The sequence below is a fragment of the Oxalobacter paraformigenes genome (assembly GCF_000158475.2).
Lineage (GTDB): Bacteria > Pseudomonadota > Gammaproteobacteria > Burkholderiales > Burkholderiaceae_D > Oxalobacter > Oxalobacter paraformigenes.
This window is the reverse complement of record NZ_KI392030.1, coordinates 1-115,343: the sequence shown is the minus strand read 5'-3', so window position 1 is coordinate 115,343 and position 115,343 is coordinate 1. Positions and strand designations below refer to the sequence as shown.

111 protein-coding genes, 1 tRNA gene and 1 pseudogene (1 of these 113 running past the window's edge) are annotated in these 115,343 nt (G+C 48.4%); 41 read left to right on the top strand and 72 right to left on the bottom strand.

The features are described 5' to 3' along the window. The 3 genes from glmS to OFAG_RS00560 all read right to left on the bottom strand — a co-directional run. A protein-coding gene (glmS, locus tag OFAG_RS00570) for a glutamine--fructose-6-phosphate transaminase (isomerizing) (RefSeq protein ID WP_005878364.1) crosses the window boundary here: on the bottom strand, positions 1 to 1,729 show its 5' portion. It extends 89 nt beyond the left edge of the window; only the first 1,729 of its 1,818 coding nucleotides appear in the window; its start codon is at positions 1,727 to 1,729; its stop codon lies beyond the left edge, outside the window. Between the two features lie 261 nt (positions 1,730 to 1,990). Beyond that, a complete protein-coding gene (locus OFAG_RS00565; RefSeq protein WP_005878366.1) occupies positions 1,991 to 3,175 on the bottom strand; it encodes a porin in 1,185 nt (394 codons plus the stop codon). A 387-nt stretch (positions 3,176 to 3,562) separates the two neighbouring features. Continuing rightward, positions 3,563 to 4,693, bottom strand: a complete 1,131-nt coding sequence (locus OFAG_RS00560) for a porin (RefSeq protein ID WP_005878368.1) — start codon at positions 4,691 to 4,693, stop codon at positions 3,563 to 3,565. 362 nt (positions 4,694 to 5,055) lie between these two features. Here OFAG_RS00560 and OFAG_RS00555 point away from each other — a divergent pair, with 362 nt between their 5' ends. After that, positions 5,056 to 6,597 carry a tetratricopeptide repeat protein gene (locus OFAG_RS00555; protein WP_020994676.1) on the top strand — a complete coding sequence of 514 codons (1,542 nt, stop codon included), beginning with the start codon at positions 5,056 to 5,058 and terminating at the stop codon, positions 6,595 to 6,597. A gap of 22 nt (positions 6,598 to 6,619) precedes the next feature. On the opposite strand, the gene OFAG_RS00550 is transcribed toward OFAG_RS00555, so the two are convergent. The 3 genes from OFAG_RS00550 to glyA all read right to left on the bottom strand — a co-directional run bounded on the left by OFAG_RS00550 (position 6,620) and on the right by glyA (position 9,730). Beyond that, the gene (locus OFAG_RS00550; RefSeq protein ID WP_005878372.1) at positions 6,620 to 7,243 is read right to left on the bottom strand and encodes a riboflavin synthase; all 624 of its coding nucleotides are present in this window, start codon (positions 7,241 to 7,243) and stop codon (positions 6,620 to 6,622) included. Between the two features lie 12 nt (positions 7,244 to 7,255). Next, the gene (gene ribD / locus OFAG_RS00545) at positions 7,256 to 8,380 is read right to left on the bottom strand and encodes a bifunctional diaminohydroxyphosphoribosylaminopyrimidine deaminase/5-amino-6-(5-phosphoribosylamino)uracil reductase RibD (protein ID WP_005878374.1); all 1,125 of its coding nucleotides are present in this window, start codon (positions 8,378 to 8,380) and stop codon (positions 7,256 to 7,258) included. 102 nt (positions 8,381 to 8,482) lie between these two features. Further along, complete coding sequence (gene glyA, locus OFAG_RS00540; RefSeq protein WP_005878376.1) at positions 8,483 to 9,730, bottom strand: serine hydroxymethyltransferase; 1,248 nt, start codon at positions 9,728 to 9,730, stop codon at positions 8,483 to 8,485. A gap of 304 nt (positions 9,731 to 10,034) precedes the next feature. On the opposite strand from glyA, the gene OFAG_RS00535 reads away from it, so the two are divergent. The 3 genes from OFAG_RS00535 to OFAG_RS00515 all read left to right on the top strand — a co-directional run bounded on the left by OFAG_RS00535 (position 10,035) and on the right by OFAG_RS00515 (position 12,771). Further along, positions 10,035 to 10,217, top strand: a complete 183-nt coding sequence (locus OFAG_RS00535) for a 4-oxalocrotonate tautomerase (protein WP_005878378.1) — start codon at positions 10,035 to 10,037, stop codon at positions 10,215 to 10,217. A 1,577-nt stretch (positions 10,218 to 11,794) separates the two neighbouring features. Further along, complete coding sequence (locus tag OFAG_RS00520; protein ID WP_020994671.1) at positions 11,795 to 12,199, top strand: hypothetical protein; 405 nt, start codon at positions 11,795 to 11,797, stop codon at positions 12,197 to 12,199. A 38-nt stretch (positions 12,200 to 12,237) separates the two neighbouring features. Beyond that, positions 12,238 to 12,771 (top strand): YMGG-like glycine zipper-containing protein, encoded by a 534-nt coding sequence (locus OFAG_RS00515; protein WP_020994670.1) that lies wholly within the window; start codon positions 12,238 to 12,240, stop codon positions 12,769 to 12,771. Positions 12,772 to 12,815: 44 nt separating this feature from the next. Here the strand turns inward: OFAG_RS00515 and OFAG_RS00510 are convergent, their stop codons facing one another. Then, the gene (locus tag OFAG_RS00510) at positions 12,816 to 13,244 is read right to left on the bottom strand and encodes an OsmC family protein (RefSeq protein WP_005878382.1); all 429 of its coding nucleotides are present in this window, start codon (positions 13,242 to 13,244) and stop codon (positions 12,816 to 12,818) included. A 222-nt stretch (positions 13,245 to 13,466) separates the two neighbouring features. Between OFAG_RS00510 and OFAG_RS00505 the strand changes: the two genes are divergently transcribed. Then, positions 13,467 to 14,132, top strand: a complete 666-nt coding sequence (locus OFAG_RS00505; RefSeq protein WP_020994669.1) for a YecA/YgfB family protein — start codon at positions 13,467 to 13,469, stop codon at positions 14,130 to 14,132. Between the two features lie 51 nt (positions 14,133 to 14,183). Here OFAG_RS00505 and OFAG_RS00500 read toward each other — a convergent pair whose 3' ends face one another. The 5 genes from OFAG_RS00500 to OFAG_RS00480 form a co-directional block, all read right to left on the bottom strand. Continuing rightward, positions 14,184 to 15,179, bottom strand: a complete 996-nt coding sequence (locus OFAG_RS00500) for a phosphonate dehydrogenase (protein ID WP_005878386.1) — start codon at positions 15,177 to 15,179, stop codon at positions 14,184 to 14,186. 17 nt (positions 15,180 to 15,196) lie between these two features. After that, positions 15,197 to 16,000: a phosphonate ABC transporter, permease protein PhnE gene (gene phnE, locus OFAG_RS00495; protein WP_005878388.1), complete on the bottom strand. Its 804-nt coding sequence runs from the start codon at positions 15,998 to 16,000 to the stop codon at positions 15,197 to 15,199. Between the two features lie 15 nt (positions 16,001 to 16,015). Then, positions 16,016 to 16,873 (bottom strand): phosphate/phosphite/phosphonate ABC transporter substrate-binding protein, encoded by an 858-nt coding sequence (gene phnD, locus OFAG_RS00490; protein ID WP_005878390.1) that lies wholly within the window; start codon positions 16,871 to 16,873, stop codon positions 16,016 to 16,018. A gap of 9 nt (positions 16,874 to 16,882) precedes the next feature. After that, positions 16,883 to 17,674: a phosphonate ABC transporter ATP-binding protein gene (gene phnC, locus OFAG_RS00485; RefSeq protein ID WP_005878393.1), complete on the bottom strand. Its 792-nt coding sequence runs from the start codon at positions 17,672 to 17,674 to the stop codon at positions 16,883 to 16,885. 144 nt (positions 17,675 to 17,818) lie between these two features. After that, the gene (locus OFAG_RS00480) at positions 17,819 to 18,319 is read right to left on the bottom strand and encodes a hypothetical protein (RefSeq protein ID WP_020994668.1); all 501 of its coding nucleotides are present in this window, start codon (positions 18,317 to 18,319) and stop codon (positions 17,819 to 17,821) included. Between the two features lie 115 nt (positions 18,320 to 18,434). Between OFAG_RS00480 and OFAG_RS14245 the strand changes: the two genes are divergently transcribed. Continuing rightward, on the top strand, positions 18,435 to 19,022 hold the full coding sequence (locus tag OFAG_RS14245) for a DUF4186 domain-containing protein (protein ID WP_231371641.1): 588 nt from the start codon (positions 18,435 to 18,437) through the stop codon (positions 19,020 to 19,022). Positions 19,023 to 19,324: 302 nt separating this feature from the next. On the opposite strand, the gene OFAG_RS00470 is transcribed toward OFAG_RS14245, so the two are convergent. The 3 genes from OFAG_RS00470 to OFAG_RS00460 are packed head-to-tail and all read right to left on the bottom strand — an operon-like array spanning position 19,325 to position 25,042. Further along, the gene (locus tag OFAG_RS00470) at positions 19,325 to 22,318 is read right to left on the bottom strand and encodes a type I restriction endonuclease subunit R (protein ID WP_020994665.1); all 2,994 of its coding nucleotides are present in this window, start codon (positions 22,316 to 22,318) and stop codon (positions 19,325 to 19,327) included. Positions 22,319 to 22,322: 4 nt separating this feature from the next. Then, the gene (locus tag OFAG_RS14040) at positions 22,323 to 23,465 is read right to left on the bottom strand and encodes a restriction endonuclease subunit S (protein WP_005878402.1); all 1,143 of its coding nucleotides are present in this window, start codon (positions 23,463 to 23,465) and stop codon (positions 22,323 to 22,325) included. Further along, the gene (locus tag OFAG_RS00460) at positions 23,462 to 25,042 is read right to left on the bottom strand and encodes a type I restriction-modification system subunit M (protein WP_005878403.1); all 1,581 of its coding nucleotides are present in this window, start codon (positions 25,040 to 25,042) and stop codon (positions 23,462 to 23,464) included. Before OFAG_RS00460 ends, OFAG_RS14040 begins: the two co-directional genes overlap by 4 nt. 225 nt (positions 25,043 to 25,267) lie before the next feature. Here OFAG_RS00460 and OFAG_RS00455 point away from each other — a divergent pair, with 225 nt between their 5' ends. Further along, a complete protein-coding gene (locus OFAG_RS00455; RefSeq protein ID WP_005878405.1) occupies positions 25,268 to 25,909 on the top strand; it encodes a GIY-YIG nuclease family protein in 642 nt (213 codons plus the stop codon). 86 nt (positions 25,910 to 25,995) lie between these two features. Here OFAG_RS00455 and OFAG_RS13600 read toward each other — a convergent pair whose 3' ends face one another. Together OFAG_RS13600 and OFAG_RS00445 are read right to left on the bottom strand one after the other, a co-directional pair. Then, on the bottom strand, positions 25,996 to 26,388 hold the full coding sequence (locus OFAG_RS13600) for a hypothetical protein (protein WP_155979175.1): 393 nt from the start codon (positions 26,386 to 26,388) through the stop codon (positions 25,996 to 25,998). Positions 26,389 to 26,543: 155 nt separating this feature from the next. Further along, positions 26,544 to 26,619 (bottom strand) — tRNA-Thr (locus tag OFAG_RS00445). Between the two features lie 153 nt (positions 26,620 to 26,772). On the opposite strand from OFAG_RS00445, the gene OFAG_RS00440 reads away from it, so the two are divergent. From OFAG_RS00440 to OFAG_RS00425, 3 genes are all read left to right on the top strand, one after another. Continuing rightward, a complete protein-coding gene (locus tag OFAG_RS00440; protein ID WP_005878409.1) occupies positions 26,773 to 27,507 on the top strand; it encodes a DsbC family protein in 735 nt (244 codons plus the stop codon). 601 nt (positions 27,508 to 28,108) lie between these two features. Next, the gene (gene metH, locus OFAG_RS00430; RefSeq protein ID WP_005878412.1) at positions 28,109 to 31,870 is read left to right on the top strand and encodes a methionine synthase; all 3,762 of its coding nucleotides are present in this window, start codon (positions 28,109 to 28,111) and stop codon (positions 31,868 to 31,870) included. A 21-nt stretch (positions 31,871 to 31,891) separates the two neighbouring features. Continuing rightward, positions 31,892 to 33,730 carry a M61 family metallopeptidase gene (locus tag OFAG_RS00425; protein ID WP_020994664.1) on the top strand — a complete coding sequence of 613 codons (1,839 nt, stop codon included), beginning with the start codon at positions 31,892 to 31,894 and terminating at the stop codon, positions 33,728 to 33,730. Positions 33,731 to 33,786: 56 nt separating this feature from the next. Here the strand turns inward: OFAG_RS00425 and trpC are convergent, their stop codons facing one another. From trpC to rpmH, 12 genes are all read right to left on the bottom strand, one after another. Further along, positions 33,787 to 34,587, bottom strand: coding sequence for an indole-3-glycerol phosphate synthase TrpC (gene trpC / locus OFAG_RS00420; protein ID WP_005878416.1), 801 nt, complete (start codon positions 34,585 to 34,587; stop codon positions 33,787 to 33,789). Positions 34,588 to 34,603: 16 nt separating this feature from the next. After that, positions 34,604 to 35,638, bottom strand: a complete 1,035-nt coding sequence (gene trpD / locus OFAG_RS00415) for an anthranilate phosphoribosyltransferase (protein WP_005878418.1) — start codon at positions 35,636 to 35,638, stop codon at positions 34,604 to 34,606. 2 nt (positions 35,639 to 35,640) lie between these two features. After that, a complete protein-coding gene (locus OFAG_RS00410) occupies positions 35,641 to 36,204 on the bottom strand; it encodes an anthranilate synthase component II (RefSeq protein ID WP_020994663.1) in 564 nt (187 codons plus the stop codon). Between the two features lie 259 nt (positions 36,205 to 36,463). Next, complete coding sequence (yacG, locus tag OFAG_RS00405) at positions 36,464 to 36,652, bottom strand: DNA gyrase inhibitor YacG (protein WP_005878422.1); 189 nt, start codon at positions 36,650 to 36,652, stop codon at positions 36,464 to 36,466. A gap of 2 nt (positions 36,653 to 36,654) precedes the next feature. Next, entirely contained in the window at positions 36,655 to 37,404 is a 750-nt protein-coding gene (gene zapD / locus OFAG_RS00400; RefSeq protein WP_005878424.1) for a cell division protein ZapD, read from the bottom strand. A gap of 78 nt (positions 37,405 to 37,482) precedes the next feature. Further along, positions 37,483 to 38,103, bottom strand: a complete 621-nt coding sequence (coaE, locus tag OFAG_RS00395) for a dephospho-CoA kinase (RefSeq protein WP_005878426.1) — start codon at positions 38,101 to 38,103, stop codon at positions 37,483 to 37,485. Between the two features lie 935 nt (positions 38,104 to 39,038). Next, positions 39,039 to 39,614 (bottom strand): nucleoid occlusion factor SlmA, encoded by a 576-nt coding sequence (slmA, locus tag OFAG_RS00390; RefSeq protein ID WP_005878428.1) that lies wholly within the window; start codon positions 39,612 to 39,614, stop codon positions 39,039 to 39,041. 254 nt (positions 39,615 to 39,868) lie between these two features. Further along, positions 39,869 to 40,354 (bottom strand): HAD family hydrolase, encoded by a 486-nt coding sequence (locus OFAG_RS00385; RefSeq protein WP_005878430.1) that lies wholly within the window; start codon positions 40,352 to 40,354, stop codon positions 39,869 to 39,871. 69 nt (positions 40,355 to 40,423) lie between these two features. Beyond that, positions 40,424 to 42,097: a membrane protein insertase YidC gene (yidC, locus tag OFAG_RS00380; RefSeq protein WP_005878432.1), complete on the bottom strand. Its 1,674-nt coding sequence runs from the start codon at positions 42,095 to 42,097 to the stop codon at positions 40,424 to 40,426. 10 nt (positions 42,098 to 42,107) lie between these two features. Then, on the bottom strand, positions 42,108 to 42,386 hold the full coding sequence (yidD, locus tag OFAG_RS00375) for a membrane protein insertion efficiency factor YidD (RefSeq protein ID WP_005878434.1): 279 nt from the start codon (positions 42,384 to 42,386) through the stop codon (positions 42,108 to 42,110). Between the two features lie 5 nt (positions 42,387 to 42,391). Further along, positions 42,392 to 42,763 carry a ribonuclease P protein component gene (rnpA, locus tag OFAG_RS13110; protein WP_005878436.1) on the bottom strand — a complete coding sequence of 124 codons (372 nt, stop codon included), beginning with the start codon at positions 42,761 to 42,763 and terminating at the stop codon, positions 42,392 to 42,394. Positions 42,764 to 42,788: 25 nt separating this feature from the next. After that, positions 42,789 to 42,923, bottom strand: a complete 135-nt coding sequence (gene rpmH / locus OFAG_RS13105) for a 50S ribosomal protein L34 (RefSeq protein ID WP_005878438.1) — start codon at positions 42,921 to 42,923, stop codon at positions 42,789 to 42,791. 372 nt (positions 42,924 to 43,295) lie between these two features. Between rpmH and dnaA the strand changes: the two genes are divergently transcribed. The 6 genes from dnaA (at position 43,296) to OFAG_RS00345 (ending at position 50,655) form a co-directional block, all read left to right on the top strand. Beyond that, positions 43,296 to 44,678 (top strand): chromosomal replication initiator protein DnaA, encoded by a 1,383-nt coding sequence (gene dnaA / locus OFAG_RS00370; protein ID WP_005878440.1) that lies wholly within the window; start codon positions 43,296 to 43,298, stop codon positions 44,676 to 44,678. Positions 44,679 to 44,735: 57 nt separating this feature from the next. Beyond that, positions 44,736 to 45,842, top strand: coding sequence for a DNA polymerase III subunit beta (gene dnaN, locus OFAG_RS00365; protein WP_005878442.1), 1,107 nt, complete (start codon positions 44,736 to 44,738; stop codon positions 45,840 to 45,842). 106 nt (positions 45,843 to 45,948) lie between these two features. Further along, entirely contained in the window at positions 45,949 to 48,441 is a 2,493-nt protein-coding gene (gene gyrB, locus OFAG_RS00360) for a DNA topoisomerase (ATP-hydrolyzing) subunit B (RefSeq protein WP_005878444.1), read from the top strand. 165 nt (positions 48,442 to 48,606) lie between these two features. Then, the gene (locus OFAG_RS00355) at positions 48,607 to 49,725 is read left to right on the top strand and encodes an AI-2E family transporter (RefSeq protein ID WP_020994659.1); all 1,119 of its coding nucleotides are present in this window, start codon (positions 48,607 to 48,609) and stop codon (positions 49,723 to 49,725) included. Positions 49,726 to 49,827: 102 nt separating this feature from the next. Next, the gene (locus OFAG_RS00350) at positions 49,828 to 50,064 is read left to right on the top strand and encodes a DUF6139 family protein (protein WP_020994658.1); all 237 of its coding nucleotides are present in this window, start codon (positions 49,828 to 49,830) and stop codon (positions 50,062 to 50,064) included. Positions 50,065 to 50,208: 144 nt separating this feature from the next. Further along, positions 50,209 to 50,655 carry a host attachment protein gene (locus tag OFAG_RS00345; RefSeq protein ID WP_005878450.1) on the top strand — a complete coding sequence of 149 codons (447 nt, stop codon included), beginning with the start codon at positions 50,209 to 50,211 and terminating at the stop codon, positions 50,653 to 50,655. A 57-nt stretch (positions 50,656 to 50,712) separates the two neighbouring features. Here OFAG_RS00345 and OFAG_RS00340 read toward each other — a convergent pair whose 3' ends face one another. Next, positions 50,713 to 50,997, bottom strand: a complete 285-nt coding sequence (locus tag OFAG_RS00340; protein ID WP_005878452.1) for a hypothetical protein — start codon at positions 50,995 to 50,997, stop codon at positions 50,713 to 50,715. Between the two features lie 174 nt (positions 50,998 to 51,171). Next, positions 51,172 to 52,992, bottom strand: coding sequence for an aminopeptidase P family protein (locus OFAG_RS00335; RefSeq protein WP_005878454.1), 1,821 nt, complete (start codon positions 52,990 to 52,992; stop codon positions 51,172 to 51,174). 164 nt (positions 52,993 to 53,156) lie between these two features. On the opposite strand from OFAG_RS00335, the gene OFAG_RS00330 reads away from it, so the two are divergent. Further along, positions 53,157 to 53,723, top strand: a complete 567-nt coding sequence (locus OFAG_RS00330) for a hypoxanthine-guanine phosphoribosyltransferase (RefSeq protein ID WP_005878456.1) — start codon at positions 53,157 to 53,159, stop codon at positions 53,721 to 53,723. Positions 53,724 to 53,766: 43 nt separating this feature from the next. Here the strand turns inward: OFAG_RS00330 and OFAG_RS00325 are convergent, their stop codons facing one another. From OFAG_RS00325 to mnmG, 4 genes are read right to left on the bottom strand one after another with little or no spacing between them, the layout of a single operon-like run. Next, a complete protein-coding gene (locus OFAG_RS00325) occupies positions 53,767 to 54,654 on the bottom strand; it encodes a ParB/RepB/Spo0J family partition protein (RefSeq protein ID WP_005878458.1) in 888 nt (295 codons plus the stop codon). A gap of 31 nt (positions 54,655 to 54,685) precedes the next feature. Beyond that, a complete protein-coding gene (locus tag OFAG_RS00320; RefSeq protein ID WP_005878461.1) occupies positions 54,686 to 55,459 on the bottom strand; it encodes a ParA family protein in 774 nt (257 codons plus the stop codon). 31 nt (positions 55,460 to 55,490) lie between these two features. Next, positions 55,491 to 56,177 carry a 16S rRNA (guanine(527)-N(7))-methyltransferase RsmG gene (gene rsmG, locus OFAG_RS00315; RefSeq protein WP_020994657.1) on the bottom strand — a complete coding sequence of 229 codons (687 nt, stop codon included), beginning with the start codon at positions 56,175 to 56,177 and terminating at the stop codon, positions 55,491 to 55,493. Between the two features lie 3 nt (positions 56,178 to 56,180). Then, complete coding sequence (gene mnmG, locus OFAG_RS00310) at positions 56,181 to 58,103, bottom strand: tRNA uridine-5-carboxymethylaminomethyl(34) synthesis enzyme MnmG (protein WP_005878465.1); 1,923 nt, start codon at positions 58,101 to 58,103, stop codon at positions 56,181 to 56,183. 482 nt (positions 58,104 to 58,585) lie between these two features. On the opposite strand from mnmG, the pseudogene OFAG_RS00305 reads away from it, so the two are divergent. Further along, positions 58,586 to 59,860 (top strand): annotated as a pseudogene (locus OFAG_RS00305) (malic enzyme-like NAD(P)-binding protein); the annotation flags it as partial. Between the two features lie 56 nt (positions 59,861 to 59,916). Here OFAG_RS00305 and pyrC read toward each other — a convergent pair. After that, positions 59,917 to 60,963 carry a dihydroorotase gene (pyrC, locus tag OFAG_RS00300; protein ID WP_020994656.1) on the bottom strand — a complete coding sequence of 349 codons (1,047 nt, stop codon included), beginning with the start codon at positions 60,961 to 60,963 and terminating at the stop codon, positions 59,917 to 59,919. A 76-nt stretch (positions 60,964 to 61,039) separates the two neighbouring features. Between pyrC and OFAG_RS00295 the strand changes: the two genes are divergently transcribed. Continuing rightward, on the top strand, positions 61,040 to 61,579 hold the full coding sequence (locus OFAG_RS00295; RefSeq protein WP_005878471.1) for a cob(I)yrinic acid a,c-diamide adenosyltransferase: 540 nt from the start codon (positions 61,040 to 61,042) through the stop codon (positions 61,577 to 61,579). Positions 61,580 to 61,583: 4 nt separating this feature from the next. Here OFAG_RS00295 and folE2 read toward each other — a convergent pair whose 3' ends face one another. From folE2 to OFAG_RS00275, 4 genes are all read right to left on the bottom strand, one after another. Beyond that, positions 61,584 to 62,393 (bottom strand): GTP cyclohydrolase FolE2, encoded by an 810-nt coding sequence (gene folE2 / locus OFAG_RS00290; RefSeq protein WP_005878473.1) that lies wholly within the window; start codon positions 62,391 to 62,393, stop codon positions 61,584 to 61,586. A gap of 142 nt (positions 62,394 to 62,535) precedes the next feature. Further along, a complete protein-coding gene (gene dxs / locus OFAG_RS00285) occupies positions 62,536 to 64,383 on the bottom strand; it encodes a 1-deoxy-D-xylulose-5-phosphate synthase (protein WP_005878475.1) in 1,848 nt (615 codons plus the stop codon). After that, complete coding sequence (locus OFAG_RS00280; RefSeq protein ID WP_020994654.1) at positions 64,383 to 65,270, bottom strand: polyprenyl synthetase family protein; 888 nt, start codon at positions 65,268 to 65,270, stop codon at positions 64,383 to 64,385. The genes dxs and OFAG_RS00280 overlap by 1 nt, the downstream gene beginning before the upstream one ends. Then, entirely contained in the window at positions 65,263 to 65,517 is a 255-nt protein-coding gene (locus OFAG_RS00275) for an exodeoxyribonuclease VII small subunit (RefSeq protein ID WP_005878479.1), read from the bottom strand. Before OFAG_RS00275 ends, OFAG_RS00280 begins: the two co-directional genes overlap by 8 nt. 249 nt (positions 65,518 to 65,766) lie before the next feature. Between OFAG_RS00275 and OFAG_RS00270 the strand changes: the two genes are divergently transcribed. After that, complete coding sequence (locus OFAG_RS00270) at positions 65,767 to 66,708, top strand: DMT family transporter (RefSeq protein WP_020994653.1); 942 nt, start codon at positions 65,767 to 65,769, stop codon at positions 66,706 to 66,708. A 5-nt stretch (positions 66,709 to 66,713) separates the two neighbouring features. Here OFAG_RS00270 and polA read toward each other — a convergent pair whose 3' ends face one another. Then, a complete protein-coding gene (polA, locus tag OFAG_RS00265) occupies positions 66,714 to 69,455 on the bottom strand; it encodes a DNA polymerase I (RefSeq protein ID WP_005878483.1) in 2,742 nt (913 codons plus the stop codon). Between polA and OFAG_RS00260 the strand changes: the two genes are divergently transcribed. The 5 genes from OFAG_RS00260 (at position 69,456) to argB (ending at position 73,404) form a co-directional block, all read left to right on the top strand. Then, positions 69,456 to 70,193, top strand: a complete 738-nt coding sequence (locus tag OFAG_RS00260; RefSeq protein WP_005878485.1) for an LOG family protein — start codon at positions 69,456 to 69,458, stop codon at positions 70,191 to 70,193. A 54-nt stretch (positions 70,194 to 70,247) separates the two neighbouring features. After that, the gene (locus OFAG_RS00255; RefSeq protein ID WP_005878487.1) at positions 70,248 to 70,661 is read left to right on the top strand and encodes a hypothetical protein; all 414 of its coding nucleotides are present in this window, start codon (positions 70,248 to 70,250) and stop codon (positions 70,659 to 70,661) included. A 44-nt stretch (positions 70,662 to 70,705) separates the two neighbouring features. Further along, positions 70,706 to 71,665: a homoserine kinase gene (locus OFAG_RS00250; RefSeq protein ID WP_005878489.1), complete on the top strand. Its 960-nt coding sequence runs from the start codon at positions 70,706 to 70,708 to the stop codon at positions 71,663 to 71,665. Beyond that, on the top strand, positions 71,662 to 72,426 hold the full coding sequence (locus tag OFAG_RS00245) for a BPSS1780 family membrane protein (RefSeq protein WP_005878491.1): 765 nt from the start codon (positions 71,662 to 71,664) through the stop codon (positions 72,424 to 72,426). The genes OFAG_RS00250 and OFAG_RS00245 overlap by 4 nt, the downstream gene beginning before the upstream one ends. A 96-nt stretch (positions 72,427 to 72,522) precedes the next feature. Then, positions 72,523 to 73,404 carry an acetylglutamate kinase gene (gene argB / locus OFAG_RS00240; protein ID WP_005878493.1) on the top strand — a complete coding sequence of 294 codons (882 nt, stop codon included), beginning with the start codon at positions 72,523 to 72,525 and terminating at the stop codon, positions 73,402 to 73,404. A gap of 56 nt (positions 73,405 to 73,460) precedes the next feature. Here the strand turns inward: argB and OFAG_RS00235 are convergent, their stop codons facing one another. The 13 genes from OFAG_RS00235 to OFAG_RS00175 all read right to left on the bottom strand — a co-directional run bounded on the left by OFAG_RS00235 (position 73,461) and on the right by OFAG_RS00175 (position 83,261). Beyond that, complete coding sequence (locus OFAG_RS00235; RefSeq protein WP_005878495.1) at positions 73,461 to 73,883, bottom strand: F0F1 ATP synthase subunit epsilon; 423 nt, start codon at positions 73,881 to 73,883, stop codon at positions 73,461 to 73,463. A 94-nt stretch (positions 73,884 to 73,977) separates the two neighbouring features. After that, positions 73,978 to 75,354: a F0F1 ATP synthase subunit beta gene (gene atpD / locus OFAG_RS00230; RefSeq protein WP_005878497.1), complete on the bottom strand. Its 1,377-nt coding sequence runs from the start codon at positions 75,352 to 75,354 to the stop codon at positions 73,978 to 73,980. Between the two features lie 53 nt (positions 75,355 to 75,407). After that, positions 75,408 to 76,277, bottom strand: a complete 870-nt coding sequence (atpG, locus tag OFAG_RS00225) for a F0F1 ATP synthase subunit gamma (RefSeq protein ID WP_020994652.1) — start codon at positions 76,275 to 76,277, stop codon at positions 75,408 to 75,410. Positions 76,278 to 76,314: 37 nt separating this feature from the next. Further along, positions 76,315 to 77,865: a F0F1 ATP synthase subunit alpha gene (atpA, locus tag OFAG_RS00220; protein WP_005878501.1), complete on the bottom strand. Its 1,551-nt coding sequence runs from the start codon at positions 77,863 to 77,865 to the stop codon at positions 76,315 to 76,317. Positions 77,866 to 77,916: 51 nt separating this feature from the next. Then, positions 77,917 to 78,450 carry a F0F1 ATP synthase subunit delta gene (locus OFAG_RS00215; protein WP_040719258.1) on the bottom strand — a complete coding sequence of 178 codons (534 nt, stop codon included), beginning with the start codon at positions 78,448 to 78,450 and terminating at the stop codon, positions 77,917 to 77,919. Continuing rightward, entirely contained in the window at positions 78,450 to 78,920 is a 471-nt protein-coding gene (locus OFAG_RS00210) for a F0F1 ATP synthase subunit B (protein WP_005878505.1), read from the bottom strand. The genes OFAG_RS00215 and OFAG_RS00210 overlap by 1 nt, the downstream gene beginning before the upstream one ends. A 74-nt stretch (positions 78,921 to 78,994) precedes the next feature. Continuing rightward, complete coding sequence (gene atpE, locus OFAG_RS00205) at positions 78,995 to 79,237, bottom strand: F0F1 ATP synthase subunit C (protein ID WP_005878511.1); 243 nt, start codon at positions 79,235 to 79,237, stop codon at positions 78,995 to 78,997. Positions 79,238 to 79,301: 64 nt separating this feature from the next. Further along, on the bottom strand, positions 79,302 to 80,138 hold the full coding sequence (gene atpB, locus OFAG_RS00200; protein ID WP_020994651.1) for a F0F1 ATP synthase subunit A: 837 nt from the start codon (positions 80,136 to 80,138) through the stop codon (positions 79,302 to 79,304). A 2-nt stretch (positions 80,139 to 80,140) separates the two neighbouring features. Then, positions 80,141 to 80,485, bottom strand: a complete 345-nt coding sequence (locus OFAG_RS00195) for an ATP synthase subunit I (RefSeq protein WP_005878515.1) — start codon at positions 80,483 to 80,485, stop codon at positions 80,141 to 80,143. A gap of 250 nt (positions 80,486 to 80,735) precedes the next feature. Further along, the gene (locus tag OFAG_RS00190; protein WP_005878516.1) at positions 80,736 to 81,377 is read right to left on the bottom strand and encodes an MBL fold metallo-hydrolase; all 642 of its coding nucleotides are present in this window, start codon (positions 81,375 to 81,377) and stop codon (positions 80,736 to 80,738) included. Positions 81,378 to 81,534: 157 nt separating this feature from the next. Then, complete coding sequence (locus OFAG_RS12680; RefSeq protein WP_005878517.1) at positions 81,535 to 82,209, bottom strand: SPOR domain-containing protein; 675 nt, start codon at positions 82,207 to 82,209, stop codon at positions 81,535 to 81,537. Between the two features lie 3 nt (positions 82,210 to 82,212). Beyond that, positions 82,213 to 82,992, bottom strand: a complete 780-nt coding sequence (locus OFAG_RS00180; RefSeq protein ID WP_020994650.1) for a type III pantothenate kinase — start codon at positions 82,990 to 82,992, stop codon at positions 82,213 to 82,215. After that, positions 82,983 to 83,261 carry a hypothetical protein gene (locus OFAG_RS00175; protein ID WP_020994649.1) on the bottom strand — a complete coding sequence of 93 codons (279 nt, stop codon included), beginning with the start codon at positions 83,259 to 83,261 and terminating at the stop codon, positions 82,983 to 82,985. The genes OFAG_RS00180 and OFAG_RS00175 overlap by 10 nt, the downstream gene beginning before the upstream one ends. 690 nt (positions 83,262 to 83,951) lie before the next feature. Here OFAG_RS00175 and OFAG_RS00170 point away from each other — a divergent pair. From OFAG_RS00170 to lipA, 9 genes are all read left to right on the top strand, one after another. Next, positions 83,952 to 85,076 carry an MlaE family ABC transporter permease gene (locus OFAG_RS00170; protein WP_005878519.1) on the top strand — a complete coding sequence of 375 codons (1,125 nt, stop codon included), beginning with the start codon at positions 83,952 to 83,954 and terminating at the stop codon, positions 85,074 to 85,076. Next, positions 85,076 to 85,885: an ABC transporter ATP-binding protein gene (locus OFAG_RS00165; protein ID WP_005878520.1), complete on the top strand. Its 810-nt coding sequence runs from the start codon at positions 85,076 to 85,078 to the stop codon at positions 85,883 to 85,885. The genes OFAG_RS00170 and OFAG_RS00165 overlap by 1 nt, the downstream gene beginning before the upstream one ends. Beyond that, positions 85,875 to 86,753, top strand: a complete 879-nt coding sequence (locus tag OFAG_RS00160; RefSeq protein WP_020994648.1) for an MlaD family protein — start codon at positions 85,875 to 85,877, stop codon at positions 86,751 to 86,753. Before OFAG_RS00165 ends, OFAG_RS00160 begins: the two co-directional genes overlap by 11 nt. A 27-nt stretch (positions 86,754 to 86,780) precedes the next feature. Next, a complete protein-coding gene (locus OFAG_RS00155; RefSeq protein ID WP_005878522.1) occupies positions 86,781 to 87,383 on the top strand; it encodes an ABC-type transport auxiliary lipoprotein family protein in 603 nt (200 codons plus the stop codon). 195 nt (positions 87,384 to 87,578) lie between these two features. Next, on the top strand, positions 87,579 to 88,202 hold the full coding sequence (locus tag OFAG_RS00150; RefSeq protein ID WP_005878523.1) for an alpha/beta hydrolase: 624 nt from the start codon (positions 87,579 to 87,581) through the stop codon (positions 88,200 to 88,202). Positions 88,203 to 88,237: 35 nt separating this feature from the next. Beyond that, a complete protein-coding gene (locus tag OFAG_RS00145) occupies positions 88,238 to 89,389 on the top strand; it encodes a D-alanyl-D-alanine carboxypeptidase family protein (protein ID WP_005878524.1) in 1,152 nt (383 codons plus the stop codon). A 12-nt stretch (positions 89,390 to 89,401) separates the two neighbouring features. Next, complete coding sequence (locus OFAG_RS00140; RefSeq protein ID WP_005878525.1) at positions 89,402 to 89,677, top strand: HP0495 family protein; 276 nt, start codon at positions 89,402 to 89,404, stop codon at positions 89,675 to 89,677. Between the two features lie 48 nt (positions 89,678 to 89,725). Continuing rightward, positions 89,726 to 90,424 (top strand): lipoyl(octanoyl) transferase LipB, encoded by a 699-nt coding sequence (gene lipB, locus OFAG_RS00135; protein ID WP_005878526.1) that lies wholly within the window; start codon positions 89,726 to 89,728, stop codon positions 90,422 to 90,424. Beyond that, positions 90,387 to 91,382, top strand: coding sequence for a lipoyl synthase (lipA, locus tag OFAG_RS00130; protein ID WP_005878527.1), 996 nt, complete (start codon positions 90,387 to 90,389; stop codon positions 91,380 to 91,382). Before lipB ends, lipA begins: the two co-directional genes overlap by 38 nt. A gap of 31 nt (positions 91,383 to 91,413) precedes the next feature. On the opposite strand, the gene OFAG_RS00125 is transcribed toward lipA, so the two are convergent. From OFAG_RS00125 to malQ, 13 genes are all read right to left on the bottom strand, one after another. Continuing rightward, positions 91,414 to 92,934, bottom strand: coding sequence for a DNA methyltransferase family protein (locus OFAG_RS00125; RefSeq protein WP_231371640.1), 1,521 nt, complete (start codon positions 92,932 to 92,934; stop codon positions 91,414 to 91,416). Positions 92,935 to 93,245: 311 nt separating this feature from the next. Next, on the bottom strand, positions 93,246 to 93,956 hold the full coding sequence (locus OFAG_RS00120; protein WP_005878530.1) for a thiol:disulfide interchange protein DsbA/DsbL: 711 nt from the start codon (positions 93,954 to 93,956) through the stop codon (positions 93,246 to 93,248). Positions 93,957 to 93,958: 2 nt separating this feature from the next. After that, entirely contained in the window at positions 93,959 to 94,501 is a 543-nt protein-coding gene (locus tag OFAG_RS00115) for an SPOR domain-containing protein (protein ID WP_005878532.1), read from the bottom strand. A 7-nt stretch (positions 94,502 to 94,508) separates the two neighbouring features. Further along, positions 94,509 to 96,224 carry an arginine--tRNA ligase gene (gene argS, locus OFAG_RS00110; RefSeq protein WP_005878534.1) on the bottom strand — a complete coding sequence of 572 codons (1,716 nt, stop codon included), beginning with the start codon at positions 96,222 to 96,224 and terminating at the stop codon, positions 94,509 to 94,511. Positions 96,225 to 96,417: 193 nt separating this feature from the next. Continuing rightward, a complete protein-coding gene (locus OFAG_RS00105; protein ID WP_005878536.1) occupies positions 96,418 to 96,942 on the bottom strand; it encodes a Spy/CpxP family protein refolding chaperone in 525 nt (174 codons plus the stop codon). Between the two features lie 214 nt (positions 96,943 to 97,156). Next, complete coding sequence (locus OFAG_RS00100; RefSeq protein WP_005878538.1) at positions 97,157 to 97,930, bottom strand: fumarylacetoacetate hydrolase family protein; 774 nt, start codon at positions 97,928 to 97,930, stop codon at positions 97,157 to 97,159. Positions 97,931 to 98,213: 283 nt separating this feature from the next. Then, on the bottom strand, positions 98,214 to 99,467 hold the full coding sequence (icd, locus tag OFAG_RS00095; RefSeq protein WP_005878540.1) for an NADP-dependent isocitrate dehydrogenase: 1,254 nt from the start codon (positions 99,465 to 99,467) through the stop codon (positions 98,214 to 98,216). 60 nt (positions 99,468 to 99,527) lie between these two features. Beyond that, positions 99,528 to 100,469 (bottom strand): protein translocase subunit SecF, encoded by a 942-nt coding sequence (gene secF / locus OFAG_RS00090; protein WP_005878542.1) that lies wholly within the window; start codon positions 100,467 to 100,469, stop codon positions 99,528 to 99,530. 42 nt (positions 100,470 to 100,511) lie between these two features. Further along, positions 100,512 to 102,383: a protein translocase subunit SecD gene (gene secD, locus OFAG_RS00085; RefSeq protein WP_005878544.1), complete on the bottom strand. Its 1,872-nt coding sequence runs from the start codon at positions 102,381 to 102,383 to the stop codon at positions 100,512 to 100,514. A 62-nt stretch (positions 102,384 to 102,445) separates the two neighbouring features. Next, positions 102,446 to 102,772, bottom strand: a complete 327-nt coding sequence (gene yajC / locus OFAG_RS00080) for a preprotein translocase subunit YajC (RefSeq protein ID WP_005878547.1) — start codon at positions 102,770 to 102,772, stop codon at positions 102,446 to 102,448. A gap of 190 nt (positions 102,773 to 102,962) precedes the next feature. Further along, the gene (tgt, locus tag OFAG_RS00075; RefSeq protein ID WP_005878549.1) at positions 102,963 to 104,090 is read right to left on the bottom strand and encodes a tRNA guanosine(34) transglycosylase Tgt; all 1,128 of its coding nucleotides are present in this window, start codon (positions 104,088 to 104,090) and stop codon (positions 102,963 to 102,965) included. 18 nt (positions 104,091 to 104,108) lie between these two features. Beyond that, the gene (gene queA / locus OFAG_RS00070; protein WP_005878552.1) at positions 104,109 to 105,140 is read right to left on the bottom strand and encodes a tRNA preQ1(34) S-adenosylmethionine ribosyltransferase-isomerase QueA; all 1,032 of its coding nucleotides are present in this window, start codon (positions 105,138 to 105,140) and stop codon (positions 104,109 to 104,111) included. A 78-nt stretch (positions 105,141 to 105,218) separates the two neighbouring features. Further along, on the bottom strand, positions 105,219 to 106,769 hold the full coding sequence (malQ, locus tag OFAG_RS00065; protein ID WP_261798473.1) for a 4-alpha-glucanotransferase: 1,551 nt from the start codon (positions 106,767 to 106,769) through the stop codon (positions 105,219 to 105,221). Positions 106,770 to 106,888: 119 nt separating this feature from the next. Here malQ and recG point away from each other — a divergent pair, with 119 nt between their 5' ends. From recG to OFAG_RS00040, 5 genes are all read left to right on the top strand, one after another. Continuing rightward, complete coding sequence (gene recG, locus OFAG_RS00060) at positions 106,889 to 108,913, top strand: ATP-dependent DNA helicase RecG (protein ID WP_020994645.1); 2,025 nt, start codon at positions 106,889 to 106,891, stop codon at positions 108,911 to 108,913. Positions 108,914 to 108,966: 53 nt separating this feature from the next. Beyond that, a complete protein-coding gene (gene ubiA / locus OFAG_RS00055) occupies positions 108,967 to 109,824 on the top strand; it encodes a 4-hydroxybenzoate octaprenyltransferase (RefSeq protein WP_005878558.1) in 858 nt (285 codons plus the stop codon). Positions 109,825 to 109,936: 112 nt separating this feature from the next. Beyond that, on the top strand, positions 109,937 to 110,260 hold the full coding sequence (locus OFAG_RS00050; RefSeq protein ID WP_020994644.1) for an ElaB/YgaM/YqjD family protein: 324 nt from the start codon (positions 109,937 to 109,939) through the stop codon (positions 110,258 to 110,260). Between the two features lie 13 nt (positions 110,261 to 110,273). Next, complete coding sequence (locus tag OFAG_RS00045; RefSeq protein WP_005878561.1) at positions 110,274 to 110,639, top strand: phage holin family protein; 366 nt, start codon at positions 110,274 to 110,276, stop codon at positions 110,637 to 110,639. A 20-nt stretch (positions 110,640 to 110,659) separates the two neighbouring features. Then, positions 110,660 to 110,986: a hypothetical protein gene (locus tag OFAG_RS00040; RefSeq protein WP_005878563.1), complete on the top strand. Its 327-nt coding sequence runs from the start codon at positions 110,660 to 110,662 to the stop codon at positions 110,984 to 110,986. Between the two features lie 36 nt (positions 110,987 to 111,022). On the opposite strand, the gene OFAG_RS00035 is transcribed toward OFAG_RS00040, so the two are convergent. Further along, complete coding sequence (locus OFAG_RS00035; protein ID WP_005878565.1) at positions 111,023 to 111,742, bottom strand: YggS family pyridoxal phosphate-dependent enzyme; 720 nt, start codon at positions 111,740 to 111,742, stop codon at positions 111,023 to 111,025. A 37-nt stretch (positions 111,743 to 111,779) separates the two neighbouring features. Between OFAG_RS00035 and OFAG_RS14505 the strand changes: the two genes are divergently transcribed. After that, positions 111,780 to 112,175, top strand: coding sequence for a PP0621 family protein (locus OFAG_RS14505; protein WP_051346978.1), 396 nt, complete (start codon positions 111,780 to 111,782; stop codon positions 112,173 to 112,175). Between the two features lie 684 nt (positions 112,176 to 112,859). On the opposite strand, the gene OFAG_RS14500 is transcribed toward OFAG_RS14505, so the two are convergent. Then, entirely contained in the window at positions 112,860 to 113,102 is a 243-nt protein-coding gene (locus OFAG_RS14500; protein ID WP_196806209.1) for a GNAT family N-acetyltransferase, read from the bottom strand. A gap of 308 nt (positions 113,103 to 113,410) precedes the next feature. Here OFAG_RS14500 and ampD point away from each other — a divergent pair, with 308 nt between their 5' ends. Then, a complete protein-coding gene (gene ampD / locus OFAG_RS00020; RefSeq protein ID WP_005878567.1) occupies positions 113,411 to 114,004 on the top strand; it encodes a 1,6-anhydro-N-acetylmuramyl-L-alanine amidase AmpD in 594 nt (197 codons plus the stop codon). A gap of 7 nt (positions 114,005 to 114,011) precedes the next feature. Here ampD and OFAG_RS00015 read toward each other — a convergent pair whose 3' ends face one another. The 3 genes from OFAG_RS00015 to OFAG_RS00005 all read right to left on the bottom strand — a co-directional run bounded on the left by OFAG_RS00015 (position 114,012) and on the right by OFAG_RS00005 (position 115,313). Next, positions 114,012 to 114,314, bottom strand: coding sequence for a DUF167 domain-containing protein (locus OFAG_RS00015; RefSeq protein WP_005878573.1), 303 nt, complete (start codon positions 114,312 to 114,314; stop codon positions 114,012 to 114,014). Beyond that, a complete protein-coding gene (locus tag OFAG_RS00010) occupies positions 114,311 to 114,856 on the bottom strand; it encodes a YggT family protein (protein ID WP_005878575.1) in 546 nt (181 codons plus the stop codon). Before OFAG_RS00010 ends, OFAG_RS00015 begins: the two co-directional genes overlap by 4 nt. Before the next feature lie 247 nt (positions 114,857 to 115,103). Further along, positions 115,104 to 115,313, bottom strand: coding sequence for a hypothetical protein (locus OFAG_RS00005; RefSeq protein WP_040719244.1), 210 nt, complete (start codon positions 115,311 to 115,313; stop codon positions 115,104 to 115,106). Positions 115,314 to 115,343: the final 30 nt, after the last annotated feature.

Below are 115,343 nucleotides of genomic sequence, written 5' to 3'. Positions count from 1 at the left end.
GCGGTATGACATGCAGTATGGGCGAGAGCAAACCATAGTTTTCGGGCATCCGGATGACATGAATCCCCTCCTCCGAAACGATTTTCGTATCCGAATCGGCAAAAACGTAAAGCTGTCCGCCACGCGCACGGACTTCCTGCATGTTCGACTTCAGCTTTTCCAGCAGATCATCATTCGGCGCAATAGTCACCACCGGCATTTTCTCGGTCACAAGCGCCAGGGGGCCGTGCTTCAGTTCGCCCGCCGGATAGGCTTCGGCGTGGATGTAAGAAATTTCTTTCAATTTGAGCGCGCCTTCCAGAGCGATCGGATAATGAATGCCACGGCCGAGAAAAAGGGCATCGTTGTGACGGGAAAATTCTTCGGCCCAGGCGATGATCTGCGGTTCCAGCGCCAACACGGCAGAAACGGCCGCGGGCAAATGCCGGAGCATCCTGATATATTCCGCTTCCTGTTCCGGCGTCAGGCGTCCGCGGATTTGGGCTATCGTGAGCGACAGCAAAAACAGCGCCGTCAATTGCGTTGTGAATGCCTTGGTGGAAGCCACACCGATTTCCACACCGGCCCGGGTAATATAGGCAAGCGCACATTCACGCACCATCGCACTGGTCGCGACATTGCAAATCGTCAGGGAACCATCCATTCCCAGTTCCCGGGCATGCCGCAACGCCGCCAGCGTATCCGCTGTTTCCCCGCTCTGGCTGATCGTGACCACCAGCCGGTTTTCATGCGGGACACTGTCCCGGTAACGGTATTCGCTGGCAATTTCCACTTCAACGGGAATGCGGGCAACCGATTCCAGCCAGTATTTGGCTGTCAACCCGGCATAATAACTCGTCCCGCAAGCCAGAATCAGCACGGAATCCGCTTTCCGGAGAACCGGCAATGCATCGGCACCGAACAAATCAGGCGCGATCCCTTCCAGCCCCTGCAGAGTATCCGCAATCGCACGCGGCTGTTCGAAAATTTCTTTTTGCATGAAATGCCGGTACGGACCCAGTTCAGAGACGCCAGCATACACACTGACCATACGGACTTCGCGCAAAGCCGGTTTTCCTCCGGCATCGTAAATATGGCAATCGTTCAAATGAATATCGACGACATCACCCTCTTCCAGATAAACGATCCGGTTCGTCGTCCCGGCGAGCGCCAGCGCATCGGACGCCAGAAAATTCTCGTGTTCGCCAATCCCGACCACCAAAGGAGAGCCTTGCCGCGCCCCGACCATGCGTTGCGGTTCATTTCCGCAGATCACGGCAATGGCGAAAGCGCCCCGCAACCGGACAACGGCGGCCTGCACCGCCTTCAAAAGATCGCCCCGATAAAAACGGTCGATCAAATGGGCGATCACTTCCGTATCGGTCTGGCTGGAAAAAACGTATCCCTGCGCTTTCAGTTCCTCGCGCAATTCGGCATGGTTTTCGATAATGCCGTTATGCACCAGCGCGATGCGCTTGCCGGAAAAATGCGGATGGGCATTGTCCGTCGTCGGCGCCCCATGCGTCGCCCAGCGGGTGTGGGCGATGCCCAGAAAACCCGACAGATGGCGATTGCTGACCTGCTTTTCCAGCTCGGCCACCCGTGACGTACTGCGGGAGCGCTCAAGCTGCCCTTCTGCACACAGGGCGATCCCGCAGGAATCGTACCCCCGATACTCCAGCCTTTTCAAGCCTTCCAGCATAACTGGAACGACATTCCGCTTTGCTACTGCCCCGACAATACCGCACATATGAACCCCGATCAGACAAAAACAGCAAACTCCACCCGTGCCCTTTTACAAGAGCGAAATGGCAAACCAGGCTGTGAAAATAGCCTGTCAGACGTGTAGCCTATCACAAGAAAACCGTATCAGCTCGACATTGAATGTAAAAAATTGTTAACTCAAAAACCTCGGGAAACCACGTAAAAAAAGCGCCCCTGTAAACAGGAGCGCTTTCGATCCTTTTGCATCGGCACAAGACTGGCCAAAGCCAGCCTTGCGTTTCAGCCATTAGAAGCGGTGGGTAATACCAACCTGAACACCGGTGGTGCTGTCTTCTACGTCACCGAAGACACGAGCAACTGCTTCATCGTCATAGTCGGTGTAAGCAACGATACCGTACAGGGAAGTCCGTTTGGACAGGTCATAGGTGTAACCCAGAGCATACTTGTAGATGTCTTTGTCCTTGGCATCTGCAGCACCAACAGCTTCAACTTCCATGTACTGTGCCGAAGCGTTCAGACGGCCAGGGCCGAGTTTCCATTCCAGACCCAGCAACCATTGTTTTTCTTTGAGTTCGTTCGTACCGGCATACTTCGCCCGATCAGCGGCAGAGAAATCGCTATAGGCATCAACCCAGCTAGATACTTCACCGTTTCTCCAGCCTTTGTCCTTGGTCTGCTGATAAACCAGTTCGATCTTGGCAGGACCGAAGCGGTAAGCGGCGCCCAAGTTCCAGACGGAAGATTTCTTGGAATCGGCCAGACGGCTCCAGTTACCGACCAAAGCCAGAGGACCATTGTCGTAACCGAGCATGATGCCGTAACCGTCGTTGTCAGCTCCAGCTTCCTTGACGCCAACCATTCCAGTTGCATCAACAGGAAGGACAGCTGCGCCAATCAGGTTACCACCAGCGTCAACAACCGGAGCACCAACAAAACCAGCTTGAGAGCCACTGATGGACTTGTTATTGGTGTTGCCGCCCAGGGAGTAGCTTGCACCGAACTTGAAGCCATTCCAGTTCAGGCTGTCGTAACGGATGGTGTCGCTGATACGTGCCGAACGCTGGGTGCTGTCAATCATGCCGCCAACGCCGTATTGATAGAACGGATCGAATTTACGGATGGTTTCTGTGGTCAGTTCATTGACACGGCCCAGACGGACAGCGCCCCAGTTGTCACCCTTCAGACCGACGTTGGATGCACCGTCAAAACCTGGATTAGCGTCACCTTTTTCGGTACCGTTGTTCAGGTCAAAACGTCTTTCCAGTTCGAAGGTAGCTTTCTGGCCGGAACCCAGGTCTTCTACACCACGGAAGCCCAGACGGTTGTTGACGTTTTCGCCCATTTCAACGTCGTGGCCGGATTTCTTGATGAAACCGGTGTCAACGATACCGTAAATGGTAACGTTGGATTGTGCATGCGCTACACCAGCAGCAGCGCCGAGCACAGCCAATGCGATAAGAGTTTTTTTCATTTTGCCTTCCCTTTTAAATAGGTCTTTTAAAATCCGGAACAGCTGTTCTAAATTCAAACCAAGTTAATCAAGCTACTCGGATGAGTGAAAGATACCTTTTGATCGAGATCAATGTCATTGATTTGTCATTTATTTTGAAAAAATCGTCAAAAAGTGTCGCAAAAAAGCAAAAAATGTTGTATTTGCATCACAGAAAATCTCTCGTATCGCTGCCGGCATTTCCATGCAGAAAATGAGGAATGGCGTACAAGTCCCTGTGTTCAAACTCTTTTCGTGCCGGCATTTAAAAGCGGCAAGGCAAAAACAGCCATATCGCGCACAAGCGCAAAAAAAGAGGCCTCCGATGGAGGCCTCTTTTTCGCGGAACCGTTCAGCGTGAAACGAAAATCAGAACCGGTGCGTGATACCGATCTGGACGCCGGTCACGCTATCCCGGTCATAGCTGGCCGGATCGCCCTGATTGTTCAGGCCTTCATTCCGGTAGAATCCGGCAACCTGATCGTCTTCATAGTCGGAATAAGCCACGATGCCGTAAATGGATGTCCGCTTGGAAAGATCATAGGTATAACCCAGCGCATATTTTTTCACGTCCTTGTCACCATGATCGGTATCGGACCAGGCGACATCCTTGACCTTGCCGTAGTTGAACGAGGCGTTCAGGCGACCCGGACCCAGGAGCCATTCCAGACCGAGCAGCCAGTTGTGCTGCTTGGACTTGACCGAGAACTCGCCTTCCCGCCATCCCTTGTCGTGAGTCTGTTCATAAGCCAGCGATATTCTTGCCGGGCCGAAGGCATACGCACCGCCCGCGTTCCAGACATACGACTTCTTGGAATCCGCCAGTCGGCTCCAGTTGGCCAGCAAAGTCAGCGGGCCATTGTCGTAACCCAGCATGACGGCATAACCGTCATTATCGGCGCCATAATATTTTACGTTGGCCGGTGTCGCCTCGAGCCGCAGGTTCGGATCAGCCGTATCCGGGTTCGTAATACTGGCGGGCACACCCGTCAGATTTTTCATGTTTTCGCCCAGTGAATAACTGGCGCCGAACTTGAACCCCGTCCAGCTCGGGCTGTCATAACGGATCGTATTGTCGATACGGGCCGAACGCTGGCTGCTCAGCAGCATGGAACCCACGCCGTACTGATAGAAGGGATCGAGGGTACGCAACGTTTCCGTGCTCAGTTCGTTAATACGGCCCAAACGGACGGCGCCCCAGTTATCGCCTCTCAGTCCGACATTGGCTGCGCCATCCCAGTCCTTGTCAGGCCGCGCCAGCGTCCCGTCATTCAGATTGAAGCGTCTTTCCAGTTCGAAGGTGGCTTTCTGGCCGGAACCCAGATCTTCCGTGCCACGGAAACCGATACGGTTGTCGATGTTCGACCCCATGCGGACATCGGAACCGTTTTCCTTGATGTAGCCGGTATCGACTACCCCGTAAATAACGACATTGGATTGGGCATTTGCCACGCCGGCTGCAGCGCCCATAATGGCTAATGCGATGAGAGTTTTTTTCATTTCGCTTTCCCTTTAAAGAGACAGGTTAAAAATCCGTCGAAGTCTTTCACTCGGACATCCGGATAAGCACAAAATAAATAACTCCCGACAGGTGACTTTTTACAAAAATCGTGTTCCGTGCACTTTCATCCGGTTTTTGTCAGGAAAACGCTTAATCTGTTGTATTTAAGTTACAAAAAAGTTTCCTTATATCAAAAAATCATTACAAGACGCTTTCAATACGCACAATATTGTCGGATTCTGTATTCATTCCCTGTCATAACAGAGCAAGCAGCCGCCCGGGTAACCGGACAGTGGAATCTGCCGCTGCGGTTTTACGGAAACCGGGATTTACTTTTTCGTTTGCCCGAAACCACTTTAAAATGGCCAGTCGTGAGGAATTACAGTTATTGCGCAAAGCGCGGACAGGGGATACAGCATCCCAGTTCGCGCTGGGAGAGCTGTATCTGTTCGGCAGCAAAAGCTTGCCGCAAAGTTTGACCACCGCCTTGCACTGGCTGGGCCGCGCAGCCCGGCAGGGAGACGCGGCGGCAAAGCGGTTGATCGGAAATCATATACCGTATGAAGTGGCCAATTTGCATCCCGACAGGCAATTGCTTGAAAGATGGTATCGGGACGCGCTGGATGAAGGTTGTTATCGTGCCGGCCTTGTTCTGGCAAAACTGCTCCTCTCTTCCGGAACGGCAACCGACTCCAAAAAACGGTCTGAAGCCATAGCCATACTGGAAAAGATAGTCGATCACGACATTCCGGAAGCGCAATGGCTGCTGGCTGAACTGGTCAAAAACTCGAACCGGTATTCTCCCCTGAAAGGAAGCGCTCTCAAATGGACGGCATGCGCCGCCAATGCCGGCATTGTGGATGCCCAAATTGCACTGATCGAACACGCCTGGAAAAATGCCGATTACGAGACTTTTCTCCAACACGCGTTGCCCATTGCCCGCTCCCTTCTCCAATCCGGCGCACAACCGGAAGCAGCCGATACCGATGGGCATTCCGCCCGTCTTTTGTTGCGTTGCGGTCAATTGCTCTTTAAAGAACAAGGCGATTCTGCTGCCGAAGAAATCCAGAGCATGTGGGAAATGGCTGCGCGTTACAAAAATGCGGAAGCGGCATTTCTGCTGGGTTTATGGCATGCCAGAATGGATGAAAACGGAAAAAGGACTCTTTTCGGGGCAGGTCCGACCAGTTTTAAAAAAGCCATTCACTGGCTGACTCAGGCTGGTGGACAGGGACTGCCGAAAGCATGGTATGCGTTGTCGCTGATTTACCAGAAAGCGGAATTCTCCCAGCGGAACCTTTCCGCCGCCCAACGGTATCTGGAAACGGCTGCCAATCTGGGACATCCGAGAGCGCAATACGAGCGCGGCCTTCATGCCTGGCGAAACCGGCGGGACAATGAATCCAACGATGTTCAGGCTGTATACTGGCTGCAGAAAGCGACAGGAAATGGCCAAACCGAAGCGGCCACACTACTGGACAGAATCGCTGTCAAAGCCCAACCGGCCTTGTGGGCAGTAAAAGCCCTGCAACACCTGACGCGGGAAACCGTCAGCAGTCATCCTTTTCTGGCCGCACGCCTCGAACTGGCGGCGGTTTTCGGTTTATCGCGACCTGAAGCGCTTTTGCTGGATATCCATTCAGCGGACAAGGGACACTGCCTGCTGGTAGATATCCGTGAATTTTACCGGCGCAGCAAAAGAAGGCTGATTCTCATCCAGACAGGAAAGGAACGGCAGACTGTTTCCCGAATCGGCCGTCTTTTTGAAAAAGTGGATTGCGGCCTCAAGGGGCCGGAAGGAAACTACAGACAGCGTCAATATCGCCTGAAAACACTACTTCCGCCGGTCACGCAGGAACCGCCGGAAGACGACACCGCGCCGCAGGCGCTTTCTTTCCAGTAAAAACCGTTTTCCTCTTTTAAGGTCAGGCGTTCTGTCTTCCATCTGACAACATGCGTTCGACATAACGGGCAATCAGATCGATTTCCAGATTCACTTTCGACCCGACGGACAGATTTTTCAGCGCCGTAACATCGACTGTATGGGGAATCAGATTGACCGAAAAAAGGCATCCGGTCCCGACATCATTCACCTTGTTGACAGTCAGGGATACGCCATCGACTGCAACGGAACCCTTGTAAGCGAGGAATTTGCCCAGTTCTGCCGGCGCTTCCACCACAAGTTTCCGGGATTCGGCAACCGGAGTGAATTCACGCACTGTACCGATACCATCCACATGGCCCGAGACAAGGTGCCCCCCCAGGGCATCACCGAAAGCCAGCGCCTTTTCAAGGTTGACTTCTCCCGTTCTGTCCAGACCGGCGGTTTTGTTCAGGCTTTCCCGCGATACATCGACTTTGAAACTCCTGTCCGTTTTTTCAACTACCGTCATGCACGCCCCGTTTATGGCAATCGAATCTCCGATTCCGACTTTATCCATCGCAAGGGAACCGGCATCAATTTCCAGACGGACGCCCGCATTTTCATCCGCGCCCTGAGGCGTAACAGACATGATTTTTCCTACCGCTTCGACAATTCCTGTAAACATCTTTTCCCCACTTCAGTCCGTTAATCTGGCCACTATTCTTATATCGTCACCGATTGGTACGATTTCATGGAAGTCGAGAGCGATTTTATCTGCAAGCCGGTCAATGTGGTTTAAGCTGAGCATGTTCTTGCCGCTTCCCAGAAAACAGGGCGCCAGATAAATCAGCATTTCGTCCACAAGACTTTCCTGCATCAGGGCGCCGTTCAAGGTGGCTCCCGCCTCGACATGAATTTCATTGATCTCCTGTTTTGCCAGCGTTTCCATCATTTCCGCCAGATCGACGCGTCCTGTATTGTTGATCGTGGAAAAGACCCGAACGCCTTTTTCCTGCATGGCTCCGATTTTGTAAGGTGAGGCATTGGCAGAAAAAATCCATGTTTTTCCCTCTTCCAGAACCCGCGCGTCCAGAGGCGTTTTGAGCTGGCTGTCCACGACAATACGCACCGGCTGCCTGACGGCATCGGGCAAACGGACATTCAGCCGCGGATTGTCCTGGATCACCGTTCCGATACCCGTCATGATCGCATCCGCCCGCATCCGCCAGCGATGTCCGTCTTCACGCGCTTTTTCCGATGTGATCCACTGGCTTTCGCCATTGGAAAGGGCTGTTTTGCCATCCAGACTGGCCGCCACCTTCATCCTCACCCATGGACGCCCCCGCTCGACACGCGACAGAAAACCGCGATTCATCTCTCTGGCTTCATCGGCGAGAATGCCGCAGATGACATGGATTCCGGCCGCTTTCAGTTTTTCCAGTCCTTTTCCGGCAACCAGAGGGTTGGGATCTTCCATCGCGGCAATGACCCGGGAAACGCCGGCCCTGACAAGCGCATCGGCACAGGGCGGCGTCCGCCCGAAATGGGCACAGGGTTCCAGCGTAACATACACCGTCGCTCCCCGGCAGTCCTCACCACGGGAAACCGCCTCGTTCAAGGCTTCTATTTCAGCGTGGTTTTTTCCTGCCGGCCGGGTATAGCCTTCGCCAAGGATATGGCCATTTCTGACGATCACGCACCCGACTTTCGGATTGGGCGAGACAAGAACGGAACAGTTCCTTGCCAGTTCCAATGCGCGTTTCATGAAAAATTCATGCTCTGTCAAAGAAGCCCGATCCGGAGAACCCTTTAATTCATTCATGCCTGTTGTCGGCAAAGCCGCATCCATTCAAACCGAAAACCGCATTTTACCCGATTAAAAAAGCCACCTGTAAACAGGTGGCTTCAATGAATGAAAAACAGCCTAGCGCTGATAAACCGGGAAAGCGGCAGTCAGCTTCCGGACTTCCGCACGAACCCTGTCAAGGGTTGCCGGATCTTCCGGATTTTCCACCACATCGGCCAGCAAATTGCCAACCAGCGCGGATTCCGCGTCCTTGAAACCGCGCGTCGTCATGGCGGGACTGCCAAGACGGATACCGGAAGTGACGAACGGCGTCTGCGGATCATTGGGAATGGCATTCTTGTTGCAGGTGATATGGCCGCTGTTCAGGATCGTTTCTGCCTGACGGCCGGTAATATTCTTGCTTTGCAGATCGACCAGCATCACGTGGGATTCGGTACGGCCGGAAATGATCCGGAAACCGCGTTCGATAAGCGTTTTGGACAGGACACTGGCGTTTTTGACGACCTGCTCCTGATACGTTTTGAATTCAGGTTGAAGCGCTTCCCTGAAGGCGACCGCTTTCGCGGCAATCACATGCATCAGCGGACCGCCCTGCAAGCCGGGGAAAACGGCGGAATTGATCTTGCGTTCGAATTCCTGTTTCATCAAAATGAACCCGCCTCTCGGGCCGCGCAAGGATTTGTGCGTAGTGGACGTGACGAAATCGGCATGGGGAACCGGATTCGGATAAACCCCGGCGGCGATCAGGCCGGCATAATGCGCCATATCCACCATGAAGTAAGCGCCCACATCTTTGGCAACCTTTGCGAAACGTTCGAAATCAATGCGCAGGGAATAGGCTGAAGCGCCAGCGATGATCAGCTTTGGCTTGTGTTCGTGCGCAAGCCGCTCCATGGCGTCATAATCAATTTCCTCTTTTTCGTTCAGGCCGTACGAAACGACGTTAAACCACTTGCCCGACATGTTCAAGGCCATGCCGTGCGTCAGATGGCCTCCTTCCGCCAGAGACATGCCCATGATCGTATCGCCGGGTTGCAGCATGGCAAGGAAAATGGCCTGATTGGCCTGCGAACCCGAATTCGGCTGCACATTGGCGGCTTCCGCGCCGAACAGCTGTTTGACACGATCCAGCGCCAGCTGTTCCGCGATATCGACATATTCGCAACCGCCGTAGTAACGTCTGCCGGGATAACCTTCCGCATATTTGTTCGTCAGTTGAGAACCCTGCGCCTGCATGACCGCCGGCGAGCAATAGTTTTCGGAAGCGATCAGCTCAATGTGGTCTTCCTGACGGGTGTTCTCACGCAAAATAGCGTCCCACAACTCCGGATCGACCTGAGCGAGGGTATGGTCTTTAGCAAACATGTCCTACTCCAGTAATAGAAAGTGCACTTCTCTGCAATATCGGGAAAATGGTTCTGAAAATATCGGCGATCCATGCGACGCGCCTGTTCCGTAACGAAAAATACGGAAAGGCATTGTTAACAAACACGGTAAAAATAGCAAAGGATTTTACAAGAACCGTCGTGTTTCGGCAAGGCAAGCAAATATAACGGTTTCCTTAACTCCTTGATTTTCATATCCCTCCAAAAGTGGCTTACTTCAAAGCGCCATCGTATAATCTGGCGAAACCATTTCCGATTATTCATTTAACCCGCAAGGAAACATCATGCCAACAATCAATATCCAGATTTTCGAAGGCCGTACGGTCGAACAAAAACGCGAACTGGCCAAAGCCGTTACCGAAGCGACATGCAAGACCCTGAAATGCGACCCGGGCGCTGTCGATATCATCATACATGACGTCAAAAAAGAAAACTGGGCCACGGCAGGCAAACTGTGGAGCGACTGAACCGTACCGGAAAAGGTCAATTCTGTCCGCAGAGGGTTGATGACCGTCCCAAGAGCTGTAAACCGTCAGCGGTTTCCTTGCGAGACTTTCCCGCAAGATCAGGAAGTGGGTTTTCGGGAACCCACGAAACCGCGATTTTACTGCGCTACCTGCAGAAAAGCGGGAAAAGTCACGGCAATCCACATGAGCCGAATCCGCTCCAGCGCAAGCGGCTTCGGCAAGCTTTAAAAGGCGTGCAAGGCAATAAGGCGACTCCCGCCCCGCCTGCGGAACCCGGCATAACATCCTTTTACCCGTTTCAGCTTTCCGATCGCGAATAAACCGGCACAAACGTCCGGAAGTCGGGCGGCAGATGTCCGGAAGCCGGGCGGCAGATAAGGAAAAATACCGGTCCTTCAGGCCGCCAACCCCACGAATTGGCAAACGACGTTTTTCTACCGGCAGAATCAGCATCAGCCTGGGAAAAATTCCGGATGTTTCGCAAAAACCGGAGAACCTGAATTTCCGAAAAGCGCCCATTTTTGGCAAGCAGACTTTTTTTCATCCCGGTTTCCTGACGTTCCTCGCCCGTGACCAAACTGCCCGGCAATTGGCAAGTGTGAGACCGTGGCAAAAAAACCGGCAATCCCGGCGCACGGTTTATTCCGGAAACATCCCGTGTGACACTCATCGTACCGGATTCGGGAAGATGGCCCGTAAACTCCTGACGATAGTTTTGTATCCCTGCCGGCCAGCCATCCGAGCCTGTAACCGGCAACGCAATTAGTGACGATCTTTCCGCCCGTTGTGCAGCCCACTTCTGAAAACCGTTCCCACTTTCCCGGGAAACCGGTCTTGCGCAATCCGTACCATTTACCATTCCCGGCACGGCCAAAGAAAAAACTCTCGTATCGTTTCTTCCGATTCATGGATCAGGATAAAACACCACTTGCCAGCATCACCGGGGTGCGTATTGTATGCTTCGGTCAGCGACACAGACCGGCCGGCGCGACAAGGACAGCGAAGCACAGGCACTCTCAGGAAAAATACAGGAAGAAACCGGCAGGCAACACCATCCAACCGACACTGGGCCGTTAAATCCGTTATTCAAAAACGGAGATAAACCGCACCAATACCCCACAGCTACAGGCCTTTTGGCGGCCGGACAAATGAAAAAAGTGGACAGGCCGCTTTCATCACGCTCTTAGCCATTCTGATTGGCCCGGCGGACAAAAATGAAAGCGATCCGGATTGGTCGATCCCGCAGGCAAGTCCCTGGCACGGCAAAGAATAACCGGCACGCACGCAAACGACGGAATACCGCCTAAGGAGAACCGACGGCAAAAGGACGGCTGCCTTCAGGATAAACCGGCATGGGTTACCCGGCAGAACTTTTTCCACTAGCGGTACTTCAATGAACCGGGAAGAGAGATAAAAGAATCGGTCGATCATTAATGGAGCTCAAAGTTCTTTTCTCATTTTGTTACAAAGTCTTTCAAGTCACTTGCCCGACTGGCAAAAAGTGGATAATCAAATCGAATCGGTTCCCTTTTAGCGGATGACCGGGTCTTTCTTGTATATGGACTAGAGGCTTTATCATGAAACGTCCCATAATACTCTTGCTTTTCGCCTGTTTCTCCTCTCTCATCAGCGAAAGCGCTTTTGCGGACAGGCATCATCACCGGCATTCGCGCACATCTGTCGGGATCATGTTCGGCGCTCCTCTGGGAGGCTCACCTTTTTGGGGTTCGCCTTTTTGGGGGTCTTCTTTTTATTCGCCCTATTATCCTTTTTACCCGTACGCGCCTTATTACCCTTATCCTTCCCAAACCATCGTCATCCAGCCTTCTACTCCTGCCCGTTACATTGAAAAGAACGATGGCGATGATGCAAAACGTTACTGGTATTACTGTTCCGATCCGAAAGGATATTACCCCTACGTGCTGAAATGTAACGCAAGCTGGCAAAAGGTGATCCCTTTCCCTCAAGGAACCCAACAGTAGCCGTCCATATCGTTTCAGCAACCTGAATGGAGCAAAACATGTCTTTCAATTCCAAATATTTCCTGCTTTTGATGCCTCTTGCGCTGGTTGCCTGTTCGTCCATGCCGTCAGGGCCCAATGTGATGGTTCTGCCGGGAAAAGGAAAAACAATGGAACAATTCCAGGCAGACGAGTTTTTCTGCCGCCAATACGCTTCTTCGCAAACAGGCACCAATTCCAGTGAAGTGGCCACCAGCAGCGGCGTTAAAACCGCCGCTTTGGGAACCGCGCTGGGCGCCGCATCGGGCGCTCTGATAGACGGAGGCCACGGTGCGGCTGTCGGCGCCGGGATCGGCCTGCTATTTGGCGGATTGACGGGCGCAGGCTCCGGCAACACAAGCGGCTACGAAGCACAAGTCCGCTATGACAACGCCTATCAGCAATGCATGTATGCCAAAGGCAACCTCATTCCGGTTACGACCAGTTATTCCCAGGGGGAAAACACCGGAAACACATCTCAAACAAACCCTTACGGACCGCCGCCCAACGTAACGACACCGCCGCCTTCCCGTTATGTTGTCCCCGGCAAATGAGCGGCCAGACGGACGGCTGTCGCCAGACCGTCCGTTTCTTGCCGTCACTTTTCATTCAGTTGGGCTGTCACCGAGATTTCCGCATTGAGCAGTCTGGAAACGGGGCAGCCTTCTTTTGCCTGTTTTACGGCTGTCTGAAAGGCATCGGCATCGCCTCCCTGTATCCGGGCAAGGACATCAAGATGAATTTTGGTGATTGAAAACCCTTTATCGGTTTTTTCCATTGTCAACGTCGATGTCGTCCGGATTTCTTCCGGCTTCATGCCCACGGCGCCCAGCCGTCCAGACAAGTCCATGGTGAAACAGCCGGCATGTGCAGCCGCAATCAATTCTTCCGGGTTGGTTCCACTGCCATCCTTGAAACGTGCCGAAAACGAATAGGGCGTTTCGGACAAGGTTTTGCTTTCTGTAGAAAGCCAGCCTTTTCCGTCTTTCAATCCCCCCGACCAGACAGCCATTCCTGTACGATTCATATTTCCTCCCTGATTTCCAAGCAAGTCGATTCAAAATATCCTTCAAACAAACAGCGTTTCATTCAGGAATCATAAAAGCAACGGCCGAATCTCGCTTGATCTTCAGCAGAGAGCGTTTATTTAATTCAATAAAGTCGCGCCATTTGCACAAGGGTCGAAAAACTATTGTTATACTAGCTGTAAACGTCGTGCCTTCTTTTAACTTCACCTTTGCGTCCGCTTATGTCCAATCAAAATCCCGACAAAGAAAAAGAAAATGCTTCCATGCTCAGCGCACTTGACGATTTTCTGAATCACAAGGAAACGTCGCCCAAGCTGTCCAACCAGCAACTTGACGCGCTGGAATATTATCTCGATTCCCACGCTGCCCAGAACGCCATGCACATGGAAGTGCTGGACGGTTTTTTATGCGCCTTGATTACCAGCCCTGTTCCTGTCAGTCCGGAAGAATATCTCCCCCGCATTTTCGGCGGGAAAATGCCGGAATTCAAGAGCCAGCAAGAATCCGATATGGTCATGGGCGCGCTTGCCCAGCACTGGGAACATATCGATTCCGTTCTGAAACGCGGCGACGAATATTATCCCTTCCTCTATGCCGATCCCGACGGAAAATGCGGAGCCAATGAGTGGGCGTATGGCTTCATTTTGGGCATGGATATGCGCCGCGACAGCTGGAAGGAAATGGTCGAGGCCAGCAAACAGGAAGGCCCGCTGACCCCGATACTGACGCTTTATTCCGAATACATTCCCGAAGTGTCCGGTTGCCAGCCAATCCCTGCGGAGGAAAGAGAAGAACTGGTTACCAAAATGATTTCCAATCTCCCCTTGATTTACGCGCACTTTGAAGAAGAACGGGAAAAAAACCGGAATTCCTCACCTTTGCACTGACCGGCAAAAAGGACAGTGGATACTGTCCTTTTCAGTGGAAAAGAAGCGCATTCAACGGATATCGTTTACCTTTCCGTCCGGTATTTCGCCAGCCAGCGCCTGAAGAATACTCATCGCGCAATAGCGTTCGATTTCCGTTCTGATATCGTCCACGGCCGAGCCGAGATGAGGGGTGAAAAAAGTCTGCGCCGTGTTATTTAGCAATGCTGTCGGAATCGAACGTGGACGATCGGGACGAATCCAGTCTTCCATTTCAAAAACATCGGCGCCGTAGCCGGCAAGATGGCCTTTCTCCAGCGCGTCGACAACGGCGAGTTCGTCCACTACCGAACCCCGGCAGGCATTGACCAGATAGCTTCCCCGTTTCATTTCAGCCAGCGTCTTCCTGTCAAACAAGTGATATGTCTGATCCGTCAGCGGCAACAATGGAATGACGATATCGCTTGAATTCAGCAACTGGCTGAAAGTGGTTCTTGTCAGGCCCAGCCTTTCTTCCTCCTCAACTGGCAAAAAGGCCTGATCGGCATAAAGCAGGTTCATGCCAAAAGCCCTCAAACGTTCCGCCACCGCTTTACCAACGGCTCCCATACCGACAATACCGGCTGTACGCCGGTAAAGTCCCAGCCCGTAAAGCTCCGGTCGCCATCCCCTGAATTGCCCGCTACGAACGTGATTATCGCCTGCCAGCATATTCCGCGTCACCGCCAGAACCAGTCCCACCGTCAATTCCGCAGTCGGAATCGTCAGCAAATCGGGAGCGATCGTCAGCCATACCCCCTGCCGGGTACAGGCATTCACATCGAAATTATCGTACCCCTTCAAGGCAGCGCCGATGACTTTCAGTTTCGGGCAGGCTTTCAGGAACGCTTCATCAATACAATCCGGCATGAACGCCATCAATGCATCGGCCTCTTTCGCCCTTTTCAGCAACACTTCCCGTGGAAGCGTTTTCCTGTCCGGATTAACGACAACATCGGCTTTTTCCCGAAGAAGTTCAACGATCTCGGGATGAACCCAGTGAGTCAAAACAACTTTTGGCCTGTTCATATTTCATCCTGAATTTCTTATTGGGTTTTTTTACGAAGCCACGAACCGAGCGCATCGACAGCGGTCACCATCAGCAAAATGACGACAAGAATGGCCGATACTTCCTGATATTGCATGATCCGCAAGGAACCGATCAGTTCGAAACCGATTCCGCCGGCGCCGACCATGCCCATGACAGTCGAAGCCCGGAAATTGTATTCCCAGCGATAAATGGCTGTATCGGCCATTTGCGAAAATACTTGCGGGAAAATTCCGTGAAGAATGACCTGTAACGGGGAACATCCGGCCGCTCTGGCCGCTTCTACCGGAGCGGGATCGACATGTTCAATGGATTCCGCAAAAAACTTGGCGACCATCCCAACAGAATGGAAAGCCAGCGCGAGCACCCCCGGCAAAGCGCCGAATCCGACAGCCGCCACAAATACGATGCCCATGATGAGTTCGGGAATCGAACGCAGCCCATTTAGCACCCCCCGGAAAAAGTGAAAAACCAGAGGATGCGGACTGGTGTTTCGGGCTGCCAGCACAGCCAGTGGAACCGACAGGATGACCGCGATTGCCGTTCCGGCGACACTCATGGCCAAGGTATCAGAAACAGGCTTGATCCAGTTGTTCAACTGTGAAAAATCCGGCGGAAACATTTCTGACACCAGACTGGCCAGACTGGGAACGCCCTCGACAAGGCGTTCCATGTCAAACAGACCGGCATAGTAGCAACATCCGGCGATCACGATTGCCAGTATCGCAACTGTTGCCAGAGACGTGTTCCAGGCACGACGTCTCGCTCTCAGGAAAGGGGCAAATTCGATGGACGAAGACATATGTATTCTCACTGATCAGAATTTGGAAAAATCCAGCTTCAACAGACCGCCCAGGTTCCTGACCACATCGTAATCCTTGTCCGTAACCCTGCCGAAGCCTTCGGCCTTGAACGGCTTCAGAATGGCGGGATCGTCTATTTCCACAAACGCCGCCCTGATTTTCTGCTTCAGTTTAGGATCCAGATCAGAACGCATTGTCCAGGGATATTGCGGAAAAGGTTTCGACTCGGCGACAAGCTTGACTTTTTCAGGGTTGATCATGCCTCGCTGGACGAGCGTTTCGAAGATAGGCTTGCTCAATCCGCCCGCCTGCGCATGACCGTTCTGAACCGACATGGCGACTGCATCGTGTGCTCCGACAAAATGTTCCCGGTAATTTTTTCCCGCAAACAGATTTTTCTCCGCCAGCATTGATTTCGGAATCAGATGGCTTGAAGTGGATGCCTTGTCGCCGAAAGCGACGTCTTTTCCGGCTATATCGCCAATTTTGTCAATACCGGCAGCCGTATTGGCAATGAGGACAGCCTGATAGGTGGTTTTTCCTTTCTGTCTGATAGCGGCAAACGGCTCGATATCGCTTTTCTGTTTGGCCAGAACATACGAAAGCGGGCCGAAATAAGCCAGATCGAGACGGCCATGACGCATGGCTTCGATCATTGACGAATAATCGGTCGTCACAACCAGCTCGACCTTCTTGTCCAGTTTCTTTTCAAGATATTCCTGAAGAGGACGGTTTTTCTTGATGATCGTTGCCGCGTTTTCATCGGGCAGCAAGGCCACTTTCAACGTCGAAGGATCGGGATTCGCGGCATATGCGGTGACAGACAACAGCGAAAACAAAACCAGACAACACAAAGAAATACACTTTTTCACGATAACTCCTTAACTTGCCAATGGGACAGGTAAATTCAATAAGCGGCCGGACACTTCCGTTTTCGGTTCGGAACGCCTGTTCCGATAGAGCTCATCCACTTTCGCCTCGGTCAATTCTTCCGGGCGGCCATCGAAAACAATGCGCCCGCCTGCCAGACCGATAATCCGGTCGGCATATTTCCGGGCCAGATCGACCTGATGCAGGCTGACCACGGCGGAAATGCCGCCTTCCTGCGAGATCGAATGAATCAGGCTCAGCACTTCGTCTGCCGTTGCCGGATCAAGACTGGCAACCGGTTCATCGGCCAGAATCGTTTTGGGTTGCTGAACCAGCACACGCGCAATACCCACGCGCTGTTGTTGGCCACCGCTCAACCGGTCTACCCGGCACAAGGCCTTGTCAAGCAGTCCGACACGTTTCAGGCTCTGCAAACCCAGTTCCTGTTCGGTTTTCGATAACGGGAAAAGCGACCGGAGCACAGAGTGATAGCCGAGCCGGCCCATCAAAACGTTTTGAAGAGCGGTCTGCCTGACTATCAGCTGATGCTGTTGAAAGATCATTCCGGTCTCGCGACGAAGCCTTTGCAGCTTTTGCCTGTTCCAGTTTCCATTAAAGCCTGAAACCCGGACATGCCCGCTATCCAGATTGTTCATCAGATTGAGGCATCTCAAAAAAGTCGACTTTCCGGCACCGGACGAACCCAGCAGAACAGTAAATTGACCTTCATTGATTTTCAGAGACAAGGGATGCAATGCAATAGCATCCCCATATTTGACAGAAACATTTTCCAGTTGAATCATGGCTTGCGCTCCTTCCTTGAATCCGTTCGGATGAACGAACCGGTAAACGAAGCCATGTTAGGAATGCGATATGACGGTTCCGTGACAGACCATAAAAAAACGGCTGATGGCATACCATCAGCCGTCCGATTGAAAACGGGAAAATCAGAGCACTAGAAAGATCATGGCCCAGAATTCGGTAAATACTATTCCGGCAAGCCATGCTGCGAGTTGTTTCCAGTAATTGTCCCGCCAGTATGTCGGATTATCCGCCGACCTGTTTTCCTTATACCAGTAGAAAAGCCGCATGGCGCTTCCCCAGACAAGCAGAACCGTCAACGCCAGGTTGGAAGGCGCAAAAGCCTCGATCTTTTGCTGCGTTTCGATACTGAAAGGCAGGCTATGCAAATACCAGACGCATGAAAAGCCAATCAGCAAAAACACGACATTCAGAATAACCAGACGCCAGAAAGAAAGATACTTCTTGATCGGTTCTATCCGTGCAACCAGACGCTTGATCGGCCCCGGCCCTCTCGTTTTCGCTTCCTGATAACGGATTCCTTCTCTGCGGAATTCCCGGCATTTCGGACAATACCGGGCTCGCGGATTGCCTTTGAAAGACTCCCCACAATCCAGACAAACTCTTTCCTGCGCCTGTTTAGCCATACCACACTCGAAAAAACGGTTGAAACCGACAGGGTAATCCCTGCAAACGGATTGAAAAATGCAGGATGCGCTATCGGCCAAATTTGGAATTATACTTGGAAACCTGTATCTTCATTTGCAAATCAAAACTGAAAAACCGCTTACAAAACGTACCGTTGCCATAAAGTCCATGGCTCCTCCACGCAAAAACCGTAGGGAATGCAAACAACTGGATTTCTGGGAAAAGGAAGAACAGCCCGGTTCTTCGCGCGCTGCCCCTTGCGTCCCGTCCTCTTCCAGGCTGTCTGACCAGCAAGCCGCCGCCGGAATACAGGCTTGTCCGGTATCCTCTCTGGAAGAACGGGAGACGGTTCAGGAACGCCTCATGGCGCTTTCCACTTCCCGTTTCCGGAACAGTTTCCGCCTCGGTATCAAAGAACGCCAGTACATCCGTGACAAAGGGATGGAAACAATAACCCAACATGCGCGAGACTTCATCCGCACCCGTCTTTCAGCGGCTTTCATTCCAAACGACGGGAAGCAAACGCCTATGCGAGGCCACCCTGTATTCCTTGCACAGCATGCAACCGGGACCTGTTGCCGCAACTGCCTGCGGAAATGGCACCATATTGAATCCGGTGCAGCATTGACGCAACAGCAACAGGAGTATGTCGTAGCCGTAGTCATGACCTGGATACAAAAACAGTTGAATGCTGGCGGTTAATGTCTTTTTGCCGGGAAACCTGGAACGGCAAACACAAAAAAACCACGTAAATCATTGAAATTACGTGGGTTAATGTACTTCTTTAGACGGCCTGAATTAATTCTTTGGTGAGGGGAGAAGTCGATACATGAAACAACAGGTTATAAAATACAATATAAATTCTGCCCAAAAAATTGCCCCGGTAGAATTTTATTTCTCTTCTATCGAGATAGATTTAATGGACATTAACACGGTCTATCTTGCAACCATCCTTCAAAATTTACTTCTTCCTCGTTGGTTTACACCTACTCTACGGCAAATATTCATCCCTCAAACCCATCCACATATGTACTAATAAAATTCTTAATCTTTTGTGTAACTGTGTCCATTACCGTCTTCATCTTCAAAATACTCACCTTCACGGTAAACGCATCTTTGATATCTGTACTCTTTGGGAAACGCCCCGCAAAAACGTATCCCTGAATTATTTTTTCCAGTTTTTCCTGCGCCAGTTTTTCTTCCTCGCACAATTTTCGCAAGGCAGCTGCTGCTTCTTTATTCCTGAAGTCGGCAAACAAGGCTTCTATACTGTCGCCGCTGGATATTTTCGGAAGGTTTTCCTCAATGAATTTTTCGATCAATTCACGTTTGGAATGTAGAGAGGGACTCGTATTCAGCAGATTTTGAATTTCCTTGCGCTTTTTATCAATCTTGTCTTCTGGGGTTTTCTTCAATTCAAAGCACTTCCTCAGAATGTACGATACATTGATTTCATCGCTGTGCATCACATCCAGGAAAAAATCCACATCTTTCAATATGGACACTTTTTGTTTTCCTGTTTGCTTGGAAATGCTGTATTGAAGATTTCTGACTTTTCCCATGTACTCAGCCATTTGCTGCTCTGTCAGCAAAAGATCGTTTTCCTGAAAATCACAAAAGCTCTTCAAGATATTGTAAAGACGCAGCAGTTCGCGGAAGCGTTTGACGAATTCGAGTTGCTCATTTTCGTCTTCAAGTACGACATTAACATCCGGGACGATCTCTAACAACCTGGTCACGCCCTCATTAAATTTCTTGACATAGTGACCGTATGGCTCCAATAAAACGACTTCTTTGGCATCTTTACTGGCGAATAGAGCAATGGCATCGTCAGTCTGTTTTTTCAAATTTCTGAAACAAACAATCTGTCCATGAGATTTATGGATATTGATGATTCTATTGGTGCGTGAATATGCCTGTATCAATCCATGATATTTGAGATTTTTGTCGACATAGAGAGTGTTCAATCTTTTGCTGTCGAATCCGGTCAGAAACATGTTGACGACTAAAAGGATGTCAATTTCCCCATTTCTGGTACGGTCACTGATGTTCTTGTAATAGTTATAAAAACTATCACTATCCTTGGTCGTATAGCTGGTACCGAACCGGGCATTATAGTCACCGATGAATTCTTCCAGTCTGTCGCGACTGAAGGGGGACATTTTTTTGCTATCGACTTCCAGCTCTTCATCCGGTATGGCTCCGATGTCGAATCCATGTGCATTGGGGTCTTCTTCATTGGGGGCATAACTGAAGATCGTGGCAATGGTGAGGTCTGTTCCCAATTTTGCCTGCTCTTCCTTGAACAGGTCGTAATATTTGATGAGTGTTTTAACTCCACTTACGCAGAACATGGCTGTGAATTGTCTCTGCTTTGTTTTAGCATCGTGATTGCTCAGAATGTATCGAGTAATTTTTCTGAGCCGATCTTCACTCTCAAATAACTCTTCGGTGTCGATATCTTCCACCTGGATATCGAGCGTTGTCCCAGTCCCATTTTGTTTGTATTGTCCGATATATTCCACGGAAAACGGTAAAACATTTCCGTCTCGAATGGCATCGGTAATGATGTAGCGATGCAGGCATTCACCGAACAAGGCTTTGGTTGTCTTTTTTATCTCTGTTCCATCTGTCAGGAGCGTGCCTTCTTTAAGCGCCTTCTGGATTCCCATACCTGATGAGGCATTGTCGGCAAAAATAGGCGTACCTGTAAATCCGAACATCTGGGCCTTGTTGAAGAATTTTTTGATATTCTGATGGGTTTCGCCAAACTGGCTTCGATGACATTCATCGAAAATGAAGACGACTTTTTTATTCTTCAAATGCTCGATCTGTTTGCTGAATTTCGGTTGCATAACCGCATTATTCAGTTTTTGTATGGTAGTGACGATCAGCTTGGTACTGCTCTTGTCTATAGCACTGTCGGCCAACTGTTTTATCAACGCTTTGGTATTGCTTGTACCGTCGACACTTCCTTCCTGATACTGGTTGAATGCTTCAGCTGTCTGGTTATCCAGATCTTTTCTGTCCACGACAAAAAGAACTTTTTCGACGTTTTCCAACGTATCGATAATCTGGCTGGCTTTAAAGGAGGTCAGGGTTTTTCCTGAACCGGTCGTATGCCAGATATAACCGTTGTCATTGCAGTTTTTGACTTTATTGACAATAGCTTCAACAGCGTAATACTGATATGGGCGGAGGATAACAAGATAGCGTTTAGTGACTTCTCTCTTGATGGCTTGGGCTGCTGTTTTGCCTTTTTTCCTCTTCAGGCCTACCTCTGACTCTTCTTTATACTCTTGCGCCAAGATAATGTATTTCGCAATCATTTTGACAATGTGGCACGGCCTCAGGAAAGTATCGGTAAATTCCTGAAGAGAGGTAATGCGCTTGTTATTTTCGTCTGACCAGTAGAAGGTGAAGTCAAAGGATTGCCCGGGATTGTTGGCAAAGTATTTGGTTTCGTTACCATTGCTGATGATGAATATCTGAACATACTGAAACAGTCCGATACCCGCGTCATAAGAGTGATATCGGTAACGATTGATTTGATCGAAGGCGACTTTTAATTCAGTATCTTTTCTTTTCAGTTCTATCTGGACAAGGGGTAATCCATTGATCAGGATAGTCACGTCATACCGGTTTTCGTATTCACCTTCCATGGTGATTTGATTCGCCACCTGAAATTCATTTTTACACCATGCTTCCTGGTTCAGAAAACGAATTTCCCTTGTACTACCGTCGTCGCGTTTCAGATTGCAAATATTTCTCAAGAGTCCTGCACGCTCGAATATGCCACCGTTATTGAGATAATGCTTGATCTGAGTGAATTCATCTTCACTCAAGGGAGCGTCAGTCAACTCGTTATGGATTTCCAGCTGTTTCTTGAGGTTGGCGAGCATATCAGCTTCATCGCCGATTTTAACGAACTCGTATTCCAAGCCTTGTAATTGTTCGATCAATAATTTTTCGAGCGCGGCTTCTGATTGAATGGACATGGCATTAAATAAAAAGTTGTTGCATCAAACCTTTCTTGTATTCTCTAGTCGATGCAAGCTGTTTTTCAACAAGGGCGATTTTTTCGTCGATGGCTGAGAGGAAGTTGGCGATTTTGGTTTGTTCTTCAATACAAGGGAAGGGGAAATTTTTTTCCCTTAAAAGAGAAAAATGTCTTTTATATCCTTCCGGGATCACGGGATCAAACTCAATTACATACAAGAAAAATTTAGTTATTCCATTATGACAGAAGAGTAATTTTGTACCGTCCGCACCTACAATGAAAGGTTTTTCAAAATACTTAACAACAGTTGTATGATCACCAAAAACTATAATAGGAGAAATATGACATACTTTATCCTGCTGATCACTATATCCAGCAATTAATGCTTGAGACTGGTCAAGCACAGGAAATTGCCCAACTTCATTAATCTCTGTGCTAAAAATTTGATATTTTTTAGATGGTATAGTGGAGAATACATTGTTGAATTCTTTTTCCTCCCACTCAGGAAACTCTTCCCCATTCTCATCCTTGAATCGAATATCCTGATTGAAAATTTTCTGCATCATGCCTTTTTTGTACTGCTTCAGCAAATCCAGTTTTTTATTGATATGCGAAATTTTTTCGTCAATCGCTGAGAGGAAATTGGCGATTTTGGTTTGCTCGGGAGAAGATGGAAAATAAAATTTTAGAGATTTTATAATTTCTGCGGATAAATTTCCTTGTCCTCCCTGAAGATACATTCCGGTAATTCTATTTTTATTAAAACATAATAAATTTTTGAGATACTTTAAATCTAAAATATCAGACTTAATACATAAAATTGCTTGATTAATGGCTCCGTTTATCTTGGAAATACCTGATTCTCCACTTGTAGCACCATATAGTGCATACAAAAGATCACCCTTTTTTACAAGCTTTGCAGAGGAATTTTTTAATCCCTTTTCAGTTAAGAATGCTTCTGTATAGCTTTTATTTATCTCTCCTGATTTTATGAAAGGTATACATCCATTGTAGTAGGTAGAATTTGTTACAGAAGGTGTACCTCCAGAAAAAGTAACACACACATCTCCTAGTTTTTTTTCTTCCCACCCCAGAAACTCTTCCCCATGCTCATCCTTGAACCGTAGCTTCGGCACAGCCATCATTTATCCCCCTCTATAGCGAAAGGAACATCTATACCCAGCTCTTTGCAGAACCCGGCAATGGTCGCATCCGTTTTTGCCATGTCGGTTTCCAGTGCTGCCAGTTCTTTGGCTACAGCGGCAATGTCGATTTCTTCTTCCTTTTCAAAGGTATCAACGTAACGGGGTATATTCAGGTTGTAGTCGTTTTCTTCGATTTCCTTTAGCGTAGCGACATGAGCGAATTTGTCGATGTTTTTCCTTTCTGCATAGGCATTGACTATCCGCTCGATGTCTTCACTCCTCAGGAAATTCTGGGTTTTGACTTTTTCAAAATGCTGGCTGGCGTCGATGAACAGGATATTGTCCGGATGTTTTCGGCATTTTTTAAGAACAAGTATGCAAGTAGGAATACTGGTTCCGTAAAAAATATTAGACGGCAATCCGATAACGGCATCGAGATAGTTCATTTTTTCGATGATATGCCGCCGGATATGTGCTTCTGATGATCCTCTGAAGAGGACACCATGCGGCATAACGACGGCCATTGTTCCTTCTTCCGACAACTGATAGATCATGTGTTCGACGAATGCCAGGTCGGCTTTGCTTGCTGGCGCCAGTTTGCCGTACACACTGAAACGTTCGTCATTCATGAATAACGGGTTGGCACTCCACTGTGCAGAGAAAGGCGGATTGGCGACGATGGCATCAAATCGCAAATCGCGGTGCTGTGGACGTTCAAGGGTATCTTCTTGCCGGATGTCGAAGTCGCTGTAATGCACATCATGCAGGATCATGTTCATACGTGCCAGGTTATAAGTGGTTCGGTTCAGTTCCTGTCCATATATCCGGCCAACAGACTCGGCTTCCCGTTTAACGCGCAAGAGTAATGAGCCACTGCCACAGGTTGGATCGTATACATTGCGCAGTTTTTTGCGATGGCAGGTCACCAGTTTTGCCAATAGGGTGGAAACAGGTTGAGGTGTGTAAAATTCACCTGCCTTTTTACCCGCTCCGCTGGCGAATTCTCCAATCAGGTATTCATAAGCGTCGCCCAGTACATCGGTTTCGGTATTGGACAAGTCGAAATCGATTGCATCAAGGTGTGCCAATACTCTGGCAATCAAGGCATTCTTATCCGTGTTGGATCTGCCCAATTTGCTGGATGTAAGATCGATATCTTCAAAAAGATTGATAAAATCGTCAGCACTATCATGCCCCATCGTACTTTGTTCGATGTTTTTGAGAATGCCTATCAAGTCAACGAGAATATAGTTGTCGGTTTTCTTGTTTCCTTTTTGGGCAATGACGTGGAACAGTTCGGAAGGTTTCAAAAAGTAACCGATATCTTCGACGGCTTCTTCTCTGATGGCATCGATATATGCTTTGTCTTCCGGTTTTGTTTCGTCGAGTTCTGCAAAGACTTTATTATCGGGTTCCAGCGCCTTGTTGGCATAGGTTTCGACTTTTTCGGACAGGTATTTGTAGAATATGAATCCAAGGATATAGTCCCTGAATTCATCGGCATTCATTTTGCCACGCAAGGTGTTGGCAATGTTCCATAACTGTTGTTGCAGCAGTCTTTTCTGTTCTTCCGACATAACTTTCCCATCTTGCTGGTGATTTGCGTTTCCCTCGGGAATCAGCCATTAACCCAAATGTGTTGAGATTGACCAAGTATCTCAAATATGTGGCGTGAAGAGAAAGAAAATCCTGAAAAAAGGCTCATGCCATGAATAAACGTTTTTTTCCGACTACAATAGAAAGATCAGCTTCATTCAAGACCCGTATTGCTTCAAAGTGCGCCATCAAATCCAGACAAGATCATGAATAAAAAACCTAATTATGGCATTGTTTATGTGCTGACTAATTCGGTTATGCCCGGCTTGGTCAAGATCGGCATGACAACGCGCGAAAACATCGATGCTCGCATGAAGGAACTTTATGGAACTGGCGTTCCTGTTCCATTTGAATGCCAATATGCTTGCAAAGTGAAGCCGTCTGACTGTGCCAAGATTGAGAAAGCTCTGCATACAGCATTCGCGCCGAACCGCATCAATGTCAATCGAGAGTTTTTCCAGATCAAACCGGAACAGGCGATGGCTATTCTGGAACTTTTTCATCGTGAAGATATTACTGATGAAGTGACTCTTGAAATTGATGACGATCTGACCAGCGACGATAAGGCTGCCAAGGAAAAAGCAAAACAATCCCGTCGCCCGCCGCTCAATTACAAGGAAATGGGTATTGAATCGGGAATGAAACTGACATACATAAAAGATCCGACTATCGAAGTGACCGTCACCGGTGAAAAGAAGGTACTTTTTGAAGGCAAAGAGCAGTCTTTAACGGCAGTGACTCGACAATTACTCGGACTCAATCATAGTATCCAACCGACTGGTTACTGGACCTTTAACGGAAAGAATTTAAGGGAAATTTACGATGAAACTTACCCCTTGGAAGAATAGAAAGTAGTTCAGATTTTAATCTGAAGTATTTGATAGCTGACCGGCAAGCTACCAGATGAAGCCGATACCTGCCAGATCTGATTTTGCTACGACTTTTTATTCAGTACCATCCATTTCGCTATCATCTTTGCCATAACTCGCGCGCAATTTGGAAAGCTGTGTCCATTCATGAGGATTTTCTGCAAATGCCCCATCGAAAATAGAGATTTCACGCTCACCAATGCAAGGACGCAGCCGTTTTTCAATACACTTTTTAAGTGAGTTGCTTCCGTCAGATTTTTTGAAAATGGACATTTTTGAACTTTGGCATTTCGGGGCGCGCTGATAAGATTCACCAAACCGACTGACACAACCTCTAAAAACAAGCTCCCTCCATCAAAAAGCGTACAAGGCTTTTCTCCTGGCTTAGCATTTTTTATTTGAGTGGCTGAAAGCGGCTTTGTTCTTCTTGGCATTTTAGGGGCAAGTTGTTTGAACAATATGTTATAAATCTGCCCCTGTTGTTGCCCCTAAAAACAGTGGATGTCAACGGACGGAATCGGACTTTCGCGGACGACAGATACAAAAAAACCCACGTAAATCATTGAAAATACGTGGGTTAATGTACTTCTTGGGACGGCCTGAAATAATTTTTTGGTGCTGATGAGAGGAGTCGAACCTCCGACCTACTGATTACGAATCAGTTGCTCTACCAACTGAGCTACATCAGCGAAGCGTGCATTGTAACAAAAAAAACGGCAAACTTCTCGCTCTTCATTATATAAGATTGCGATTTCTTCAGTTCGTGAGCTGTATCTTGCCGCAACAATAGCCAAGGCTTTCCTGTTCGCTTATCCTTGGTAAAAATCTTTCGAGGAACAAACATGAACAGTCTGTTTACACGTCTTCTGCGATCCATTTTACCGGTTCTGCTTTTGTCTTTCAGCCATGCTGTGTTTGCTGCGCCATCGCCTGAAGCCAACATTCAACAGCGCTTCAGGGAATATCTCGGTGTCGATGTCAAAAAAGACGCGATTGTCAAAACGCCTTATGCAGGCCTGTATGAAGTTCAAATCGGAGACAATCTCGTTTATACGGACAAACAGGCACAGTACCTTTTTCTCGGAAAAATCCTGGATCTTCAGACAAAAAAGGATTACACCGACGAAAAACTCCGGCAAATCACGATCGTCGATTTTGCCGACTTGCCCAAGGATCTGGCCATCCGGATCGTCAAGGGAAACGGCAAAGGAATGATGGCGGTTTTCTCCGATCCGAATTGCCGTTATTGCAAGCAGCTTGAATACAATCTTCAGAATGTGGACGATGTGACGGTCTACGTGTATCCATTCAATATTTTGTCTGAAAAGTCCGTTGAGCTTTCCAGAAATATATGGTGTTCCGAAAATCCCGCACAGGCCTGGAAAGACTGGATGATTAACGACAAAAGGCCGGCAAAGGCAAAAGACGAATGCGTTTTTCCTGACGAAAAAATACGCGCACTTGGACAGAAATTGAACATCCGGGGAACGCCGGCCATTTTCTTTAGCGACGGAACACGCGTTCCGGGGGCAGCCGATGCCGACGATATAAACAGGAAACTGCAATCTCTGAAGTAAACGGTTTTGTCCGCCCCTGGAAAGGTTTCTTGCAGAAATTGGTCCGCAAAATCTTTAAGGGGACGGGCCGGACTTTGAAAAGATTCATCGATAAGTCCGCCAAAGTCAGCACTGTAATGTCTGAAAGTTCTGCTCCAAAGGATTTTCAGAAAATCCGGGAAAATCGCCAGCGATACCGTAACAAATGCGGCGTTAAAACCATTGCTGTCGCAATGAATGCGAGGCGAGATTGGAGGTGGATAAACAGCGGAGCCATTTCGTAAATCGTCGGAAAAATATGGCATAAAGACCGCTACAGGCTTTATTCAAGCATTGCGCCCCGGGCAAGCGATAAAAAACAGAAAAATTCACGACGATGAAGCACAAATCCGATTAGCGGTTTGCCGCCTTAATCGAACTCGGTTGTATTACTCCTGCAATTGAAAAACGGGAAGCGTTTTAAAGACGGCTGGCCTTTCCCGTTTTCAGTTTGCGGCAATCGAACTGAAGCTGGCGATTCGTCGGGCTTATTTGATTCCAGTATAATTTTCAACTTGTTCGTTCCTTTTTAAATCGAAAGCTGAATTCCGGCGAAGATCGACACACTGCACCTGCCTACACTATGACTCAAATGGATATCAATTCAACCGAAAACCGTCTTCGTGAAATCATGTCCCGCCGTATTCTCGTTCTGGACGGCGCAATGGGGACAATGATTCAGCGTTATGGCCTGACCGAAGAAGACTATCGTGGAGGCCCGGACGGTCGGTTTGCGGATTTTGTTCCTCCAGCCTCAGCGGGTGACCGGGAATTATTCGTCAAGGGCAACAACGAGTTATTGTCGTTGACCCAGCCCCATATCATCTCTGCAATTCATGAAGCGTATCTGAAAGCGGGAGCCGATGTCATAGAGACGAATACTTTCGGCGCTACCGCTATCGCCCAGGATGACTACCACATGGCTCATCTCGTTTATGAGATGAATGTGCAATCGGCCAGAATCGCACGGGAAATATGCGATAAATACGCTACTCCCGACCGCCCCCGCTTTGTCGCAGGCTCGATGGGCCCTACACCACGCACTGCCTCGATTTCACCTGACGTCAATGATCCGGGCGCACGCAATATTACATTTGACCAGCTCGTAGCCGCTTATTCCGAACAGGTTCGCGCTCTGGTTGAAGGCGGAGTCGATCTGCTGCTGGTTGAAACGGTATTCGATACGCTGAATTGCAAGGCAGCCCTGTTCGCGATCGATTCCTTTTTCGAAACAGCAGGAAAGAAACTCCCGATCATGATTTCGGGAACCGTCACCGATGCTTCAGGCCGCATTCTGTCCGGGCAGACCGTAACGGCCTTCTGGCATTCGATCCGGCATGCGCGACCGCTGACTGTCGGCCTGAACTGCGCGTTGGGGGCGGCACTGATGAGGCCCTACGTGGAAGAACTGTCCCGGATTGCAGATACGCATATCTGCATTTATCCCAATGCGGGATTGCCCAATCCGATGAGCGAAACCGGATTCGATGAATTGCCGGAAGACACATCGGCATTTCTGAAAGAATTTGCCGAAAGCGGTTTTATCAATGTTGTCGGCGGATGCTGCGGAACGACTCCCGATCACATCCGCGCCATTGCCGAAGCGGTGGCTCCATTGCCCCCGCGAAAACTGCCCGCCATCCCGCCCGCCATGCGCCTGTCCGGTCTTGAACCGTTTACAATCGACGAGGATTCGCTTTTCGTGAATGTCGGCGAACGTACGAATGTAACCGGTTCCAAAGCATTCGCACGGATGATTCTGAATGAGGAATACGACAAGGCGCTGGCTGTCGCCAGACAACAGGTTGAAAACGGTGCGCAGATTATCGATATCAACATGGATGAAGCCATGCTGGATTCGGTCAGTGCCATGAGGCGCTTCCTGAATCTCATCGCTTCCGAACCGGAAATTGCCCGCGTTCCGGTCATGCTCGATTCCTCGAAATGGGAAGTTATCGAAACCGGCCTGAAATGCCTGCAAGGCAAATCCATTGTCAACTCCATTTCGCTGAAAGCCGGGGAAGCCGAATTTCTGCGTCAGGCAAAGCTGTGCCGCCGTTACGGTGCTGCCGTGATTGTCATGGCTTTCGATGAACAGGGGCAAGCCGATACCTACGAACGCAAAATTTCGATATGCCGGCGGGCTTACGACTTGCTGGTCAATACGATCGGTTTTCCTGCAGAAGACATTATTTTTGATCCCAACATATTCGCTGTCGCCACCGGCATTGACGAGCACAACAATTATGCCGTCGATTTTATCGAGGCCACCCGCTGGATAAAGGCCAATCTGCCTCATGCCAAAGTAAGCGGCGGCGTTTCCAACGTCAGTTTCAGCCTGCGCGGGAACAATCCCGCCCGTGAAGCGATACATACGGTTTTCCTCTACCATGCCATCTCGGCCGGAATGACGATGGGGATTGTCAATGCCGGAATGATCGGCGTCTATGACGAAATTCCCGAAGCCTTGCGCGAGCGGGTTGAAGATGTGGTACTGAACCGGCGGCCGGATGCGACGGAACGCCTTGTTGAAGTCGCCAATGCATTTCAGGCGGGCGCGAAAAAAGAAAGCGACAATCTTCAGTGGCGAACGGAACCGGTGGGCAAACGGCTGACTTACGCTTTCGTTCATGGACTGACTGACTTCATTACCGAAGATACCGATGAAGCTCTGCAGGAAATCCTGAAAAAAGGCGGTCAACCGATTGAAGTGATCGAAGGGCCTTTGATGGACGGCATGAATGCGGTGGGCGATCTCTTCGGGCAAGGCAAGATGTTTCTTCCGCAAGTCGTCAAATCGGCGCGCGTGATGAAACAGGCTGTCGCCTATCTGGTTCCCTATATCGAGGAACAGAAGCGGCTGAGCGGCAATACACAGCCGAAAGGAAAGATTGTCATCGCGACAGTAAAAGGCGACGTTCACGATATTGGAAAGAACATTGTCGCGGTTGTCCTGCAATGCAACAACTTTGAAGTCATCAATATGGGCGTGATGGTTCCATGTGAGGAAATTCTGGCGAAAGCCAAGGAAGTCAATGCCGACGCTATCGGTCTTTCCGGTCTGATCACCCCGTCACTGGAAGAAATGATGCACGTTGCCAGCGAAATGCAACGTGACGAGTATTTCCGCTCACGCCGCATTCCGCTTTTCGTTGGGGGGGCAACCACGAGCAAAACGCACACGGCCATCAAGATCGCGCCGAATTACGAGGGTCCTGTCGTACAGGTTCCGGATGCATCCCGTACCGTGACAGTTATCCAGGCCCTGCTTTCTGACAGCATGCGCGAAAAATACATCAAGGTACTGACGGACGATTACGAACACATCCGCGAACTTCATGCGCAAAAGAAACCGAAGAAGCTGCTGTCTATTGAAGAAGCTCGCGCAAACAAGGCGAAATTATCGTTTAAAGAAACAAATGCGCCCAAAAAACCGATTTATCTGGGGCAGCGATTTCTCCGGAATATCGACTTGTCTGTGCTGACAAGCTATATCGACTGGTCGCCCTTTTTCAGGGTCTGGGATTTGCCGGGTTCTTATCCGGACATTCTGAACGATAACGCTCACGGTGAAACAGCCAGAAAAGTTTTTGAAGACGGACAGAAAATGCTGGAAAAACTGATCAGGGGAAAATGGCTGACCGCCAACGCCACCATTGCCCTGATGCCGGCCAACAGCGTCAACGATGACGATATTGAGATTTACACGGACGAAACGCGTTCAAATGTCGCGTTCACTTACTATGGGGTCAGGCAGCAAATGGAAAAACCCGTCGTTGGCGGTGTTTCCCGTCCCAACCAAAGTCTTGCCGATTTCATTGCGCCAAAATCCTCAGGCATCAGGGATTACATCGGCATGTTCGGTGTAACCACCGGTATAGGGATTGAACGGCGGCTTGAGGAATTCGATGCAGCCCGGAACGATTATGACAGTATCATGCTGAAGGCGTTGGCCGACCGTCTGGTAGAAGCGCTGGCAGAATATTTGCACGAACTGGTCAGGAAAGATCTCTGGGGATATGCGCCAAACGAACATTTTACGAACGAGCAGCTTCAGAAAGAACTGTACAGCGGTATCCGCCCGGCTCCCGGCTATCCTTCCTGTCCCGAACATACCGTCAAAAGCGATCTGTTCAGAATATTGCGCTGCGAGGAAATCGGCATGAGCCTGACGGAATCGTATGCCATGTTGCCTACCGCGTCCATTACCGGTTTTTATTTTGCCCATCCGGATGCCCGTTATTTCACGATCGGCAAAATCGGAAAAGATCAGGTAGCGGACATGGCGAAACGGCGGCATGTTAATGAAGAAAAGATCGCGCAATGGCTGGCCCCTGTTCTGTAGGGATACGTAAAAAATCATTCTATGCAAATTGACGATACGATGCAGGCTATTCATTATTCCATTGAAGCTTCCGACCTGAACGCCCATTTGTTCCGGGTGACATTGACAATCAATAATCCTGACAAAAACAGGCAATTATTCAGGTTGCCTGCCTGGATACCGGGCAGTTACATGATCCGGGAATTTGCGCGAAACATCGTACAAATTCATGCCACCTGTGACGATCGTCCAGTTCCTCTCTCGAAAATCGACAAACATACCTGGCAGGCAGAGGCTTTTTCCGGTCGACTCCATCTGGTTTATGAGGTCTATGCATGGGATTTGTCGGTCAGATCTGCTCATGTCGATCAAACCCATGCCTTTTTCAACGGTTCGAGTGTATTTCTGGAAGTGGTTGGGTACGAGGCACTTCCGCATATTGTCGATATCAGAAAACCGGCTGATCCTGCGGCCGGCACATGGCGGGTTGCAACGGCACTGCCCGAATATGAAGCGCAACGTTATGGATTCGGCACTTATATCGCTTCCGATTATGACGAACTGATCGATTCGCCGGTTGAAATGGGCCATTTCATTCTGGGCCAGTTTCAGGCGTATGGAATACCGCATGAAATCGTCATTACCGGTCGTGTCCCCAATCTGGATATGGAAAGAATCGAAAGCGATCTGAAAAAAATCTGCGAAACCGAGATCGCCTTTTTTGAACCGGAAATAAAAAAGGCTCCTGTATCCCGTTATGTGTTTCTGATTATGGTGGTCAAAAACGGGTATGGCGGTCTGGAACACAGGGCCTCGACCGCCCTGCTCTGTTCAAGGTCGTCCTTGCCCTCCATTAACCGCAAGCAGTTGTCGCCGCAAAAAATCGACGAGGATTATTTACAGTTTCTGGGGCTTTGCAGTCACGAATATTTCCATACCTGGAATGTCAAACGAATCAAACCGGCTGTTTTCGCTCCCTATGATTTGCAACAGGAAACGTATACCCGGCTTCTGTGGCTGTTCGAAGGCTTTACCAGCTACTACGACGATCTGACCATCGTCCGAAGCGGCATAATTGACGTGAGCACTTACTTGCATCAAATTGCGTCTACCATCAACAATGTCCTGCGCGGACGAGGGCATCTCAAGCAAAGTGTTGCCGACGCCAGCTTCGATGCCTGGATCAAATACTATCGGCAAGACGAGAACTCGCCGAACGCATTGGTCAGCTATTACACCAAAGGTTCGCTGGTCGCGCTGGCACTCGATCTCACTATCCGGCTCGAGACCGGAAACGCCAAATCGCTTGATGATGTCATGCGGGTATTGTGGCAACGTTACGGCCGAGACTTCTATAAAGGCGCCAACCGCGGCATAACCGATCCGGAAGCGAAAGCGATCATGGAAGAAGTCACCGGGCTGAATCTTCAGGGCTTCTTCGAAAAATACATTTATGGCACCGATCTGCTTCCGCTTGCGGATCTGTTCGCTTCTTTCGGCATAGCCATGAATGACACGACTGTCTCTTCCAGGCCCGGTCTTGACATTCGTGTCAAACGTTCGGGTAACGATTGCATCGTTACCCATGTATTCGAAGGGGGAACCGCCCATCGTGCCGGTATATCGGCGGGGGATGTTTTGCTGGCTCTCGACGGTTTGAGAGTTTCGGCAGACAACCCTTCCGCCAGTCTGGAAAAACAGCTGGCACGCTATTCCGTTGGAGAAGCCGTTGAAATTCACGTCTTCAGACGGGACGAACTGATGAGATTCGATGCTGTCCTACAGGACGAACACATCCCCAAATACATTCTGACCTTATCCAAAGAAGAAACGGCTTCCATGAAAGAAGCCCGGCAACACTGGCTGCAACTGTCACCATAAACCGGGAGCTTGCATCTTCTTCCATGAGAGGCGAAAGTGCTACAAGAGAGAGACCGTCAGGAAAACAGTTTGGCCAGTTCTTCGCCGGGTTCCTTTGCACGCATGAAAGCTTCGCCGATCAGAAAAGCATTCACCCCGGCTTTCCTCATCCGGATCACATCGCTTCTTTGGCGGATTCCGGACTCGGTAACGACCAGCTTGCCTTCCGGCACACAGGGCAACAGATCAAGCGTATTTTGAAGGGACGTTTTAAACGTTCTCAAATCGCGGTTATTGATGCCCAAAAGCGCCGTCTGAAGCCGAAGAGCACGTTCCAGCTCTTTTTCATTATGGACTTCAACCAGAACGTTCATCCCCAGACCGGAAGCGCATGCTTCGAGCTCCGCCATCTGGCCATCTTCCAGAGCGGCGACAATCAGCAAGATGCAGTCGGCTCCCCAGGCGGCAGCTTCATAAACCTGATAGGGATCGATAATGAAATCCTTTCTTAAAACCGGCAGTGAGCAGGCTTGCCTCGCTTCTATCAGATATGCCGCGGAACCCTTGAAAAATTGTTTGTCAGTAAGTACTGACAAACACGCTGCTCCGCCATTCTCATAGCTCTTTGCGATTTCGGCAGGATAAAACCATTCACGGATAACGCCTTTGGAAGGGGATGCTTTTTTCACTTCCGCAATAACACCTGCCCGACCTTTGGCAATTTTTTCCCGAAGCGCACCTTCGAAATGACGCCGATTCCGTTTGATATCGCCATCGTTTTCCACCTGATATTGCAGGCTTGCCAAAGGCAGTTTTTGTTTTGCTTCCCGGACTTCGCTTTTTTTGACAGACAGGATTCTGTTCAGGATGTCGTGCATGATGATCTCGCCCTTACTATTGGTTGACCGATTGCGTAAAGCCGACGAACTGGTCCAGCTTCATGCGGGCGGCTCCCGATTCGATGGCTGCCCTCGCCTGTGCCAGACCGTCCGCAATCGATCGGGCCTTTCCCGCCGCATACAATGCGGCACCGGCATTCAAGGCAATGATATCGGCCGCCGGTGTCGGTTTGTTATTCAGGGTATCCAGAACGATTTTCCTGGATTCTTCCGCATTGGCAACCTGAAAATTGCGGCTGGCATACATCCTGATGCCGAAGTCTTCAGGATGAATATCATACTCGCGGACTTTTCCGTCAGACAATTCGCCTACCAGCGTACTGGCGCCCAGCGACACTTCATCCAGATTGTCCCTGCCCCAGACGACCAATGCCCTTTTCAGCCCCATCTTCTGCAACACGCGAACCTGAATACCGACAAGATCGGGATGAAAAACCCCCATCATCATGTTGTCGGCATAGGCAGGATTTGTCAGTGGCCCAAGAATGTTGAAAACCGTCCGCACCCCCAGTTCTTCGCGAACGGCCTTGGCATGCTTCATGGCGGAATGGTGATTGGGAGCATACATGAACCCGATACCGACTTCTTCAATGGAGCGGGCAATCTGTTCAGGAGACAGGTTGATATTGACGTTCAGCGCTTCCAGCAAATCGGCGCTTCCCGAAGAAGAAGAAACACTGCGGCTTCCGTGCTTGGCTACCTGTGCGCCACACGCTGCGGCCACAAACATGGAAGCGGTCGAAATGTTGAAAGTATGGGCTCCGTCTCCGCCCGTTCCGACAATATCGAGAAGATTCTCCGGATGCTGCACTTTGACCTTCAGGGAGAATTCCCGCATGACTTCGGCGGCAGCCGCGATTTCCCCAACCGTTTCCTTTTTCACACGCAGGCCGATTGTGAGCGCGGCGATCATCAAAGGCGACATTTCTCCACTCATGATGCTCCGGAACAGGGACAGCATTTCATCATGAAAAATCTCGCGATGTTCAATACATCTTAAAAGCGCTTCCTGAGGCGAAATGGATGTCATGATCAGTCTCCGATGAAATTTTTGAGTAAAGTATGGCCTCTTTCGGAAAGGATGGATTCAGGATGAAACTGGACGCCTTCAATGGCGTACTGTTTGTGACGAACCCCCATGATTTCTCCATCTTCCGTCCATGCCGTTATTTCGAGACAAGCCGGCAGACTTTCTCTTTCGATCGCCAGAGAATGATAGCGGGTAACAATAAACGGATTGGGCAATCCCCGGAAAACCCCTTTGTCAGTGTGAAAAACAGGCGAAGTCTTGCCATGCATGACCTGTTTTGCCCGGACAATTTTCCCGCCAAACGCCGCGCCAATGGACTGGTGTCCAAGACAAACGCCGAAAATCGGTTTTTTACCGGCAAAATGTTTAAGCACTTCCAGCGATATGCCTGCTTCATAAGGCGTTCTGGGACCGGGAGAGATACAGATCTGATCCGGATTCAGTTTTTCGATCCGATCAATAGAAATTTCATCGTTACGATAAGTCTCGACATCCGTACCCAGTTCACCAAAATACTGGACCAGGTTGTAAGTAAACGAATCGTAATTGTCAATCATCAGCAACATGGCAGTCACCCTTGTGTTTATTCGGGAAAAACAAAACATTCGTGCTTTTGTCAATAACGGCAAAAAAGCATTTCAGAGGCCGTTGTAACGGAACGTCGCGCGCACGGAAAGCGCATAAAGGGGATATCAGGCTCTTGGCTTGCGCCAACGCCAGTGGAGGGTGAGGAGAATAACTGCTGAATGATTACTTTTGCACATGGTGCAGATTATTGCTTAAGTATTTTGACTTATCAAGTCAAATTTATTCCTGGAATGAAATTCACTGCCTTTCAGCGGAATCGTCATCTCCGTTTTCTTCATCATTGGCGGCAGGCACTTTGTATTTTTCTTCCGCCCATGCGCCAAGGTCGATTTGTTTGCACCGTTCCGAACAAAACGGACGATACAGATTGGATTCTTTCCATTCCACATCTTTGCCGCACATCGGACATTTTACGATCGTTACCATTTTCAACAGAGAGTCAATTCACAAGGTATGTCTTCTTCAAACGGTATCGGTTTTATGGTGCCGTCCTGTTTGGTAAATCGGATCCAGAGCATGTACTTGTTGGCCGAAGCCTCAGGAATGGCGCCACACCTCGAATCAATGCGCAAGCGAAGCATCTGGTGCACTTTACCTTGCAGCATTTGCTGGTAGCTGCCGGAATGCGCGATTATTTTAAACTGCATGCCCGAAGCCCGAAGAAGCCGCAACAGCAGTCCGACCGCATTGATCAGCGATTGCATGGGAGAAAACCATTCGGCGATGTCTTTTCTGCGTTCGTCGCTAGAACGATGCTGCCAGGCATAATAAGAAGGCAAATCGAATTCGCAGGCACCTCCCGGAATGATGGTTCTGCCGCGAACGCTCATCAGCCACTCGTTTTCCCGAATACTCTGGCCGGTTTTCCCGTGCGTATTTACCAAAGCCGAGCTGACTTTGTCGATCTCGCGCAATACCTCGTCGAGAACATTTCTCTGGATGTTTGGATGTGATTGGTAGCCCGCCAGAATCTGTTTCTGACGCTCCAGTTCCTGCAAAAGATCCGATTTGAGATCCGAACGGCTGGCCACTTCCAGCATTTCGAAAATGGTGGTCAAGGCGACATGATGCTGCAAGGCATGCCCCTGCTGCAGAAAGAAAGCATATCTTTCATGCAAATCTTCAAGCCGCAACAAGGTGCGGATACGTTCGTTGAAAGGGTATTCGTAAATTATCAATGTAAGCCTCTTTCAATTCGATATTCCCATCATTACAGATTCTGAACGAACAGTAAAAAAAAGACAAACCGGACAAGCTCATAAAAAAGCATTTTGGGCCATTTTTTTATATATGGCGTGTAAATGTTCAACTTCCCGGCTTGTATCTCCAATACTTCTGTTGTTCTCGATTACGTCATCCGCCATGGCAAGCCGTTTTTCGCGGGTGGCCTGCGTGGCCATAATGGCCCTGACCTGTTCCGCTGTCATATTGCTCCGTTTCATTACACGGGAAACCTGCAATTCTTCAGGACAATCAACGACTAGTACTCGTGTACCCATACCCCGCCATATCGGCAATTCGACCAGCAACGGATTGACGAAAATGACATAGTCACCTTTCGCTTCTTCAGCCAGACGAAACGAAACATCCCTGATCAAGGGATGAAGTATCGCTTCCAGTTTCAGGCGCTCGTTCGCATTGGAAAAAACATGTTCTCTCATCATTGCGCGATTCATGGCGCCATCCTGCCCAATGAACTCCGGTCCAAACCGCTCCCTGATGGGTTCTATTCCTTCCCCACCCGGCGCAGTCAGGCTTCTGGCGACTTCATCCGCGTCAACGACAGACGCACCCAAACCGGCAAAAATATTGGCAACCAGTGTTTTACCACTTCCGATTCCTCCGGTTAAACCGATCGAAAAATCTGTGTAATTCATTTTAGGAGAATTTTTCATGAAAAATTTAAGAAAAATCATTCAGACTCAGCATTTACCATCGGCTCTGCAAAAAAACGACACGACCTCAATTGCCAGGTAAAGACCTGATCACGAATAAAAGGAAAATTTTTAAACCCTCTGATATGGAAACGCCATTTTAATGCACCCGACCATTGTTGCCATTGAAGACGCTACTACGCCGACACAGAATAAGATGATCCGGCCAAACTCATCTCAAGACAAGCCATCGTTTTCAAACGCATGACTCCCATTGTTTTACTGCACGACCGGTCAATGGCATTCAGGCTCCCGAATACATTGGCTCGCAGCTGTTTCTGTCGTTCCGCGTGTCAGCGAGACATACAAGTCTTCCATACCGGCGAGCAACCCTGTTTCAAGGAAAAACAAAACAAGACAAGCGGACAAATAACAGGTTTTGTATCCCAACAGCGAAAAGAATCAACAGGAGCAGGCATAAATACCCAATGGGCCGTACTTCTCATAACGAATGCTGAAGACTCGCCCAACCATCACAGCCACAATAAGCCAGCGCCCCGACAACTGGAACGGATGAAAAACTCACAGTCTTCCGACGATAGCAGCAGAACACTCGCAATATGCAGGATAACAGAGGCTTGCCAGACAACAGCGAGACTGAAATTCAGGCGTCTTATTCAATTGGCAATCTCATTCTCTGCCATTTTCTTTATCGGCTGCTCAAAATGATGGGCAAAGCGGTTTTTTAAAGGATAGAACCGGAACAAATCCCCGGAATGAAAACATACCGTATCGAATCTCATCCCGATAGCGGGGCGCAGCCTAATCTCGCCAAGCCTCTTTTAAAGTGTTCTTCCTCGACCGAACGGAAAACGACGCTTCCGGTAAAAATGCTGCGCATGGCACCTTCACTTGAAACAATGCCCGGCTTCATAAAATCAGGAAAGCATGAAACTGATTTGTTCTGGCATGTTATTCGTCGGCTTTTCCCGAAATTGCGTTTTTACGAAACGGAATAACTTGCCAATAAGGTAACTCATTATCAGATTGCTTCTCACAGTCGCCATTTCTTCCGGGGCGCGCCCCTGAGAAATCGCCACACGCAGGCACTGCCTGAGAGTCAATTCGATCCGGTCGAAAAACTGGTTCATCCGTAACTGCAAACGGCTGTCTTCGTTGACCAGCGCATCTCCGATCATCACCCGGGTCATTCCAGGATTTCGTTCGGCAAAATTCAAAAGCAACATGGATACAGACTGTGCCTGCAGTAACCCGCTTTCTTCCCTTTCAGTAATCTGATTGATAACGCCGAATACGCTTGTTTCAATAAATTCGATCAGTCCTTCGAACATCTGGGCCTTGCTGGCGAAATGCCGGTACAAGGCAGCTTCGGATATGGCAAGACGCCGCGCGAGCGCCGCTGTCGTTATTTTTTCCCCATGCGGCTCCTCAAGCATCTGCGCCAGTGCCTGTAATATCTGCAGTTTTCTTTCTCCGGATTTGATGGTACCCATAAATTGACGATATGCATAAAGAATTAATGAAAACGTTCTAACTGTCGTATGAGACAACGAACGGAAGGAATTTTCAGATCCACATGAGCAGGTCTGCTGACCTGTTTCTTATGGAAAGGACGTGGATAAGCGTATTCGGAATAATGATCCGCATTCAGATATTGTGTTACCGGTACCGTCTTCATACCTATGGCTTTAGCTGTTCTCAAAATACGGACATTGTCTCCACAAAATACAATCCGCAGGCCTTGACTTCAGCATGGCCGGCAGTTTCGGGAAAATTTTCCGGATGGTTTCGGCTCGAACCTGCCGAACACCCGCATCGACTCCATGACAATATGGGCATCGAAAAAACGATACCACCCCGGCAGCTTCACTATCTCTTCCGAATAACAGGAAACTGAATTCGTCAAAAGAACTTTTCTGCCGGGCAAGCTTTGCAATAAGACAGGCAATTCTTTTTCCGAATTGACAAGTGATGCCAGACTGTCAAACCGGCGTACCGCATACACGAAATCTTTTGCTTTCCAGTTGCAAATCTGGCTGATCCACGGCAGAGTCGCATCGAAACGTGTCGAGTATTCCATTCTCAGCTGACTGGCTGCATCATCAGAAAGGAGACACGCCGGTTCGTCCAGCGGGCTGGCAATATGAACCGTCACATCCGCGCTGATTTTCAGAAATATAGCCAGCAAAGCATTATGACGCGTATTGTCCAGATAAAACAGCCAAATCATCATTTGTCTATTTCAAAAATTTCCCATAAAAAAGCCCATGCATGCACGGGCTTTTTTGGAAAACGCCACTCTTCAAGTCGTTTTTTTGACTGGCAGATTGCCATATCGTTTGTTGATCCAATACTGCTGGGCTATCGACAGCAAGTTATTGACGACCCAGTACAGCACCAACCCGGACGGGAAGAAGAAAAATGTGATCGAAAAAACAATTGGTAAAAACATCATCAGTTTTGCCTGCAGGGGATCTGGAGGAGGCGGGCTCATCTTTTGCTGGATGAACATGGAACCGGCCATGATGATCGGAAGAATATAAAACGGATCGGGCGCAGCCAGATTCTGGATCCATCCCAGCCACGGAGCATTCCGGATTTCCACACTGGCCAGAAGTACCCAGTACAGGGAAATAAATACAGGAATCTGAACGACAACCGGCAAACATCCTCCCAAAGGATTGATCTTTTCGGCCTTGTAGAGCGCCATCAGCTCCTGATTCATGCGCTGCTTGTCATCCTTGTATCTGTCCCGCAATTCCTGAATTCTTGGGGTAAACTGCTTCATTCTTGCCATACTCTTGTAACTGGCGGCCGACAGGGGCAAGAAAACGAGTTTGATAAGACAGGTCAGGAGAATAATCGTCCATCCCCAATTCCCCACTTCTTTATGGATGTGAGTCATCAGCCAGAAAATCGGTTTGGCGATAATCGTCAACCAGCCGTAATCCTTGACCAATTCGAGACCTGGCGCCGTCTGCTCGAGAATAATGGATTCCTGTGGACCGGCATAAAGCCTTGAATCGTTACTGGCAGAAGCTTTCGGAGCGATTGTACCCAGTGGAATAACCGTACCGATAGCATAAAGGTCTTCGCCTACTTTCTTGGTATAGTTTTCGCGCTCGACCTTGTCCTTTGGAATAAAAGCAGAAACGAAATAATGCTGGACTATCGCAATCCAGCCGTTATCGGCCTTGGTAGCATGATCGGCCCCTTTTGTCTCGGTAATATCGTCAAACTTCAACTTCTGGAATTTGTCCGCCTGCGTATAAACGGCAGGTCCGGTAAACGTACTGATAAAACGCGACTGCCCTTCCGGCCTGCTGCTGTCTCTCAACAACTGCAAATAGAGTGAGGCGTCAATTGGTTCGTTAGTCAGATTCGTCACTTTCTGGTCGACATCGACGACGTAACTACCCCGTTTGAATGTATAAGTCTTGGTCAGACGAACGCCGTCCCGCTCGGCATCCATGACCAGTTTGACTTCATCCTTTCCATCTGCCAGCGAACGTTCGCCGGGATGAACAGTGAAACGGGTGGCATGATTTGGATATACCCCTCCCGTCAGTCCCGTTTGCGCCAAATAGATCCGGGGCGGTACCGATTCGAAAAGAATCATGTCTTTTTCAGGATCGACATTGTCGGGATACTTCAGCAATTCCAGATTCTGGAAGACGCCGCCTTCGGAATTGATCTGTACCTTGAGAACATCCGTTGTTACTGTAACCAGTTCCGCCTGTTTTTTAGGCGCCTCTTTCATCACCTCAGCAACTGGCGTAGCCGGTGTACCTGCTTCCCCTGGCACGACTGCCGTATCCACCGGCACTTCAGGCAAGGCCACATTGGAATCCGTTTTTTTCGCTTCATGCTGGAAAATCAGAGACGTTCCGCCACGATATACCTGCCAGTTATCCCAAAGCATAAACAGCGATATTGCCAGAATCAGCAATAACGTAGTACGTTTTTTGGTGTCCATAATTCACTTTTCAAATATTTTCGCCGTCATTTTTTAACGGCTCGCTACAACCACAACCGGATTTTTTTTCAGGCACCGGGTCAAGTCCGCCCGGATGAAAAGGGTGGCATTTACATAACCTTATCAAGGTCAGGAAACATCCCTTCAAACAGCCGTGCACGGAAATCGCTTCCAGCGCATATTGTGAACAACTCGGGTAAAAACGACAATTTTGCCCCAGGTACGGGCTGATGCACAACTGATATCCCCGAATTAAAACGATAAACAGCCATTTTAAGGGAGATTTCATCATGGTCAGCTTTTCGGAGTCTTCCTGCGTGAGCCCATCAAACGACATACCTCTTCACGGAGAACGCGCTTCAAACAAGTGCCGGTTGCAGGGCCACGCCGGGTATTTACGGGAGAAGTCATACGGATAATACAGTCTAATGCAGGCATTTGCATACAACGAAATACTTCCCTGCATATCCGTTTGACAGTATTGCGTGTGACAGCTCGGGGAGCGAATCGCTTGGCCACAACAATGCCGAGCCGTGCATGCGCAAGCTGGTTGGAGCGGGCGTATAAAACGAAATGCTCGGTACGCGCACAAGGCCGCATACGAAAAACGGATGAAAAATCATCCGTTTTAACGATACGCCGATCGGAAGAAAATTTTCCGTTCACACACTCAGCTCAATATGGCAACAGCTTATACAGCCAGTCGTTTACGGCCTTTGGCACGCCGTGCATTCAAGACTGCCCGGCCGTTTTTGGTCGCCATGCGGGCACGAAAACCGTGAGTGCGTTTACGACGCACAACTGAAGGTTGATAAGTACGTTTCATGATGGTCTCGCTAATCAGCAAAAAAATTCAGAATATGATGTATTGGTTATGATCAACTCGTTTATCGCCCCGACCGGCATATATTAACCATAACAAAACATCAAGTTATGCGCAAAGAACCAATGATTAGACCGTAGTTTCACCTGTTCTGTCAACATGAATCTGTATTGCAGCGTGGAAATCGGTCAAAAAACAGACGTTACCTGTGGATAACTTCTCTAATTCAAGGTAAAATAGATATTTATAAACTATGTAATCGGTCGTTTTCACTGTTCTCTTAAATCATATTGTATCCATTCATTTCTGGCTTACAAAACTACTGTTCCCCGTTCCGCCTGCGATCGGTGAGCGACAAGGTCTTATTGTTGAATCATGGAAAATTTCTGGCAAAACTGTTTGTCGCAACTGGAACTGGAACTGACTCCCCAGCAGTACAGCGCATGGATAAAACCGCTCGTGCCACTGGATTACAATGACCGCGTTCTTCGTATTGCCGCTCCTAACCGTTTCAAACTGGATTGGGTCAAAACCCAGTATGCCGACCGAATTACGGCCTTGGCTTCCCAGTTTCTTGATGCGTCGGTTGAAGTTCAATTTATATTGAACCCGCAATCGCGCGCGAGCTCGTCTGTCAAAACCGTTTCGCCGCTGGCAAAGGCAGAGCTGCCCTCCGCGGAAGCCGATCCGGATGCCATTCCTCACAAGGCGCCGGTTATGGAAACGCCCGTCCGGGAACAGAGCCGTATCAATGCCGAAATGACTTTTGACAGTTTTGTGACTGGCAAAGCCAATCAGCTTGCCCGGGCCGCCGCTATCCAGGTAGCCAACAATCCCGGGGTTTCCTATAATCCGCTTTATCTTTTTGGTGGTGTTGGCCTCGGAAAAACCCATCTGATCCATGCCATCGGCAATCAGGTTCTTCAGGATATCCCTTCAGCCCGGATCCGCTATATACATGCGGAACAGTATGTCCGCGATGTGGTAACGGCCTATCAGCGGAAGGGTTTCGACGACTTCAAGCGTTATTACCATTCTCTGGACATGTTACTGATTGACGATATCCAGTTTTTTTCAGGTAAAAACCGTACGCAGGAAGAGTTCTTTTATGCGTTTGAAGCGCTGATCGCCGCCAGAAAACAAATCATTATTACCAGCGATACCTATCCGAAAGAAATATCGGGAATGGACGACCGTCTGACTTCGCGTTTCGATTCAGGCCTTACAGTCGCTATCGAACCGCCGGAACTTGAAATGCGCGTTGCCATCCTGATCAAGAAAGCTGGACAGGAAGGCATTCAGCTTTCCGACGATGTCGCCTTTTTTGTAGCAAAACATTTGCGCTCCAATGTTCGTGAGCTCGAGGGCGCATTAAGAAAAATACTGGCTTTTTCCCGTTTCCACGGACGGGATATTACGATTGAACTGACAAAAGAAGCCCTAAAGGATTTATTGTCTGTCCAGAACCGGCAGATTTCCGTTGAAAACATCCAGAAAACCGTTGCCGATTTTTTCCGGATCAAAGTAGCTGACATGTATTCCAAAAGGCGCCCGGCCAACATTGCAAGGCCGCGCCAGATAGCGATGTATCTGACAAAAGAATTGACTCAAAAAAGCCTGCCCGAGATAGGGGAATTGTTTGGAGGACGCGACCATACTACCGTATTGCACGCAGTCCGGAAAATCGCTCAGGACCGGTTGAAAAACCCTGAATGCAATCACGAACTGCATGTTCTGGAGCAAACTTTGAAAGGTTGACAGTATTACAATCCATTCATCTCGGAATCAAAGTAATCATTTTTCAAGGATAAGCATATGCAACTGGTAAAAACCGGCAGAGATAATCTTCTTCGTCCATTGCAGATTGTCAGCGGCATCGTCGAACGCAGACACACGTTGCCGATTCTGGCCAATATTCTCATACGTAAAGAAGGCAATGCCGTTTCTTTTTTGTCTACCGATACCGAAATCCAGATTGTTACCCATGCCGAAATCGGCACCGCGGAAGAAGACGCCACAACTACCGTTGCCGCTCGCAAACTTCTGGATATCCTGCGTGCGCTTCCTGATTCTGCCGAAATTGCGATTTCATTAAACGACAAGCGCCTTGTCGTTTCTGCGGGAAAATCACGTTTTTCATTGCAGACATTGCCGGCAGCCGACTTTCCGACCGTTTCCCAGCCACTGGAATACCAGACTTCAGTAACGCTTTCCCAAAAATCCCTGAAAAATCTGCTGGGCATGGTTTATTTCGCCATGGCGCAACAGGATATCCGCTATTATCTGAACGGTTTGCTGTTGCAAACGGGTGGAAACACCATAAAGGCTGTGGCTACGGATGGCCACCGCCTCGCATTCTGCCAGATGGAAACAGAGCAGGAATTTTCCAATAACGACGTCATCATTCCCCGCAAAACGATTCTGGAATTGCAACGTCTTCTCGAGGAATCGGAAGAACCTGTCAGAATCGATATTTCCGGCGCCCAGGTCCGCTTTGTATTCGGTGATGTCGAACTGATTTCCAAACTGGTAGAAGGCAAATTCCCCGATTACACCCGCGTTATCCCGAAAGGATACAAAAACAAATTCACGATTTCCCGTGAGCTTTTGCAAAGGGCGCTGCAACGCGCAGCGATCATGACCAGTGACAAATTCAAGGGAATTCGCTGCATTCTGGCTCCCGGAAGTCTCAAGATCAGTTCAACCAATGCCGATCAGGAAGAAGCGATTGAAGAAATCGAGCTCGATTATGACGGTGACAACATCGATATCGGTTTCAACGTCACCTACCTCCTGGACGTTCTGGGAAATCTGAAAAACGATGAAATCAGTATTGAATTGGGTGACGCCAATTCATCGGCACTTATGTCTGTCCCGGACAATACCGATTTCAAATATGTCGTCATGCCGATGCGTATTTAATGACGCCGTGACTTGCTGCTGATAATTTTTAACGATTATTGCTTTGTCTTTTTCGTGCTGTCTTACCGGGCGGCACGATTATCGGTATTTTAAGGAAAACCATTCCATGTCGCAAAATACACAAAATGAAGTTCAGGAAAACGGGAACGCTTACGGCGAGTCTTCCATTCAGATTCTGGAAGGACTCGAGGCTGTAAGAAAACGACCCGGTATGTACATTGGCGATACGTCAGATGGTACGGGACTTCATCATCTCGTTTTTGAAGTACTGGACAACTCAATCGATGAAGCGCTGGCCGGTTACTGTACCGAGATTCAGGTTACCTTGCACGCGGATAATTCGGTATCCGTGGTCGATAACGGCCGGGGGGTCCCGACCGGAATCAAATTCGACGATAAAAATACGCCCAAACGAAGCGCTGCCGAAATCGTCATGACCGAGTTGCATGCTGGAGGAAAATTTGACCAGAATTCCTACAAGGTTTCAGGCGGATTGCACGGTGTCGGCGTTTCATGCGTCAATGCCTTGTCCACCACCTTGCAGTTGACGATCTGGCGGGACGGGAAAGAACATTACATGGATTTCAGTCATGGTCTTCCCCAAAATGCGGCTGTTGAAATCATCAATGGCGTCGAATGCTCTCCCATTAAAGTCATCGGTGATTCCGACAGGCAGGGAACCCGCGTCCAGTTCTGGCCGGACGCCAGCATCTTTACAACAGTTGAATTCCAGTACGAGGTACTGGCCAGAAGAATCCGCGAACTTTCTTTCCTGAATAACGGCGTTCGTATCCGCCTGACCGATCAGCGTACCGGCAAGGAAGAAATTTTCGCCTATGAAGGGGGAACACGCGGTTTTGTGGAATACATCAATCGCGGAAAAAGCGTTCTTCACCCGACTATTTTCCAGGCGACCGGCGAACGGATATCCGAGCTCGACACCCCCATTTACGTCGATATTTCGATGCAATGGAACGATTCGTACAATGAACAGGTCCTCTGCTTCACCAATAATATACCGCAGCGGGACGGCGGAACTCATCTGACCGGCTTGCGGGCCGCCATGACGCGTGTCATCAATCGGTATATCGAAGAAAACGAACTGGCCAAAAAAGCCAAGGTTGACGTAACCGGCGATGATATGCGTGAGGGGCTAACCTGTGTATTGTCAGTCAAGGTGCCTGAACCGAAATTCAGTTCCCAGACCAAAGACAAACTGGTTTCTTCTGAAGTAAGGGGACCGGTTGAAGAAATCATCACCAAAACGCTGACCGATTTTCTGCAGGAAAAACCGAACGATGCCAAAATCATCTGTTCAAAAATCGTTGAAGCGGCTCGCGCACGTGAAGCGGCACGCAAAGCTCGCGAGTTGACACGCAGGAAAGGGGTTCTGGACGGCCTCGGTCTGTCAGCCAAACTGGCTGACTGTCAGGAAAAGGATCCGGCTCTCTCCGAACTTTACCTGGTTGAAGGAGACTCGGCGGGCGGCTCAGCCAAGCAGGGAAGAGATCGCCGTTTTCAGGCCATTTTACCTCTACGGGGCAAAGTGTTGAACGTGGAAAAATCGCGTTATGAAAAAATGCTGTCGTCCGAACAGATAACAACGCTTATCGCGACGCTGGGAACCAGCATTGGTCCCGACGAATTCAATATCGAAAAACTGCGCTATCATCGCATCATTATCATGACCGATGCCGACGTGGACGGCGCTCACATCCGCACTCTTTTGCTGACTCTTTTTTATCGGCAAATGCCCCAGCTTGTCGAAAGAGGATACGTTTATATCGCCCAGCCACCCCTTTATAAAATCAAGAACGGCAAGGACGAACGCTATCTGAAAGACGATCTTGAAGAAGCCAATCATATGATGTCGATTGCCCTGCAGGGCGCTTCCCTGCTTCCCGGAGAAGGCGTTGCACCGATCAGTGGCGAACAGCTGAAAGAAATGGCGGATCAGCATACGGTCGCCTACAATATTATCCAGCGGCTTTCCCGGTTTATCGATACAGACGTTCTGTCCGCTATCATGGATGGCGTCAAACTGCGGCTGAACACCATTGAAGACGCCGAAAAATCGGCAGTTGAATTGACTGCTGCCATTAACGATCCGTCTGTTACTGTCAAGGTTGAAAAAAACGCCAGTGGTGCGCTTTCTCTGCTTGTTGAGAGAACCCTTTACGGAAACAGGCATGTTACCGTACTGGACACCGATTTTGTCTATGGAAACGATTACCGCATACTGGAAAAAACGGCGACATCGTTTCTGAATCTGATCGGCTCGGGCGCTGTCATCCGCCGTGGAGAAGGCGACAGGATGAAGCAACAGGCCGTACAGAATTTCCATCAGGCAATGCAGTGGCTGAGAACCGAAGCTGAACGGGGAATTTCCAAGCAACGCTACAAAGGGCTGGGCGAAATGAATCCGGACCAGCTTTGGGAAACCACCATGGATCCCAGCATGCGGCGTCTTTTGAAAGTCAGGATCGAGGATGCTATTGCTGCCGATCAGATTTTCACAACGTTAATGGGCGATAACGTGGAACCCAGAAGAGCGTTTATTGAAAATCACGCTTTGCTGGCCGGGAATATCGACGTCTGATCGTCTTGCATATTTTCCTTCAGAAGCTGTTTTACTCCAGTAAAACAGCTTTTTTTCACTGCCTAAACACGAGATCCAACCGGTCTCCAATCTATCCGCTTTGTCACGACACTTTGACTTCGCACAGGAGGAGGTCGGGAGAATGACGTAATTCGATACGCGGGAATGTCAAACCATTTCAACGTTTCTTTTTACGACAATCCCATGAATCTGAATGAGTCCGGCAAAAACCTTTCTACAAACGAGGATTGGAGATCCCGCAACCGGATCAGGCTTCTTCTTCAGTTGGCGTTAACAATCGGGAGCGTTTTCCTGTGCTACCTGATGACTTTGCCTTTTCTGGCTTCACTCGCGTGGGCCCTGGCTCTTGCCGTGTTGTTTATGCCACTGCATCGGAAGATTTGCAGAAAAATCAAGCGCCCGACTTTTTCTGCCATTCTCACATCCGCTATTGCGATTGTTATTGTCGTTATACCGGTTTTGCTGATCACCGTTCGCGTCGTACTGGAAATCAGCCGCGGCTCGACACTTATCATGAGCAAGGTCGAATCGGGCGAATGGCAGCGCAATCTTGAAAGAATGCCCTATGTTGGAAAGGTATTGCTCTGGGCGGAAAACCAGCTTGATATTCCGTCGCTAATCGATAACCTGACGTCGTTTCTGACCGCGCAGGTTACTTCTTTTTTAAGATCGTCTTTTATCCAGGTCATTGTTATCGTTCTGACCTTTTATCTGTTGTTCTTTTTTCTGCGGGACCGCAATCAGATCTTGCGAACCATACGACGTTTTTCTCCCCTGTGCGGTTGTGAAACGAACGGACTTTTCAAGGTCATCAGTACCACTATACGCGCCACGGTATTCGGTACCATCGCTGTCGCAGCAGTACAAGGTTCTCTGGCAGGTTTCATGTTCTGGATGCTTGGGCTGCCTGCCCCTCTGTTATGGGGAGCCATCATGACCATTTTGTCGATCATCCCTTTGCTAGGCGCTTATATCATCTGGCTGCCCGCTTCAATATATCTCGCGCTTGACGGCAACCTGATGTATGGCCTGATACTGGCTGGCTGGGGCATGTTTGTAGTAGGAACGGTAGACAATCTGCTGTATCCCATATTGATCAGCAAAAAACTCAGGCTGCATACCGTTGTCGCATTTATTTCGCTTGCCGGCGGCATACTGGTCTTCGGTGCAGCGGGTATCGTACTCGGCCCAATCACGTTGACCGCGAGTGCCTATCTGATGCATCTGTGGCGTTCCAGAACAGTGGAAAGCCGAAAACCATGATTCCTACGTTTTTCATCAATCAGCTGTTTCCGTTTACCGACCAGCTGACAGTTTCAAAAAAGAAAACGGTTTAAACACCCTCTACCTCATGGAGACCTGCATATGCGAGTAGACATATTCAAAAGAGAAGAACAAGCTGGGGAATTTTCTTATCTTCTCGTTCCCGAAGGAAAAAACATTCCAGGCGAAGCGACAAACGTCGACTGGACACTGGAAGCGCGGGGAATCGATATCGATCCGGATGAAAAGAACCTGAACGTTCTGCGTATCGCTTATCCCGGCGAACAAATCCGGTCCAAAGGCTACGCCATCAGCAATTTGCCCGAGCTACCGGATTGAACATTCAATGGGCGAAGATTCATACAGGGTTCCGCCTTCCTTGAAAACCGTCAAGCCGGCACGATGCAATTTGGATTTCAATAGACGTTTTCATTATCGGACGCACGCCTTGGAATAAAGGTAAACATTAAAGGAAATTTCAGCATGCAAACAAGTTGGGTTATTGTAACGGACAGTACACGCGCACGAATTTTTGAAAAGAAAAGCGCCAATCAACCTCTTCATGAATTTGAAGATCTGTACCATCCTGCGGCTCATGAAAACCAGAACGATCTTGAACATCATACCCGGGGAAGTTTTCACGATGTCGGAACTCTTCACAGCCACACAAACGATCCATCCGTCAGCCCGCTTTCACACCAGAACGATTTGTTCGCAAAATCCATCGCTCTTTACCTGGAAAAAGGCAGAAAAGAAGCCAAATACCATCGTTTGTTCCTGATTTCATCGCCGCATTTTCTTGGCGTCTTGAGAAACAAGCTCGGAAAGGAAGTGAATCGTCTGATTCAAAATGAGTGGGCTCAGGAATTGTCAGACCTGTCTGCCGATGAAGTGGAAGAATTTCTGAAAGAAAAAATCGTGTGGCACTAAATACAATTCAACAAAAAAGGCGTATTTAACAGAAATACGCCTTTTCCGGCACAACAATCAATAATTGTTCATTCTTTTTTGGGCTTCGTAAGACCAGACACATTTTGCCCGATTCATGTCATTGATATCGAAAATCAATGTCGTTCCTGCCGGACAATCCCGGTCTGTCAATTCTGCCGTTATCTTGCTTGCCGGTACTTCCTCTACAATCAATGAAGAAGAATTCACTACCGTGACATTGTTAGGCGGATTGACCGCCGTACCGATGGAATAAACCTGTGCCGAGGCTATTCCTGACACTCCCAAAGCTGCCATCAACATGGCAAAACGTATTTTTTTCATAAAGATACCCCGATAAATGATGATTGTTCAGATTTTCCCACCATTATTGACTCACTTTTGTAAGACGCAGAAAGATCTGACTAGTTTCATTTCCGCTTATCTTTTTTCCTCAACATGCGATTAATCAAGCGGCTGGGGCCATTAAACAAAATGCCGGAACCCTTCACAAGCCATTCAGACAGGCTCTGTACGCTTTATAAGCCAGTCCTTGACATCGTCCGCTACCAGAGGCATCAGAGAATACCTGACCTTCTCATGATAACGATTTAACCAGGAGATTTCATTTTCCGTCAGCAACGATCTGTCAATGCACCGTGTATCGATAGGACATTGGGTCAATGTTTCAAAGCAAAGAAATTCCCCGAATTCCGTATCCGGTACAAATTGATTGACAACCAGATTTTCCAGACGGACACCCCACTTTCCAACCCGGTAAAGTCCGGGTTCAACAGACGTGACCATACCTTCTTCCATGACCGTTTGCGGCTCCGGTTTTGCGTGACAGGAAATGCCCTGCGGGCCTTCATGTACATTCAGAAAATAGCCTACCCCATGACCGGTTCCATGACCGTAATCGAATCCGCAAGCCCATAAAGGCTTCCGGGCAATGCAGTCCAGCATCGGAGCTGGCAAAGAACGCGGAAAACTTGTCTCCGAGAGTGCAATCAATCCTTTCAGAACAACGGTGAAATCCCTTTTCTGCTCCCGATCAGGAGAACCGACGGGAATGACCCGGGTCATGTCGGTTGTTCCTCCCAGATATTGCCCGCCTGTATCAATCAGAAGCAAACCATTCCCATGAATAATGGAAAACTCCGTTTCAGTTGCCTGATAATGAGGCAGAGCGCCATTTGCATTGAATCCGGCAATAGTTCCAAAGCTGGGCGACACATAGTCAGGACGGCAAGACCGGAACGTCTCGATTTTCTCCACTACGGTCAGCTCGGTAATCGGAACATCGTTTCCCTCAGCAAGGGTCTTGTCGAACCAGGCCTGAAACTCGCAAAAAGCGGCTCCATCCTGCCGCATGGTCTGGCGGATATGTTCGATTTCCCGGGGCGCCTTTTTCGATTTCAGCAGTACTGTCGGGTTGATCGCTTCAATTCTGTCCACCCCTTTACCGACCATTTCATTCAATGCAAAAGTCGTTCTGCGTGGATCAAGCAGTAACGCTGTCTCAGGGGGCAGGCCCTGCAATATGCCCGATACGGCTTCGTAAGGTTTTATCTCTATTCCTTCATCTGCCAAGACCCTGCTCAAATGATCAGGCAGCTTCGCTGAATCGATCATCAACAATACCGTCTCATGCCCAATCAGCAAATACGAGATGAACACGGGATTGAACTCAATATCCGATCCTCTCAAATTCAAAGACCAGGCAATATCGTCCAACGTCGTTACCAAGAACCAGTCGGCTCCTGCATTTTTCATTTCAGCGCGAATCAAACCCAACTTTTCCTGTCGTGACAGGGCAACAAACCGGGGAGGATGTTCAAATACAGCCTCATCCGGAATACGGGGCCTGTTTTTCCACACGGATGAAACCGGATCGACATCCATTTTGAAAACCAGCCCTTTTTTTTCCAGTTCTTTCTTCAACTGGCGCCCCTGATTCAGCGAGATCAGATTGCCGTCGATCCCTACTGTACTCCCTGCAGGAAAGTTTTCCGCTATCCAGCCAACATAAGGAAGAGTGCTGCCTCCGCCAATTTTGCGCATGATAATGCCACTTCCTGTCAGCTGCTGCGCAGCCTGTGACCAGTACCGGCTGTCTACCCAGAGCGAAGCCTGGTTTTTTCCAACAACAAGCGTCCCGGCAGAGCCCGTGAAACCGGAAAACCATTCTCGGCTGCGCCAGTGCTCCGGCAGATATTCCGACAGATGTGGATCGGAAGTAGGAATAATCAGTACATCAATTGACAGGTTTTGCATTGCCTTTCGCAAGGCCTGTAAACGATGATGAATTTCATCACTCTGCTGCATCCCGTCGTTCATAGTATTTTTCCTGACAAATTGAAGAAAAATCTCATTCTAACCAATTTGCAACCGGACATTTTTAAACTCTCTCCTAATTTCGCTTCCCAATTGTCAAAATCGCGATTTCTGCCTTATAGTCCGTATTATCATTACTCTTTGCAGGGCAATCGATCGGATAAATCATGACAGAACCAACCAATGAAAAAGCCCGGGAAATTCTGCGAAATTCCAAACAGATATACTCGCCTGAACAAGTCCAGCAAACTATCCTGGAAATGGCATCCCGCCTAAACCGCGATTTCGGTTCATCTGACCAGACTCCTCCTCTTCTTCTGAGTGTTATGGGAGGCGCCGTCATTTTCACAGGTCAATTATTACCCCAGCTGAATTTTCCACTGGAATTCGATTTCATTCATGTTTCCCGTTATGGAAATGAAGAATACGGCGGAGAGATCATCTGGAAAGTCATTCCGAGACAAAATGTCATAAACCGGGTAGTCATTGTACTGGACGATATCCTGGACGAGGGACAAACCCTGTTGCATGTACGCGAAAAACTGCTCGATATGGGAGCGGCAAAAGTCGTTCTTGCCGTATTTGCAGAAAAAAACACCGGAGCGACAAAACCCGTCAAAGCCGATTATGTCGGACTTGCCGTTCCAAGTCAGTTTGTCATCGGCTTTGGCATGGATATGCACGGTTTCTGGCGAAATCTTCCAGACATCCGACTAGTCACGAAACAATCATAACAAAATTTCACTTAATAAAATGTTATCATTTTACTAATAACATTCAGGATGCAGGTCTGATTTTCTGGATCAGACCATCCAGCACGTCGAGATCGGCAAAGTCTATGACAAGCTGCCCCTTTCCTTTGGAACCCAATTTGAAACTGACTTTAGTGGCAAGCAAATCGGAAAGTTCTTCTTCCAACTGAACAAGATCGGCCGATTTTTCTTTCATGATTCTTTTAAGGGAATTCGGATTATTCAACTCCCGCGCGACCAGTTTTTCAGCTTCCCGAACCGACATTCTTTTCGCCACCACTTGCGTGGCCAGACTTATTTGTTTTGCGCCGTCTACAGCCAGCAAAGCGCGTGCATGTCCCATATCAATATCACCAGCTATCAACATGGTTTGAACGGGACGCGTCAGATTCAAAAGGCGCAGCAAATTCGTTACCGCACTTCTGGAACGCCCAACAGCAGAAGCCGCTTGCTCGTGAGTGAAATTGAAATCGCTTATCAAACGATGAATACCCTGTGCCTCTTCAAGCGGATTCAAATCTTCCCGCTGCATGTTCTCGATCAGAGCCATGGCAGCAGCCGTCTGGTCGTCCACATCTTTTATGACAACAGGCATTTCTCTTAATCCTGCAATCTGGGCGGCACGAAAACGGCGCTCTCCGGCAATGATTTCATAAATCCTCTCACCGTTTCTGTCTTCCGCCGGCCTAACCAGAATAGGCTGCATAACTCCCTGTTCTCTGATAGATTGAGCCAGTTCATTCAATGCACCTTCATCCATACGCGTACGGGGCTGATATTTGCCAGCTTGCAAACGGGACATAGACAAAGTCGAAACCTGAGAAGAACCTGAGGAAAAATCCGGGGCGGTTCCCAACAATACTTCCAGTCCTCTTCCCAATCCTTTTTTCTTTTTTGTAGTCGCTTCACTCATTATGATTGCCTGTATTGTTGTAGACCCTTAATTAATGATTGACTTTCAGCCACTCCAGCATTTCCTGGGCAAAATTCAAATAAGCCTGTGCACCTCTGGATGAAGGATCAAAGTCGATCCCAGGCAATCCATACGAGGGAGCTTCCGCCAGCCTGACATTGCGGGGAATAATCGTCTTGAAGACCCTGTCGCCAAAATGTTTTTCCAACTGATCGGAAACGTGCTGCGACAAAGTTGCCCTTTTGTCGAACATTACCCTCAAAAGACCAATAATTCTCAGATTCCGGTTCAGGTTGGCATGAACATGCTTGACAGTGTTGACCAGATCCGACAATCCTTCCAGCGCATAGTATTCGCATTGCATGGGAATGATGACACCATCTGCTGAACAGAAAGCATTCAATGTTAAAAGCGATAGAGCCGGTGGACAATCAACAAGAATAAAATCATACCGGTTTCTGACCGAATCCAGCGCTTCTTTCAATCGTTTTTCACGACGTTCGATATCAACCATTTCGACCTCGGCACCAGCCAACTCGCGATTGGCCGGCAAAATATCGTAGTAGTCTGTCGAAGCTCGTTGAAGAACAGATTCAACATCAGACAATCCGAGAAGCACTTCATAGATAGAAGCGTCAAGTGCCGTTTTCTGGATGCCGCTTCCCATTGTCGCATTTCCCTGAGGATCGAGATCAACCAAAAGAATTTTCTGTTTCAGCCTTGCAAGGCCTGCCGCCAGATTGACTGTAGTGGTGGTTTTACCAACTCCACCTTTTTGATTGGCAATGCAAAATATGGTGGCCATGAGGGGTTTTCTTTATAAAATGGTTTTGTTATCAATTATTTGCATCCGGCGAACCGGTTGGCTTTTTTGCCATGACAATCAAATGACGCTGCGCTTCCAGGCAAGGTACTTTTAAGGGCTCGATCTTGCTGACTTTCCATCCTGGATCAAGATTACTGATTTCCTCTTCAGGAATCAATCCTTTCATGGCATAAAATCTGCCGTTCTCATCCAGCAAATGTCCGGAAAGACTCACAAAGTCGGACAAACTCGAGAAAGCTCTGGAAACAATAACATCGAATTTCTTATCAACAAACAGTTCTTCTACTCTTCCGGTACAAACCGTAACGTTTTTCAGTGCCAGTTCAATTTTCACCTGATTCATGAAAGCGGTTTTTTTGTGTACGATATCGATAAGCGTCACTTTCAATTCAGGATAAGCAATTGCCAGTATCAGACCGGGAAGCCCCCCACCGGAACCTACATCAAGAAGATTTTTGCACTCTAAAAGAAAAGGTACAATCGAAAGTGAATCCATCAAATGATGAGTCAGCATTGCGCGCCAATCCCGAATCGCTGTTAAATTGTATATGGCATTCCACTTGCTTAATAAAACCAGATAAGTGGAAAGTTTGTTTAACTGATTGTCGCCTAGGGAAATCCCCAATTCCCGCGCTCCCTTTTCCAGCAGAAAACGGATTTCTTTTTCGTCAGGCAAATTATTGTTATTTTTTGGCATCGATCAGTTAACTTCCGCTTCAGCAAAATCAATCAGACCCTGTTTCTTCAAATAAATCAGGAGTAACGAAATCGCGGCCGGTGTTACTCCTGAAATCCGCGATGCCTGTCCCAAGGTTTCGGGTTTTTGTTTATCAAGCTTCTGCCTGACTTCAAACGACAGGGCGTTAACCTCCGAATAGTTCATATTCTCCGGCAATCGGAGATTTTCATAGTATTGCTGTCTTTTAACTTCGCGTAACTGTCTTTCAATATAACCGGCATACTTGATTTGTATTTCAACCTGTTCCTTTTCCGAACCATCCAGTTCTTCATCAGTTTTCCAGTTACCGTTTTCAACAGAGATCATACTCATCAATCCATCATAAGTGACATCCGGGCGCCTGAGCAGATCGGCAAGTGAATATTCCCGCTCTATTCCTTTTCCGATCACCCTTTCCGCTTCCTTTACCGATAACATCGAAGGATGAACCCATGTGGATTTCATTCGTTCTATTTCACGGGCAATCTTTTCTTTCTTTCTTTGAAAGTTTTCCCATTGTTCTTTACTGACACAGCCTATTTTATAGCCCAGTTCAGTCAAACGCATATCTGCATTGTCTTCACGCAGACTCAAGCGGTATTCAGCTCTACTGGTAAACATACGATAAGGTTCATTGACACCTTGCGTAATCAAATCATCGATCATCACCCCCAGATAGGCTTCATTTCTTTTCGGAACCCATGGCTCGTCACCGGTCACATAACGGGCTGCGTTGATTCCTGCCAGTAATCCCTGCGCGGCAGCTTCCTCATAACCTGTTGTTCCATTTATCTGCCCTGCGAAAAACAAACCGCTTATTTGTCGGGTTTCTAATGACGACTTCAAACATCGTGGATCATAGAAATCGTACTCGATTGCATAACCGGGCCTCAAAATATGTGCTTTTTCAAGCCCTGGAATCGAATGTACAAGTTCTATTTGGGTATCAAACGGCAAACTTGTTGAAATACCATTTGGATAATACTCATGTGTCTTCAATCCTTCAGGCTCAAGAAATATCTGATGGGAATTTTTATCTGAAAAACGATGAATCTTGTCTTCAATTGACGGGCAATAACGTGGACCAACTCCCTCGATCACTCCAGTAAACAAGGGACTCCTGTCCAAACCGGAGCGAATAATGTCATGAGTTCCGGAATTGGTATGGGTAATCCAGCATGGCAATTGTTCCGGATGCATGGAAACATTACCTCTCAACGAAAACACAGGAATCGGGTCAAAATCGCCCCACTGTTCTTTCATTACTGAAAAATCAATTGTCCTGCCATCTATTCTGGGAGGTGTCCCGGTTTTAAGACGACCCTGAGGCAATTCAAGCTCTTTAAGAAATTTTGCCAAAGCGATAGCCGGAACATCACCGGAACGACCTCCGGAATAAGAGTTTAAACCGACAAAGATTTTTCCATCCAGAAACGTTCCGGCTGTCAATACAACAGCGGAAGAACGAAATTCAACTCCTCCCTCTGTCCTGACTCCAGCTACTTTCCCCTGTTCCACAATCAGATCATCAACCTGTTGCTGGAACAAAAAAAGATTCTCCTGATTTTCGAGCTCATAACGGATAGCTTGCCGGTATATCACCCGATCAATCTGTACACGAGTAGCCCTGACAGCAGGCCCTTTCGACGAATTCAATACCCTGAATTGGATGCCTGCCTTATCAGCCGCCAAAGCCATTACCCCGCCCAAAGCATCCACTTCCCTTACCAGATGACTTTTCCCGATACCTCCTATAGAGGGATTACATGAAAGTTGTCCGAGCGTTTCAAAATTATGAGTAATCAACAAAGTATTTCTACCCATTCTTGCCGAAACCAGCGCAGCTTCAGTTCCTGCATGACCACCGCCCACAACAATGACATCAAAATTGATTGAATAAAGCATAAATTCTTTAGCCGTTCAGAAAAACTGAAAGCAGTAAAAATGTTTCACGTGGAACACAAAGTTCTTAAAAAGAACAGGCAAGTATTTTAGTTCGAATTTGACAATCATCTGAATTTTAGATGAACTAATTACAGTAAATGATCCAAAATCCAACAAAAAGTCATTACAATATGTGGATATTTCTGTTGATAAGCTGTGAATTCAATGGGCAGAACATGTTTCAGCCAGAACCCCAAAAAAATATACAAAACCTGTACGTAACTTATCCAAGCAGTTTATTTTTTGTAACATATTGATTCTAAATAAATTATAATACTTATGCACAAATATTTTTTTACTTATCATTCCTATATATATATTTGAATAAACAGATAAAAAAACAACTCACCGCCATCCAGCAAACACCTCGACTTACCGGTTACATCTGCTAGAATGGCATATCTGTAAATAACCCAGCCTTAATATTGAAGAAGACAGAAGAAATGAATTCTCAAGACCAAAAAAAAGAGCTTCTGAAAAAGAATGCTCTCGCCTTTCACCGTTTTCCCATTCCCGGAAAAATCAGCGTTGAACCTACCAAACAGGTCAGGGATCAGAACGAACTGGCTCTTGCCTATACACCAGGTGTAGCCTGTGCATGTGAAGAAATACATGCCAATCCGAAAGATGCTTATACCTACACGACAAAGGGAAATCTGGTAGCCGTCATTTCCAACGGGACTGCTGTCCTGGGATTGGGCAATATCGGCGCACAGGCTTCCAAACCGGTGATGGAAGGTAAAGGCGTCCTGTTCAAAAAATTCGCAGGCATTAACGTATTCGACCTGGAAATCGACGAATTGGATCCAGACAAGCTCTGCGATATTATTGCTTCACTGGAACCGACGTTTGGCGGTATCAATCTTGAAGATATTCGCGCTCCCGAATGTTTTTATATCGAAAGAAAATTGCGGGAAAAAATGAACATTCCCGTTTTTCATGATGATCAGCATGGCACGGCAATTATCGTAGGAGCTGCCATTCTGAATGCCCTGAAAGTCGTCGGAAAGAAAATCGAAGATTGCAAGCTGGTCGTTTCAGGAGCCGGAGCCGGAGCTCTCGGTTGTCTGGAATTACTTGTTGATTTGGGATTTCCGCTCAAAAATATCTGGGTTACCGATATCAAGGGAGTTGTCTATAAAGGCCGTAAAGAATTAATGGATCCTGACAAGGAAATCTATGCACAGGATACCTCTGCACGTACTTTGATGGATGTAATTCCTGATGCCGATGTATTCCTCGGATTATCGGCAGGCAATGTGTTGAAACCGGAAATGGTTCTCAAAATGGCTGATCGTCCGATTATTATGGCGTTGGCTAACCCGATTCCTGAAATTTTGCCTGAAGTGGTTCATGCAACCCGACAGGATGCCGTTGTTGCCACCGGAAGATCCGATTACCCCAATCAGGTCAACAATTCACTCTGTTTCCCTTATATTTTCAGAGGCGCGCTGGATTGTCGTGCCAAGACAATCAACCGTGAGATGGAACTGGCTGCTCTGCGGGCTATTGCCGGTTTGGCAGAACAGAAAGTACCGGCCGAGCTGGAAGCGATGTATGGCAAGAAATTCGAATTCGGACCTGAGTACCTGATTCCGATGCAGTTCGATCCGCGTTTGTTGTGGACGGTGGCACCTGCTGTCGCCCAGGCCGCAATGGATTCCGGAGTTGCCCAGGAGCCTATTGCCGACATGGATGCTTATCGCGCAAAATTACAAAATTCCGCAAAATAATGAGTGGAAGATAAAAAAACCGCGCTTTAAGCGCGGTTTTTTTATCCCAGTTTCCACTGAAGAAATTCGCCTGCCATGAGGGGGACGACTTTGTTCTCACCAAAAGGCAATTCTTCTGGTATCTGCCATTTTTCCTTTATCAAGGTGACTTTATTTCTGTTGACTGAAAGGTTGTAGAATTTTGGTCCGTTGATACTCGTGAACCATTCCAGTTTATCCAGTTCACCGATTTCTTCAAAAGCCTGTACGTACAATTCCAGCGCGTGTGAAGCAGTGTAACATCCTGCACATCCGCATGTGCTTTCCTTTGTATGACGTGCATGAGGTGCGGAATCCGTGCCTGCAAAAAAGCGGGTATTCTTGTGAGAAACGGCTTTCAGAAGCGCCTGTCTGTTTTCCTCGCGCTTTAAAACGGGAAGACAGTAATAATGCGGTCTGATTCCTCCGACAAAAAGGCTGTTACGGTTAAAAAGCAGATGATGAGGCGTAACGGTTGCGCCGATGTATCCCTCGGCTGTAGCGACATACTGTGCGGCTGTTTTGGTTGTGATGTGTTCAAAGACAATCTTGAGATCGGGAAGTTTTTTGCGAAGCGGTACAAGAACTTTGTCGATGAAGACAGCTTCTCTGTCAAATATATCAACGTCAGGATCCGTTACTTCCCCGTGCATCAAAAGAGGAATCCCCTGTTTTTGCATTTCTTCCAGAGTTTCGATACAGTTATCCAGTGAGGTCACGCCCGCATCGGAATTGGTGGTTGCACCCGCCGGGTAAAGTTTTACGCCATGTACTATCCCGCTTTCTTTGGCCCGCCTGATTTCTGCCGGTCGGGTATTGTCGGTCAAATACAAGGTCATCAATGGTTCAAATTCTGCATTTTCCGGCAAAGAGTCAAGAATTCGCTGACGGTATTGGGCAGCCTGTTCCGTTGTCGTGATGGGAGGGCGTAAATTGGGCATGATGATTGCCCGTTTAAACTGTTTGGCGGCTTGCGGGACAGTGGAATTCAAGACATCTCCATCTCTCAAGTGCAGATGCCAGTCGTCAGGCTGAACAATCGTCAGGATTCGGGTTTCTTGTGGCAACATGGTAGGAATCTCTTTTTGAAACTTTTATTTTATTTTATTTAACGATTCTATTCAGGGTTTTTTACAGGATTTTCATATGGAAAATCGCATATCAAAAGTAGTGACCAGAACAGGTGACTCAGGGAAAACAGGGCTTGCCGACGGAAGTCGCATCTGGAAAGACAGCCTGCGTATAAACGCTCTCGGGGATATTGATGAATTGAATTCTGCAATAGGTCTGGTTGTCTCCGATGGAGTGTCTGATGAAATCGATGCAGAGTTATTATCGATTCAAAATGAATTGTTCAATGTAGGCAGCGAGCTGGCCTCACCCGGAAAAAAACTGATCGGAAAAAAACAGATTGAACACATTGAGGATCAAATCCGTTTGTACAATGACAAATTGCCGCCGTTAAGGGAATTTGTATTGCCGGGTGGTTCCAGAGGCGCTGCATTGCTTCATGGAACAAGAAGCGTATGCCGGCGTGCAGAACGAAGTATTGTAGCGCTAGCCAGAGTAGAAGATATTTCACCTGCTCTGGTACAGTATCTGAACAGGCTTTCCGATCTTTTTTTTGTTTATGCGCGACAGGCAAACAAATTGGCGAACCGCTCGGATATTTTCTGGAAAAAATAAGGTTTTATCGGATTCGTTTATCGAATTCGATACAAGCATAGGCGGAATGATTGTGAATGGATTCGAAATTTTCTGCCTCAAGCGTGTAAGCCACTATGCGTTCGTCAGTGTTTAGCATGCAGGCGACGTCCCGAACCAAATCTTCGACGAATTTGGGATTATCGTAGGCGTGCTCTGTGACGTACTTTTCGTCAGGACGTTTCAAAAGACCAAACAATTCGCAAGAAGCCTCCGCTTCAATTTTCGTGATAAGTTCCTCGACAGGAAGGTCTTCTTTCAAAATTGCCTTGACAGTAATGTGGGATCGCTGATTATGCGCGCCATAGGCGGAAATTTCTTTTGAACACGGGCAGAGACTGGTAACCGGAACGAGTACTGTCTGGGAAATTTCAATGTGGTCTTTGTTCATTTCGCCGATGAAACCAACTTCATAATCCATCAGGCTTTTCACGCCTGAAACAGGCGCAGCTTTCGTCATGAAGAATGGAAACGACAGTTCGATACTTCCCGATTCCGCGTCAAGCAATTTCAGCATGTCCCGGATCAGTTGACCGAAAACGCCGATATTTAGCGGGGCCGAATCCGAACCGGTAAATTCTTCCAATAAAGCGATAAAGCGGGACATATGTGTCCCTTTTTTCTGATCGGGCAAACGTACATACATGTTCCACGTGCCGACAGAAGACTGGATCCCGTTTTTTGTCTGAATCCGCAGCGGATGGCGCACTCCTTTGACACCGACTTTTTGTATGGCAATGTGTCTGGTATCCAGTGTACTTTGAACATCCGGAATGGAATGGAGATCAGAATTCATTTTAGTGGCTGATGAACTGGTTATGGTCGTGCGGATGTTTGAACAATCTTCCCAGTTGCATTCAAAAGAGTGAGAATCTCGGAAATTCATTATTAAACCTTAAAAACTGCAGCGTTGGGGAAGATCACTGTAAGCGATTGAATCAATTGCCCAACTTTCCAAAGCGTTTTCGAATTGATGTAATGATGCCATCTTTATCGAGATTATGCATGGCCAGTAACTGATTCACGTCGCCGTGATCGATAAATTTGTCGGGTAATCCCAGCAAAAGAACCGGATTCGCCATTTTTTCCGCTGCAAGCGTTTCCATGACTGCGGAACCGGCACCCCCTGAAATCGTTCCTTCCTCAACAGTCACCAGAAATGGGTGAGTCTGTGCTATTTCAAGAACAAGCGCTTTATCCAAGGGTTTGACGAAACGCATATTGATGACGGTGGCATTCAATTCTTCTCCGGCAGATAGGCTGGAGGCCACCATAGTTCCAAATGCCAGGATAGCGATATTTTGTCCCCGTCTCAAAACTTCTCCCTTTCCGATCGGCAGGGGAGACAATTCTTGGTGAACCGCTTTTCCTACGCCCGCGCCACGTGGATAACGTACTGAAGCGGGGCCATTATACAAGAAAGCGGTTGTCAACATCTGGCGTGCCTCATTTTCATCGCTGGGTGCCATGATAACCATATTCGGAATACATCTCAAATAAGCCATATCGTAATTGCCGGCATGGGTAGCGCCATCGGCACCGACCAGTCCCGCACGGTCCAGTGCGAATGTGACATCCAGATTTTGAAGAGCGACGTCGTGAATCAGCTGATCGTATGCTCTCTGCAGAAAGGTCGAGTATATGGCAACAACCGGTTTCAAGCCTTCGCAAGCCAGTCCGGCAGCGAAAGTAACAGCATGTTGTTCCGCAATACCTACATCGAAAAAGCGGTCTGGATAGGTTTTTGCGAACCGGACCATTCCCGATCCTTCCCGCATGGCAGGCGTAATACCGACCAGTTTTTGATTTACTGCGGCTGTATCGCAAAGCCAGTTTCCGAAGATTTCCGCATAGGTAGGTTTGGAAACTGGAGCAGGTTTTATCCCTTCTTCCGGACTGAATTTACCCAAACCGTGATACAGAACGGGATCCGCTTCCGCCAGTTTATAGCCGTGTCCTTTTTTGGTAACAATATGCAGAAACTGGGGTCCCTTTCTTTCTTTCAGATTTTGCAGCGTCGGAATAAGCGATTCCAGATCATGACCATCAATTGGACCGACGTAGTTGAATCCAAATTCCTCGAATAAGGTTGCCGGGGCGATCAGACCCTTTGCATGTTCTTCAAACCGTTTGGCGATTTCAAGCATAGGGCCTCGTAATACCGTTTTTCCGACATTTTTTGCCGTGGCATAAAATTTTCCGGACATCAGTCGTGCAAAGTAACTGTTTAGGGCGCCAACTGCCGGAGAGATGGACATATCGTTATCGTTCAATATGACAAGAAGATTGATATCGTTGTACATACCGACATTATTCATGGCCTCAAAGGCCATTCCACCCGTAATGGCACCATCTCCTATGACGGCAATGGAAGTATAGTTTTCGTTTTTCAGTCTGGCTGCCAGCGCCATGCCGAGCGCGGCGGAAATGGAAGTTGACGAGTGAGCTGTTCCAAAAGCATCGTATTGGCTTTCGTCCCGTTTCGGAAAACCGGAAATGCCGTTCAATTGCCGGAGCGTTTTCATCTGGTTTCTTCTGCCGGTCAGAATTTTGTGGGCATAGCTTTGATGCCCCACATCCCAGATCAGGCGGTCAGTCGGTGTGTCAAAGACGTAATGCAGAGCGATAGCCAGTTCTACGGTTCCCAGATTGGAAGAAAGATGACCGCCCGTCTTCGAAACGGATTGAATAATGTACTCACGCAGTTCAACCGCGAGTTCCTGCAGTTCAGAACATGGCAGTTTGCGAAGATCGGCCGGGCTGTTTATGGAATTCAGCAATTTCATTATTTTTTTCGGTAGACGACCAGATCGGCAAGTTCATGTAAATAGACAGCTTTTTTGCCAAAGGCTTCAATTGCCTCATGGGCTTGGCAGCGTAATTTTTCAGCCAGTTTTTCTGCATTTTCAAGGCCAAGCAATGAAACATACGTCGGTTTATGGTCACTGGCGTCTTTTCCGGCCGTTTTTCCCAGTATTGCTGTATCGGCAGTAACATCTAAAATGTCGTCCACGACCTGAAATGCCAATCCGATTGCTTTTGCGTAAGCGTCAAGTGCCGTGATTTCTTCTGGATCGGGTCGTTTTGCGGAAAAAGCGCCAAGCATAACCGATGCTTTCAAAAGTGCCCCGGTTTTGAGACGATGCATTTGTTCCAGCTGGTCAATTGAGAGGTTTTTCCCTACACTGTCCAGGTCAATAGCCTGACCTCCGCACATTCCCAGCGAACCGGATGCTTCGGACAGGATACGTAATCTTTCCGCAACCAGCTTGGCGTCATCATCTATTTTCGACAAGACAATAAAAGCCTGTGCTTGCAGAGCGTCTCCAGCCAGCAAGGCCATCGCCTCTCCAAACTGAACATGAAGCGTTGGCTTTCCACGCCTTAAAACATCATTATCCATGCACGGCATGTCGTCATGGATGAGGGAATAGGCATGAATCATTTCAACAGCGGATGCGGTTTGAGTCATAACGGCAACGGGTGCTCCGAATAAAGCTCCCGTTGCAAATACCAGCAAGGGACGAATCCGCTTTCCCCCATCCAGAACCGCATAACGCATGGCTTGATGCAATGGTTCCGGAAATTGCTTTTCAGAGGGCAACAAATCGGACAAGGATTTTTCTATGGCCGATTGTACCGATTGCAACCATGCATTGAAATTTTCACTCATCGTCAGCTCCATTTCGGCTGTCCGGTGAAAAAGGTTTCAACAATTCTCCATCAAGTATCTGTACCTGTTTTTCGACCTTGTCCAATTGTGCTGTACAAAATCGGATTAACTCGACTCCTCTTTTGTAGGCATCGATTGACAGTTCCAGCGAAAGCTCTCCCGCTTCCAGTTTGGCTACCAGTTCTCCCAACTCGGCCATCGCCTCTTCAAAAGAAACTGGACCTTTATTGAAATTATCATTAGACATAAGGAATAAACATCCGCAGGTTTATCGAAAATAAGGTGTAAAATCCAATAAAAATAAGACTTTATTATTTTGATTTGAACCGATTATTATACGCCATGAGCAGTTTGGCCATGATTTTTTAAGTGTCCATGGCAATGCACTTTTCCTTTCGAGGGAAACAGGCTGTTTAGCAATCCGTTTTTCGAAGATTGCTTTTCGATGTTATCGATGGGAACTTTTTGTTATTTAACACGGTTTTACAGGTTTTAAATGCAATCGCTCTGGATGCTTTTCGCGACGTTTTTGTTTTCCCTGATGGGAGTTTGCGTAAAGCTGGTGTCCGACGACTATTCCACGCCGGAAATTGTTATGTACCGAAGTCTGATCGGCGCTCTCTTTCTGGGATGTCTGGTGTACATAAGGGGCGGATCTTTCAAAACATCTTATCCTTTGCAGCATTTGTGGCGCGGTGTTGTGGGAGCCACGGCATTCGGTCTCTGGTTTTTTTCATTTCGGGGATTGCCGCTGGCGACAGCGATGACCTTGAATTACATGTCTCCCATCTGGATAGCCGGTATATTGTTTGGAATCGGCTTGTATCGTGGAAAAGTCCGGTTTGAATGGAAACTGGCCTGTGCCATTATTGCCAGTTTCGTTGGTGTCGTTTTATTGCTTCAGCCTACCATTCATGCTGATCAGTGGCAGTCAGGTGTAGTGGCTCTGGTCTCAGGCGTATTGGCCGCGCTGGCTTATCTTCAGGTCAGGCATTTGGGGAATCTGGGAGAGCCGGAATATCGTGTCGTGTTTTATTTCTGCCTGATTGGTACGGTCGGTGGCGCTTTGATTTCCTTGATATGCGCCCAATTACCGGGAAGTGACGGTATCGCATTTCACAGCCACAGCATTAAAGGGCTTGTATTACTGACACTGATCGGCGTTTTTGCCGCTGTCGGCCAAATGGCCATGACACGCGCCTATCATTTGGGAAAAACGCTGGTTACCGCCAATTTGCAATACTCGGGTATCGTTTTTTCCAGTGTATGGGGAATTCTGATCTGGGAAGATTTTCTGGGATGGATAGGCTGGCTCGGTGTTGCCGTTATTATGGGCAGCGGCATTTCCACAACTTTTTTCGATGTCCGCCATAAAATGGCCGTTACCCTGCAGACGTACGAAAAAGCGAAAAAAAGTCTGGCTCAAAAAACAGGCTGACCATCTCAATGGGCTTCTTCCCAGTTTTTGCCGAATCCGACATCGGCTATTAACGGAACTTTCAGACTGGCAACCTGACCCATCAATTCCGGCAGTCTCTTTCGGACCCGTTCCAATTCCTTGTCAGGGACTTCCAGAACCAGCTCATCGTGAACTTGCATGATCAGTTTCGATTCGAGTTGTTCGTTTTCAATCCAGTCGTTTACGGCAATCATGGATAATTTGATGATATCCGCTGCCGTTCCCTGCATCGGGGCATTGATGGCTGCCCTTTCTGCTGCCTGACGGCGGGGACCGTTGGGCGAATTGATTTCGGGCAGCCAAAGTCTTCTGCCGAAAACGGTTTCGACGTAACCTTGTTCCCTGGCGGTTTGACGAATAGCGTCCATGTATTCTGCGACGCCCGGATAACGCCGGAAATAGCGATCGATATAGTTCTTGGCATCAGTCCGGCTGATACCAAGATTGGAAGCCACCCCGAAAGCACTCATGCCGTAAATCAGTCCGAAATTGATCACTTTGGCGTAACGCCGTTGTTCCGGCGTCACTTCCAGTGGAGCAATGTCGAATATTTCCGATGCGGTAGCCTTGTGTACATCCTGACCCTCGCGGAAGGCTTTGAGCAGACCGGGATCGTCCGACAAGTGTGCCATGATTCTCAATTCAATCTGGGAATAGTCGGCTGAAACGATATAACATCCGGCTGGTGCGATAAACGCTTCGCGGATTCTTCGGCCTTCTTCCGTTTTGACAGGAATGTTTTGAAGATTGGGATCGTTCGATGCCAGACGCCCTGTTACCGCGACAGCCTGTGCATAATTGGTATGCACGCGTCCGGTTTCAGGATTGATCATTCTGGGCAGTTTGTCGGTATAAGTCGATTTGAGTTTCGCCATACCCCGGAAATCCAGAATAATTTTAGGCAAAGGATAATCCAGCGCCAGTTTTTCAAGAACTTCTTCACTGGTCGAGGGCGCTCCGGATGGTGTTTTTTTCACGAGAGGAAGGCCTAATTTGTCGAAAAGGATTTCGGCAAGCTGTTTTGGTGAATTCAGGTTGAAAGACTGTTCTGCAACGGAGTACGCTTTTTTCTCAAGTTCGTCTATTTTAAGCGCGAGTTCGGAAGACTGTCCCAGCAACAGGTCCGGATCGATCAATACGCCATTGCGTTCCATTTTCTGCAATACAAGCGAAACCGGTATTTCAATTTTTTCATAAATGAAACGCAAGCCCTCATTTTTTTCGATGCGCGGCCACATGTTTTCGTGCAGTTGGAAGGTAATGTCGGCGTCTTCAGCCGCATATCGGGTGGCACAGTCCAGTTCAATCTGATCGAATCCGATTTGTGAGGCACCCTTGCCGCAGATTTCCTCGTAACTGATCGGTTTGTAATCCAGCAACCGTTCGGACAGGCTATCCATATCGTGCCGTCTGTGCGATTCCAGCACATAAGATTCCAGCAAAGTATCGTGTGCGATGCCTTGAAGATGAATATGATAATTGGCAAAAATATGGCTGTCGTACTTCAGATTCTGGCCGACTTTCTTTTTAGCCGGATTTTCAAGCCAGCTCTTCAATTTTTTCAGAACGTGATCTAAAGGCAACTGTTTGGCCACTTCAATAGGATGATGGGCGAGCGGGATGTAAGCGGCAAAGCCCGGTTTGACAGAAAGCGAAATGCCGACAAGTCTGGCTGTCATGGAATCCAGCGAAGTCGTTTCGGTATCCAGCGAAGTAAGCGGAGCCTGGTCAATCAGATTGAGCCATTTTTCAAACTGTTCTTCGGTCAGTACGGTTTCGTATTCCTGTTTTGCCACAAATTTTTCCGGTTTTGTACCGGGTTCTCCAAACAAATCAATCTGACCTTTTGTCTCTTTTTCCTGATGTCTGGCGTTCAGTTCTCTCAACCAGTTTTTGAAGCCATAACGTTCGTAGGCTTTTCGCAGACCGGAAACATCTTCAGAATTTTTGACCAGTGTTTCTTCAATGGATTTGAATTGGCCGCTTAAATCGCAATCCGTCCGGATGGTAATCAGTTGACGGGCTTGCGGAAGCCATTCAAGCGATTCGCGCAAATTGTCCCCGACCGTTCCCTTGATATTTACTGCGTTTTCGATAATGGCATCCAGTGAGCCATACTGGGTCAGCCATTTAACGGCGGTTTTGGGGCCGACTTTATTGACTCCCGGAATGTTGTCCGATGTGTCGCCCACCAAAGAAAGATAATCGACGATCCGGTCGGGCGGAACGCCGAATTTTCGCATGACGCCTTCTTCATCCATGATTTCGTTATTCATGGTATTGACCAGTGTGACACAATCCCTGACCAGTTGGGACATGTCCTTGTCGCCAGTAGAAACAACAGTATCGAATCCTTTCCTTTTCGCGATACTGACAAGCGTGCCAATGACATCATCTGCTTCGATACCTTCTATGGACAGAATCGGCCAGCCGAGCATTTTGACCAGTTCGTGAATGGGACCTGTCTGCCTGGCCAGATCGTCAGGCATGGCGGATCGGTTTGCCTTGTATTCCTGATAGAGATCATTACGAAAGGTTTTGCCTTTTGCGTCGAATATACAGGCAACGTAGGCTGTGGGATAATCTTTTTCCAAACGGTGCAGCATGTTCAAAAAACCATAAATGGCTCCGGTTGGTTCGCCTTCAGCGTTGCGCAGATCCGGAAGGGCATGATATGCGCGATAAAGATAACTGGATCCGTCAACTAATAGCAAAAGTCTGTTCATATGGAAGAAAACGCAAAAAACGTGCAGAAATTGCACGAAATAACCGACGTCAATTATGCAACGATTCTGAAAGCGCGTGAATCATGGAGCATGTTCTCCATTATGTCAGAATTTATTGAGTCGACTGAACGTCTCTCCGAAATAAATCCGGCTGTCACAATTTTCGGTTCTGCCCGGGTTCATCCGGACAATCCTTATTATATCCAGTGTATGGAATTGTCCAGACGCTTGTCCGACGCCGGTTTTGCCGTTATTTCCGGAGGTGGGCCCGGCATCATGGCCGCCGCCAACCGCGGAGCCTATGAAGGGAAATCCCTTTCCGTCGGCCTGAACATCGAGTTGCCGGAAGAACAGGCGCCTAACCGCTGGCAAAATGTTTCCCTGAATTTCCGGCACTTTTTTGCCAGAAAAGTGGCTTTTGCCAAATATGCCGATGCTTTTGTCTTGTTTCCCGGAGGGTTTGGTACTCTGGACGAAATGAGTGAGGTCCTTACGTTGATCCAGACCGGTAAATCCCGACGGATTCCTGTTATTCTGGTGGGGAGCAAATTCTGGAAGGGTTTTATTGACTGGATGTACGAGTCATTGTTGGCGGAAGGAATGCTGAATCGGGAAGATATCGAATTAATGCAGATAATCGACGAAACCGACAAAGTGCTGGAAGCGATTTTTTCATTCTATGAAAAGCGTTCCACCGGTCCATCCGAAGAAGAAAGACAGAAAATGCTTTACCTGTAATCCTGATCCGTTTGTTACAATAGCTTATCCATTCACTTTATTGACGCCACCACCATGCAATCATTTTTTCATTTCAGAAAAACCATAGCCTTAGCTGCTCTGGCGGTTACGTCTGTGGCTGTGGGACAGGATGTGCAGCAGTCGCCTCAGGTTCAGGAACTTGAGATTATCGATGAAGTCGATCAGCCTGCCATTACCATACGCAAGCCTGACATGACCGGTGAAATTACGGAAAAACGCCAGGGTGGGATTGTCGAAGAAATCAAAGTAAAAAGCGGCCCCAGTACGTATTATCTCTTCCCGAATGGACCGAATGGCGTTCCCGGATCTTTTGAAAGTTCAGAAGTCAGGCCAGCATTGTGGAGAGTGCACGAGTTCGATATCGGCGAATCCAAACAGGATGGCAAGAAAGAAGAAACGGCTGAACCGTTAAACGCGCCTGCTTTGCCGCCCCCGTCAATGAAATAACTTTTGCAGCCACCTTTCTGAAATTATAAGCGTTCTCAAATCTCATGGCAGTTTTTACACCGGTCAGCTTGCAGGATCTGACTCCCTGGATTTCCTCTTTTTCTCTAGGCTCTGTAAAGGATATTAAAGGAATCAGTTCGGGTATCGAAAACAGCAATTTTTTTGTTACGACTGAAAAAGGGGAATATGTCCTGACTCTTTTTGAGAAACTGACATTTGATGAATTGCCTTTTTATCTGAACCTGATGCAGCATCTGGCCCGGAAAGGCATCAAGGTCCCTGCCCCGATTCCTGACAAGACTGGAAATATCCTTCATTCACTGTGTGGAAAACCTGCCTGTCTGGTGACCAAGCTGGAAGGAGACTGGCAGCCTCAACCGGAACCGGTCCATTGTGCCGAAGTCGGCGATATGATGGCGAAAATGCATCTGGCAGGAAAGGATTATCCCTTTGAACAGCCGAACCTCCGGGGAATTGAGTGGTGGAAACAAACCGTTCCGCTGGTACTGGCCTATTTGCCTGTCGAGGCCTCGCTCATGCTTCAGAACGAGATGCGCTTTCAGGAAGAATTTGCTGCAACAAGACTTTACTGGAAACTGTTTCGGGGCCCTATTCATGCCGATCTGTTTCGTAACAATGTCATGTTTACCGGTAACAGACTGTCCGGTTTTTTCGACTTTTATTTTGCCGGTTGCGATACATGGCTTTTTGATGTCGCTGTCGCGCTTAATGACTGGTGTGTTGATCTGGAGTCGGGAGAGCTGGATCAAATTCGTGTGAGAGCTTTTCTGGACGCTTACCATGCCGTGCGTCCGTTTACCCTGGATGAATGCGCTGCATGGAATGCCATTTTAAGAGGGGCGGCATTGCGCTTCTGGATATCGCGTCTTTACGATTACTACCTTCCGCGCGATGCCGAAATGCTGATTCCGCATGATCCCGGGCATTTTGAACGTATATTGCGTTTGCGCATTGCACAACCTGCACCTGAGCTGTTTTTATGAATTCTCTTACCGCACGTAGTGGATGGAACTGGATTGTGACAGGCTTAGGTCTTTTCAGAAAGAGGCCATTTTTTCTGACCAATCTGTTTTTCGCTTATTTGATCAGTTTGGTGCTTTTGAGCCTGATTCCTGTTATCGGGCAGATTTTGCCGGTGCTGATGGCTCCCGTTTTCACGCTTTTGTTTATGCAGGCATGTTATACGATCGATATCGATCAACAGTCGTCTTTTCGCGATCTTTTCAGTGTACTGAACCGAACGGTCATGTTCAGACTCATCATGGCAGGAGCTTGTTATTTGCTTTTTGCCTTGCTTGCAACCGGATTGGCTTTTCTGGTCGACGGAGGCAGCCTTTTCGTTCTCATCAGTCAGGGAGCGAAGGAAGAATTCACTTCTTCCCAACTGGGCAGGATGTTCCTTGCCTTGGGACTGGTTTTCATTGTTTATGTTCCCTTTGCGATGGCGATGTGGTTTGCCGCGCCCCTGATCGGCTGGAAAGACATGAGTTTGGGAAAAGCGCTTTTCTACAGTTTTTTCTCTATTGTCAGAGCGTATAAACCTTTTCTTGTATACGTTATTTGCTGGATCGGGCTTGGTTTCCTGCTGCCGTATGCGGTGGGAGGCGTTCTCGGAATGGCATTCGGGCAGTCAGTAGCCACTTTTGTGATTTTCATTTTGTCCATCATGCTTTCTGTCTGGATGTACTGTTCTTTTTATCCCACTTATCGGGACATTTTTGAGCGTCCAGATTCAAGCCAGTGAACTTTTTCCTTTATTAAACGGTAGAATTCAACAGTTTATTCTGTTTTTCTCCATAACTTTTCTTTGCCATCACTTTAACAGGCGTGAGGTAATCCAATGAGTGATCTCGAACCGAAAATAAAGGCGGAAATTCTTGCCGAAGCTTTGCCTTATATCCGTAAGTTTCACGGAAAAACTATTGTCATCAAATATGGCGGCAATGCCATGACAGAAGAGAGACTGAAGCATGGTTTTGCGCGTGATGTGGTTTTGTTGAAACTGGTGGGCATGAATCCGGTCGTGGTTCACGGCGGAGGTCCTCAAATCGATAATGCCCTGCGAAAAGTCGGCAAGAGCGGCACTTTCGTTCAGGGGATGCGGATTACGGATGAGGAAACCATGGAAGTGGTCGAATGGGTGCTCGGAGGCGAAGTCCAACAGGACATCGTCATGCTCATCAATCAGTATGGCGGGCAGGCTGTTGGACTGACGGGGAAAGATGGGGGCCTTATCCATGCTGAAAAAATGCAGATGCCGAATAAGGACAAGCCGGGCGAATTCATCGATCTGGGATACGTGGGCAAGATCACCTCGATTAATCCTGCTGTCGTCAAGGCCTTGCAGGACGACGCTTTCATTCCCGTGATTTCCCCTATTGGCTTCAGTGACGACGGTCAGGCCTATAATATCAATGCCGATGTCGTTGCCGGAGAAATTGCCCAGATTCTGGGAGCTGAAAAGCTGATCATGATGACCAACACGCCAGGCGTGCTGGACAAACAGGAAAAGCTGTTAACCGACCTGACGGCTCATGAAATAGAGAAGTTGTTTGCTGATGGTACGATTTCCGGCGGCATGCTGCCGAAGATCGGTTCCGCGCTTGATGCAGCCAAGTCTGGCGTCAATTCCGTTCATATTATCGATGGCCGGATCGAACATTCCCTTCTTCTGGAAATTCTGACAGAGCAGCCTTTCGGCACATTGATTCGCTCCCATTAATGACGCTGAATAAAAAAGGCAGCATGAGCTGCCTTTTTAGTAAAACAGAATACTCCTCAATGCTTGCGCCGCAATTTCTTGATCATGGACAACTGCGCAACAGCCATGGCAATTTCTGCTTGAGCTTTAGCGTAGTCAATCTGGGATTCACGATTCAGGATAGCGTCTTCAGCCAGTTTCTTGGCTTCGCTCGCTTTGGCTTCATCAAGATCCTTGGCACGAATAGCCGTATCGGCCAAAACGGTAACCGCATGTGGTTGAACTTCAAGTACACCGCCGGCAACAAAGACGTACTCTTCATCTTCCTTGTCGCTTACTTTAATACGCACAGCACCAGGCTTGATTCGGGTAATCAGTGGGGCATGCCGGGGAAGAATGCCCAGCTCGCCCAGTTCACCCGGCAACACGACGAATTCGGCTTCTCCAGAAAAAATCAATTCTTCTGCGGAAACGACGTCAACATGTATGGTGTTTGCCATGTTTGAAACCTTTATGATTGTTCAGTTGCTTTTCCGACTTTGCATGGTGTGAGAGCGTTTGCTGCTCTCACACCAAAAACCAAGTTGCAACCGATTACATTCTTTCAGCTTTTGCAATTGCTTCCTCAATGGTGCCGACCATGTAGAAAGCCTGTTCAGGCAGATGGTCCAGCTCACCGTTGGCAATCATCTTGAAGCCCTTGATCGTATCTTTCAGCGGAACGTACTTGCCCGGAGAGCCGGTAAACACTTCGGCAACAGTGAAAGGCTGCGACAGGAAACGCTGCATTTTACGGGCACGCGCGACAACCAGCTTGTCTTCAGGAGCCAGTTCGTCCATACCCAGAATGGCAATAATGTCACGCAATTCCTTGTAGCGTTGCAAAATACCCTGAACCTGACGAGCTGTGTTGTAATGTTCTTCCCCCACGACGTGCGGGTCAAGCTGGCGGGAAGTCGAATCCAGCGGATCAACAGCCGGGTAAATACCCAGTGATGCAATGTCGCGGGAAAGAACGACCGTTGAGTCCAAGTGGGCGAACGTCGTTGCAGGAGACGGGTCAGTCAAGTCGTCGGCTGGAACGTAAACGGCCTGAATGGAAGTAATGGAACCGGTATTGGTCGAGGTAATGCGTTCCTGCAGTTTACCCATTTCTTCAGCCAGCGTAGGCTGATAACCCACTGCGGAAGGCATACGGCCAAGCAGAGCGGAAACTTCAGTACCGGCCAGTGTGAAACGGTAAATGTTATCGACAAAGAAGAGCACGTCACGACCCTGATCACGGAAACTTTCCGCAATGGTCAGACCGGTCAATGCGACACGCAGGCGATTTCCTGGAGGTTCGTTCATCTGGCCGTAAACCATGGCCACTTTATCCAGAACGTTGGATTCCTGCATTTCATGGTAGAAGTCGTTACCTTCACGGGTACGTTCACCAACGCCGGCAAAAACGGACAGACCGGAGTGCTGCTTGGCGATGTTGTTGATCAGTTCCATCATGTTAACGGTCTTGCCCACACCAGCGCCGCCGAACAGACCGACTTTACCACCTTTGGCGAATGGGCAAACCAGATCAATCACCTTGATGCCGGTTTCGAGAATTTCCTGCGAAGGAGACAACTCGCTGTAAGCCGGAGCCTTGCGGTGAATGGATGCGCGTTCTTCCGTCTGAATCGGTCCCTGTTCATCAATCGGTTCGCCAAGAACATTCATGATGCGACCGAGAGTTGCTTCACCGATCGGTACCATAATAGGATTACCGGTATTTTGAATTACCATGCCCCGCCGCAAACCATCGGACGAACCCAGCGCAATGGTACGAACGACGCCGTCACCAAGCTGCTGCTGTACTTCCAGGGTAAGTTCGGAACCTTCCATTTTCAAAGCATCGTACACTTTGGGCATGTTTTCACGTGGAAACTCCACGTCAACCACAGCGCCGATACACTGAACGATTTTGCCTTCCGCCATTTTTCGTTCCTCTAAATAAATTATTCGTTTAATGCAATACTAAAAACCACGAATTAAACCGCAGCTGCTCCTGCAACAATTTCAGACAATTCTGTCGTGATTGCCGCCTGACGGGTTTTGTTGTATATCAGTTTCAAATCCGAGATAACATTACCCGCGTTGTCACTAGCTGCTTTCATGGCTACCATACGTGCAGATTGTTCTGACCCGATATTTTCGGCAACTGACTGATAAAGCAGCGCTTCGATATAACGTTGCAACAGCGTGTCGATAACAGAAGCCGCATCCGGCTCATAGATATATTCCCAACTGTGGCTCTTGGTTTCCACCTTTAAGGTATCTTTAGGTAAAGGCAGTAACTGATCTATCACCGGTTCCTGTTTCATCGTATTGATGAACTTGTTGTAACAAAGATAGATTGCATCCAGATTTTCCGCATTATACTCATCCAAGAGTGCCTTGAAGGGCCCGATCAGCTGTTCCAGACGGGGAGTATCTCCAAGCTGGACAACAGAAGAGACGACTTTCGCACCGATACGATTCAGAAAACCGAGGCCTTTTGTCCCTACTGCGACTGTTATGATGCTGTTACCCTTGGCTTCCTCTTCCTTCATTTTATTGGTAACGACTCTCAGCACATTGGTGTTCAAGCCGCCGCACAGACCCTTATCCGTTGTCACGACGACCAGTCCGATTCGCTTGGAAGTTCCCCGTTCAATGGTAAAAGGATGAACATAATCCGGATTGGCTTCTGCCAGGTGAGCTGCAATATTGCGAACAATTTCGCTATAAGGACGGCTGGCGCGCATTCTGTCTTGCGCCTTGCGCATTTTGGATGCGGCCACCATTTCCATAGCCTTGGTAATTTTCCTCGTATTTTCTACGCTGCTTATTTGGCTGCGTATTTCCTTGCCTGATGCCATGAGGCTTTACTCCTTGTCGCGTCAGTTAAAACGTTAATCAGGCAGCTTCCTGAGCCCGGACTTGTTTGAAATCGGTAATCGCTGCTGCCAGAGTCGATTCATCATCCTTGTCCAGCTTCTTGTTTTCATCAATTCTTCTCAGAAGATCAGAATGATTTTCCTTCATATAAGCATGCAGCTCGGCTTCAAACGGAAGAACGTCTTTGACTTCAATATCGTCCAGGAAACCGCTGTTAACGGCAAACAGGGAAACAGACATCAGCGAAATCGGCAATGGCGAATACTGGTTCTGCTTCAACAGTTCGGTAACGCGAGCGCCACGATCCAGCTGGCGTCTGGTCGCTTCGTCCAGATCGGATGCAAACTGTGCAAATGCTGCCAGTTCACGGTACTGGGCCAAGTCGGTACGAATACCACCCGAAAGGCTCTTGATCGCTTTGGTTTGGGCTGCGCCACCCACACGGGAGACCGAAATACCTGCGTTAATAGCCGGACGGATACCTGCATTGAAAAGGTTCGTTTCCAGGAAGATCTGACCGTCGGTAATGGAAATCACATTGGTCGGAACGAATGCCGAAACGTCACCTGCCTGGGTTTCAATGATAGGCAGTGCGGTCAGTGAACCGGTTTTACCTTTTACTTCGCCGTTGGTGAATTGTTCTACATAATGTTCGTTAACACGGGCGGCGCGCTCAAGCAGACGGGAGTGCAAATAGAAAACATCACCGGGGAACGCTTCACGTCCTGGCGGACGGCGCAACAGGAGGGAAACCTGACGGTAGGCAACAGCCTGTTTGGACAAGTCGTCATAAACGATCAGAGCATCCTGTCCGCGGTCGCGGAAATATTCGCCCATGGCACAGCCGGCATAAGGAGCGATATACTGCATTGCAGCCGATTCGGAAGCAGTTGCGGCGACGACAATGGTGTAATCCATTGCACCGTTGTCTTCCAGAGCACGAACCGTGTTCTTGATCGAAGAGGCTTTCTGGCCGACAGCGACATAAATACAGATCATGTCCTGACCCTTCTGATTGATAATGGCGTCAATCGCGACGGCGGTTTTGCCAGTCTGGCGATCGCCAATGATCAATTCACGCTGGCCTCGTCCAATGGGAACCATGGAGTCAATTGCCTTCAGGCCGGTTTGCATTGGCTGGGAAACAGATTGACGGGCAATAACCCCGGGGGCGATTTTTTCGATCGGGCTTGTCAGCTTTGCATTAACAGGACCTTTTCCGTCAATCGGCGAGCCCAGTGCATCCACAACACGACCGATTAGTTCGGGACCGGTTGGAACTTCCAGAATGCGGCCGGTACATTTGACGGTATCGCCTTCGGAAATATGCTCGTATTCACCCAGAATAACGGCGCCAACGGAATCGCGTTCCAGGTTCAACGCCAGGCCAAAAGTATTGCCGGGAAATTCCAGCATTTCCCCCTGCATAACGTCGGAAAGTCCATGAATACGGCAGATACCGTCAGAGACGGAAATAACGGTACCCTGGTTACGAATCTCGGCAGAGTCGCCGAGGTTCTCTATCCGATTTTTAATCAGATCACTGATTTCGGACGGGTTGAGTAACATACTAACTCCTAATTTTGTTCTATCGGGTTCGCGCCGCACCAAGCAGCTTGATTACGAAACAAGGGTTTCATGCATTTTCTGAAGCTTTGCACGCACAGACAAGTCAAGAACTTCATCGCCGACAGTAGCACATATGCCGCCGATGAGAGATTCATCGACTTCGACCGTAGGAATAAGCTTGCGTCCAAACCGTTTTTCCAATTTTCCGACAAGCTCGTCTATCTGGGCTTCGGTTAGCGGATAAGCGGTAGCTATTTTTGCAACTGCCGCCCCCTGACTTGCGTTTTTCAGTTCTTCAAACTGGCGTGCAATTTCAGGAAGAAGCGAAACGCGGTCATTGTCAACGAGGACTCTGATGAAATTCTTCACCATCTCATCGTTTTCACAGCGAAAGATTTGAAAAAGAATCTCGGCAACCTGATCTTTTCTCAGATTAGGATTGTTCGCAACTTCAAGAACCTGAGGATGCGAGCCAATATTAGCCAAGGCGTCAATCAGCTGTGACCACTGTGTCAAATCCTGTTTTTCAGCAATTTTAAACAGTGCTTCAGCATATGGTCGCGCTACAGTAGCTATTTCCATAATTAAAGTTCAGCAGAAATTTTGTTTAACAGATCGGCGTGAGCTTTTGCATCGATTTCCCTTTTGAGAATCTGCTCTGCTCCTTTTACGGCAAGATTGGCTACTTCGGCACGAAGCTCTTCTCTTGCCTGCCTGATCTGCAGTTCGGCCTGAGCTTTTGCCTGAGCGATAATCGCTGCAGCTTCATTCTCGGCGTCGTGTTTGATATCATCCGCAATTTGCTGTGCTCGTGTTTCAGCTTCCTGAACACGTTTTTGGCCTTCTTCCCTTGCTTTGGCGAGTTCGCTCTGTACGTGTTTTTGCACGGCGATCATTTCTTGTTTGCTGCGATCTGCTGCAGTCAAACCTTCCTGAATTTTTTTCGCGCGTTCGTCCAGTACTTTCACCAAAGGTGGCCATACTACTTTAGCCGTGAATATGGCAAGAATAATAAAGACCACAAACTGCGCGAGTAGAGTCGCATTTAAATTCACGGTAAATTCCTTTTAAGAAATAACTTCACTAACAATCAACTGTCCGGTTAGATCCCGGACACCGTGTCGGAAAATTACTTAACAAACGGATTCACGAATGCAAACATGACAGAGATACCGACAGCGATCAGGTAAACAGCGTCGACCAGACCAGCCAGAATCAGAACGTTGGTACGCAGTGGGTTCATCAATTCAGGTTGACGTGCAGATGCTTCCAGGTATTTTGCAGACATGATTGAAATACCGAAAGCGGCTGCGATAGCTGCAAAAGCGATAATCAGGCCACAGGTCAAGGCGATGATAGCGGTGTCAGTCATTATATTTCCTTCCAAGTTGATAAAAATAAAACAAAAAAGTGAATAAAAACAGAGTTACAAATTATTAATGGCCTTCATGGGCAAGACCAAGGTAAACAAGCGTCAGAATCATGAAAATGAAGGCTTGCAAGAATACGATCAGAATATGGAAAATCGCCCAGATAGTTCCTGCAATGACATGACCGACAAAGAGGAATGAACCTCCAATGGATAAGGCAGCGTAAGCGCCAAGCATGGCGATCATCAAAAACAGCAGCTCGCCGGCATACATGTTGCCCCACAGCCGCATGGCCAGCGAAATAATCTTCGCGATATATTCGATGATGTTGAGTGCAAAGTTGAATGGGGCGAGCCAGATACCGAACGGTGCGGCAAACAGTTCGTGAAGGAAGCCTTTCAGGCCCTTGACCTTGATGCCGAAATAGAACATCAGGACAACGACACCGAGTGAAATGCCGACCGTACCGTTCAGATCCGCTGTCGGGACGACGCGATGATAGGGAATATGATCGCTTAAACCGAGCCACTGGAACAATTGTCCGAAAAGGTCAACCGGTAAAAAGTCCATACAATTCATCAGGGAAATCCAGACGAAGATGGTCAGGGCAAGAGGGGCAATAAAACGGCGATCTCCGTGAATCTGTGCCTTGGACTGGGTATCGGCCATTTCAACCAGTACTTCCAGCATGGACTGTATTCGGTTAGGGGTTTCCGAAGTCGCCTTGCGTGCTACGACATACATGAAAATACATGCAACGATACCGCAAAAAACAGACCAGAAAACAGTATCAAGATTGATAATAGAAAAATCTACAAGTTTATCTTGATGGCTCGTTCCGAAATTTTGAAGGTGGTGGGAAACGTATTCTGCCAGTGAAGGCGCATGGGCATCTGCAGACATGATCAACTCTTCGATTTCGATAATAAAAAAATGTAACTTTTGAGAGCTACAACATAACTCACTAAAAAAGCAATCCAGCTGACTTCTCGGTACATCCAAAAAATCAGGACAACCAAACCAATCGAAATGGCAATCTTTAAAAATTCCATTACGAAAAATGTAGCAGGGCTATTTTTATGCAAGATTTTTTCAGCTATGTAAAATCCGAGAAAAAAAATTGCATTTGGAATAACCGAACATAAACCGGCAAGAATCGAGGAAATTCCAGCATTTTTTCCTGCAATAAATACCGTAACCATTGCAGTTGCCACTGCAATAAGCAATTGCCACGCTACAACACGACCCATTTTTATCCCGATAACAAACTGCACGAGTCAGGGGCGTGCCATCAGAACGGTTAATCTTTCAATCAATTGAAAAACAATGCGTGCTGATTAACATCAAACCCCCGAATTATACTTGTGCTACAGAGTTGTAGTCAATGAAACTTTGCATGGGAAAATATGCAAAATTTTTCTTATTTGATTTCTTGAAAATCGGACTTTTTTCTTTAAGAAAGATAAGCTTCCGGAAATAAGTTAACGCTTTTTATAAAGATTAATTCTTGTCCCTGACGAAGGCATTGCCACGCCGTTCCTGACCAATGGAAGAGACTGGGCCGTGTCCCGGTATAAACTGTACATCGTCCCCCAGTTTATACATGTTTTCCCGGATGGATTTTTCCAGCGCCTTGAAACTCCCCTTGGGAAGGTCGGTTCGTCCGACGGAACCTGCAAAAAGAACATCCCCGGAGATGGCGACTTTGGTCGGTGCATGGAAGAAAACGACATGGCCGGGAGAATGGCCCGGGCAGTGGAATACCTGCAAGGTTTCGTTGCCAACGGTTACGTTGTCTCCCTGATTGAGCCAGCGGTCAGGTGTGAAAGGCTCTCCCGGAGGCAGGCCCCACATACGAGTCTGGTCAGAATTCAACTGTTCAAGTAACCATGCATCTTCCTGATTCGGTCCTTCAATAGGTACATTGTAGAGGTCAGCGAGTTTTCTGGCGCCGCCACAATGGTCCAGATGGCCGTGTGTTACAAAGACTTTTTCAAGTGTCAGATTGCGTTGGTTCAGGGCATCGCTGATTTTTTCAATATCGCCGCCCGGATCAACGACTGCCGCCTTATTGGTATTTTCGTCCCACATCAGGGTACAGTTTTGCTGGAAAGGAGTAACAGGAATGATTTGAAACTTCATGGCTGCTCGCAGTTGTCTTAAAAAGTTGGGTCGGAAAAACAGAGTCTGTCGCATCTGTTCAAGTGACTGTTTTACTTCCAGATTTTACTGAATGTAAAATCTGGAACATTATAGCCATATTTTACGCTTTGAGACGGATCAAATGAAAAAGTGTGTTTTACTGAACAATTTCTGTGGCGACTCCACACTCTTTCCTTGTCACTTGTGGAAAAGCGGTTAACAGGGTGTTCAAATGGTCAATTTGATTACCGCTTAGATTGTTCAGTTTGAATGAGACAGACTCCGTTGTTTTCCCGCGTGCGGTAATCCTGGCATCGTGAATGCTGCGTTTTTCCAATTCTTCCATCAGATTCCGGGCGGATTTCTCCGTTTTGAAAAGACCAAGAGAAATGGCATGACGAAACCGGGTTCCTTCCGGAATAAGAAAATAGTTGGTAATGCCTTTTGCCTGCAGTTCGGCAATTCTTTTTTCTGCTGTTTTTATATTTTTAAACGGGGGTATGTAAACCATGTAACCGGATGCTTTAACGGTATGGGTACGGCTTATTTTATTAGCAGGCAATGCCATCTTTTTTGCAAAAAGATCGGCATCCTGAGGGTTGAAGTTTTCCAGTTCGATGCATGCTGTCTCCGACAGTCCTTTTTTCTTTTCTTCAACGGGTGGGACAGGCGAAGCATTCCGTGAAGACGACAGAATCCGGATTCTGCCGTCTTCAACAGGTTCGTAAGCACGGGATTCCGCCGGTATTTTTGAAATGCCGGAATAATCGACGGTTGAGGCGAATACAATGACATTGACCGCCAGTAAGAACCAGAAAACGAATTTCAGCATGGATTAAAGTGTCTTTTCTGCAGAGGATGTGCGCAAGCCTATCAAAACGAGATTATCTATTATTCTGCAAGGGATAGAAAGACTGGGTGCGATATATCGTGCTGCGCCACCGGATAAAAGGCAACGGACATCGGAAAACTGCTTCAGATGGGCCGTTACTGCCCGTTCAATTGCTCCAGCTTGCGCATTCAAGCATCCGCTTAAAATGGCGCCACTGGTATGGTTGGCAAACGAAGCCGCTCCATTGTTCAACTGGTCGATTTCCGGCAACTGCGCGGTGTTTTGCGCGAGTGATTCTGCCATCAGCTTCAGTCCGGGCAGTATCATGCCGCCCAGAAATGTGCCATCGGGAGATAAAGTATCGATTGTTGTGGCCGTGCCAGCCGTTACGACGATCAGTGCTTTTCCGGGAAGAAGGGCGCGAGCCCCGATCATTGAGGCGAAGCGGTCGCTGCCCAGTTTTCTGTAGTCCAGATAGGTGTTCTTTATGCCGCCAAGTGACGGAACGGAATAGAACCACTCGATTTTCAACGGTTCGGGTTTGAGTGCGGTCAGAAACTCAAATAATGTGTTTCCCAGGTATTGTCCCGCTACATTGGAAATGAGAACCCGCCTGATTGGCATTTCGTCATGAATCTGTTGCCAGGCTTTTTCCAAGGCGGCCAATTCATGGTGACGGACTGCTCCAAAGTTTCTCCAGGCAATGGATTCCAGACTAAAAGCCTGATCCGGATTCGGCCGTGCCCATTTGATAAAAGTGTTTCCTGCATCAATCAATAACATAATGACACTATTTCCTGTTTCGGTCGGAGAAAGAGATTTTCTGCAATAAGTGAAACACAGACATTGACAGTTTCAACATGCAATTTGTCCGGATAGTCTATGCGATAGTCTATGCCTTTCTTTTTGTCGGTTACATGTGTTTTCAGATGCTTGACGATTTCTTTTTTTTGCTCGGCATGCGGTGAACACCTGCTGGACGTAGGTAACCCGGAATTTGTCTGTTTCAGCATGGAAAAGTATTCATGTCGTTTTTCGCGGGAGACAGTCATAAGCGGATTGCAATGCTGTCGAACAAACCGTGGCATTTCTGTTGCGGCAGCTTTTTTTAAAGAGCCTTGGCAGGCCAAAACTGGCGCCGCTTTGGATGACGCCCCATTCTTTTTACTTCCCGTAAGGCAGTTCAGCAAATATTTCTGTGAATTTTTTTCTTTTCGTTAGAAATCTCTCATTTGACTATTTTAACAAAACAGGAGCATCGTATTCTCTTGCCTTCCCGTTTGGGAGAAGCAATTGACAGCAAGCGGGATCTCCGGAATTTTTCAGGCGGCTCGCGAAAGTTTCCCTCTTGTAAAAGGGCAAAGAACGAACCGGACAAGCAATACTACATGTGATCGTTATGGCTGTCCCGCTGTTTATTTATTGGTTGGAAGAGATGCCGGCACCGACAATGGGCCAATTTTTTTCAGCAGTACCTGATGGGTTGCATCCCAATGAGGCATCGTTTTGGAAACGAATCTGTTTTGGCGGGTTGAGCGTATGAAATGAGGCGACCGACAGTTAATGTTTCTTTTTTACAATAGCAAGGGCGGATTTAACGGCAGAAAATCGAATATGTTAAAACAGATAGCTTTTCAAGATGTTATTAATTCACATAATTGAATAGATACTATTTTTCCGATATTCAGTACAATCGGAGCAGTAGTAATATAAATATTCCTATAGAGAAATAACGGATCAGTATGTCGACCAAACCGGATCAGACGCCAAGACTTGATATAGTCGGTAACACGTGCGTTATCGCCCGAGGTAACTGGCGGGTTGAATCGTTGGCTGCGTCTGGCGTTATCAATCGTATTCGTTCCACGGTTCGCTCCTTTTCAAAAAAAGGTTCAGTTAGCTGGGATTTGACCCAGATTCTGGAGCTGGACTATATCGGTGCGCAGTTACTCTGGGATAACTGGAACAAAACCCGACCCCGGGAACTGCTGGTGACTTCTGAACAAAACAAACTGTTTTCCCGGCTTGAAAGTGCCGGTAATTTACAGTTGCCGGCAGAAAAACCGGCTCATTGGCAGCTGTTTGGACGGATAAGAAAATTTCCACAGGCCGCGGCAGAGCATTTTTCAGGTATTGTCGGTCTGGTCGGCCAGTTGATGATTGACCTGGCTCGTTTCGCCAAGGCGCCCCACAGAGGCCCCTGGACGGAAATTTCGGCGAATATTTATCATGCTGGGGCACAAGCACTTGGTATCACGGCTATAGTCGGTTTTTTGATAGGGGTTGTTTTATCGTATTTATCGGCTCAACAGCTTCATATGTTTGGAGGAGATGTCTTTCTTGTCAATCTTTTGGGGATGAGCGTGATACGCGAATTGGGTCCTTTGCTGGCAGCCATTCTGGTAGCCGGCCGTTCCGGATCGTCCATGACGGCACAGCTTGGCGTCATGCGGGTTACAGAAGAGTTAAGTGCGATGCAGGTCATGGGAATGTCCCACGGGTTCAGGCTTATCATGCCAAAAGTCATTGCCCTGTCGATAGTTATGCCTTTATTGATAATCTGGACCGATATCGTCGCTTTGCTGGGGGGGATGCTTGCTGCCAGCTTCGAAATCGGGTTATCCATTCCTTATTTTCTTTCCGCCTTGCCGAATGCTGTGCCCATGGCAAATTTCTGGATAGGAATCGGAAAGGGAATTGTCTTCGGCATTCTGATTGCCCTGATTGCCTGTTATTACGGAATGAAAATCAAGCCCAACACTGAAAGCCTGGGGCAGGGAACGACCAATTCCGTCGTGACATCCATTACGATCGTTATTCTGGCGGACGCTATTTTTGCCGTTGTTCTTCAGGGGGTGGGATTCTGATGGAAACGAATGCCATCGAGATTCATGGGTTATGGACCCAATTCGGCAGTCACGTTGTTCACAAGGATCTGGATCTGACCGTTAAAAAGGGAGAAATTGTTTCTATTGTAGGGGGATCGGGATCGGGAAAAACGACTTTGCTGCGGGAAATACTGGGTTTGCAAAAGCCTGCTCGGGGAACGGTAAAAGTCCTGGGAATAGATATTGAAAAGGCAAGTGTGGCTGAAATGCGCAAGCTGGACGACCGCTGGGGCGTTCTGTTTCAACAGGGAGCGCTTTTTTCCGCCTTGTCGGTTTTTGATAATGTTGCTTTGCCGATGCGGGAATTGCACGGATTGCCCGAGGCGCTGATTACCAATGCCGTATTGCTGAAGCTTCAAATGGCAGGGCTTACTCCGGATGATGCCAATAAAATGCCTTCGGATCTGTCAGGCGGCATGATTAAAAGGGTAGCGCTTGCACGCGCTCTCTCGCTTGAACCCGATCTTTTGTTTCTGGATGAACCGACAGCAGGTCTTGATCCGGCCCTTTCCGACAGTTTCGTGGAGCTTATTCAGAGTCTTCATGACGAGCTTCATCTAACGGTTGTCATGGTGTCGCACGATCTGGATACCGTTTTGGATTTGTCGACCCAAATCGTTGTTCTGGCAGACAAAAAGGTCGTGGCAAGCGGTCCACCGGAAGACGTACTGAAAGTCAAACACCCTTTTATTGAAGATTTCTTTTTGGGCAACAGAGGCAGAAAAGTGTTAGCGGGTTTGCCACATTTGGATGTCGCAAAAGTATTGAGAGGAAGTGATGGAAAATAAATCTCATGCGTTTATCGCAGGATTGTTTACGGTCTGTCTGGTTGCGGCGGCTTTGCTTATTGTCTGGTTCCTGAATATGGATCGGACTGTCCGGGTGCCTTACATGATTGCCACCAATCAGTCGATCCCCGGCTTGAATCCCCAGGCTACGGTCCGGTTCCGGGGGCTTGATGTCGGACGTGTGACCAATATCGGATTCAATCCGAAAGAACCAGGTGAAATTCTGATTCATTTCGAAGTGAAGGAAGACACTCCTATGACGAAATCGACCTTTGCCACCTTGACTTATCAGGGCGTTACCGGCATCGCGTCGGTGGAACTGAGTGATGACGGAAGTGACAGGGAAAAACTCGTTACTTCGCCAGAGAATCCTGCAGAAATTCCGCTGCGTCCCAGTTTGCTGGCCGAATTGCAGTTACGTGGTCTTGAAATACTGAAAGAAGTGCAAAGTTTGTCCTCCCAGCTGGCCATTCTTTTCAATGAGGAAAACAGCAAGACTATGGTCGATGCATTCAGGAATATCAGTCGTGCTGCGGAAAGCTGGGATAAAGTGCCGCGTCAGCTGGAACCAACCCTTCAGCAGTTGCCCCAAACTACGGCGGAAGCACAAAAAATGGTTCAGTCGATTACCGAATTGTCGAAAGAACTTAAGGAATTGGGTCAGAAAGCAAATACATTTGTGTCTAACGATATGAACAGCGATGCTGTCCCGCGTCTGGAATCGTTGGCTGACGATGCCAGAATGACTCTTTATAATCTCAATAAAGTGCTTGAACAATACAAGCAAAGACCCTCCGGTTTGCTCTTCGGCGCAAAAGGCCCGGCACCGGGCCCGGGTGAAGCGGGATTCAATGCCAGCGGACAATAACGTAGATGACCTTTTAGGAAATGTGTCATGACAAAATATATCAAATTTTTCTTAACGACGGTATTGGCGGTTTCCCTGTTGACAGCCTGTGCGTTCGGGGACAGAAGACCTCCGGCAACTTTGTACGATCTGGGTCCCTTGAAAACGGAAAATCTGTCGCGTTTGCCTGCGGGTATGCCAGTAATCAGCACAAAAGTGCATGCGCCGGAATGGATGAATGAAAATCTGATGTTTTACCGTCTCGATTATGTTAATGATCAGCAGGTTCGTTTTTATACCGAAAGCAGTTGGAATTCGCCGCCTTCGCGATTGTTTAAAAACAGACTGGATACTTATCTGGTCGCTGCCGGCAGTACTGTAACCGGTATCAGGACATCGTCCCCTACATTGACTTTGCGGATTTACCTCGAAGATTTCAGCCAGCATTTCAGCAGTCCTTCCGATAATACAAGTCGTATCGTTCTTCGGGCTTCGTTATTCAGGGGACGCGATCTGGTCGCACAAAAGCGTTTTCGGAAAGAGGTTGTTTCGCGGACCGCTGATGCACAGGGGGGAGCCAGAGCGCTTGCACAAAGCAGTGATGAACTGATTGTGGAGATCATGAACTGGATGGCGGAAAGGAGCGAGTAAGTTTTACTTGCCGGAATTTTCAGGAATCACCCCCTGACCTGCCTGTTTGGCTACAGGCAGGTTTTTTATTTTCTTTAACGGATGTCGGGTTGAATTCAATTACCGCGTTTGTCAAAATGAATAGCATGGGATAATAAGGCCGGCTACCTGTTTTGAACCGGATCGGTTAGCGGATACGCAAGAGGAGAGAGTTCGATGAATGTTGACACCAAGTTGTTCTTTGTGAACGGAAGCGTGGGCAAGCTAGAGTGTGCTCTGGATTTGCCAAAGAGGGAACCGGTCGGTATCGCTATTCTGGCTCATCCTCATCCGCTTTACGGCGGCGCAATGAGTAATAAAGTCGTTCAAATGATGGCCCGCGCCTTTATCGGACTGGATTATCTTGCCGTACGAATGAATTTCCGGGGAGTAGGAAAATCGGAAGGAGTGCATGACTTCGGTAATGGCGAGACCGACGATATGGCCATACTTCTTGAATATGTGCGTGGAAAATATCCGGGATTGCCCATCGTGCTGGGGGGATTCTCATTCGGAACCTACGTCCAGTCGCGTTTGCAGGAAAAAATGGTTGCAGAGGGCAGGCCACCGGAACGAATGGTTTTTGTTAGTACAACAGCTGGAAAATGGGCCGTGGAAAAGGTACCTGCCAGTACCCTTTTGATTCACGGTGAACTGGATAATGTCGTTCCGCTGAAAGATGTTTTCAACTGGGCACGCCCGCAGGATTTGTCGGTAGTCGTTGTTGCCGGCGCGGATCATTTATTCAATCATAAACTTCATCACATCCGTCAAATTATTACAGCAGTTTTCAAGCACTAGCTATCGTCTGACAGTTTTTTCGCCCAAGCATATAAATGAAAAAGAGTTTTTTGTCGTTTTTTGTCCTGTTCTTTCTGGTGTTGCATAATCCGGCTCATTCGGTTTCTCTTCCTTCACCCAATCTGGCTGCAAGGTCATGGCTTCTCATGGATGTGGTCAGCAATCAGGTGCTGGCATCTAAAAATGCCGATGACAGGATCGCTTCACGGACAGCCTCAAAATTGATGACGGCTTATCTCGTTTTCGGCGCCCTCAGAGACGGAAGAGTCAGTCTTGACCAGCCAATTGTCGTGTCCGAACAGGTTGCCCGATTGGGTACCGGTGGTCCCGAAATGTTTCTTCAGAATGGTGGAACGGCAACGGTACGGGAATTGTTGCTGGGATTGATCGTTCGCGGTGGAGACGATGCCGCTCTTGCGCTGGCCATCGCAGTGTCGGGTGATGAAAAGACGTTTGTCGAATTGATGAACCGGGAAGCTGTCCGGCTGGGCATGAAGTCGACTTTGTTTGCGCATCCTTATGGCTCTTCCGGGAAGGAGGGATATTCAACGCCTTCAGATATGGCCGTTTTGGCGCTTGGTGTGATGCGGGATTTTTCCGATTATTCTTCCTTTTTTTCTACGAAGGAATTTTCCTACAACGGAATCCGTATGCGAAATGGGAATCGCCTGCTCTGGCTGGACGGAGCGGTAGATGGATTGTTTGCCACGAACAGTCCGGAGGAGTCTTATACCTTGCTTGCTTCGGCAAAACGCGACAGCGTACTGGGTGAACGCAGAATGCTGTCGATTGTGACAGGGGCTGTTTCCGATCAAGCACGTATGCAGGAAAGTTTGAAATTATTGAACTGGGGTTTTCAGAATTTCGACATGATCAGACTTTTCGAGAAAAACCAGATTGTTGCAACACCTGAAGTGTGGAAGGGGTCGTCAGGAAAAGTTGAAGTCGGTTTTAACAACGATACGTTCATATCGGTACCGAAAGGGGCTGTTTCCCGCATGAAATCCGTTCTTGTCCGGAACGATCCGCTAATAGCTCCTATTGATGAAGGTTCTCGCATCGGGATATTGAAAATCGTTGTCGATGACAAGGTAATTGCCGAATTGCCGGTCGTCGCGCTGGAACAGATTAATGTGGCCAGTTTTTTGGGCAGACTATGGGATACCATCCGTTTGTGGTTCAAATAAAAGGAGCTCATCATGAGTTGTTTTCTGGGAAATGAAGATCCAATCCAATATCCTTGCGATTTTCCAATCAAGATCATGGGAGAAAAAAGGGATGACTTTGCCGAAACCATTACCGGTGTCATACGGCTTCATGATCCCTTGTTTGACGCGGCAACATTGGGGATGCGTCTTTCTTCGAAGGGAAATTATCTGAGCCTGACCGCTACGGTCAAGGCGACCAGCCGCGAACAGCTCGACAATCTTTATCGGGCCTTGTCTTCACATCCCATGGTTAAAGTCGTACTGTAAACAGTACGCTGCTTTTTTAAATTGAAATTACACGTTTTGCCAAAAAAGATGCCGGCTGACGAAGTACTGGTCAGGTCGTTTGGCCGTATGCGTTACGGGGTTGCTTTCCAGAGGATGAGAGAGTTTACCCGGCAAAGGAATGCTTTTACATCCGATGAAATCTGGATAGTAGAACATGAACCGGTTTTCACGCTGGGACAGGCAGCAGGCCGGTCGCATATTCTCGATGCTCATGACATTCCGGTCATCGAGACGGATCGTGGAGGTGAAGTTACTTATCACGGCCCAGGACAAGCGGTCATTTATCTGCTTATCGATTTGCGCCGTCGTTTCGGCAGGTTATACGTTCGTGAACTTGTTTTCAGGATCGAAGCCGCTGTGATCGAGGTGTTGTCGGGGGCGGGTATTACAGGAGAGCGGCGGAATGGCGCTCCCGGCATTTATATTCCATCCCGATTTGCCTATGGCAGCAATCAGGGGGCAAAAATTGCAGCGCTGGGTTTAAAAATAAGGAGTAATGGATGTATGTATCATGGTCTTGCATTGAATGTTGCAATGAATCTGGAGCCCTTTAAGTGGATTGACCCTTGTGGCTATAAGGGACTCGCTGTAACGGACATGAAGTCACTTGGATTTGCCGGCGATCTGGGCGAAATTCAACTGGCATTGCTTGATGCCTTATCGAGGGAACTGGGGTTGACGGTAAAGTTTGTCCGCGATGAGGAGGCAGGCGATGCCGATCGATGAAAGTGGCAAGGCTAAAAAAGACGCCTTTTTTCCCAAGCAGAAAGGTGCGCTGAAAACCGCAAGGATTCCTGTCAGAATCCAGCCTGCCGAAAAATTGCCGAAACCATCGTGGATAAGGGTCAGGGCAGGTTCTTATTCTTCTCATTTTCAAACAGTTAAAAATCTTATAGCCGATCACAAACTGGTAACGGTATGCGACGAAGCGAGTTGCCCCAACCGGGCTGAATGCTACGGAAACGGCACGGCGGCCTTTATGATAATGGGCGATAAATGTACAAGGAGATGCCCCTTCTGCGATGTCGCTCATGGACGTCCCGATCCGCTTGACGAAAACGAGCCAGAACAGTTGGCCAGGATGATAGCGCTTCTTGGTTTGTCTTATGTCGTGGTAACTTCGGTGAACAGGGACGATCTGCGGGATGGTGGAGCCTCTCATTTTGTCGCCTGTCTGAAAACGATAAAAAAAGTTTCTCCGGATACGCGTGTCGAAATACTGACGCCGGATTTCAAAGGACGGATGGATAAGGCGCTCGATAGCCTGTGTTCTTTTCCGCCCGACGTTTTCAATCACAATCTGGAAACCGTTCCGCGTCTTTATCGGCAGGCAAGACCTGGAGCCGATTATGCCTATTCATTGGAATTGCTGAAGGAATTCGGAGACCGGTGTCCCCACATCCCGACAAAATCGGGCTTGATGGTCGGGCTGGGAGAAACTGATGAGGAAATCATTCAGGTCATGGAAGATCTGCGTGCGCATAAGGTTTCCATGCTGACCATCGGACAATATCTTATGCCTTCTTCCGATCATTTGCCAGTTTTGAGATATGTGCTTCCCGATACATTTGGCAAACTGGAAAAAATAGCTTACCAGCTGGGATTTGCGCATGCGGCGGTTGGCCCTCTTGTGCGGTCAAGCTATCATGCGGATGTGCAGTTGAAAAAAGCAGGAATGGCGTGACCATTCCTGCTTGTCTGGGATGTACAGACGGTTAGACCATTCTTTCGATCAAGTCGATTTCATCGGGATTTAATCCGAACAATTCATAAACAAGCAGATCAATTTCCTTTTCCGAGCGCGCAATGTCGGCGTTCATATTGAAAACCTTGTTTCTTTCCTGATAAAAATAATCGTTCCAGAGCTGAATGTCGTCGGCTGGAATATCCGTTTTGAAGGAATCGACGATTTCGGAGCGGAAAGTGTCGAATTCCAACGAAAACCAGTTGTGGAGCCGTTGCGTCAATGTCGATGAAAGGCCTTCGGGGAGCAGATTGTAAGCTGTCATTCCACGGAAGTGCTTTATCAGGTCGTTCCTCGTCAATACGGCGTCGTGACAGAAGTCCGAGAGCTGGCCCATTCGACCCCGAACCAGACCCGGTGCATCAGGAATTGGCAGATTTTCAATTTCCCTCGCGGAGAGTTCATACGTTCCGTCCGGTTTTTTAAGGGAGCTGTTTCTGATCAGATACCAGAGAACCGATGAATTCAGGAGTGCCACCAGATAATAATCGGATTCGGTCGTGTAAAAGCCCGTATGGTCGTAAACCCCACCGTTTTTATCGATTGCAAAGGTCGGATTGTGCGAGTGTTCCGAGAATCCCAGTTTTGTTGCGAACATGCTTTCCGGATGCGCGCTGACCTGCTCTAATTCATACCATTTCTGGGAACCTGCCCTTTTTTCAAGTTGTTCCTTGAAAGGCATCAAATGATTTTTGATGGCGGGATAATTTTCAATATCGTAGAGATTTTCAGGGGTGTAAATCAGCCAGAGTGATCGGGAATCGGTCAGCCATTTGTCCAGATCGGCTTTGTCAACGTAGGGTTTGAGAATATCCGCAGAGCGGGGGTCTTCCTTGATAAGGCGGTCTTTTGTCGCCTCGTCAATGACAAAAGCGGCATCCAGACCTGTTACGATTCCACGGTGTACCGGCCCATACATTTCTTTCAGAGTCTGGTAGGAAGTCCGCAGTTTCTCATTCAGGAAAAGTACCGCGCTTTCATGAAGCCACTTTGCCGTTTTGCCAGACAACAGATTGATTGCATTCAAGAGCAGGTAAAAACGGGAGAAGGCCGTTTCATTTTCAAGCATTTCACTTAAAACGAAGCGCTCACAGATCTTGTTCTTGCGATTTTTGGGGTACAGCCTGATTTCGTTCAGATCGGTCAGAAGATAAAAACCGTCTTTTTCCAGTTCGGTAAATTTCCAGGCTTCGTCCTTGAAGTTCTTTTCCATTTCGGACGAGATTCCCGATTCTTTCCCGGCAGATTCAGCCAGTTTTAGTGCCGCTACAGCATTTTGATTGGCCGGTTTGAACTGACCCAAAAGCAGATCGAAGAAATGGTCTGGAGTAGTATCCGCTTTGATGGTGATAGTGTTTCCGGAGGCGTTGTAACCCAACAGTTTTTCCAGAATTTCAGCAGAGAAAGCTGAAATCTGGGAAGCCTTGTCTTTTTTGTTGAGCTCGTCAAGACGATCAACCCATGCCTGTAAGATGGCTTTTTGGGAGTCCAAACTCAGTTGCTTTAATCCGGTTTCTAAAATTTGCGTATGGAAAAGTGTTTCTGAAAGATTGTTGCGATTATTTTCCATCGATTTGTCCCGTTAAAAAGTAGTTTGAGGTCAGAAAAAAGTTTAACTGTTTATATATTATAAAATATGAAAATCCAAGCAATTGTACAAAACATTAAGAGCCTGGCGGAAATTTGGCGCTCTGCTCATTCAGCTCTTGCCATCAGGAAGGCCTGCGATTCCGGCAGTAAAAGTACAGTCTGGCATCCGGATTGCCGCTGAAGGAAAAATGCATGGATGAACTCATCGGCAGATCATTTCTTTTGTGATGTGTTCGATTTTCTGGCAGAAGATTTTTCTTTTAAAACCTTGTTGACAAGTACATCCATGACTTTCAGGGTTTGCGTGTGCATTTCCTCTTCGGAAAGATCCATGTCGTTCCCCGAACTGACAATGGCGGGAGAAGTAAGGTATTTTCCGTCGATAGCGATCATCGGAACCCCTTCGATCTCATAGGCTGTTTGCATTTCGACAGCCTTGCTGCCTAGCATTTGTACATAAAAAGAATTGTACATTTCAGTGAATTTTTTCCGGTCGACTCCGTTTTTTTCAACGAAATCAAAGATCTGTTCATCCGTTCTCAGCGGAAGCCGCTGGACCTGTACAGCATCAAAGATTTTGTGATGGAGTTCATTGGTCAGTTCGTCCATGGCAGAAAGTGTATAAAACATTTTCTGGTGGAGTGTCATCGATTCGCTGAATTTGACAGCTACTCTTTTGAAGACGACATTTTTCTTATGCTTTCTGGCCCAGTTCGTCAGGGCCGTATCGAACGCATAACAATGTGGACAAAAATAACCGAAAAATTCGATAACTTCGACTTTATCTCCACTGTGAGTCGGCTGAGGTACTTTCAGCATCTGATAATCGACGTTTTTTTGGGGATTGGAGGGCAATGCAATAGCGGATGCTGCCATGAAACTGACCAGCATGACAGCTATCCATCGGGAAAAAAGTTTGACCATGTTTATTGTTTAACCGGACGTGTTACTGTTGTGTTGATACCGTTTTGCTTCAATCTGTTTTGGACGCTGTTGACGGTATTGCCTTTATATGGGCCCAAGCGTACACGATAAATATTTCCTGTGTTTGATGAGGCTTCAGAAATGTGGGACTCGAATCCAAGCAGAGCCAGATTGCCCCGCATGTTTTCCGCTTCCTTCTTGTTCCGGAACGCTCCCGCCTGAAGATAACAAACAGTCTTGTCTTCCGGAGTGAGCGGTTGGACAAGCGGAGCGGCAGTTTGTTCGGCCGGTGAGTTTACTGAGTTGTCTGTAAAGACAGGCCTGTTTGTGTCTCCTTTTCCGTACAGCGCCTGATTAGGGTCGCTTGCCGGTGCGCTTACGGTTGATGAAACAGGAACATTTTCAGGCTTGTCCTTGCGTCCTGCAAAGGGAATCGGGGTTTTTGTGACCATGAGCGCGACAACAACCGCGATAACAAGACCGGTAATCAGTCCTGCTATAAAACCGGCCAGAGTGCCGCCTTTTCGTTTTTTCAGAGTTGCCATAGAAAACTCACATTTTTACAGGGGCCGACACGCCCAGAAGCGCAAGTCCGTTACGCAGAACTTGCCGGGTTGCCTTTAACAAAGCCAACCGGGCCAGTTTCGTCGGTTCATCGTTGACAAGAAAACGTTCGGCATTGTAATAGCCGTGAAGTTCTCCTGCGAGTTCACGTAAATAAAAAGCAACCAAATGAGGGCTCAGCTCGTCGAGAGCACGGACAAGGATATCGGGATAATCGGCCAGTTTGGTTAACAAGGCGTTTTCATGTGGGGAAACCAGCGCAGAAAGGTCGGCGTGTTCCAGAACCGATTCATTGCCTCCCCATTGGGAGAAAACGGAACAGATACGTGCATGGGCATATTGCACATAATAAACCGGATTTTCATCCGAACGCGATAGCGCCAGATCGACATCGAACACGAATTCCGTATCGGCCTTGCGGGAAATCAGAAAGAAACGGACTGCATCTCTACCCCGTTCGACGTCACCTGCACCGGACCATTCTATAAGATCGCGAACGGTGACGTAAGAACCGGCACGTTTGGAGATTTTGACTTCGGCCCCGTCTTTCATGACAGTAACCATCTTGTGCAAAACATAATCCGGAAAACCGGGAGGAATGTCTTGATTGACCGCTTGTAGCCCTGCACGAACACGGGCGACCGTACCATGATGATCGCTGCCCTGAACATTGATGACCTTGTCAAAACCGCGTTTCCATTTGTTGATGTGATAAGCTACGTCCGGTACAAAATAAGTGTAAGTACCGTCCGTTTTTCTCATGACCCGGTCTTTATCGTCGCCATATTCCGTTGTCTTTAACCACAAGGCGCCTTCGCTTTCGAAGGTTTTCCCCTCCTTTGTGAGCGTATCGACCGTTTCCTGGACTTTTCCATCCCGATACAATGAAGACTCGAGGAAGAAGTTGTCGAAATGAATGCCGAAGGCATTGAGATCGTTGTCTTGTTCCTTGCGCAGATAGGCAACTGCAAATTCCCGGATCGATTTTAAATCCTCCACATTTCCCGAGCCGGTAACCGGTTGGCAGTTTCTTGCTTCAAGCGTTTTTCCTGCCAGAAAATCGGCAGCGATATCGGCAATGTAGTCACCGTTATAAGCACTTTCGGGCCAGCCGGCATCGCCCGGTTTGAGGCCTTTTGCGCGAGCCTGAACAGACAAGGTCAGGTTTTCGATCTGTACACCCGCATCGTTGTAGTAAAACTCACGGGTAACGCTGTAGCCCTGTGTTTCAAACAGCGTCGAGATGGCATCGCCCAGGGCGCCCTGACGCCCATGTCCGACATGTAACGGGCCAGTCGGATTGGCGGAAACGAATTCAACCATGACTTTTTTTCCAGCGCCCTGATTACCGAATCCGTATTTTTCCTTCTGTTTTATAACAGTCTTGACAACGCTTTGTTTGGCGGAAGAAGTCAGGCGAAGATTGATGAAACCGGGGCCCGCTATCTCGCCCGATTCAATGAGCGATTCGTGCTCGGGATTGGACAGAACGGAAGAAAGAATGGTTTGCGCAATTTGGCGCGGGTTTTTTTTCAGAGGTTTGGCCAGTTGCATCGCAATGTTACAGGCAATGTCTCCATGCGAGGCGTCCCGGGGTCGTTCGAGAGATACGGAAGGATGTTTGTCCAGGTTTTGGCCTTCTGTCAGGGAATCGACAGCTTCCCTGAAAAGGTTTGTAATCAGTTGTTTCTGTTGTGCGAGCATGAAAATGGAAAAAGCAGTCTTTGATTTAAAAAATTCGGTGATGCCTTTTCAGGCAGTAATGAGAAATTATACTGTTTCGCCTGGATTTAGGGGGCATTGCCGGAGGTCTTTTAATGAAGAGGAAAGACAGTAACAGAAAAAACGCCTGACCGAAATCAGGCGTTGGAGCAGGAGAGTCATGAAAAAGATGAAATCATCTCATCGGGCCGCCACGACGGAAACGGGGAGAGTACATGGATTCGCTGTCGAAAATCTTTTGTTGTTCCGGGGTCAGTTTGGCGTAAAAGGTTTTCAATGCCGCCAGTTGGGCAGACATTTCTTTTTCACGTGTGTTCATATGGTCGATCATGGCCTGTAACCGTTCCGGCGCCGTCATTTTTTCGAGATTGGCACGATACAAGGGTTTCCATGAATCGATGTTTTTATCGCTGATGGCCAAATAGGCTGTCCAGGCTTTTTCCTGTTCCGCATTCAGTTTCAGCTTGTCTTGCAAGGCAGCACGGCGCTGATGGTGATATTCTTTCCAGCGTTCATGATGGCTGCGATAAGAGCCGTCATGATCGGCATAACAGTTTCCCGGACCGCCGCCCATCATGTACATGGGACAACCGGCATAGCCGTCGCCAGCCGGCTGGGCAAGGGCGTTCGTTGAAAAACAGACAGCACTGAATCCCAGGGCAGCAACACCTGCCACAAGATACTTGTTCAGTTTCTTCATACATTTTCCTTTCAGGGCGAATTAAGAGAAGGGCATGGAAACAGTATAAAGTGCCCGGCTTATGTCTGTAAGGGATTGGACAAACTAATGTGTAACAGTTTGTTTCGCCTGATTTGGGTCAAGTTAAAGGAAAATAACGACAAATTCTTGTGTAATGGCGAAGAAAAAACGGCAAACAGCGTCCCTGCTGTTTGCCGTGCAATCTGAAAAGGAATCAGGCTTCGTATTTGTTGACAAGATGTCCAACGCCGTCAATAACCACTTCAACCGTACTGCCCGGTTTCATGGAGCCAACGCCGACGGAAGTGCCACATGAAATAATATCGCCGGGTTCAAGGGTCATATCGTGGGAAATCATGCTGACCAGTTTGAACGGAGGGAAAATCATGTCGCTGACGGGATAATTCTGGCGTTCCTGGCCATTTAAGATGGTCTTGATAACCAGTTTGTTCGGGTCGTCGATGCCGGAAACGATACCAGGGCCGAAAGAACCGAAAGTGTCAAAGCCTTTTGCGCGGGTCCATTGAGCGAAAGTGGGATCTTTCTGGATCAACTGGCCTGCCGTTACGTCGTTGGAACAGGTATAACCGAAAATATAATTTTTCGCGTCAGCTTCGGAAACTTCCTTGCAGCGTTTGCCGATGACAATGCCCAGTTCGCCTTCGTAAACGACCTTGCCGTCATAAGAGTTCGGTTTCTTGACGATATCGCCATCGGCGATATAGGAAGTGCTCGGTTTCAGAAGATAGAGCGGTTCTTCAGGAACGGCTACACCCAGCTTGTTTGACAAGGCATAAAAGTTATTCCACAACAGGATCATTTTGCTGGGCGAACAAGGAGTCAGCAACTTGACGTCAGCCAGTTTGACAGACTCGCCGGCCGGTTGGGGATTGTCGAACATATTGCCGTTGTATACAGCAATCGTATCTCCGTCAAGAGTGCCGAATTTCACTGCATCGCCTTGTTTAAAGCGTACCCAAGTTTTCATCTTCTCTCCTTAGTAAACATTCAAGTACCGTTTTCAGGTACCCTGAGTATGGTATTCCGTAAAATTGAAACCGACGTGCCCGGTTATGGACGGACGATAGTTATAACTAACAAGCGGTTAAGATGGATCATCATAACCGAACTGGTGAAAAATTTGTATCGCGAATAAAAGAGTTTTCGTTTTTTTATCGTAAAAGTGTACCCGGAAGAAACGGGAAACAATCAAACAGAACGAAAAACCAGAAAACCGGACGAATTGAAGGCAAATCGTCCGGTTTCGGTTTTTACATCATCGAAATCATGATATCGCCGAATTCGGAAGTCGAGACTTCCCTGGCGTTATTCATCAGGCGGGCAAAATCACTGGTAACCTGTTTTGACGAGATGGCGTTTTGCATAGCTGCAATGACCAGATCGGCTGCTTCAATCCAGCCGATATGACGCAACATCATTTCAGCGGAAAGGATCAATGAACCCGGATTGACATTGTTTTGTCCGGCAAGGGATGGCGCTGTACCGTGCGTCGCTTCAAAAATGGCGACAGAATCCGAAATGTTGGCGCCGGGAGCGATACCGATTCCGCCTACCTGTGCGGCCAGTGCGTCAGAAATGTAATCTCCGTTCAGATTCAGGGTCGCCAATACACTGAATTCTGCAGGGCGCAAGAGGATTTCCTGAAGAAAGGCGTCGGCCAGCACATCTTTGATCACTATTTCTTTCCCGGTTTTGGGATTTCTGAATTTGCACCATGGGCCTTTGCCGATGATTTCGGCCCCGAATTCCCTTTTGGCCAGCGCATATCCCCAGTCGCGGAAGCTGCCTTCCGTAAATTTCATGATATTGCCTTTGTGAATCAGAGTCACGGATGGGCGGTCGTTGTCGATGGCATACTGAATGGCTTTGCGCACCAGTCGCTCGGTGCCCTCCCGTGAAACCGGTTTAACGCCGATTCCTGAGGTTTCGGGAAAACGGATCTGGCTGACTCCCATTTCCTTGACCAGAAATTCAATAACTTTTCGGGCTTCCGGCGACCCTTCCGGCCATTCGATGCCGGCATAAATGTCTTCCGTGTTTTCACGGAAAATGACCATATCGGTTTTTTCCGGTTCGCGCAGAGGTGATGGGACGCCCTGGAAATAACGTACGGGACGAAGACAGACATACAGATCCAGGCGCTGCCTCATGGCAACGTTCAGCGAACGAATGCCGCCGCCGATCGGGGTAGTCAAAGGGCCTTTAATGGAGATAACGAATTCTTTCAGGGCATCCAGAGTTTCTTCCGGAAGCCAGACGTTTTCCCCATAGACTTTGAGGGATTTTTCTCCGGCATAGACTTCCATCCATTCAATTTTTCTTTTCCCCGCGTAGGCTTTTTCGACAGCGGCATCGATAACTTTGCGCATGACAGGCGTAACGTCGATACCGATGCCGTCCCCTTCGATAAACGGAATGATAGGATGATCGGAAACGTTCAGCGAAAAATCCGGATTGACCGTGATTTTTTCACCGGACTGGGGGATTTGAATATGTTGGTACATCAGATTCTCCGGATAAAAACAATTTCTAAAATCGTAAATTTATAACAGAATGACGGTTAATCAAACTACGGCACCGTCGGTATTGCCTCTTTCCTTGACGGGTTTGACCAGATCTTCGCGTTTGATGCCCAGCCACATGGCCACTGCCGCTGCCACAAAAACAGAAGAATAAATGCCGAAACAGATACCGATTGTCAGGGCAAGAGCAAAATTGTGAAGGGTTGGGCCGCCGAAAATCAGCATGGACAATACCATGAGCTGGGTTGAACCGTGTGTGATGATCGTTCTGGAAATCGTGCTGGTAATGGCGTGATTGACGATTTCCATAACTGAGGCTTTTCGCATTTTGCGGAAATTTTCACGGATACGGTCGAAAATAATAACCGATTCGTTGACTGAGTATCCCAGAATGGCCAATACGGCAGCCAGAACCGAAAGCGAGAATTCCCATTCGAAGAAGGCGAAAAAGCCGAGAATAATGACGATGTCGTGCAGATTGGCGATGATCGCCGAAATCGCGTATTTCCATTCGAAACGGAAAGCCAGATAAATAATGATGCCTATGACGACCATGGCAAGGGCCATCAGCCCGTCATGTGTCAGTTCATCTCCGACTTGAGGTCCGACAAATTCGACACGCTGCAGACGGGCATCAGGATTTTGCGCCAGCAGGGCCGTCATTACTTTTTCACTTTGCTGGGCCGATGTCAGATCTTTCTGGACAGGCAGATTGATCATCACATCCTGGGCCCGGCCAAAATTCTGGACCTGAAAGTCGTTTCCGAAACCCAAATCGCGCACGGTATTGCGAATGCGATCGAGGTCCGCTGCATTTTTGTAGCTGACTTCCATCACTGTCCCGCCGGTAAATTCCACAGAAAGGTGAAGTCCCTTGTGCCACAGGAAAAAGACTGCGGCCAGAAAAGTGATAAGCGAAATGATGTTGAAAATCAGCGCATGGCGCATGAAGGGAATATCTTTTTTAATCCGAAAGAATTCCATGTCGTATCCTGTGTTTAACGGTAAATAGGTTCTGTTCTTTTATTACTTCTTGATGCCGGCGTTGTCGGCAGGTCTCCATATCTGTCCGATAGACAGGGAGGTCAGTTTCTTTCTTCTTCCATACCAGAGATTGGCAAGCCCACGGGAAACAAAGACCGAGGAAAACAGAGAGGTCATGATGCCGATGACGTGCACGACGGCAAAACCGCGGACAGGGCCCGATCCGAATATCAGAAGGGCGAGACCGGCGATCAATGTCGTGACATTGGAATCCAGAATCGTGGCCCATGCATGTCCGAAACCGTTGGCAATGGCAGATTGCGGGCTGCTGTTCGCTCTCAACTCTTCACGTATGCGCTCATTGATCAGTACATTCGAGTCAATGGCCATACCGAGCGCCAGTGCAATAGCCGCGATGCCGGGCAAGGTCAGGGTGACTTGCATGAGCGACAGAATGGCAATCAGCAACAGCACATTGACCGACAGGGCGATAACGCTGAAAAAACCGAAAACCAGATAGTACAGAATCATGAATATTGAAACGGCAACGAAACCGTACAGGGTCGAGAAAAAGCCTTTGGTGATGTTTTCAGCACCCAATTGAGGCCCGATAGTCCGTTCTTCGATAATGTGCATGGGCGCTGCCAGGGAACCGGCACGAAGCAGGAGTGCCAGATCGGTCGCCGCTTCCGGCGTATCCATGCCGGTAATCTGGAATTTGGAACCGAGTTCGTCACGAATCGAGGCAACGGTCAACACTTCTCCCTTGCCTTTTTCAAACAGGACAATCGCCATCAGTTTGCCGATTTTTCCGCGGGTTGCCTGGCGCATTTTCCGGCCACCGTCGCCATTCAGATCGATGCTGACGGCAGGTTGCTGATACTGATCGAAGCTGGCGGAAGCATTCGAAATATATTCACCGGTTAAAACGGGTTCCTTGTAAAGAATGACCGGCGTGCCCTTGCCTTGTCTGAAGAGTTCCGATCCCAGCGGAACGGCAACACTTTCTTCCGTACCGCGCGTGATGGATTCGTCTACCATCCGTACTTCGAGGGTAGCGGTTCGGCCGATAATGTCCTTGGCGCGGGAAACATCCTGAACGCCCGGCAACTGGACGACGATTCTGTCGGCTCCCTGCTGCTGGATCACCGGTTCGTTGACGCCCAGTTCGTTAACCCGTTTGGAAAGGGTCGCAATGTTTTGTTTGACACTGTTTTCTTTCACTTGCTTGATGGCTTCCGGACTCAGGGTAAGGATCAGTTTGTCGCTGCCGGTTTCTTCGCGCACGGTAATGTCGGACATCTGGCTCTTCAGTACTTTTTCCGCGCGCTGGCGTGTCTGTGGATCGTTGAATTGCATTTCAACCGAATCGCGGGCGCGTACCAGTCCGGAGTAGCGGATGTTGTTTTCCCGGAGAAGATTTCGGGCGGAAATCTGGAGCCCCTGTATTCTGGAATTGATGGCGGCTTCCACATCGACCTGCATGAGAAAATGAACCCCGCCCCGAAGATCGAGACCCAGATACATCGGCAGAGCGTGCAGGCTCTGGAGCCATTGCGGCGTGTTGGGCAACAGGTTGAAAGCGATGCTGAATGTCGGATCGTCCGGGTTGGAATTCAGTTTGCTTTCCAGGATTTCTTTTGCCCGGAACTGGGTGTCGGTAGTCGTAAAACGAACCTTGACGGTCGAATGCATGCCGCTGGCGTCAAAATAAATGCCGTCGACCGGGACATTGTTGTCTTTGAGGATTTGTTCTACCTGATTCATCATTTGTGTATCGATCTTGACAGTAGACCGTATGCTGCTGATTTGAACGGCAGGCGATTCCCCGAAAAAGTTCGGCAGGGTGTAAATGATGCCGAACAGAATGGCGGCAACGATAAGGAGGTATTTCCAAAGTGGGTAACGATTCATGATTTAACGTCGGAATGCATTGATCTGATGCAGGCAAAAAGACGGTTGCAATGTCGTGCTTGTCAGAGTGTTTCGATAGTGCCGTTGGGAAGCAGGGAAACGATAGAGGCTTTTTGGATGATGATTTCCGTTCCCGCAGAAATTTCCAGTGTGATAAAGTTCTCGGATACTTTCGTGATTTTTCCGACAATACCACCCGCTGTGAGGACTTCGTCGCCTGCTGACAAAGCGCTTAGCATGTCACGCTGTTCTCTCTGTTTTTTCTGTTGTGGCCGTATCATCAGGAAATACAACAGGACGAACATGAGTAGAATCGGAAGAAAACTTCCTATACTGTCCAGCGAGAATCCGGAGGCAGCGGATTGGGCGTAAGCATTGGTGATAAACATGTATTCTCCAGTTCGGATTGGGTTTTAACTCAGGATTCTAGCACCATGTGCCCGGTTTTCATGCATTTGTGCCGTTTGTAAGGAAAACGGACATTCAATTGGCAAAATCCGGGGTTTTGGGCAACGGAACCCGGCAATACAACAATTTGAAAAGTTGAGTTCCATCATTTTTCCATCATAAGAACTTTGTTCAGAAGCCTCTTTGTCGTTCCGCATGAAACTGTGCAGTAAATTCGGCAAAACGGTTTGTTTCAATGGCCTTCCGCATTTCACTCATCAGCTGCAGGTAATAATGCAGATTGTGAATCGTACTTAACTGGGCGCCCAGAATTTCGCCGACACGATTCAGATGATGCAGGTAAGCACGGGAAAAATGACGACATGTGTAACACTGGCAAGTTTCATCCAGAGGACGCCGGTCGTCCTTGTACCGGGCATTGCGTAGCCGGATATCGCCGAATCGTGTGAACAGCCAGCCGTTTCGGGCATTCCGGGTCGGCATGACACAGTCGAACATATCGATGCCACTGGCAACGCCGGCTACCAGATCTTCGGGCGTTCCGACGCCCATCAGATAATGTGGCAGATTGTCCGGCAGACGGGGGCCGATGTGTTTCAGTATCCGGAACATTTCATCCTTGGGTTCACCTACTGAAAGGCCGCCGATGGCTATGCCGTGAAAACCCATGTCGGTCAGTCCGGCGAGAGATTCGTCTCTCAAATCGGTATACATGCCCCCTTGTACAATACCGAAAAGGGCATTGGGATTTGCGTTATTTTCGAATTCCTGTTTCGAGCGTTGTGCCCAGCGCAGAGACAGACGCATGGATTGGGCCGCTTCGTCTTTGCTCGCAGGCCGGTCGTTAATCAGGTAGGGCGTGCATTCGTCGAACTGCATGACGATATCGGAATTCAGAACATGCTGGATCTGCATGGAAATTTCCGGAGACAGAAAAAGCCGGCTTCCATCGATTGGGGAAGCGAATTTAACGCCTTCTTCACTGATTTTCCGCATGGCTCCCAGCGAAAAAACCTGAAATCCGCCTGAATCGGTCAATATCGGGCGGTTCCAGCCCATGAACTGATGCAATCCACCGAACTGCCGGACAATGTCGAGCCCGGGGCGCAGCCAGAGATGAAAGGTATTTCCCAGTACAATCTGGGCGTTGATGTCGTTCAGGTTCGACGGAGACATTGCCTTGACCGATCCGTAGGTGCCAACCGGCATGAAAATAGGTGTCTCGACCGTGCCGTGGGCCAGTTTCAGGCGCCCTCTTCTGGCGTTCCCGTCAGTATTTACAAGTTCGAATTCAAGCATGTCTTTTTTGTCGTTAACTCAGGCGGAATTTCCGGTTCGGCATTGCAGCAGCATGGCATCGCCATAACTGAAAAAGCGGTATTGTTGCGAAATGGCATGCGCATAAGCCTTGCGGATCAGTTCATATCCGGCGAAAGCGGAAACCAGCATCAGAAGAGTCGATTTCGGCAAGTGGAAATTGGTCACCAGCCAATCGACTGTGTTGAACCGGTATCCAGGAGTGATAAACAGCGATGTTTCGTTGCTCCCTGCCACCAGTTGTCCGGTTTGCGAGGCGGATTCCAGTGCGCGCAGACTGGTTGTTCCCACTGCCACCACCTTGCGTTTGTTTTCCCGGGCGGTTTTGACGGCGTATACCGTTTCTTGTGGGATGGTATACCACTCTGTATGCATTTTATGTTCATCCAGATTTTCACTTCTGACAGGCTGGAACGTTCCCGCACCGACATGCAGGGTAAGATAAGCTGACCGGATCCCTTTTTCTTCCAGTTTTCCCATCAGTTCCTCATCGAAGTGCAGGCCCGCGGTCGGGGCCGCTACCGCGCCAGGCTCTTTGGCGAAGACAGTCTGGTATCTTTTCTCGTCGTATGCGTCGGCGGTTCTTGCAATGTAGGGCGGCAGTGGCAAATGTCCATGATGGTCGAGAATGGAGAACAGATCGGAAGGAAAATGCAGTACATAAAATTCTCCTTCCCTTCCCTTTACACTTACTTCCAGTTCATCATCAATAAGAAGGAGACTGTTTTCTTTTGGCGATTTTGATGCCCGGATTTTTGCCAGTGCCGTCCGGTTGTCGAGAATGCGTTCGATCAGTATTTCGATTTTTCCGCCGGTTTTTTTGGCTCCGAAGAATCGGGCTTTCAATACTTTTGTGTTGTTGAACACCAGGAGGTCGTCCCTGTCCAGATAATCGATCAGATGATCGAAACGGGAATCGGCCAGTTTTTCATCTCTGGCAATCAAAAGACGCGAAGCGCTGCGTTTTTCCAGAGGGAATTGGGCGATTAATTCCTCCGGCAGTTCGAAATCGAAATCGGAAAGTGAGTACATAAAAAAGTTCGTCTGTGAAGACGGCGAATAAAACCGGGAATGAAATGTTCTGAAAAATCGCCAGTATAGCCGTGTTTATTACCGAGAATAAGACCGTCCGTAAATTTCCGTTATTTCAGCCAGATAAGCGGAAGGCCAGGATTCGACCTGTTTCCAGGCAAAACGCCATTCCCACGATCCCGTTTTTTCTCCAGGCCGGTTCATTCGCGCAGAAGAATCCAGTCCGAGGATATTCTGATAAGGTGTCAGGGCAAGTGCGGCCGTGGAAGCCCAGGCGGCCCGGATCAGGTCCCAGTTTATCCAGTCCCCGCTGACACTCAAATAACGCCGCGCGAAATCGCGATCTTGCTCGGGCAAGGTATTCCACCATCCCTTGATGGTGTCGTTGTCGTGTGTGCCGGTATAGGCAACCGTATCGTGATTGTAATGGTAGGGAAGGTAAGGGTTGGCAGGATTGCGATCGAAAGCGAATTGCAAAATGCGCATGCCCGGCAATTCGTATTTCTTCCGGAGCTCATTGACCTCGGGAGTGATTACACCGAGATCTTCGGCAATGAAACGCAATGGCCCGAATTCTTTTTTCATTGCATCGAAAAACGCGTTTCCCGGGCCGGGCATCCATTTCCCTTCGGCAGGAATTTCGGTATCCGCCGGAATGGCCCAGTATGCCTGAAACCCCCTGAAATGGTCGAGCCGGATATAGTCGTAGGTATCCATCATGTGTTTCATGCGTTTCAGCCACCAGTCATAACGGGTTTCGGCATGCCTGTTCCAGTGATACAAGGGATTGCCCCAGTGCTGACCGCTATCGCTGAATTTGTCGGGAGGAACTCCCGCAACAGCAAGCGGATAGCCGGAACTGTCCAAATCGAACAGTTCCGGGTTTGCCCAGACGTCCGCACTGTTTAAAGAGACAAAAATCGGGACATCACCGATAATATCGATTCCTTTGGAGTGAGCGTAGGAACGCAGGGCTGTCCATTGTTCGTGGAAACACCACTGGCAGAATTTCCAGAAATGGATTTCATTAGGGTGTCCGGATACAAACGCGTCGATTGCGGCAGGCTGCTGTTTCGCGAGCGGTTTGGGCCACTCTTGCCAGATGGCGCCATATACCTCGCTGATTGTTTTGAAAAGCGCATAGGATTGCAGCCAGAATCCGGTTTTGTCGCAGAAATTTTCGAAAGCGAGGCGCGCCTGTTCGCTGGCGGACTCCCGGAAGCGGCTGGCGGCCAGTTTCAGTCGGGATATTCTGAAAGCAATAACGGCCGGAAAGTTGACGCGATACTCTTCGAAAGAAGCGTCTGGAACCAGTTCTTCATCTTTCAGCCAGCCGGCCTCACGAAGCGCATCAAGTCCGATCAAAAGAACATTTCCGGCAAAAGCGGATGGGCTCATATAGGGGGAGTTGCCGGCGCCGATGTCGCCGAGCGGAAGCATTTGCCACAATGACTGGCGGGCAGATGAGAGCCAGTCTACAAAATAATAGGCATTGCGACCGAAATCGCCGGATCCAAAAGGGCCCGGCAGAGAAGTGGGATGAAGCAGAATGCCGCAACGGCGTGTCAGTTTCATAGTCGTTTCTGTCCGGAATGAATGACCTGTTTGTGATGAAAAACCAGATACGATGATAACGGTTTAACATGCTTAAAGAAATGTTTGGGAAAATAAGTTACCGATGAATTTTAAAAAATATTGCCGGAAGGAGTGTGGATGGACCCTTATCAGGCAGCTGTTTTCAAACGATCATGAATAAACTGGAACGTCTGGGCATACGGACGGATATGGAGACAGCGCTTCATTTGCCGTCACGCTATGAAGATGAAACGAAACTGACGAATATTGCGGAAGCGCTGTTTCGCCGGATAGGGCATGCGCAGGTCGAAGGAGTGGTGACGGCCTCTGAAATCCAGTATCACCCCAGGCGGCAACTCGTCGTGTTTGTTTCGGATGGAACAAGCCAGCTTGTTCTACGGTTTCTTCATTTTTATGGCAGCCAGGTAAAACAGCTTGCCGTAGGAAAACGGATCCGTGTACGTGGCGAGTTGAGACAGGGATACAATGGTGTCGAAATGATTCATCCCGCCTACCGTATTGTGGATGAAAGCACCCCGCTTCCTGTCGCACTGACACCGGTATATCCCACATGTGACGGCATATCGCAGAATTATTTGCGCAAGGAAATCGGCGCTGTCCTGAAACGGCTGGATTTGTCCGACACTTTGCCGGAAGCGTTGCTTGCGGAACTGGAGTTGCCCCTTTTTTCCGACGCTATCCGGTTTTTGCACAATCCGCCTGCCGGCGTTGATGAAAATGCATTGCTCGACCGTTCCCATCCTGCATGGAAACGTATGAAATTCGATGAACTCCTTGCGCAGCAGTTGTCGATGCGGCGTGCGCAGATTGCCAGACGTCGTCAGAAATCCCATCCTCTGGAAAAGACAGGAGAGCTGACGGAACGGTTTGTACGGAGTCTGCCGTTCGCTCTGACGCATGCACAACAAGAAGTGTTAGCGGAAATAAGAGAGGATATGGGCAGGGCATTCCCGATGCAAAGGTTGCTTCAGGGCGATGTGGGTAGCGGGAAAACGGTTGTGGCGGCGATTGCCGCCTTGCTGGCAATCGATAATGGTTTTCAGGCCGCGATGATGGCGCCGACGGAAATACTGGCCGAGCAGCATTTTGAACGATTGTCCAGTTGGATGAAACCTCTTGGGCTCTCTGTAATAGGGATAAGCGGCAGCATGAAAAAGAAAGAAAAGGATGCCGCCTTATCCATGATTCAGACTGGGCAGGCGCAGTTTGTTATTGGAACGCATGCCCTGATCCAGGATGCTGTCCGGTTCGCAAATCTTGGGTTGGTCATTGTGGACGAGCAACATCGTTTCGGTGTCGGCCAGAGGCTTGTTCTGCGTAACAAGGGAGACCTTCATTCAGCCATTCCCCATCAATTGATGATGAGTGCCACACCGATTCCGAGGACGCTGGCCATGACGTTTTACGCCGATCTGGATGTGTCGGTTATTGCCGGTTTGCCTCCGGGGCGAAAACCGGTCGTCACAAGGCTGATCGATCAGGAACGCAGAGATGAGGTAATCGCACGGATACATGCGGCAACCCTGGACGGACGTCAGGTCTATTGGGTTTGTCCGTTGATTGAAGAATCCGAAAGCCTCCAGCTTCAGACAGCGGTTGATACCCATGCGGTCCTGGCGGATGCCTTGAAAGGATTATCCGTCGGGCTGGTGCATGGGCGGATGAAACCGGTGGAAAAACAGCGTGTCATGTCGGATTTTGTGGATGGCCGAATTCAGGTGCTCGTTGCCACAACCGTTATTGAGGTGGGCGTGGATGTGCCGAATGCGTCTCTAATGGTCATTGAACATGCCGAACGTTTCGGACTGTCGCAACTTCATCAGTTAAGAGGGCGCGTTGGCCGTGGTGATGTAGACAGTGTCTGTCTCCTCATGTATCAGAAACCGCTGGGTGAAACCGCCCGGCAAAGGTTGAGGACAATGCGTGAAACGAATGACGGATTCATTATTGCCCAACGCGATCTTGAGATTCGGGGACCCGGGGAGTTTCTGGGCTCCCGGCAATCGGGGCAGGCCATGTTGCGGTTTGCCGATCTTGAAAAGGATGGAGAGCTGATCGAAAAAGCAGCGAGTCTTGCAGAGGCGCTTTTGACAAAGCGTTTCCCGGATTCAGATAAAATCATGACAGCGCACTTGACACGCTGGCTCGATTACAGGGAAGAATTCCTGAATATTTGAATCCCACCGGAGAAGCGCCTTGCTGACGTCGGTTACATAACAGGAAAAACGCCATGGAAAACCGTTTTTTGCTTTACTTGCGTCTGATCCGGATGGACAAGCCGGTCGGTACCTTGTTGTTGTTGTGGCCTACCCTGTGCGCCTTGTGGATTGCCGCGGAAGGAAAGCCGTCCGTTACGCTTGTCGTTATTTTCTGTCTCGGTACCGTATTGATGCGTTCAGCCGGTTGCGCCATCAATGATTTTGCAGACCGGGATTTCGACCGGCATGTCAAAAGAACAGCGAAACGTCCCCTGACGTCCGGAAAATTGAAACCGTCCGAGGCAATCTGGGTGGCTGTTGTCTTGTCTGCATTGTCTTTTCTGCTCGTATTGCCCTTGAACAATTTGACGATCGGTCTATCAGTCGCAGCAGTTCTGATCGCCGGGACTTACCCGTTTTTCAAACGCTTTTTCGCCTTGCCTCAAGCTTATCTGGGTATCGCTTTCGGCTTCGGTATTCCGATGGCTTTTGCTGCCGTCCAGAATCAGGTTCCGCCGATCGCATGGCTTTTGTTATTAGGCAATGTCTTCTGGGCTCTGGCATACGATACTGAATATGCCATGGTAGACCGTGACGACGATTTGAAGATCGGCATTTGTACCTCCGCCATTACCTTCGGCCGTTTCGATGTGTTGGCTGTCATGTTCTGCTATCTCATAATGATGTCGATTGCTTTGTTTGCCGGTTGGCAGCTCCAGTTTGGAGGCTGGTTCTTTGCGGGATGGTGTGGCGCACTCTTTTGTGTCGTTTATCATTTCCGCTTGATCAGAAACCGGGATCGGGATGGCTGTTTTCAGGCATTCCGGCACAACAACTGGTTGGGGGCATTTATATTTGCAGGCATTGCGCTGGACTATATGTTGCGTTAAGGTTTATCCTGTGAAAAGGCCATGAAATTTTGGTAATTGTCGTGTTTGTCTGTTAAATCGTTTATGGATGGAAAGTGGCTTTTCACTCAACTTTGACTGGAAGGAAAAGGATATGGAAATTCTGGAAAATGCCGGACAATCCGGCGGCAAAATAATGGGCAGTCTGAAGTCGATTATCAGCGATGCTGAAAAAGTGTTGGAAAACAGTACTCATCAGGGAAGTGAGAGTTATCAGAACGCCAAAAGAAAGCTGGAGTCGACCATTACCGATGCCAAATTCGCTCTCCAGGAACTGGAAGAGGTTGTGGTAACCAAAGCGAAGGATGCGGCAGTATGCACAGCGGAATTCGCGAAAGAGCATCCCTGGAAAGCGGCCGGGATTGTCGCTGCCGTTGGCGTTCTGGTTGGCCTTCTGATTGCCCGGTCGAAGAAGTAAGCCAGACACGCGTATGGCAGTGGTCGATAATTTTGCAAAGGTGGCAAGTACGGTACTTGCCATCCTGAAAACCCGATGTGAATTGGCGGCAATCGAGCTGGAAGAAGAATGGATCCGGCTTCTTGCGTATCTGTTACTGTCCCTGTCGGCATTGTTTTGTCTTGCCCTGACGGTTTTGCTTGCCGTCATTCTGATTATCGTGCTTTGCTGGGATACGTATCGTATTGCCGCAATTGTCGGGTTAATGGTTTTTTTTGGTGCGATAGCATGTGTTATCGCCATAGGGGTGCGACGCAGTTTCAGCAGAAAACCGAAACTGTTTGAATTGACTCGTCAGGAAATAGCGAAAGATATCGACCGTCTGACGCCTTCTGCATAATAACCGGGGCATTTCACATCATGGCCAAATCAACCAGAAAATTGACACAGCGCAAAGCGGAACTGCTAGTCCAGAGTGCGCTGTTACGGGAAAAGCTGGCAGTCGAGGTTTTGTCCGCGATGCAAATGCCCGATTTCGTCATGAAAGGGCTGAACATATGGAATGGATTCAGTCATATCCGTAAAAAACCGCTCTTTATCGGTACGCTTGCCTTGTCTTTTCTGGCGATCAAACCCCGCCGGCTGATTTCATGGCTGGTATCGGCAACCGTCCTTTTCAAGACATGGCGGCGTTTCAGTCCTATCGTTACGCCACTGATCGGTTTTCTGGCCAGACGCAAAAAATAAACAGGGCCGCTTTTACGAAACCTTCAAAAAATTTCATTATCTGGAGTCCTTTCGCGAAGAATAATTTCTTTTACCGAAAATGGCAGTGCCGATACGTACGGTTGTGGCTCCCTCTTCTATGGCTGCGTCCATATCATCGGACATGCCCATGGACAGCGTATCCACATCGTATCCGGCCTTGCGTAGTTGATTGAACAGTACTTTCATGGCTTTGAAAGGCTCGCGCTGTCGGTCGGGACTGGATTCCGGTTCAGGAATAGCCATCAAACCGCGCAGTTTCAAACGCGGCATTGCGGAAACGGTTTTGGCCATGCCGAGCAGATTTTCCGGATGAATGCCGCTTTTACTGGCTTCACCGCTGATGTTGACCTGAAGACAGATGTTTAAGGGCGCCAGAGCAGCCGGTCGCTGATCGGAAAGTCGTCTGGCAATTTTTTCGCGATCCACGGAGTGGACCCAATCGAAATGTTCAGCAATGGAACGGGTTTTGTTGCTCTGAATCGGACCGATAAAGTGCCATTCCAGTTTCAGATCCGGCCGGCTGGCGCGAATGGCAAGGATTTTACTGACCGCTTCCTGTTCGTAATTTTCCCCAAAAGCTTTTTGGCCCGCATCGGCGGCTTCAAGGATGGCGTTTGTGGGTTGTGTCTTTGAAACGGCCAGCAAATGCACGGTCGAAGGATTGCGTTCGGTTGTCCGGGCAGCTGATTGGATACGCTGCCGGATTTCTTGCAGATGGTCACTGATGGTGGACATGATTGAAAAAGCTTGAATAAAATGAGTTTGGCCTGATATGGTTTCCTGTCCATTATATGACGAACGATTCGGTGATACCCTGATAAAATGTCGTCAAAACAGTCAGGGAAAGGTTGCCTGGACTTTGAAGCGGAGAAAGAAAATGGCCTGGATGTGGTTGCTTGTGTTGGTGCTGGTTGTTGTCGCCGTTATCGTGAAACTGCGGCGGAGTTCCCGTATTTTCATCATTCGCCAGCATCTTCAGCGTAGTGAGAGTCCTTTTCAAAATCCTCTCTCTCCTTCGCGTCCGCATATTCAGCGGCGCGATGAGGTGGAGCATATGGTCTGTTGTGAAGAATGCGGAATTTATATTCCGGACTCGGAAGCCCTGGTGCATTCCGGAAAAATATTCTGCTGCCGGGAACACAAGGCAGCTTACTTTTCAAAACACTAGATTCTGTCACATCAATAATTGTTGACCCGGAATCTGTAAATGTCCACTTTATGTCGTTGGCCGGGAGTTGTTGGGGCCGATACGGCATCAGAACGTATTTTCTCACGGCATGTTGTTTTTCATTCATCTTGGGCTTCTTCGGGCAGCGCCTAGAACAAGGCCATTGTCCATGTTTCCCCAGAGACGATGAGGACAACATTTTCCCTTTACGGGAATCAAACGGTTCTGGATAGCGGCGAATGACAAGGCTCCAGCCCCTTCAGCCAGAATTTTCTGTTCGTCCAGTCAGGTTACGATCGCTTTTTTGATCTGTTTTTATCGACAGTAATTGTCCTATCCACGTATTTCCGCGTTAAATCGAAGAGGATTGTGCCGGGCATCTGGACTTTGACACCATCTGCGATAGTAGGTAATTTCGACAGAGAACAATATGTCCGGTATGAATTGACCTGGTTTTCATCCGGTTGAAAATGTTACTTATTAAGGCTATCGTTTCGTTTTGAAAATACAAGCAGGAAACTGGATTGGTTTACAGACAGGTTTTTTGGTGAAAAATCTGTTGTATGGAGGTCGCAAAACAAATAATGGAGATATCGCTTTTTTGTCCTTACTGACCGACGAGAATTGTTGAAATTACAATGCCGCCGTTTTCCTGAACGGGACGGCTCAAGTCGCTTTCGTCTTTTAGGACCGATAAATACAATGGAGCATTTTCAGCTTGTAACCATCCTTGATCGTCTCGCCGATCTTTTTCATGCCGTTTTTGACGGCAACTTTCTGAGAGGGAATATTATTGTCTCGTATAATGGAACAGACCACCCTGCACTCCGGAACGTCAAAACAATATCGTTTGCAGGCTGATGCGGCTTCAGTGGCATAGCCCTTAGCCCGGAAATTCCGGTTGAACAGATAACCGATTTCATACACCTCTTTCCTCTCTCATTTTTGCAGGGTAAGCCCGGGTTGGCCGATGAGTTCGCCGGCAGATTTAAGGATGTGCCCATTCCAAACCTGTCTGACCAGTGCGTTGCCGCTGCCTGTCAGGCTAGAGGCGGACTTCTTCGTCCGGGAAAACGTGTTCATAAGCGTATATGACCGTTTCATCCTGCAGGATTTTGCACAGATCGGAGTAATCGTCTTGTCTTGGTTTATATAAATAAGTCCCACGGTTTCCAGAATCATTTGAAAGAACAGAGAAAATGGTTTTAAATGAAGATCCTGTTTCCTGAAAGTGTATGCATATGAATATCGACAAGGAAGGCTGGTGTCAGGAGGCAAAACGGCTGGTTTCGCCGAACCAGAATGAGCGTCCCCTGAATCAGACGATTGATTTGCTTGTTATTCACAATATCAGCTTGCCCCCCGGTGAGTTCGGTGGTCATTGTATTGTGGATTTGTTTCTCAACCGTCTGGATTGTAACCGCCATCCTTTTTTCGAGCAGTTGCGTTCGCTGAAAGTATCGTCGCATTTTCTGATTGACCGAGACGGTGCGTTGATCCAGTTTGTCTCTACTGAAAAACGGGCATGGCATGCAGGCGTTTCCTCGTATCGCGGACGCACGGGCTGTAACGATTTTTCCATTGGTATTGAAATTGAGGGAACCGATTACGAGCCGTTTATGGCGGCCCAATACGATACCCTGGTTTTACTGACAGAAGCTTTGTGCCAGCGTTATCCTCTTCAAGCGGTGACAGGACACCAGCATATTGCGCCTGAAAGGAAAACCGATCCGGGCCCGTTTTTCAACTGGGCCCGTTATCAGGAAAAGCTTGAGAAAACGGGAGGTTTGATTTCCCGAACTGTTCCGTTCGAATTCTGGATCACCTAGTATTTATTCAGGCAGGCTGAAGCTGTTTTACGATATCTTCCTGTGAGCGATCGGAAACAATCACTTCCAGCAGTTTACGTTTGTTCGCCAGACCATGTGTAATGCTTACCTGTTTGCGGGGCACGCGCAACTTTTTCGCCAGCAACTGAACCAAGGCTTCATTGGCTTTTCCATCGACAGGTTGCGCTTGTAAACGGATACGCAGCGTTTCTCCTTCACTGGATACAATTTCGGATTTTCTCGCGTTCGGAATGACTTGTACGGCAATCCGGTACCCTTCTTTTGTTTTCGACAGCCACAGTACGTTCATATCAGATTCGACAGAATAAGGTTGGTGATGATTCTGGAGAGGATCTGAAGCAGAAAAAATGCGATCAGGGTAGAAAAATCGAAACCGCCGAATGTCGGAAGAATCCGCCTGATCGGGTGCAATAGCGGTCTATTCATATCTTTTACAAATGCCGCAATCGGGCTATAGGGGTTGACCCAACTGAAAATGGCCTCAATGATCAGCAGTCCCATCAATCCATAAATAACCCAGTTCAAGAGGGAAAGCATTGTCAGAAACAGCACGATTTTTGCTGAAAAGTAATTGATCAGCCAGGTATCAAACAAAGCGGAAATAACGGCCATTAGAATAGCCGCAAGCAAAGTCGACCAGTCGTATCCGGCCCAGCCGGGAATGACTTTCCGCAAGGGCTTGATGAGCCAGTCAGTCAACAGGAAAAGAAGGTGGGCGATTTGCAGGGGCGGTCGTGCACGAACAATTTGTGTCCAGAAGCGGAGAAGAAATACACCGCCCAGTATGGTTGTGGCGGCATCGACGATCATTTTCAAGACACTATACAGCAAACTGTTTCTCCTTTTTCGTTCGTTTTTGTCATTTTACTGGTTGTAAGACAACGCTTCGGCACCAGTCTGGCAGAGACAGCGTTTGATGTTTTGATCATTTGCCAAGCAGGATTAATGGCTTTTCCTGAAAAAGGCCATGCGGATTCTGAAGGGAGTATATTACTGATGAGGGAATAAAAATACAAACGCCCGAGGTAATAGGGGGAGAGGGCGTTTGTATAAGTTGAGAGAAAGAGAGGCAGTGGAGTCAGGAGCGGGATCGGGCCTGCTGTGCGGCACTGGCATGCTGATTGGCATAAGACTGATGAGCGGCTGCCTCAGCCTCACCGACCTTGACCGGATAGCCCATCTTGGACAAGACCGACCCCAAAGCCGACAAACACAACATGACATTGGCCGATTGGGCCGTATACCCCATCAAACCGAAACGCCAGACCTTGCCCGCCAACGGACCCAACCCTGCCCCGATTTCCAGGTTGAATTACGG

Coding starts and splice junctions, on each gene's coding strand:
- polA (WP_005878483.1), bottom strand. CDS start 69,455: ATGAACAGACTTTTGCTATTAGTTGACGGATCCAGTTATCTTTATCGC.
- argS (WP_005878534.1), bottom strand. CDS start 96,224: ATGCTCGCACAACAGAAACAACTGATTACAAACCTTTTCAGGGAAGCT.
- OFAG_RS00040 (WP_005878563.1), top strand. CDS start 110,660: ATGGCCAAATCAACCAGAAAATTGACACAGCGCAAAGCGGAACTGCTA.
- OFAG_RS00295 (WP_005878471.1), top strand. CDS start 61,040: ATGGAAAATCGCATATCAAAAGTAGTGACCAGAACAGGTGACTCAGGG.
- recG (WP_020994645.1), top strand. CDS start 106,889: ATGAATAAACTGGAACGTCTGGGCATACGGACGGATATGGAGACAGCG.
- OFAG_RS00565 (WP_005878366.1), bottom strand. CDS start 3,175: ATGAAAAAAACTCTTATCGCATTGGCTGTGCTCGGCGCTGCTGCTGGT.
- OFAG_RS00425 (WP_020994664.1), top strand. CDS start 31,892: ATGCAAATTGACGATACGATGCAGGCTATTCATTATTCCATTGAAGCT.
- secD (WP_005878544.1), bottom strand. CDS start 102,383: ATGAATCGTTACCCACTTTGGAAATACCTCCTTATCGTTGCCGCCATT.
- OFAG_RS00560 (WP_005878368.1), bottom strand. CDS start 4,693: ATGAAAAAAACTCTCATCGCATTAGCCATTATGGGCGCTGCAGCCGGC.
- dnaA (WP_005878440.1), top strand. CDS start 43,296: ATGGAAAATTTCTGGCAAAACTGTTTGTCGCAACTGGAACTGGAACTG.
- OFAG_RS00440 (WP_005878409.1), top strand. CDS start 26,773: ATGAACAGTCTGTTTACACGTCTTCTGCGATCCATTTTACCGGTTCTG.
- OFAG_RS14040 (WP_005878402.1), bottom strand. CDS start 23,465: ATGATGGCTGTGCCGAAGCTACGGTTCAAGGATGAGCATGGGGAAGAG.
- OFAG_RS00245 (WP_005878491.1), top strand. CDS start 71,662: ATGAATTCTCTTACCGCACGTAGTGGATGGAACTGGATTGTGACAGGC.
- rsmG (WP_020994657.1), bottom strand. CDS start 56,177: ATGCCAAAAAATAACAATAATTTGCCTGACGAAAAAGAAATCCGTTTT.
- OFAG_RS00275 (WP_005878479.1), bottom strand. CDS start 65,517: ATGTCTAATGATAATTTCAATAAAGGTCCAGTTTCTTTTGAAGAGGCG.
- OFAG_RS00480 (WP_020994668.1), bottom strand. CDS start 18,319: ATGGCTAAACAGGCGCAGGAAAGAGTTTGTCTGGATTGTGGGGAGTCT.
- metH (WP_005878412.1), top strand. CDS start 28,109: ATGACTCAAATGGATATCAATTCAACCGAAAACCGTCTTCGTGAAATC.
- OFAG_RS00270 (WP_020994653.1), top strand. CDS start 65,767: ATGCAATCGCTCTGGATGCTTTTCGCGACGTTTTTGTTTTCCCTGATG.
- OFAG_RS00190 (WP_005878516.1), bottom strand. CDS start 81,377: ATGAAGTTTCAAATCATTCCTGTTACTCCTTTCCAGCAAAACTGTACC.
- lipB (WP_005878526.1), top strand. CDS start 89,726: ATGCCGGCTGACGAAGTACTGGTCAGGTCGTTTGGCCGTATGCGTTAC.
- OFAG_RS00180 (WP_020994650.1), bottom strand. CDS start 82,992: ATGTTATTGATTGATGCAGGAAACACTTTTATCAAATGGGCACGGCCG.
- OFAG_RS00100 (WP_005878538.1), bottom strand. CDS start 97,930: ATGAAAACTTGGGTACGCTTTAAACAAGGCGATGCAGTGAAATTCGGC.
- OFAG_RS00120 (WP_005878530.1), bottom strand. CDS start 93,956: ATGGTCAAACTTTTTTCCCGATGGATAGCTGTCATGCTGGTCAGTTTC.
- rpmH (WP_005878438.1), bottom strand. CDS start 42,923: ATGAAACGTACTTATCAACCTTCAGTTGTGCGTCGTAAACGCACTCAC.
- yajC (WP_005878547.1), bottom strand. CDS start 102,772: ATGTTTATCACCAATGCTTACGCCCAATCCGCTGCCTCCGGATTCTCG.
- OFAG_RS00235 (WP_005878495.1), bottom strand. CDS start 73,883: ATGGCAAACACCATACATGTTGACGTCGTTTCCGCAGAAGAATTGATT.
- OFAG_RS00155 (WP_005878522.1), top strand. CDS start 86,781: ATGACAAAATATATCAAATTTTTCTTAACGACGGTATTGGCGGTTTCC.
- phnE (WP_005878388.1), bottom strand. CDS start 16,000: ATGTCTTCGTCCATCGAATTTGCCCCTTTCCTGAGAGCGAGACGTCGT.
- OFAG_RS00535 (WP_005878378.1), top strand. CDS start 10,035: ATGCCAACAATCAATATCCAGATTTTCGAAGGCCGTACGGTCGAACAA.
- OFAG_RS00500 (WP_005878386.1), bottom strand. CDS start 15,179: ATGAACAGGCCAAAAGTTGTTTTGACTCACTGGGTTCATCCCGAGATC.
- trpD (WP_005878418.1), bottom strand. CDS start 35,638: ATGACATCCATTTCGCCTCAGGAAGCGCTTTTAAGATGTATTGAACAT.
- OFAG_RS00140 (WP_005878525.1), top strand. CDS start 89,402: ATGAGTTGTTTTCTGGGAAATGAAGATCCAATCCAATATCCTTGCGAT.
- phnC (WP_005878393.1), bottom strand. CDS start 17,674: ATGATTCAACTGGAAAATGTTTCTGTCAAATATGGGGATGCTATTGCA.
- OFAG_RS00550 (WP_005878372.1), bottom strand. CDS start 7,243: ATGTTTACAGGAATTGTCGAAGCGGTAGGAAAAATCATGTCTGTTACG.
- OFAG_RS00515 (WP_020994670.1), top strand. CDS start 12,238: ATGTCTTTCAATTCCAAATATTTCCTGCTTTTGATGCCTCTTGCGCTG.
- ribD (WP_005878374.1), bottom strand. CDS start 8,380: ATGAATGAATTAAAGGGTTCTCCGGATCGGGCTTCTTTGACAGAGCAT.
- OFAG_RS00260 (WP_005878485.1), top strand. CDS start 69,456: ATGGAAGAAAACGCAAAAAACGTGCAGAAATTGCACGAAATAACCGAC.
- yacG (WP_005878422.1), bottom strand. CDS start 36,652: ATGGTAACGATCGTAAAATGTCCGATGTGCGGCAAAGATGTGGAATGG.
- OFAG_RS12680 (WP_005878517.1), bottom strand. CDS start 82,209: ATGCTGAAATTCGTTTTCTGGTTCTTACTGGCGGTCAATGTCATTGTA.
- pyrC (WP_020994656.1), bottom strand. CDS start 60,963: ATGTTGCCACAAGAAACCCGAATCCTGACGATTGTTCAGCCTGACGAC.
- folE2 (WP_005878473.1), bottom strand. CDS start 62,393: ATGAATTCTGATCTCCATTCCATTCCGGATGTTCAAAGTACACTGGAT.
- OFAG_RS00255 (WP_005878487.1), top strand. CDS start 70,248: ATGCAATCATTTTTTCATTTCAGAAAAACCATAGCCTTAGCTGCTCTG.
- yidD (WP_005878434.1), bottom strand. CDS start 42,386: ATGAAATCTCCCTTAAAATGGCTGTTTATCGTTTTAATTCGGGGATAT.
- OFAG_RS00105 (WP_005878536.1), bottom strand. CDS start 96,942: ATGAAGAAACTGAACAAGTATCTTGTGGCAGGTGTTGCTGCCCTGGGA.
- ampD (WP_005878567.1), top strand. CDS start 113,411: ATGCATATGAATATCGACAAGGAAGGCTGGTGTCAGGAGGCAAAACGG.
- OFAG_RS00045 (WP_005878561.1), top strand. CDS start 110,274: ATGGCAGTGGTCGATAATTTTGCAAAGGTGGCAAGTACGGTACTTGCC.
- gyrB (WP_005878444.1), top strand. CDS start 45,949: ATGTCGCAAAATACACAAAATGAAGTTCAGGAAAACGGGAACGCTTAC.
- OFAG_RS00280 (WP_020994654.1), bottom strand. CDS start 65,270: ATGAGTGAAAATTTCAATGCATGGTTGCAATCGGTACAATCGGCCATA.
- OFAG_RS00320 (WP_005878461.1), bottom strand. CDS start 55,459: ATGGCCACCATATTTTGCATTGCCAATCAAAAAGGTGGAGTTGGTAAA.
- slmA (WP_005878428.1), bottom strand. CDS start 39,614: ATGGGTACCATCAAATCCGGAGAAAGAAAACTGCAGATATTACAGGCA.
- atpE (WP_005878511.1), bottom strand. CDS start 79,237: ATGACTGACACCGCTATCATCGCCTTGACCTGTGGCCTGATTATCGCT.
- glyA (WP_005878376.1), bottom strand. CDS start 9,730: ATGTTTGCTAAAGACCATACCCTCGCTCAGGTCGATCCGGAGTTGTGG.
- OFAG_RS00520 (WP_020994671.1), top strand. CDS start 11,795: ATGAAACGTCCCATAATACTCTTGCTTTTCGCCTGTTTCTCCTCTCTC.
- argB (WP_005878493.1), top strand. CDS start 72,523: ATGAGTGATCTCGAACCGAAAATAAAGGCGGAAATTCTTGCCGAAGCT.
- OFAG_RS00035 (WP_005878565.1), bottom strand. CDS start 111,742: ATGTCCACCATCAGTGACCATCTGCAAGAAATCCGGCAGCGTATCCAA.
- OFAG_RS00460 (WP_005878403.1), bottom strand. CDS start 25,042: ATGTCGGAAGAACAGAAAAGACTGCTGCAACAACAGTTATGGAACATT.
- OFAG_RS00410 (WP_020994663.1), bottom strand. CDS start 36,204: ATGTTGCTGATGATTGACAATTACGATTCGTTTACTTACAACCTGGTC.
- yidC (WP_005878432.1), bottom strand. CDS start 42,097: ATGGACACCAAAAAACGTACTACGTTATTGCTGATTCTGGCAATATCG.
- OFAG_RS00455 (WP_005878405.1), top strand. CDS start 25,268: ATGAATAAAAAACCTAATTATGGCATTGTTTATGTGCTGACTAATTCG.
- OFAG_RS00050 (WP_020994644.1), top strand. CDS start 109,937: ATGGAAATTCTGGAAAATGCCGGACAATCCGGCGGCAAAATAATGGGC.
- OFAG_RS00195 (WP_005878515.1), bottom strand. CDS start 80,485: ATGGGTCGTGTTGTAGCGTGGCAATTGCTTATTGCAGTGGCAACTGCA.
- OFAG_RS00355 (WP_020994659.1), top strand. CDS start 48,607: ATGTCAAACCATTTCAACGTTTCTTTTTACGACAATCCCATGAATCTG.
- OFAG_RS14505 (WP_051346978.1), top strand. CDS start 111,780: ATGGTTTCCTGTCCATTATATGACGAACGATTCGGTGATACCCTGATA.
- mnmG (WP_005878465.1), bottom strand. CDS start 58,103: ATGCTTTATTCAATCAATTTTGATGTCATTGTTGTGGGCGGTGGTCAT.
- icd (WP_005878540.1), bottom strand. CDS start 99,467: ATGTACCAACATATTCAAATCCCCCAGTCCGGTGAAAAAATCACGGTC.
- OFAG_RS00350 (WP_020994658.1), top strand. CDS start 49,828: ATGCGAGTAGACATATTCAAAAGAGAAGAACAAGCTGGGGAATTTTCT.
- coaE (WP_005878426.1), bottom strand. CDS start 38,103: ATGAATTACACAGATTTTTCGATCGGTTTAACCGGAGGAATCGGAAGT.
- OFAG_RS00330 (WP_005878456.1), top strand. CDS start 53,157: ATGACAGAACCAACCAATGAAAAAGCCCGGGAAATTCTGCGAAATTCC.
- OFAG_RS00505 (WP_020994669.1), top strand. CDS start 13,467: ATGTCCAATCAAAATCCCGACAAAGAAAAAGAAAATGCTTCCATGCTC.
- OFAG_RS00165 (WP_005878520.1), top strand. CDS start 85,076: ATGGAAACGAATGCCATCGAGATTCATGGGTTATGGACCCAATTCGGC.
- secF (WP_005878542.1), bottom strand. CDS start 100,469: ATGGAATTCTTTCGGATTAAAAAAGATATTCCCTTCATGCGCCATGCG.
- OFAG_RS00335 (WP_005878454.1), bottom strand. CDS start 52,992: ATGAACGACGGGATGCAGCAGAGTGATGAAATTCATCATCGTTTACAG.
- atpA (WP_005878501.1), bottom strand. CDS start 77,865: ATGTTACTCAACCCGTCCGAAATCAGTGATCTGATTAAAAATCGGATA.
- ubiA (WP_005878558.1), top strand. CDS start 108,967: ATGGAAAACCGTTTTTTGCTTTACTTGCGTCTGATCCGGATGGACAAG.
- OFAG_RS00115 (WP_005878532.1), bottom strand. CDS start 94,501: ATGGCAACTCTGAAAAAACGAAAAGGCGGCACTCTGGCCGGTTTTATA.
- trpC (WP_005878416.1), bottom strand. CDS start 34,587: ATGCACGACATCCTGAACAGAATCCTGTCTGTCAAAAAAAGCGAAGTC.
- OFAG_RS00145 (WP_005878524.1), top strand. CDS start 88,238: ATGAAAAAGAGTTTTTTGTCGTTTTTTGTCCTGTTCTTTCTGGTGTTG.
- OFAG_RS00150 (WP_005878523.1), top strand. CDS start 87,579: ATGAATGTTGACACCAAGTTGTTCTTTGTGAACGGAAGCGTGGGCAAG.
- dnaN (WP_005878442.1), top strand. CDS start 44,736: ATGCAACTGGTAAAAACCGGCAGAGATAATCTTCTTCGTCCATTGCAG.
- OFAG_RS00325 (WP_005878458.1), bottom strand. CDS start 54,654: ATGAGTGAAGCGACTACAAAAAAGAAAAAAGGATTGGGAAGAGGACTG.
- OFAG_RS00470 (WP_020994665.1), bottom strand. CDS start 22,318: ATGTCCATTCAATCAGAAGCCGCGCTCGAAAAATTATTGATCGAACAA.
- OFAG_RS00340 (WP_005878452.1), bottom strand. CDS start 50,997: ATGAAAAAAATACGTTTTGCCATGTTGATGGCAGCTTTGGGAGTGTCA.
- OFAG_RS00015 (WP_005878573.1), bottom strand. CDS start 114,314: ATGAACGTACTGTGGCTGTCGAAAACAAAAGAAGGGTACCGGATTGCC.
- queA (WP_005878552.1), bottom strand. CDS start 105,140: ATGTACTCACTTTCCGATTTCGATTTCGAACTGCCGGAGGAATTAATC.
- OFAG_RS00250 (WP_005878489.1), top strand. CDS start 70,706: ATGGCAGTTTTTACACCGGTCAGCTTGCAGGATCTGACTCCCTGGATT.
- OFAG_RS00510 (WP_005878382.1), bottom strand. CDS start 13,244: ATGAATCGTACAGGAATGGCTGTCTGGTCGGGGGGATTGAAAGACGGA.
- atpG (WP_020994652.1), bottom strand. CDS start 76,277: ATGGCATCAGGCAAGGAAATACGCAGCCAAATAAGCAGCGTAGAAAAT.
- atpB (WP_020994651.1), bottom strand. CDS start 80,138: ATGTCTGCAGATGCCCATGCGCCTTCACTGGCAGAATACGTTTCCCAC.
- OFAG_RS00345 (WP_005878450.1), top strand. CDS start 50,209: ATGCAAACAAGTTGGGTTATTGTAACGGACAGTACACGCGCACGAATT.
- atpD (WP_005878497.1), bottom strand. CDS start 75,354: ATGGCGGAAGGCAAAATCGTTCAGTGTATCGGCGCTGTGGTTGACGTG.
- OFAG_RS00555 (WP_020994676.1), top strand. CDS start 5,056: ATGGCCAGTCGTGAGGAATTACAGTTATTGCGCAAAGCGCGGACAGGG.
- OFAG_RS00160 (WP_020994648.1), top strand. CDS start 85,875: ATGGAAAATAAATCTCATGCGTTTATCGCAGGATTGTTTACGGTCTGT.
- OFAG_RS00385 (WP_005878430.1), bottom strand. CDS start 40,354: ATGATGATTTGGCTGTTTTATCTGGACAATACGCGTCATAATGCTTTG.
- OFAG_RS00170 (WP_005878519.1), top strand. CDS start 83,952: ATGTCGACCAAACCGGATCAGACGCCAAGACTTGATATAGTCGGTAAC.
- tgt (WP_005878549.1), bottom strand. CDS start 104,090: ATGCTTGAATTCGAACTTGTAAATACTGACGGGAACGCCAGAAGAGGG.
- dxs (WP_005878475.1), bottom strand. CDS start 64,383: ATGAAATTGCTGAATTCCATAAACAGCCCGGCCGATCTTCGCAAACTG.
- OFAG_RS00175 (WP_020994649.1), bottom strand. CDS start 83,261: ATGACTGTCTCCCGCGAAAAACGACATGAATACTTTTCCATGCTGAAA.